At 44.5% G+C, this 115,343-nt stretch carries 110 protein-coding genes and 2 tRNA genes (2 of these 112 only partly in view); 41 read left to right on the forward strand and 71 right to left on the reverse strand.

Going from position 1 to position 115,343, the window contains the following annotated elements; translation table 11 throughout:
- The 6 genes from ACYVD4_RS30135 to ACYVD4_RS30160 all read left to right on the forward strand — a co-directional run.
- On the forward strand, window positions 1-300 hold the 3' portion of the coding sequence (locus tag ACYVD4_RS30135) for an ArsR/SmtB family transcription factor (protein ID WP_460951958.1). It extends 24 nt beyond the left edge of the window; the window shows 300 of its 324 coding nt (coding positions 25-324); its start codon lies off the left edge, out of view; the stop codon is at window positions 298-300.
- A gap of 7 nt (window positions 301-307) precedes the next feature.
- Complete coding sequence (locus ACYVD4_RS30140; RefSeq protein WP_460951959.1) at window positions 308-784, forward strand: SRPBCC domain-containing protein; 477 nt, start codon at window positions 308-310, stop codon at window positions 782-784.
- Complete coding sequence (locus tag ACYVD4_RS30145; RefSeq protein WP_460951961.1) at window positions 781-1,374, forward strand: YdeI/OmpD-associated family protein; 594 nt, start codon at window positions 781-783, stop codon at window positions 1,372-1,374. The genes ACYVD4_RS30140 and ACYVD4_RS30145 overlap by 4 nt, the downstream gene beginning before the upstream one ends.
- 63 nt (window positions 1,375-1,437) lie before the next feature.
- On the forward strand, window positions 1,438-2,004 hold the full coding sequence (locus ACYVD4_RS30150) for a DUF4256 domain-containing protein (RefSeq protein ID WP_460951963.1): 567 nt from the start codon (window positions 1,438-1,440) through the stop codon (window positions 2,002-2,004).
- Window positions 2,005-2,012: 8 nt separating this feature from the next.
- Window positions 2,013-2,609 (forward strand): NAD(P)H-dependent oxidoreductase, encoded by a 597-nt coding sequence (locus ACYVD4_RS30155; protein ID WP_460951965.1) that lies wholly within the window; start codon window positions 2,013-2,015, stop codon window positions 2,607-2,609.
- 69 nt (window positions 2,610-2,678) lie between these two features.
- Window positions 2,679-3,686: a glycoside hydrolase family 43 protein gene (locus tag ACYVD4_RS30160; protein WP_460951967.1), complete on the forward strand. Its 1,008-nt coding sequence runs from the start codon at window positions 2,679-2,681 to the stop codon at window positions 3,684-3,686.
- Between the two features lie 36 nt (window positions 3,687-3,722).
- Here ACYVD4_RS30160 and ACYVD4_RS30165 read toward each other — a convergent pair whose 3' ends face one another.
- Window positions 3,723-4,061, reverse strand: coding sequence for a winged helix-turn-helix transcriptional regulator (locus ACYVD4_RS30165; RefSeq protein ID WP_460951969.1), 339 nt, complete (start codon window positions 4,059-4,061; stop codon window positions 3,723-3,725).
- 131 nt (window positions 4,062-4,192) lie between these two features.
- On the opposite strand from ACYVD4_RS30165, the gene ACYVD4_RS30170 reads away from it, so the two are divergent.
- Window positions 4,193-4,627 (forward strand): DoxX family protein, encoded by a 435-nt coding sequence (locus tag ACYVD4_RS30170; RefSeq protein WP_460951970.1) that lies wholly within the window; start codon window positions 4,193-4,195, stop codon window positions 4,625-4,627.
- 4 nt (window positions 4,628-4,631) lie between these two features.
- On the forward strand, window positions 4,632-4,757 hold the full coding sequence (locus tag ACYVD4_RS30175) for a hypothetical protein (protein ID WP_460951972.1): 126 nt from the start codon (window positions 4,632-4,634) through the stop codon (window positions 4,755-4,757).
- 12 nt (window positions 4,758-4,769) lie between these two features.
- Here the strand turns inward: ACYVD4_RS30175 and ACYVD4_RS30180 are convergent, their stop codons facing one another.
- On the reverse strand, window positions 4,770-6,002 hold the full coding sequence (locus ACYVD4_RS30180; protein ID WP_460951973.1) for a leucine-rich repeat domain-containing protein: 1,233 nt from the start codon (window positions 6,000-6,002) through the stop codon (window positions 4,770-4,772).
- Window positions 6,003-6,030: 28 nt separating this feature from the next.
- Between ACYVD4_RS30180 and ACYVD4_RS30185 the strand changes: the two genes are divergently transcribed.
- A complete protein-coding gene (locus ACYVD4_RS30185) occupies window positions 6,031-6,198 on the forward strand; it encodes a hypothetical protein (protein ID WP_460951975.1) in 168 nt (55 codons plus the stop codon).
- Window positions 6,199-6,362: 164 nt separating this feature from the next.
- Entirely contained in the window at window positions 6,363-7,136 is a 774-nt protein-coding gene (locus tag ACYVD4_RS30190; RefSeq protein WP_460951977.1) for a hypothetical protein, read from the forward strand.
- Window positions 7,137-7,239: 103 nt separating this feature from the next.
- Here the strand turns inward: ACYVD4_RS30190 and ACYVD4_RS30195 are convergent, their stop codons facing one another.
- Window positions 7,240-8,157, reverse strand: a complete 918-nt coding sequence (locus ACYVD4_RS30195; RefSeq protein ID WP_460951979.1) for a PfkB family carbohydrate kinase — start codon at window positions 8,155-8,157, stop codon at window positions 7,240-7,242.
- Window positions 8,158-8,230: 73 nt separating this feature from the next.
- Window positions 8,231-9,427 carry a hypothetical protein gene (locus ACYVD4_RS30200; RefSeq protein WP_460951980.1) on the reverse strand — a complete coding sequence of 399 codons (1,197 nt, stop codon included), beginning with the start codon at window positions 9,425-9,427 and terminating at the stop codon, window positions 8,231-8,233.
- Window positions 9,428-9,683: 256 nt separating this feature from the next.
- On the opposite strand from ACYVD4_RS30200, the gene cysS reads away from it, so the two are divergent.
- The 3 genes from cysS to ACYVD4_RS30215 are packed head-to-tail and all read left to right on the forward strand — an operon-like array spanning window position 9,684 to window position 12,642.
- Window positions 9,684-11,168 (forward strand): cysteine--tRNA ligase, encoded by a 1,485-nt coding sequence (gene cysS, locus ACYVD4_RS30205; protein WP_460951982.1) that lies wholly within the window; start codon window positions 9,684-9,686, stop codon window positions 11,166-11,168.
- A gap of 20 nt (window positions 11,169-11,188) precedes the next feature.
- The gene (locus ACYVD4_RS30210) at window positions 11,189-12,211 is read left to right on the forward strand and encodes a M28 family peptidase (protein WP_460951985.1); all 1,023 of its coding nucleotides are present in this window, start codon (window positions 11,189-11,191) and stop codon (window positions 12,209-12,211) included.
- Window positions 12,211-12,642 (forward strand): hypothetical protein, encoded by a 432-nt coding sequence (locus tag ACYVD4_RS30215; protein WP_460951987.1) that lies wholly within the window; start codon window positions 12,211-12,213, stop codon window positions 12,640-12,642. The genes ACYVD4_RS30210 and ACYVD4_RS30215 overlap by 1 nt, the downstream gene beginning before the upstream one ends.
- A 32-nt stretch (window positions 12,643-12,674) precedes the next feature.
- Here ACYVD4_RS30215 and nadD read toward each other — a convergent pair whose 3' ends face one another.
- The 7 genes from nadD to ACYVD4_RS30250 form a co-directional block, all read right to left on the reverse strand.
- Window positions 12,675-13,247, reverse strand: coding sequence for a nicotinate (nicotinamide) nucleotide adenylyltransferase (nadD, locus tag ACYVD4_RS30220; RefSeq protein ID WP_460951989.1), 573 nt, complete (start codon window positions 13,245-13,247; stop codon window positions 12,675-12,677).
- 106 nt (window positions 13,248-13,353) lie between these two features.
- A complete protein-coding gene (gene gmk, locus ACYVD4_RS30225) occupies window positions 13,354-13,953 on the reverse strand; it encodes a guanylate kinase (protein ID WP_460951991.1) in 600 nt (199 codons plus the stop codon).
- Window positions 13,954-14,084: 131 nt separating this feature from the next.
- Complete coding sequence (locus ACYVD4_RS30230; RefSeq protein ID WP_460951992.1) at window positions 14,085-14,288, reverse strand: hypothetical protein; 204 nt, start codon at window positions 14,286-14,288, stop codon at window positions 14,085-14,087.
- A 168-nt stretch (window positions 14,289-14,456) separates the two neighbouring features.
- A complete protein-coding gene (locus ACYVD4_RS30235; protein WP_460951993.1) occupies window positions 14,457-15,137 on the reverse strand; it encodes a sigma-70 family RNA polymerase sigma factor in 681 nt (226 codons plus the stop codon).
- A 231-nt stretch (window positions 15,138-15,368) separates the two neighbouring features.
- Window positions 15,369-15,866, reverse strand: a complete 498-nt coding sequence (locus ACYVD4_RS30240) for a hypothetical protein (protein WP_460951995.1) — start codon at window positions 15,864-15,866, stop codon at window positions 15,369-15,371.
- A 69-nt stretch (window positions 15,867-15,935) separates the two neighbouring features.
- Window positions 15,936-16,739, reverse strand: a complete 804-nt coding sequence (locus ACYVD4_RS30245) for a (Fe-S)-binding protein (RefSeq protein ID WP_460951997.1) — start codon at window positions 16,737-16,739, stop codon at window positions 15,936-15,938.
- A 78-nt stretch (window positions 16,740-16,817) separates the two neighbouring features.
- The gene (locus ACYVD4_RS30250; protein WP_460951998.1) at window positions 16,818-18,197 is read right to left on the reverse strand and encodes a 4Fe-4S dicluster domain-containing protein; all 1,380 of its coding nucleotides are present in this window, start codon (window positions 18,195-18,197) and stop codon (window positions 16,818-16,820) included.
- A gap of 142 nt (window positions 18,198-18,339) precedes the next feature.
- On the opposite strand from ACYVD4_RS30250, the gene ACYVD4_RS30255 reads away from it, so the two are divergent.
- Window positions 18,340-18,415: transfer RNA gene (locus ACYVD4_RS30255), tRNA-Phe, on the forward strand.
- Window positions 18,416-18,765: 350 nt separating this feature from the next.
- On the opposite strand, the gene ACYVD4_RS30260 is transcribed toward ACYVD4_RS30255, so the two are convergent.
- Both ACYVD4_RS30260 and ACYVD4_RS30265 read right to left on the reverse strand, forming a co-directional pair.
- The gene (locus ACYVD4_RS30260) at window positions 18,766-19,908 is read right to left on the reverse strand and encodes a hypothetical protein (protein WP_460951999.1); all 1,143 of its coding nucleotides are present in this window, start codon (window positions 19,906-19,908) and stop codon (window positions 18,766-18,768) included.
- Window positions 19,909-20,034: 126 nt separating this feature from the next.
- Window positions 20,035-20,328, reverse strand: coding sequence for a hypothetical protein (locus ACYVD4_RS30265; RefSeq protein WP_460952000.1), 294 nt, complete (start codon window positions 20,326-20,328; stop codon window positions 20,035-20,037).
- A gap of 236 nt (window positions 20,329-20,564) precedes the next feature.
- Between ACYVD4_RS30265 and ACYVD4_RS30270 the strand changes: the two genes are divergently transcribed.
- The 5 genes from ACYVD4_RS30270 (at window position 20,565) to ACYVD4_RS30290 (ending at window position 26,431) form a co-directional block, all read left to right on the forward strand.
- Window positions 20,565-20,744, forward strand: coding sequence for a hypothetical protein (locus tag ACYVD4_RS30270; RefSeq protein ID WP_460952002.1), 180 nt, complete (start codon window positions 20,565-20,567; stop codon window positions 20,742-20,744).
- A gap of 104 nt (window positions 20,745-20,848) precedes the next feature.
- A complete protein-coding gene (locus tag ACYVD4_RS30275; protein WP_460952004.1) occupies window positions 20,849-22,366 on the forward strand; it encodes a type IV secretory system conjugative DNA transfer family protein in 1,518 nt (505 codons plus the stop codon).
- 18 nt (window positions 22,367-22,384) lie between these two features.
- Entirely contained in the window at window positions 22,385-23,152 is a 768-nt protein-coding gene (locus ACYVD4_RS30280; RefSeq protein ID WP_460952006.1) for a hypothetical protein, read from the forward strand.
- 158 nt (window positions 23,153-23,310) lie between these two features.
- Window positions 23,311-26,061 (forward strand): MobF family relaxase, encoded by a 2,751-nt coding sequence (gene mobF, locus ACYVD4_RS30285; RefSeq protein ID WP_460952007.1) that lies wholly within the window; start codon window positions 23,311-23,313, stop codon window positions 26,059-26,061.
- A complete protein-coding gene (locus ACYVD4_RS30290; protein WP_460952009.1) occupies window positions 26,045-26,431 on the forward strand; it encodes a hypothetical protein in 387 nt (128 codons plus the stop codon). The genes mobF and ACYVD4_RS30290 overlap by 17 nt, the downstream gene beginning before the upstream one ends.
- 10 nt (window positions 26,432-26,441) lie before the next feature.
- Here the strand turns inward: ACYVD4_RS30290 and ACYVD4_RS30295 are convergent, their stop codons facing one another.
- The gene (locus tag ACYVD4_RS30295) at window positions 26,442-26,900 is read right to left on the reverse strand and encodes a hypothetical protein (protein ID WP_460952010.1); all 459 of its coding nucleotides are present in this window, start codon (window positions 26,898-26,900) and stop codon (window positions 26,442-26,444) included.
- Between the two features lie 225 nt (window positions 26,901-27,125).
- On the opposite strand from ACYVD4_RS30295, the gene ACYVD4_RS30300 reads away from it, so the two are divergent.
- Entirely contained in the window at window positions 27,126-28,229 is a 1,104-nt protein-coding gene (locus ACYVD4_RS30300; RefSeq protein ID WP_460952012.1) for a Fic family protein, read from the forward strand.
- Between the two features lie 65 nt (window positions 28,230-28,294).
- On the opposite strand, the gene ACYVD4_RS30305 is transcribed toward ACYVD4_RS30300, so the two are convergent.
- The 4 genes from ACYVD4_RS30305 to ACYVD4_RS30320 all read right to left on the reverse strand — a co-directional run bounded on the left by ACYVD4_RS30305 (window position 28,295) and on the right by ACYVD4_RS30320 (window position 31,110).
- Window positions 28,295-28,504, reverse strand: coding sequence for a hypothetical protein (locus ACYVD4_RS30305; RefSeq protein ID WP_460952014.1), 210 nt, complete (start codon window positions 28,502-28,504; stop codon window positions 28,295-28,297).
- A gap of 272 nt (window positions 28,505-28,776) precedes the next feature.
- Window positions 28,777-29,703: an ArdC family protein gene (locus ACYVD4_RS30310; RefSeq protein ID WP_460952015.1), complete on the reverse strand. Its 927-nt coding sequence runs from the start codon at window positions 29,701-29,703 to the stop codon at window positions 28,777-28,779.
- A 213-nt stretch (window positions 29,704-29,916) separates the two neighbouring features.
- Window positions 29,917-30,828: a toprim domain-containing protein gene (locus tag ACYVD4_RS30315; protein ID WP_460952016.1), complete on the reverse strand. Its 912-nt coding sequence runs from the start codon at window positions 30,826-30,828 to the stop codon at window positions 29,917-29,919.
- A 48-nt stretch (window positions 30,829-30,876) separates the two neighbouring features.
- Window positions 30,877-31,110 carry a helix-turn-helix domain-containing protein gene (locus ACYVD4_RS30320; RefSeq protein WP_460952018.1) on the reverse strand — a complete coding sequence of 78 codons (234 nt, stop codon included), beginning with the start codon at window positions 31,108-31,110 and terminating at the stop codon, window positions 30,877-30,879.
- A 531-nt stretch (window positions 31,111-31,641) separates the two neighbouring features.
- On the opposite strand from ACYVD4_RS30320, the gene ACYVD4_RS30325 reads away from it, so the two are divergent.
- Complete coding sequence (locus tag ACYVD4_RS30325) at window positions 31,642-33,672, forward strand: sensor histidine kinase (RefSeq protein WP_460952019.1); 2,031 nt, start codon at window positions 31,642-31,644, stop codon at window positions 33,670-33,672.
- A gap of 260 nt (window positions 33,673-33,932) precedes the next feature.
- On the opposite strand, the gene ACYVD4_RS30330 is transcribed toward ACYVD4_RS30325, so the two are convergent.
- The gene (locus ACYVD4_RS30330) at window positions 33,933-34,493 is read right to left on the reverse strand and encodes a hypothetical protein (RefSeq protein ID WP_460952020.1); all 561 of its coding nucleotides are present in this window, start codon (window positions 34,491-34,493) and stop codon (window positions 33,933-33,935) included.
- Window positions 34,494-34,729: 236 nt separating this feature from the next.
- On the opposite strand from ACYVD4_RS30330, the gene ACYVD4_RS30335 reads away from it, so the two are divergent.
- Together ACYVD4_RS30335 and ACYVD4_RS30340 are read left to right on the forward strand one after the other, a co-directional pair.
- Window positions 34,730-35,482, forward strand: a complete 753-nt coding sequence (locus tag ACYVD4_RS30335) for a ferritin-like domain-containing protein (protein WP_460952021.1) — start codon at window positions 34,730-34,732, stop codon at window positions 35,480-35,482.
- Between the two features lie 19 nt (window positions 35,483-35,501).
- Window positions 35,502-36,302 (forward strand): ferritin-like domain-containing protein, encoded by an 801-nt coding sequence (locus ACYVD4_RS30340; RefSeq protein ID WP_460952023.1) that lies wholly within the window; start codon window positions 35,502-35,504, stop codon window positions 36,300-36,302.
- A gap of 116 nt (window positions 36,303-36,418) precedes the next feature.
- Here ACYVD4_RS30340 and ACYVD4_RS30345 read toward each other — a convergent pair whose 3' ends face one another.
- The 9 genes from ACYVD4_RS30345 to ACYVD4_RS30385 form a co-directional block, all read right to left on the reverse strand.
- Window positions 36,419-36,973 (reverse strand): RNA polymerase sigma factor, encoded by a 555-nt coding sequence (locus ACYVD4_RS30345; RefSeq protein ID WP_460952025.1) that lies wholly within the window; start codon window positions 36,971-36,973, stop codon window positions 36,419-36,421.
- Between the two features lie 345 nt (window positions 36,974-37,318).
- Window positions 37,319-38,530, reverse strand: a complete 1,212-nt coding sequence (locus tag ACYVD4_RS30350; protein ID WP_460952027.1) for a tyrosine-type recombinase/integrase — start codon at window positions 38,528-38,530, stop codon at window positions 37,319-37,321.
- A gap of 507 nt (window positions 38,531-39,037) precedes the next feature.
- On the reverse strand, window positions 39,038-40,249 hold the full coding sequence (locus ACYVD4_RS30355; protein ID WP_460952028.1) for a GIY-YIG nuclease family protein: 1,212 nt from the start codon (window positions 40,247-40,249) through the stop codon (window positions 39,038-39,040).
- Window positions 40,242-42,293: a DEAD/DEAH box helicase gene (locus tag ACYVD4_RS30360; RefSeq protein ID WP_460952030.1), complete on the reverse strand. Its 2,052-nt coding sequence runs from the start codon at window positions 42,291-42,293 to the stop codon at window positions 40,242-40,244. Before ACYVD4_RS30360 ends, ACYVD4_RS30355 begins: the two co-directional genes overlap by 8 nt.
- Window positions 42,290-45,028, reverse strand: a complete 2,739-nt coding sequence (locus tag ACYVD4_RS30365) for a class I SAM-dependent DNA methyltransferase (protein WP_460952031.1) — start codon at window positions 45,026-45,028, stop codon at window positions 42,290-42,292. The genes ACYVD4_RS30360 and ACYVD4_RS30365 overlap by 4 nt, the downstream gene beginning before the upstream one ends.
- 261 nt (window positions 45,029-45,289) lie before the next feature.
- A complete protein-coding gene (locus ACYVD4_RS30370; RefSeq protein ID WP_460952033.1) occupies window positions 45,290-46,477 on the reverse strand; it encodes a patatin-like phospholipase family protein in 1,188 nt (395 codons plus the stop codon).
- Complete coding sequence (locus ACYVD4_RS30375; protein ID WP_460952034.1) at window positions 46,470-48,722, reverse strand: ThiF family adenylyltransferase; 2,253 nt, start codon at window positions 48,720-48,722, stop codon at window positions 46,470-46,472. Before ACYVD4_RS30375 ends, ACYVD4_RS30370 begins: the two co-directional genes overlap by 8 nt.
- A complete protein-coding gene (locus ACYVD4_RS30380; protein WP_460952036.1) occupies window positions 48,719-49,897 on the reverse strand; it encodes a ComEC/Rec2 family competence protein in 1,179 nt (392 codons plus the stop codon). The genes ACYVD4_RS30375 and ACYVD4_RS30380 overlap by 4 nt, the downstream gene beginning before the upstream one ends.
- 202 nt (window positions 49,898-50,099) lie before the next feature.
- Window positions 50,100-50,735, reverse strand: a complete 636-nt coding sequence (locus ACYVD4_RS30385; RefSeq protein ID WP_460952037.1) for a hypothetical protein — start codon at window positions 50,733-50,735, stop codon at window positions 50,100-50,102.
- A gap of 85 nt (window positions 50,736-50,820) precedes the next feature.
- Here ACYVD4_RS30385 and ACYVD4_RS30390 point away from each other — a divergent pair, with 85 nt between their 5' ends.
- Window positions 50,821-51,435: a hypothetical protein gene (locus tag ACYVD4_RS30390; protein ID WP_460952039.1), complete on the forward strand. Its 615-nt coding sequence runs from the start codon at window positions 50,821-50,823 to the stop codon at window positions 51,433-51,435.
- Between the two features lie 11 nt (window positions 51,436-51,446).
- Here the strand turns inward: ACYVD4_RS30390 and ACYVD4_RS30395 are convergent, their stop codons facing one another.
- The 3 genes from ACYVD4_RS30395 to ACYVD4_RS30405 all read right to left on the reverse strand — a co-directional run bounded on the left by ACYVD4_RS30395 (window position 51,447) and on the right by ACYVD4_RS30405 (window position 53,296).
- Complete coding sequence (locus ACYVD4_RS30395) at window positions 51,447-51,719, reverse strand: hypothetical protein (RefSeq protein ID WP_460952041.1); 273 nt, start codon at window positions 51,717-51,719, stop codon at window positions 51,447-51,449.
- 2 nt (window positions 51,720-51,721) lie between these two features.
- Window positions 51,722-51,991: a helix-turn-helix domain-containing protein gene (locus ACYVD4_RS30400; protein ID WP_460952043.1), complete on the reverse strand. Its 270-nt coding sequence runs from the start codon at window positions 51,989-51,991 to the stop codon at window positions 51,722-51,724.
- 84 nt (window positions 51,992-52,075) lie between these two features.
- On the reverse strand, window positions 52,076-53,296 hold the full coding sequence (locus tag ACYVD4_RS30405) for a tyrosine-type recombinase/integrase (protein ID WP_460952045.1): 1,221 nt from the start codon (window positions 53,294-53,296) through the stop codon (window positions 52,076-52,078).
- Between the two features lie 863 nt (window positions 53,297-54,159).
- Between ACYVD4_RS30405 and ACYVD4_RS30410 the strand changes: the two genes are divergently transcribed.
- The 3 genes from ACYVD4_RS30410 to ACYVD4_RS30420 all read left to right on the forward strand — a co-directional run bounded on the left by ACYVD4_RS30410 (window position 54,160) and on the right by ACYVD4_RS30420 (window position 57,416).
- Window positions 54,160-55,128 (forward strand): nucleotide-diphospho-sugar transferase, encoded by a 969-nt coding sequence (locus tag ACYVD4_RS30410; RefSeq protein ID WP_460952047.1) that lies wholly within the window; start codon window positions 54,160-54,162, stop codon window positions 55,126-55,128.
- A 98-nt stretch (window positions 55,129-55,226) separates the two neighbouring features.
- Window positions 55,227-56,105, forward strand: coding sequence for a glycosyltransferase (locus tag ACYVD4_RS30415; RefSeq protein ID WP_460952049.1), 879 nt, complete (start codon window positions 55,227-55,229; stop codon window positions 56,103-56,105).
- 9 nt (window positions 56,106-56,114) lie between these two features.
- Complete coding sequence (locus ACYVD4_RS30420) at window positions 56,115-57,416, forward strand: oligosaccharide repeat unit polymerase (RefSeq protein WP_460952050.1); 1,302 nt, start codon at window positions 56,115-56,117, stop codon at window positions 57,414-57,416.
- 191 nt (window positions 57,417-57,607) lie between these two features.
- On the opposite strand, the gene ACYVD4_RS30425 is transcribed toward ACYVD4_RS30420, so the two are convergent.
- Together ACYVD4_RS30425 and ACYVD4_RS30430 are read right to left on the reverse strand one after the other, a co-directional pair.
- On the reverse strand, window positions 57,608-60,379 hold the full coding sequence (locus tag ACYVD4_RS30425) for an ATP-binding protein (protein ID WP_460952051.1): 2,772 nt from the start codon (window positions 60,377-60,379) through the stop codon (window positions 57,608-57,610).
- Between the two features lie 944 nt (window positions 60,380-61,323).
- A complete protein-coding gene (locus tag ACYVD4_RS30430; protein ID WP_460952052.1) occupies window positions 61,324-62,787 on the reverse strand; it encodes an ATP-binding protein in 1,464 nt (487 codons plus the stop codon).
- 305 nt (window positions 62,788-63,092) lie between these two features.
- Here ACYVD4_RS30430 and ACYVD4_RS30435 point away from each other — a divergent pair, with 305 nt between their 5' ends.
- On the forward strand, window positions 63,093-63,719 hold the full coding sequence (locus tag ACYVD4_RS30435) for a hypothetical protein (protein ID WP_460952054.1): 627 nt from the start codon (window positions 63,093-63,095) through the stop codon (window positions 63,717-63,719).
- A 15-nt stretch (window positions 63,720-63,734) separates the two neighbouring features.
- Here ACYVD4_RS30435 and ACYVD4_RS30440 read toward each other — a convergent pair whose 3' ends face one another.
- Window positions 63,735-64,013: a hypothetical protein gene (locus ACYVD4_RS30440; protein WP_460952055.1), complete on the reverse strand. Its 279-nt coding sequence runs from the start codon at window positions 64,011-64,013 to the stop codon at window positions 63,735-63,737.
- Window positions 64,014-64,333: 320 nt separating this feature from the next.
- Between ACYVD4_RS30440 and ACYVD4_RS30445 the strand changes: the two genes are divergently transcribed.
- Window positions 64,334-64,804: a hypothetical protein gene (locus ACYVD4_RS30445; RefSeq protein WP_460952057.1), complete on the forward strand. Its 471-nt coding sequence runs from the start codon at window positions 64,334-64,336 to the stop codon at window positions 64,802-64,804.
- Window positions 64,805-65,000: 196 nt separating this feature from the next.
- The gene (locus ACYVD4_RS30450; protein WP_460952059.1) at window positions 65,001-65,549 is read left to right on the forward strand and encodes a hypothetical protein; all 549 of its coding nucleotides are present in this window, start codon (window positions 65,001-65,003) and stop codon (window positions 65,547-65,549) included.
- Between the two features lie 192 nt (window positions 65,550-65,741).
- Here ACYVD4_RS30450 and ACYVD4_RS30455 read toward each other — a convergent pair whose 3' ends face one another.
- Both ACYVD4_RS30455 and ACYVD4_RS30460 read right to left on the reverse strand, forming a co-directional pair.
- A complete protein-coding gene (locus tag ACYVD4_RS30455) occupies window positions 65,742-66,416 on the reverse strand; it encodes a hypothetical protein (protein ID WP_460952061.1) in 675 nt (224 codons plus the stop codon).
- A gap of 130 nt (window positions 66,417-66,546) precedes the next feature.
- The gene (locus ACYVD4_RS30460) at window positions 66,547-66,756 is read right to left on the reverse strand and encodes a helix-turn-helix domain-containing protein (RefSeq protein WP_460952063.1); all 210 of its coding nucleotides are present in this window, start codon (window positions 66,754-66,756) and stop codon (window positions 66,547-66,549) included.
- Between the two features lie 107 nt (window positions 66,757-66,863).
- Here ACYVD4_RS30460 and ACYVD4_RS30465 point away from each other — a divergent pair, with 107 nt between their 5' ends.
- The 4 genes from ACYVD4_RS30465 to ACYVD4_RS30480 all read left to right on the forward strand — a co-directional run bounded on the left by ACYVD4_RS30465 (window position 66,864) and on the right by ACYVD4_RS30480 (window position 69,001).
- Entirely contained in the window at window positions 66,864-67,169 is a 306-nt protein-coding gene (locus ACYVD4_RS30465) for a hypothetical protein (RefSeq protein WP_460952064.1), read from the forward strand.
- A 23-nt stretch (window positions 67,170-67,192) separates the two neighbouring features.
- A complete protein-coding gene (locus ACYVD4_RS30470) occupies window positions 67,193-67,498 on the forward strand; it encodes a hypothetical protein (RefSeq protein WP_460952065.1) in 306 nt (101 codons plus the stop codon).
- Window positions 67,499-67,796: 298 nt separating this feature from the next.
- Window positions 67,797-68,108, forward strand: coding sequence for a transposase (locus ACYVD4_RS30475; protein WP_460952067.1), 312 nt, complete (start codon window positions 67,797-67,799; stop codon window positions 68,106-68,108).
- A gap of 5 nt (window positions 68,109-68,113) precedes the next feature.
- Entirely contained in the window at window positions 68,114-69,001 is an 888-nt protein-coding gene (locus tag ACYVD4_RS30480) for an IS3 family transposase (RefSeq protein ID WP_460952068.1), read from the forward strand.
- Here ACYVD4_RS30480 and ACYVD4_RS30485 read toward each other — a convergent pair.
- The 6 genes from ACYVD4_RS30485 to lipB all read right to left on the reverse strand — a co-directional run bounded on the left by ACYVD4_RS30485 (window position 68,998) and on the right by lipB (window position 74,609).
- On the reverse strand, window positions 68,998-69,681 hold the full coding sequence (locus ACYVD4_RS30485; RefSeq protein ID WP_460952069.1) for a phage integrase SAM-like domain-containing protein: 684 nt from the start codon (window positions 69,679-69,681) through the stop codon (window positions 68,998-69,000). The genes ACYVD4_RS30480 and ACYVD4_RS30485 overlap by 4 nt on opposite strands.
- Window positions 69,682-69,865: 184 nt before the next feature.
- A tRNA-Arg gene (locus ACYVD4_RS30490) sits at window positions 69,866-69,937 on the reverse strand.
- Between the two features lie 81 nt (window positions 69,938-70,018).
- On the reverse strand, window positions 70,019-72,481 hold the full coding sequence (gene rnr, locus ACYVD4_RS30495) for a ribonuclease R (protein ID WP_460952071.1): 2,463 nt from the start codon (window positions 72,479-72,481) through the stop codon (window positions 70,019-70,021).
- Between the two features lie 87 nt (window positions 72,482-72,568).
- A complete protein-coding gene (locus ACYVD4_RS30500) occupies window positions 72,569-73,306 on the reverse strand; it encodes a 3'-5' exonuclease family protein (protein ID WP_460952073.1) in 738 nt (245 codons plus the stop codon).
- Window positions 73,307-73,389: 83 nt separating this feature from the next.
- Window positions 73,390-73,794 (reverse strand): hypothetical protein, encoded by a 405-nt coding sequence (locus ACYVD4_RS30505; RefSeq protein WP_460952074.1) that lies wholly within the window; start codon window positions 73,792-73,794, stop codon window positions 73,390-73,392.
- Window positions 73,795-73,820: 26 nt separating this feature from the next.
- On the reverse strand, window positions 73,821-74,609 hold the full coding sequence (lipB, locus tag ACYVD4_RS30510; protein ID WP_460952076.1) for a lipoyl(octanoyl) transferase LipB: 789 nt from the start codon (window positions 74,607-74,609) through the stop codon (window positions 73,821-73,823).
- A gap of 102 nt (window positions 74,610-74,711) precedes the next feature.
- Here lipB and ACYVD4_RS30515 point away from each other — a divergent pair, with 102 nt between their 5' ends.
- From ACYVD4_RS30515 to ACYVD4_RS30525, 3 genes are all read left to right on the forward strand, one after another.
- Window positions 74,712-75,065: a YraN family protein gene (locus ACYVD4_RS30515; protein WP_460952077.1), complete on the forward strand. Its 354-nt coding sequence runs from the start codon at window positions 74,712-74,714 to the stop codon at window positions 75,063-75,065.
- An 82-nt stretch (window positions 75,066-75,147) separates the two neighbouring features.
- Entirely contained in the window at window positions 75,148-76,560 is a 1,413-nt protein-coding gene (locus tag ACYVD4_RS30520; protein ID WP_460952078.1) for a S41 family peptidase, read from the forward strand.
- A gap of 108 nt (window positions 76,561-76,668) precedes the next feature.
- Entirely contained in the window at window positions 76,669-78,144 is a 1,476-nt protein-coding gene (locus tag ACYVD4_RS30525; protein ID WP_460952080.1) for a TonB-dependent receptor, read from the forward strand.
- Here the strand turns inward: ACYVD4_RS30525 and ACYVD4_RS30530 are convergent.
- The gene (locus ACYVD4_RS30530; RefSeq protein ID WP_460952081.1) at window positions 78,141-78,686 is read right to left on the reverse strand and encodes an RNA polymerase sigma factor; all 546 of its coding nucleotides are present in this window, start codon (window positions 78,684-78,686) and stop codon (window positions 78,141-78,143) included. The two genes, ACYVD4_RS30525 and ACYVD4_RS30530, sit on opposite strands and share 4 nt — an antisense overlap.
- 388 nt (window positions 78,687-79,074) lie before the next feature.
- On the opposite strand from ACYVD4_RS30530, the gene ACYVD4_RS30535 reads away from it, so the two are divergent.
- Window positions 79,075-80,106 (forward strand): serine/threonine-protein kinase, encoded by a 1,032-nt coding sequence (locus tag ACYVD4_RS30535; protein WP_460952082.1) that lies wholly within the window; start codon window positions 79,075-79,077, stop codon window positions 80,104-80,106.
- 115 nt (window positions 80,107-80,221) lie between these two features.
- On the opposite strand, the gene ACYVD4_RS30540 is transcribed toward ACYVD4_RS30535, so the two are convergent.
- From ACYVD4_RS30540 to ACYVD4_RS30600, 13 genes are all read right to left on the reverse strand, one after another.
- Window positions 80,222-84,031: an Ig-like domain-containing protein gene (locus tag ACYVD4_RS30540; RefSeq protein ID WP_460952083.1), complete on the reverse strand. Its 3,810-nt coding sequence runs from the start codon at window positions 84,029-84,031 to the stop codon at window positions 80,222-80,224.
- Between the two features lie 29 nt (window positions 84,032-84,060).
- Window positions 84,061-85,803, reverse strand: coding sequence for a hypothetical protein (locus ACYVD4_RS30545; RefSeq protein WP_460952084.1), 1,743 nt, complete (start codon window positions 85,801-85,803; stop codon window positions 84,061-84,063).
- 6 nt (window positions 85,804-85,809) lie between these two features.
- Window positions 85,810-86,733 (reverse strand): hypothetical protein, encoded by a 924-nt coding sequence (locus ACYVD4_RS30550; RefSeq protein WP_460952086.1) that lies wholly within the window; start codon window positions 86,731-86,733, stop codon window positions 85,810-85,812.
- Window positions 86,730-88,031 carry an OmpA family protein gene (locus ACYVD4_RS30555; protein ID WP_460952088.1) on the reverse strand — a complete coding sequence of 434 codons (1,302 nt, stop codon included), beginning with the start codon at window positions 88,029-88,031 and terminating at the stop codon, window positions 86,730-86,732. Before ACYVD4_RS30555 ends, ACYVD4_RS30550 begins: the two co-directional genes overlap by 4 nt.
- Before the next feature lie 6 nt (window positions 88,032-88,037).
- Window positions 88,038-89,201, reverse strand: coding sequence for a hypothetical protein (locus tag ACYVD4_RS30560; RefSeq protein WP_460952089.1), 1,164 nt, complete (start codon window positions 89,199-89,201; stop codon window positions 88,038-88,040).
- Between the two features lie 13 nt (window positions 89,202-89,214).
- Entirely contained in the window at window positions 89,215-89,967 is a 753-nt protein-coding gene (locus tag ACYVD4_RS30565) for a hypothetical protein (RefSeq protein ID WP_460952091.1), read from the reverse strand.
- Window positions 89,968-90,026: 59 nt separating this feature from the next.
- Window positions 90,027-90,635, reverse strand: a complete 609-nt coding sequence (locus ACYVD4_RS30570) for a hypothetical protein (protein ID WP_460952093.1) — start codon at window positions 90,633-90,635, stop codon at window positions 90,027-90,029.
- A 310-nt stretch (window positions 90,636-90,945) separates the two neighbouring features.
- Complete coding sequence (locus ACYVD4_RS30575; RefSeq protein WP_460952095.1) at window positions 90,946-92,865, reverse strand: protein kinase domain-containing protein; 1,920 nt, start codon at window positions 92,863-92,865, stop codon at window positions 90,946-90,948.
- Between the two features lie 31 nt (window positions 92,866-92,896).
- Window positions 92,897-93,739, reverse strand: a complete 843-nt coding sequence (locus ACYVD4_RS30580; RefSeq protein WP_460952096.1) for a caspase family protein — start codon at window positions 93,737-93,739, stop codon at window positions 92,897-92,899.
- Window positions 93,736-95,502, reverse strand: a complete 1,767-nt coding sequence (locus tag ACYVD4_RS30585) for a PP2C family protein-serine/threonine phosphatase (protein WP_460952097.1) — start codon at window positions 95,500-95,502, stop codon at window positions 93,736-93,738. The genes ACYVD4_RS30580 and ACYVD4_RS30585 overlap by 4 nt, the downstream gene beginning before the upstream one ends.
- A gap of 50 nt (window positions 95,503-95,552) precedes the next feature.
- A complete protein-coding gene (locus ACYVD4_RS30590; protein WP_460952099.1) occupies window positions 95,553-96,167 on the reverse strand; it encodes an FHA domain-containing protein in 615 nt (204 codons plus the stop codon).
- Between the two features lie 81 nt (window positions 96,168-96,248).
- Window positions 96,249-97,067, reverse strand: a complete 819-nt coding sequence (locus tag ACYVD4_RS30595; protein WP_460952100.1) for a hypothetical protein — start codon at window positions 97,065-97,067, stop codon at window positions 96,249-96,251.
- A gap of 55 nt (window positions 97,068-97,122) precedes the next feature.
- Entirely contained in the window at window positions 97,123-97,866 is a 744-nt protein-coding gene (locus tag ACYVD4_RS30600; RefSeq protein ID WP_460952101.1) for an FHA domain-containing protein, read from the reverse strand.
- Between the two features lie 334 nt (window positions 97,867-98,200).
- Between ACYVD4_RS30600 and ACYVD4_RS30605 the strand changes: the two genes are divergently transcribed.
- Together ACYVD4_RS30605 and ACYVD4_RS30610 are read left to right on the forward strand one after the other, a co-directional pair.
- A complete protein-coding gene (locus ACYVD4_RS30605; protein ID WP_460952103.1) occupies window positions 98,201-99,460 on the forward strand; it encodes a hypothetical protein in 1,260 nt (419 codons plus the stop codon).
- 49 nt (window positions 99,461-99,509) lie between these two features.
- Entirely contained in the window at window positions 99,510-100,346 is an 837-nt protein-coding gene (locus tag ACYVD4_RS30610) for a hypothetical protein (RefSeq protein ID WP_460952105.1), read from the forward strand.
- A 41-nt stretch (window positions 100,347-100,387) separates the two neighbouring features.
- Here ACYVD4_RS30610 and ACYVD4_RS30615 read toward each other — a convergent pair whose 3' ends face one another.
- From ACYVD4_RS30615 to ACYVD4_RS30660, 10 genes are all read right to left on the reverse strand, one after another.
- A complete protein-coding gene (locus ACYVD4_RS30615; protein ID WP_460952106.1) occupies window positions 100,388-102,064 on the reverse strand; it encodes a hypothetical protein in 1,677 nt (558 codons plus the stop codon).
- Window positions 102,065-102,266: 202 nt separating this feature from the next.
- On the reverse strand, window positions 102,267-103,286 hold the full coding sequence (locus ACYVD4_RS30620; protein WP_460952108.1) for a type VI secretion system baseplate subunit TssG: 1,020 nt from the start codon (window positions 103,284-103,286) through the stop codon (window positions 102,267-102,269).
- On the reverse strand, window positions 103,283-105,199 hold the full coding sequence (locus ACYVD4_RS30625) for a type VI secretion system baseplate subunit TssF (RefSeq protein WP_460952110.1): 1,917 nt from the start codon (window positions 105,197-105,199) through the stop codon (window positions 103,283-103,285). The genes ACYVD4_RS30620 and ACYVD4_RS30625 overlap by 4 nt, the downstream gene beginning before the upstream one ends.
- A gap of 5 nt (window positions 105,200-105,204) precedes the next feature.
- On the reverse strand, window positions 105,205-105,666 hold the full coding sequence (locus tag ACYVD4_RS30630) for a GPW/gp25 family protein (RefSeq protein WP_460952111.1): 462 nt from the start codon (window positions 105,664-105,666) through the stop codon (window positions 105,205-105,207).
- A gap of 94 nt (window positions 105,667-105,760) precedes the next feature.
- The gene (locus tag ACYVD4_RS30635) at window positions 105,761-106,060 is read right to left on the reverse strand and encodes a hypothetical protein (RefSeq protein ID WP_460952112.1); all 300 of its coding nucleotides are present in this window, start codon (window positions 106,058-106,060) and stop codon (window positions 105,761-105,763) included.
- 70 nt (window positions 106,061-106,130) lie between these two features.
- Window positions 106,131-106,616, reverse strand: coding sequence for a DUF4123 domain-containing protein (locus ACYVD4_RS30640; protein WP_460952113.1), 486 nt, complete (start codon window positions 106,614-106,616; stop codon window positions 106,131-106,133).
- Window positions 106,617-106,621: 5 nt separating this feature from the next.
- Entirely contained in the window at window positions 106,622-107,062 is a 441-nt protein-coding gene (locus ACYVD4_RS30645) for an immunity protein YezG family protein (protein WP_460952114.1), read from the reverse strand.
- The gene (locus tag ACYVD4_RS30650) at window positions 107,055-107,711 is read right to left on the reverse strand and encodes a DNA/RNA non-specific endonuclease (RefSeq protein WP_460952115.1); all 657 of its coding nucleotides are present in this window, start codon (window positions 107,709-107,711) and stop codon (window positions 107,055-107,057) included. The genes ACYVD4_RS30645 and ACYVD4_RS30650 overlap by 8 nt, the downstream gene beginning before the upstream one ends.
- On the reverse strand, window positions 107,711-109,912 hold the full coding sequence (locus tag ACYVD4_RS30655) for an RHS repeat domain-containing protein (protein ID WP_460952116.1): 2,202 nt from the start codon (window positions 109,910-109,912) through the stop codon (window positions 107,711-107,713). The genes ACYVD4_RS30650 and ACYVD4_RS30655 overlap by 1 nt, the downstream gene beginning before the upstream one ends.
- An 18-nt stretch (window positions 109,913-109,930) precedes the next feature.
- Window positions 109,931-110,701 carry a PAAR domain-containing protein gene (locus ACYVD4_RS30660; RefSeq protein ID WP_460952117.1) on the reverse strand — a complete coding sequence of 257 codons (771 nt, stop codon included), beginning with the start codon at window positions 110,699-110,701 and terminating at the stop codon, window positions 109,931-109,933.
- A gap of 88 nt (window positions 110,702-110,789) precedes the next feature.
- Here ACYVD4_RS30660 and ACYVD4_RS30665 point away from each other — a divergent pair, with 88 nt between their 5' ends.
- Entirely contained in the window at window positions 110,790-111,689 is a 900-nt protein-coding gene (locus tag ACYVD4_RS30665; RefSeq protein WP_460952118.1) for a TssN family type VI secretion system protein, read from the forward strand.
- Between the two features lie 69 nt (window positions 111,690-111,758).
- Here the strand turns inward: ACYVD4_RS30665 and tssD (ACYVD4_RS30670) are convergent, their stop codons facing one another.
- The 5 genes in view from tssD (ACYVD4_RS30670) to ACYVD4_RS30690 are tightly spaced (at most 59 nt apart) and all read right to left on the reverse strand, a layout consistent with a single transcriptional unit that may run on beyond the window.
- Window positions 111,759-112,184, reverse strand: a complete 426-nt coding sequence (gene tssD / locus ACYVD4_RS30670; protein ID WP_460952119.1) for a type VI secretion system tube protein TssD — start codon at window positions 112,182-112,184, stop codon at window positions 111,759-111,761.
- A gap of 59 nt (window positions 112,185-112,243) precedes the next feature.
- Window positions 112,244-114,055, reverse strand: coding sequence for a type VI secretion system Vgr family protein (locus ACYVD4_RS30675; protein ID WP_460952120.1), 1,812 nt, complete (start codon window positions 114,053-114,055; stop codon window positions 112,244-112,246).
- Window positions 114,056-114,079: 24 nt separating this feature from the next.
- The gene (gene tssD, locus ACYVD4_RS30680) at window positions 114,080-114,502 is read right to left on the reverse strand and encodes a type VI secretion system tube protein TssD (RefSeq protein ID WP_460952122.1); all 423 of its coding nucleotides are present in this window, start codon (window positions 114,500-114,502) and stop codon (window positions 114,080-114,082) included.
- Window positions 114,503-114,542: 40 nt separating this feature from the next.
- Window positions 114,543-114,947, reverse strand: coding sequence for a type VI secretion system tube protein TssD (gene tssD / locus ACYVD4_RS30685; protein WP_460952124.1), 405 nt, complete (start codon window positions 114,945-114,947; stop codon window positions 114,543-114,545).
- Window positions 114,948-114,959: 12 nt separating this feature from the next.
- A protein-coding gene (locus ACYVD4_RS30690; RefSeq protein WP_460952126.1) for a type VI secretion system contractile sheath protein TssC crosses the window boundary here: on the reverse strand, window positions 114,960-115,343 show its end. It continues 1,023 nt past the right edge of the window; 384 of the gene's 1,407 nt are visible here — the last part of the coding sequence; its start codon lies beyond the right edge, outside the window; the stop codon is at window positions 114,960-114,962.

Consider the following 115,343-nt stretch of genomic DNA (forward strand, 5'->3'; position numbering starts at 1 on the left):
CAGGCCATTGCCGACCCCACCCGAAGGGCAATTCTGCTTCTGGTGGCATCGCAAGCCATGACGGCCGGAGCCATCGCTTCGAACTTCGACACTGCCCGGCCCACCGTGTCGAAACACCTGCAAATTCTTACCGAGTGCGAATTGCTCGCGCAGGAGCAAAATGGTCGGGAAATCTACTATCATATCAACGCCAAAAAGATGAAGGAGGTCGCCGAATTTATCGAACCTTTCCGTCAGTTGTGGGACGACCGCTTTAATAAACTGGAAGCCATCATGAAAAACTACGGTGCAAAACAATAGATATGTTATGGGGCTAAAAACAAAAATCAAGGCAGAAGATGGCAAACAGGAAATCGTGATTACACGCGAGTTTGAATTGCCGCTGGAGCTACTTTTTAAGGCATACGAAGAACCGGAACTTGTTGCACAATGGATGGGAACAAAAGTGCTGAAGCTCGACAATAAAAAATACGGCGGTTACCAGTTTGAGACCTCCGATGCGCAGGGAAACGTAGTGATGCGAGCCAGTGGTGTTATTCACGAATTTGTTCCGAACCGGAAAATCACTCGAACATTCGAGATGGAGCAGTTATTAGTTGACGTTCAACTTGAATTTCTGGAGTTTGAAAAACTGACCGACACCACCAGTAAACTCACGATGCACGTTGTCTATAAATCGGTTACGGTCAGAGACCAACTGTTGCAGCTTCCGTTTGCGAAGGGCATCAATATGGCTCATAACCGATTGCAGGACGTAGTAAGTAAACTGCACGTAACGGCATGACAGAGCACGTAACGAATCCGAAGGTCGATTTCTTTTTCAACAAGACTGGTAAGTGGCAAGCCGAATTTGCGCAACTCCGCCAACTCATTCTCGATTGTGGCCTGATCGAAGAGTTGAAGTGGGGCGTTCCGTGTTATACGTATCAAAACCATAACGTAGTGCTTATCCACGGTTTCAAAGAGTATTGTGCCATTTTGTTTGTTAAAGGGGCTTTATTGCATGATGCCGATGGTATTCTGATTCAGCAAACGGAGAATGTACAGGCGGCACGGCAGGTTCGGTTTACCAATGTTCGGCAAATTACTGAACGGACTGCTACGTTGAAAGCCTATATTTTTGAAGCCATCGAAGTTGAAAAAGCCGGTCTGAACGTAGCGTTAAAAAAGACGTCGGACTTTGTTGTTGCCGACGAATTTCAAATCAAACTGGACGAACTCCCGGCCTTGAAAACGGCTTTTGAGGCATTGACACCCGGTCGGCAACGAGCCTATCTGTTTCATTTCTCGCAGGCCAAACAAGCCAAAACCCGGACCACCAGAGTTGAAAAGTGCATCCCTCAAATTCTTGTCGGAAAAGGATTAGAGGATTAATGTAGCCAGCTCGTCCGTGATTACTGGCGAACCAACATTTATACATCTTAAAACCGAAACAACGTGAGCAGTGCAACGAAACAATCATCAGTGGAACAATATGAAGGGTTGCTGGACGTATTGAAAACTCGTTTTGAGAAAAATACAAACCGCCATGAAGGACTTGCCTGGGATGCCATACAGGCAAAACTGGAAGCGAATCCGGTAAAATTACGGTCGCTCGATGAAATGGAGCTAACAGGCGGTGAACCCGATGTGGTTGGCTATGACCAGCAAACGGGTGAATACATTTTTTACGATTGTTCGGCCGAAAGCCCAAAAGGTCGTCGGAGCGCTTGTTTTGACCGGGCCGCGTGGGAATCTCGGAAAGAAAATAAACCCGAAAATACGGTGATGGAAATGGTCGCCGATATGGGAATTGAATTGTTAAGCGAAGAGCAATATCGGGAGCTTCAGAAGCTTGGCAAATTCGATTTGAAGACGTCGAGTTGGGTACAAACGCCTGCTGAAATTAGAAAACTTGGTGGCGCACTCTTTTGTGATCGTCGATACGATACGGTCTTTGTCTACCACAACGGGGCAGAATCGTACTATGCCGCCAGAGGGTTCCGTGGCTCGCTACGTGTTTGAAACAGGCGATGACTATTTTAATTGTATACAGCCATCCGAGTAAGAACTCGTACACGTATCAGGTGCTGCAACGAATAAAAGCCGTTTTAGAGCGGCAAAATTGGGAAGTTATGCTTTCGGATTTGTATGCAATGGATTTCCGGAGCGACATGACCGAGCAGGAGTACGAACGCGAAGGATTTGCCCGAACTGAACTTCCTATTGCGGATGATGTTCGGCTGGAACACCAGAAAATAGAAAAAGCCGATTGTATTCTTTTCGTCTATCCGGTCTGGTGGAGCGACTGTCCTGCCAAGCTGAAAGGCTGGTTCGACCGGGTTTATTCGGTTGGCTACGCGTATGGATATGGCGAAAGCACACAACGAATGAAAACGATAAGCCTCGGCATGGTAATTTGCACGGCTGGTCACCCGAACCACTTTTTAACCGAAATCGGTATTGCCCAAAGTATGGAGACAGTCATGTTGGCCGACCGGCTAGGTAAACGATTCGCGCACAAGGAAATGTTGATTCTGGGGGGAACACTGGACTTAGAAAACGTAAGGCAACAACATTTGCAACTCATCGACGAATTGCCAACGACGATTAAGCACTATTGTCGCTAACGTAGCTATAAATCCAAAGCCCTCATGAGGATTTAAAGTAGAAACAAACCCGCTCAACCTTAACGGTTTATGGGAAAAGCCTGGTTGATCTTAGTAAGCTGTTTTGTAATTTCGTTTGCCCTAAAGGCGCAGGATGGGCGAGTTCGTGAGGTGAGAACCAACGTACCGCTCGACTCGATCCGATTGAGTGACCCGTTTATTCTCGCTGATCGCCCGACCAATACGTATTACATGACTGGCACGGGTGGTATGCTTTGGAAAAGTAAAGACCTGGCGTTTTGGGATGGACCTTACAAAATAACCCAAACCGACCCAAATTCCTGGATGGGACCCAATCCGATGATCTGGGCCGCCGAAATCCATCGCTACCAAAACAAGTACTACTATTTTGCTACGTTCACCAATCGGGCGGTTAAAATTGATACCGTTAAAGGACGAGAAATAGAACGGCGGGCCTGTCACGTACTGGTCAGCGATAAACCTGATGGTCCGTATATACCGATGCAGGATGCTACGTATCTGCCCGCCAATATGCCTACGCTAGACGGAACATTATGGGTCGATAAAGACAAGAAGCCGTATATGGTTTATTGCTATGAATGGTTGCAAAGCCTGAACGGAACCATCGAAAAAATTGAATTAAAACCCGATTTAAGTGGCTCAATTGGCACTGGTAAAGTACTATTTCGGGCTAGTGATTCGCCCTGGAGCCGGGAGAAAGACGACAAAGGAAGCGATAAACCCAACAAAGTAACCGACGGCCCTTACCTGTTTTATACAAAAACCGGACGCCTGGCCATGATCTGGACAAGTTGGATTTACGACGTCTATACGCAAGGCGTTGCCTATTCAAAAAGCGGTACGTTAGATGGCCCTTGGGTGCAGGAAAAAGAACCGATCAATGCCCCCAATTTCGGCCATGGCATGTTGTTCCAAACGTTCGATGGCAAGTTGCTCATGTCGATTCACAGTCACAAAAGTGTAAACGGACGTACCGTCCGCGTTCCGCATTTAGTTGAAGCCGATTTATCTGGCGATAAGCTCGTTATTGGCAAACCATACAGGCCCACGAATTAATCCAATAGCAAATGCTGGTTACTACGTAGCAATCAGTCATTTGCCAATAATCTCTTTCCTGTGCGATAATCCCCAATAATGAAGCTCCTCGATTACCTTTTCGAGCGACATACCATGCGCTGTAATGGAGTATTCTACGGTTGGCGGAAACGTATCAAACACCTCGCGCTTAACCAATTTATTACTCTCAAGGTTTTTCAACTCTTTCGATAACGTTTTGTCGGTGATACCGCCGACTTCGTTAGCTAATTGCCTGAAACGTTTTGGGCCAGGCGACAATGCGAACAGAATCAATAGCTTCCATTTTCCTTCCACAGCCTCCAGCGCATCTTTTATTGAGAGCATCGTTTTGGGGCAACCTTCTCCAGTGAGCATTACGTATCGTTTTTGGTGATTCAGTTTCTACGTTACTATCCTGTTGGCTAGTACTTTCCAACAAGGATAGCGCTTTCTATTGGAAAGCAATGGGGGCTACTTTTGTTCCATTCACATAAAATCAATGCAGTATGGAAAACCAGCAGACTTCGTCAAAAGCAGTTCATATCGCCCTTTGGGTAGCACAAGTAGTTTTAGCCGTCAGTCTTATCTGGGCCGCTTGGATGAAACTAGTTCAACCCGTTGATCAACTAGCCAATATGTGGCCTTGGGCAGGCCAGGTTCCTGTAGCGTTGGTAAAATTTGCGGGTATCGTTGATTTACTAGGTGCTCTTGGATTGGTGTTACCTGCTCCGCTACGTATTCAACCGAAACTCACGCCCATCACAGCAATTTGCGTTATCATACTTATGGTATGCGCCAGTGTTTTCCACATCCTGCGCGGAGAAGCATTAGTGATAGGTGTAAATATTGTTTTTGCCCTAATGGCCGCGTTTATTGCCTGGGGTCGGTTCCGAAAAGCAAGTATTGACAAAGCGTGGAGTTCCTGCGCAGGTTATCGCTAATTTTTTGGAATTATGTGTTAGCCTGCACAGCGGTGCTTTGCTCGAAGAGTACGAATCGAGCAAACAAGCAATGGGTGGTGCCAATCTGCATAGCCTCACTAAAGAGTTTGTCGCTGTTTATCAGAGTTAATACTTTCTGTTTTTATTGACCAATCCTTAAATTACTGCCAGTTCCATAATTAAGTCGTCCACCAGCTCTGTAGCTAATTTTTCGACTCTGCCCAGCTTGCGACGCCGGGATTGCTACGTTGTGCTGAAGAATTACATTATTTATCAGCGTGGGAACTTGTCCAGTTGACCAAACCGTCGGATCATGCCAATTTCCATCTTTAACAGAGCTTATAATGTTAATGCCATCTGCACAAAATTCCCCCCAGGATTGTAAGCCAGGGTTTTCACTTATATTAACCTCTTTACCACAAAGGGCACTATAAGATGAAGGGATATTACCAGAGAGTTGATTCCAATAAAGTTGTAAACGTCTCAAATTTGGAAGACTTCCCAAGCTTGGCGGAAGGTCGCCAGTAAGCTGATTGCTGGATAGACTAATATCCCTTAGTTTAGCTAAATTACCCAACTCGTTTGGAATACTGCCCGTTAATTGATTAGAATCTAAATAGAGGACTTCTAAATTAGAGAGTTGCCCTACGCTGGCTGGTATAGGGCCCGTCAGCAGATTTCCTACTAACGCCAGATGTTGTAAGTTAGTAAGTGCCCCAAGATTAGTTGGAAGTTTTCCGGTAAATCCGCTTGATTGATTTCCAAAGAAGTAGATGTATTTAAGATTCGGTAACGCGCCTATATTCTCAGGTATTGTGTCGATAATTTTGGTAAAAGATAGATATATAGCTTCTAATTGAGTCAATCCAATTATTTTGTCGAAAACGGTTCCACTTATACCACTATAGATTATTCCTAAAGACTTTAAATCATGTAAATCCCTTATACTCTCTGGGATTGGGCCTGTCAAATTGCTTTCGAAACCTATATTTATACTTTGTAATTTATCCAGTTTGCCAATGCTTGCGGGAAGAGTGCCGTTCAAATTATTGCCAAGTACCTGGGATGGCTGAAACCAAATATCGGTCACTCTCCCTTCTGTGCAAGTCAATCCAAACCAGTTATTGCACGGATCACAATTAGTTAACCAACCAGTATTATTATTCCAGTTTGGGCCGCCGGTTGAGTTGTAGAAATCAACTAAAGGCAGGTAATCAGGATGCAAACTGCTGCCTACTGTAATGGTATTACTTGCCGAACAGGTTCTGGCGGCATTAGTCGCAGTTACGCTAAATGTTCCATTGACAGTGACACTGGCGATACCGGTTGTATTGACGAGACTAAAGCTATTTGGCCCACTGAACGAATACGTCATATTCCCTGAGCAAGATGCCGTCGCACTGATGACCGCACTTAATTGTGAGCAGGATAGCGCATTACTGACACTCAGCGATACAGAAGGGTTTTGGGCGTTGCAGAACGTAGCAGGAGCCAGAATCAAACCAATTAACGTAACGTACCGACGATTAACAATAGAGCAGAAAGAATTGATAATGGTGAAGAAGAAATGAACCATATTGTATAAATAAAGAATTAAAAATTCTCGGAAAGATATCATCTACACGGATCATTCGTATGATAAAAATTTTGAAACTGTTACCTCGTTGATTAATATAATATAAAAATTGAATATACTTGTAAGAATATAATATAGTTATACTATAAAAGCACATCTATGATTCGGCCAAACAAACAGAAAACGATCCGTCTTTTCGCACTTCACGAGTTTATTCGCACTCAATTTACAAAGTCAGACTGGCTCAAAGTTGGTCACCTGACCGACAGCCTTGAACTGATTGAAGACCATCCCAGATTACTACGTAGTCTGGATTTTAAAGATGATGATTATGAGGGTAATAGCTTACAGGTTTTATCGAAGCTAATCAACGAGAGTGCGAGCAATCTGTACGAATTGGAACGGTTTGTTGAAGTCAAAAAGCTAACGCTCAATCAACGTTCTTTTGGCAATCCAGAGTTTATTTCTACGGTACAGACTCACCCGCCCGAACGTGTTATTACGTTTGCACCCAACGTATTTCGGATTCCAGACAAATCTGTCGATACCAATTTGCTGTCGGTAATGATGCCTTTCGATGGGAAATTTTCGGGGACTTATACGGCGATACGTAACGTTTGCCAAAAACTACATATCGACTGCCGACGGGCCGACGATATCTGGGATAATAGTATCCTGATTCAGGACGTTTTTGAGCTGATCTATACGTCCAGAGCGGTTATTACTGACTTCACGGATCGGAATCCGAATGTATTTTACGAAACCGGCGTAGCACACGCGTTAGGCAAACAGGTTATACCCATCACGCAGGCCGTTGCCGATATTCCGTTCGATCTGCGCCATCATCGGGCGTTAACCTATCTGCCAAATGCTGAAGGACTACAGAAATTTGAAAAAGATTTGGAGCGAAAACTGGCCAGCGTTTTTAGTTAACGTAGCGTAAGAGACAACGTAGCATTTCATTGCCACACCCTAAAACGCAACTTCCCGAAATCCAGAACCTTCGGGAAGCTACAAATATCACTACGTAACCAAACTATTCCAGACCGAACGCCGACAACGTAACGAATTCATTTACACGCGCCTGAATTTCTTCCTGCGTGAGGTTCATGATACGTTCGGCACCAAATTTTTCAACACAGAACGAAGCCATTGCCGAACCGTAAATGATAGCCCGTTTCATGTTGTCGAACGAAATGTCGTCGGTTTTGGCCAGATGACCGATGAAACCACCGGCAAACGTATCGCCAGCGCCGGTCGGGTCAAATACTTCTTCAAGCGGCAGGGCGGGAGCAAAGAAGGTACGTCCTTCGCTGAACAATAATGCGCCGTGTTCGCCTTTTTTGATAATTACCGTTTTCGGCCCCATCGACTGGATTTTAGCAGCCGCTTTTACCAGTGAATAATCTTTGGTAAGCATCCGTGCTTCTTCATCGTTCAGCACCAGTACGTCGACCCGTTTCAGCAAATTCAGCAGATCAGCGTTGGCAATCTCAATCCATAGATTCATCGTGTCGAGCACAATCAGTTTCGGGCGATTTTGCAACCGGTCGATAACCATGCTCTGGATGGCGGGTGCCGTATTGCCCAACATTAGATACTGGCAATCCTGATACGAATCGGGAATAATTGGGTTGAAATGCTCCATTACGTTCAGGTGCACTTCCACCGTGTCGCGGGTGTTCATATCGTTATGATATTTTCCCGACCAGAAAAATGTCTTTTCACCTTTCCGAATTTCCAGACCTTCTGTATTTACGCCGTGCTCTTCAAGAATATCGATCATCGACTGCGGGAAGTCATCACCCACAACGCCTACAATATTATTTTTCGGCGTGAAATAAGAAGCCGAAAGGGTAATATACGTAGCGGCACCGCCGATAATTTTGTCTGTTTTGCCAAATGGGGTTTCCAGTGCGTCGAAGGCCACGGAACCAACAGTAAGTAAGCTCATTTTCTAGTGTTTCAGTTTAACATGTTGCGTTTCAGACGCCAAAATCATAGTCAACCTTGGGTCTGAAAACAGATTATCGTTTCCGCCCAATTACCGGACAGCGTTTAAACGGCTTCGTCTCGTCGAACAATTTTCGGTACGTAACGTGGGTTTTCACAATTTTTGATCCAAGCTGACTAACAAATCGAACCATAATCGGGTTGAAATCACCCACCCAGTTCATTTCCAGTTCAGAGTATTGAAAATCAGGATTATGATCGGCTTCGTGCGGCATACGTAGCGCAATGGCCGCTTCTACACCTTTGCCCTGATGTTCAGGCGATACACCAAACACTACGCCAAAGGCTTTGTGATTGGTTTTCATCAGCATATGATAAAGAAATTTCAGTTTGCCGATCAGATTGAGCTTGCCATTTACGTGCTTAAATACCTGATTCAGTTCGGGTAAACACACAAAAAAGGCAACCGGCTCGTCGTGATAATAGGCGAAATATATTATTTTCTCGTCAAGAACCGGTTTCAGCTTCTGCATCAACAGCTGCGCCTGCTCAGCCGACATTTCTTTTACACCGCTATGTCCGCCCCAGGCCGCATTGTAAATATGCCGGAACTGCTCAGCAGCGGCAGGTAACTGCTTTTTATCAATTGTCCGGAAACTATATTCTGGATTTTCGTAGATACGTTGCGCCCGATCTTTTACCGCCTGCGACATTTCGGTCAGTTTCGACCAGGTTGTTGGAATGCCAAACGTAAACTGCTTGAAATAGTCTTTGAAGCCGTAATCCTCGAAAAACGTAACGTAGTACGGCTTGGTGTATGGCATGCAATAGTTTGGTTCCCGGTCGAAACCATCGACCAGTAATCCCCACCAGCGATCCCGGTCGCCGAAGTTGATCGGTCCGTCCATCGCTTCCATACCTCGTTGCTGAAGCCAGGCTTTGGCCGCGTCGAAAAGCTGGAAAGCGGCTTTCTGATCGTTGATACATTCAAAAAAACCGACGCCCCCCGTTGGCTGATCGTTGTCGAGATTGGCAATTTCGTAATCGACAAAAGCGGCAATCCGGCCAATCGTTTCGTTTTTGTCGTTACGTAGCAGATACCGAATACATTCGCCGTTCTTGAATCGCTTGTTACGTGCCGGATCAAAAACTTCCTCTACGTCAGTATCGAGTGGACGAATCCAGTACGTATCGCCCCGATAGAGACGTACCGGGAATTGAATAAATTCTTTCTGATAGGTGGTATTTGTGCCTACCTCAACGAGTTGCATTCCAGATTGGCTAATGGTAAATTACCGAAACAAAACGCGAATATAGGCAAAAGCGTCCGGCTGAAGAGGTAAGCATCTGTTTTCCGGTGAACAATCCTTAACTTCGCCCATCTGATTCGACTAATTTCTGCTATGCCGATAAAGGAAACCTTCATTCTGCGAATAAGCTGCTGTTGCTGAGCAATTATTTCGGCGTTTTGGGCGCGCCCGACGAATTAATTCCTTCATTTTATCTCAGAAACTGCTATATATTCAAATGCAACCGCTTCACATATACAATACGCTTTCCCGAAAAAAAGAACTGTTTGAACCGATTAACGCGCCTTACGTGGGCATGTATGTCTGCGGACCAACGGTCTATAACTACGTTCACCTGGGCAATGTCCGTACGTTTCTTACGTTCGATACGCTCTACCGCTACCTGACTTTTATTGGCTACAAAGTTCGCTACGTTCGCAACCTGACTGACGTTGGTCATTTGGTTGGCGATGGCGATGAGGGTGAGGATAAAATCGGGCGGATGGCCAAGCTTGAGAAAGTGGAGCCGATGGAAATCGTTCAGCGGTTCACCAACGACTTTCACAACGTAATGGCGCAGTTCAATACGCATTCGCCCAGTATTGAGCCTACTGCAACCGGCCACATGGTTGAGCAGATCGAAGCCGTGCAATCGTTGTTGGCAAAAGGGCTGGCCTACGAATCGAACGGTTCGGTTTATTTCGATATTGAAACCTATAACAAGCAGGGCGGTAATTACGGTAAGTTGTCGGGCCGGATTCTGGACGATCTCCTGAACGAAACCCGCGAGCTTGACGGTCAATCGGAGAAACGTAATCCGCTTGATTTTGCGATATGGAAACGGGCTTCTCCTGAGCACATCATGCGTTGGAATTCGCCCTGGGGTGAAGGTTTTCCGGGATGGCATCTGGAATGCACATGCATGAGTACCAAATATCTGGGCAAGCAGTTTGACATTCACGGCGGTGGCATGGATTTGAAATTTCCGCACCACGAATGCGAAATTGCGCAGGGTGACGGACTGACAGGTCATGATCCGGTACGTTACTGGATGCACTCGAACATGCTGACAGTTAATGGACAGAAAATGTCGAAGTCATTGGGCAATTCGTTTTTACCGGCTGAGCTTTTTGCAGGAAGTCACGCGCTGCTCGATCAGGCTTATAGCCCTATGACGGTACGTTTCTTTATGCTACAGTCGCATTACCGCAGTACGCTCGATTTCTCGAACGATGCACTGAAAGCCGCTCAGAAAGGATACCGTCGGCTGGCAAATGGACTACGTATCATTAAGGCGATGACGTATCAGCCGGGCGAGGGCGCAGTTGACGAAACCAAGCAAGCCGATATTCGTCAGGCTGTTCAGCAGTTCTACGAGGCCATGAACGACGACTTGAATACGGCTGTTGGTATTGCTCAATTGTTTACGTTGCTGAAATACGTGAATATGCTTTACCTCAACCAGCTTCAGGCAACAGCGTTAGGCGAAGAGGTATTTATGCTGCTCAAAGAATCGTTTGTTACGTTCATGCAGGACGTACTGGGGTTACTTGAAGAAGGCACCAGCAATCAGCCTGTTCTGGAAGGATTACTGACCCTTTATCGGGAATACAAAGAGCAACGACAATACGACAAAGTAGACCAAATTCGTTCGTACTTTAAAGCACAGGGGCTGGCTATCAAAGACATGAAGCACCAGATTGACTGGGCCTATGAAGAGTAATGTCGCCAACCAGACACATCATGACAAAATTTCCTTTTTTCCTCGTTGCCCTCGCACTGACCATCGGCTCCTGTAAAGAAAAGCCAAAACAAGGCGATGCTACGCAAACGACCGAGCAGAAAGCTACTGCTACGGCTCCCGCTTTCAACGCTGATTCAGCCTACGCCTATATCGATCGGCAGGTGAAATTCGGACCACGCGTCCCCAATACGCCCGCTCATGTTCAAACGGGCAATTACCTCGCGGCCAAGCTCAAACAGTTTGGTTGTGACGTGACCGAACAATCGTTTGTAGCCAATACGTGGGATGGCAAACGCCTGAACGCCCGTAACATTATTGGCAGTATAAACCCCAGTGCTACCAAACGTATCGTGCTGGCTTCGCACTGGGATTCGCGCCCATTCGCTGACCACGATCCCGATAAAGCTGACCAAAAAAAAGCGGTGACTGCCGCCAATGATGGGGCCAGTGGGGTAGGAGTATTACTAGAGTTGGCTCGTACGATTCAGCAAAGCAACCAGAAACCAACGGTGGGTATCGATATTATTTTCTTCGATGCTGAAGATTGGGGTAACGGCGACAAAGCTACTGGTGATTTCGAACAGGGAGACGTAAATAAGCAATTCGACTATATTGGTTTCTGCCTGGGTTCTCGCCATTGGGCTAAGAATCCGCATAGACCCGGTTATTCGGCTTATTACGGTATTCTGCTGGATATGGTTGGGGCGAAAGGTGCTACGTTCGCCAAAGAAGGTATTTCGATGCAGTTTGCGCCAAACGTGGTAAATAACGTCTGGCAAACCGCTAGCCAGTTAGGCTATAGTCAGTTCTTTGTTGATACGCCGGGTAGCCAGATTACGGACGACCACGTAGCACCAAACACAATTGCCAAAATTCCGATGATCGACATTATTCATACCAATGTTGGGACAGGCGGGTTCTTCTCTGCCTGGCATACGGCAGAAGATGACATGAGTAATATCGATCGGGGAACCCTGAAAGCTGTCGGACAAACGCTGTTGCAAGTACTTTATAACGAATAATGAGCGAAAGAGTAAAAGAGCGAAAGAGCGAAAGGCGCCCTACTTCGTTGATACGTTTGTTTGCTATTTCTTTTTTGGTGGTAAGTTTTTCTGGATGTAGTTCAGTTCCTGATACGTTTGGAAAACTGGATCTGAAAAAATGGCGTTCCGACCGGGGTGGCTGTAATGGCGTGCGCGCTACGTTGCTGCCCGATTTTAAAGCAGAAAGTCAGAACCTGAAAGGCAAAACGGCCAACACCATCGGCGATTTACTTGGCCGACCCGATGTGAATCAGATCGAAGATAGAAATCAGAAATTCTACGTCTATTTTTTGGAGAAAGGTACTCATTGCGATTCTCCCGGCGCTAAATCGACCAGCCCATCGGTCGCGATTCGAATGAGTGCCATCGGCTTAGCAACAGAAATAACATATCAGAATGGTATTCCTTAGTTAACAAAGCCGCGCTACGTAGCGCGGCTTTGTTATATATAGAATTTCTTCCGTTCTATCATTTCTTCTACTACGTCGGGCACCATGTATCGGATGGAGCGATTGGCCCGGATGCTGTCGCGGATGAACGTAGCAGAAATATCGAGCAATGGCGCTTCCACTAACCGAACATTGGCGTGCGTCTTGAATGGACTTTCCTTGCTTTTGGGACGTGGGTAGACATACAACCCGTAATACTCCAGAATCTTATCGTGGTTTTTCCAGTTCGCAAACTGCTCCAGATTATCTTCTCCCATGATAAGTCGGAACGTATGCTGCGGATACTTTTCGCTTAATCGCACCAACGTATCGATGGTGTAACTTGGCTTTGGCATCGAAAACTCAATGTTCGTCGCTTTCAGGCGACTGTTATCGGCAATGGCCCGCTCCACCATATCGAACCGGTCGAATTCATGCAGCAGGCTTTTGGTCTTCTTAAATGGATTCTGGGGCGATACTACAAACCACACCTGCTCCAGATCGGTAGTTGTAGCCATGGTGTTGGCAATGATTAGATGCCCGACATGGATAGGATTGAAGGAACCAAAAAATAAGCCGATTCTCATAATGTAGGAGCGAGGAGTGAGTACTGAGGAGTGAGAATGATTGATTACGACGCGCATATTCGTCCTAACAACCATTCTCACTCCTCAGTACTCGCTCCTAATACTATTAAATAACCGTTCCTTTTTCAGGTACCGTATTTTCTTTCACAAAATTATCGACAAGTTTTTGTGCTTTTTCCAGCGACGTATCAAGATCGTCATTCATCAAAATAACGTCGAAGCGATCCTGAAAACTCATTTCAAAATGCACTTTAAATAAACGTCTCGACAAACTTTCTTCGGTTTCTGAGCCTCTTCCAATCAAACGCTGACGTAGTGTTGCCTCATCCGGCACTTTCACAAATACGGCCAGCGCCTTATCGCCGTAGAACTCTTTTAATTTCAGCCCGCCCTGTACGTCAACATCGAATAATACGTGTTTGCCACTGTCCCAGACGCGCTGAATCTCTGATTTAAGCGTGCCATAAAACGCACCAGTATACACCTCTTCCCATTCAACAAACTCGTTATTATCGATTTTTTCCTTGAAATCTTCGGGTGTCAGGAAGTAATAGTCTTTCCCATTTTCTTCGGCACGCCCCCGACGGTCGCGGGTACAAGCTGAAATGGAAAAGCCGAGGTTTTTATTCTCGGCCAGCAAATGCTTTACGATAGTGGTTTTACCAGAACCAGATGGGGCTGAAAAAATAACAAGTTTACCTTCCAAGTTACAATTGATTTTTGGCTATAGTGAATGAATAAGTATAGCCATTATACAACCTATTTTAAATAAATCGGGGTAATTAAGACTGCTTTGGAAAGCACGGCCTTAATTACCCCAACCAGCGTTGATGCCTATTAACTAAAACTACGAATTCGGGATTTGATCGTTGCTACTAACTGATCTGGGCAACATCTCTTCTCGATTCGCTTAGTTAGCAATTCTTTCACCTCTTTTTCGAGATGATACATCTGAATGCAGGGTTTACAGGATTCCAGATTGGCTTTCACCCGGGCAAGCTGTTCTTCGGTAGCTTCCCCATCCACAATCAGTTGAATCATCTTCAGGCAGTCTGCCCTGTGACTGCAATGTTCTTTCATCTCAGGCTTTGCACTGGACGAAGATGACGTTGGCAACGACGTTTGCATTGGAAAAATTTAATTTATTCCAAGAATAGTAATATCATTAAGTTATTTGCAGAACCAAAAAAAACTTAGAAAAAGTTCGGTTTAATCGTCATTTTCTTCTTTATACCCCATAGAAGATGCGTAATCGCGTAATTTTTCTTTTAACAGATTACGAGCACGGTGCAAACGAGAACGTACCGTACCGATAGGAATATCAAGAATCTTTGCCATTTCCTCATACGTAAACCCTTCGATGTCGCAAAGGATAATTACTGTCCGGAAATCAACCGGTAATGAGTTCAGTGCATTTGCCACTTCATCCCCAATTAAATCCGAAACGGATTCGGCCCGAAGGTCAACCGTATGCTCAGATTCAGCGTCTTCCGAATTATAAGTCGTCTCTACGTCTTGATAATCGACTTTGGCTGGCTCCTTACTTTTCTTACGGTAATCGTTGATGAAACTGTTCTTCAGAATGCGAAACAGCCACGCTTTAGCGTTAGTTCCTTGCTCAAACGATGAAATGAACCGAAACGCTTTTAAATACGTATCCTGAACGAGGTCGTTAGCATCATCCTCGTCCATGGTCAGCCGAAAGGCAAAATTGTACATTGAGTCTATGTGCGGCATAAACTCCTTGTTGAACACCTGATATTTCTGCTCTTCAGTATATCGGCGCACAGGGGTGTCTTCCGATGGCTGGTCAAGTGAATCGCCTTCGGGTAAGAATTGGTCGTCGTCGCGAGTTGGCGTGTCTGACATAACTTCGGGAATAGTCGCCATAAAAGTAAGAGTTAATTGCCGTTTCCTGTTGGCAATCCTCAACGAATTCGATAATTACCCGAACCAAACCGCTGAGTTGTCTTAAACTTCGCTACAAAAATTAATCCTTTCTTTCAAAAATCGGCTGTTTATGACGATTTGGCAGTGAGGACTTTACCTAATAACACAAAAGCCGACTGGCTACTCTATTCCTATAGAGCAACTAATCGGCAAAAATTATCTAATGGGCTATTAAACGGTTGCTCGTTTAAAATATCGACCAAGCCATGACTCAGCCGCCCGAATCCGCCAATTTGTCAAATAATCTGCTTTTGTTGGCACTAGCGTATTAAAAACAGACGTATCAGGAGTTAATACACCACTTTCAACAGCATTTTTCAGATCGGATAGCGCAATCGCTTTTACCAAACCATCAGCCAATTCGACAATTGCCGAACGATCAAAGAAATCAACGCCAATTTGGCTACCTATTGAACGTATCGTTCTGGCTGAATCATCAATAGAGCAACCACTTGGCAGGCTATAACTCTCATCGACACCAATTACGATAAACCGATTTTCGCTAATTTCTGCTGATGCCAGCAACGGTTGCCCATGAGCAGCCCATTGATTGAGAGCTGGTTTTAGCAAGCCATCAATCATTTTTATGTCATCGTCGGTGAGCAGACGGTTGGCCTGATAGACCCACACGCGAGCTTTATCCGACAATTTGTCAAAGTCAACGTACATAGCTAAAAATGTACAATAAATAATGTAAGATGAACAATGCAGGCTTATGTGTTAACGCCACATTATTTGTTATTTCGACAACCCTTGTGCCTGTGCAATGAGTTCCGATACGTCGAAAACGCGGACAGAATCCTCCCGATTTTTATTCTTGACACCATCCGACATCATTGTCATGCAAAACGGACAGGCAACGGCAATAGTATCGGCTCCGGTGCTGAGCGCTTCCTCGACCCGCTCTACGTTTACGTCTTTCTTGCCCGGCTCCGGCTCCTTGAAATACTGCCCACCTCCCGCACCGCAACAAAGTCCGTTCGCTTTATTACGTTTCATTTCGACCAAATCGGCATCTAGCGTAGCAAGCACTTCCCGTGGCGCTTCATAAACTTTGTTAGCTCTTCCGAGATAGCATGAATCATGGAACGTAATACGTCGCCCTTTAAACGACTGTCCATCTTTTACTTTGATACGTCCCTGATTGATGAGTTCCTGCAAGAATTGGGAATGATGCACTACGTCGTAATTACCCCCTAACTCTGGATATTCGTTTTTTAACGTATTGAAACAGTGCGGACAGGCTGTCACAATTTTCTTAACATTATAGCCCTCCAGTACCTGAATATTGGCCACGGCCTGCATTTGAAACAAAAACTCATTTCCCGCTCTACGTGCTGGGTCGCCCGTGCAGGTTTCTTCGGGCCCTAATACGGCAAATTTTATTCCGACGTGATTTAAGATACGGACAAAAGCAATCGTTACGCGTTTATATCGGTCATCGAAAGAGCCTGCACAACCAACCCAAAAAAGCACTTCGGGCTCTTTGCCCGCAGCCATCATGTCGGCCATTGTCGGCACAGTGTATGTTGTTGTTTCCATGTCAATAAGTTGTAGAGTTATAAAATTGTAGGAAGGTTATAGAGTTGTTACACCAAAAACTTTACAACACCTACAACTTTATTTGCTAGGTTCGTTTACTTGATCTGCCCAGTTGAAGCGATCACTTGGTGAAAATTTCCAGGGGGCCATATTGTTTTCGATATTACTAAACATAGCATTCCAAGATGCCGGTGCCTGTGATTCTTCCATAACCCGATATCGCCGTAATTGCAGAATAATATCGAGCGGATTTATGTTGATTGGACAGGCATTAACGCAAGCCTGACACGTAGTACAGGCGTTGAGTTCTTCGGCAGTTATATAATCGTTCAGTAACGATTTTCCGTCTTTGTAGTCAGGTCCATTGGTTTTCCAACCCTGCTGAATGTCTTCAAGGCGGTCGCGTGTATCCATCATAATTTTACGGGGCGACAATTTTTTGCCCGTAATATTGGCTGGACAAGCTGCTGTACAGCGACCACACTCGGTGCAACTGTAAGCATTCATCAAATTAATCCACTTCAGATCTTCTACGTCTTTGGCACCAAAACGGCCGATTTCAGCAGGTTGTTGTCCGTTGTTGTTTTCCTGTGAGTCATCTGGTGCCGTAGTTACTGGTAAGCCCAACGCCAATTGAACCTCTTTGGTGATTTCGGGCATGTTTTGCATTTCACCTTTAGGTTGTAAATCGGAGAAATATACATTTGGAAATCCCAGGGCAATGTGGAGGTGTTTGGAATACGTAACGTATACCGCAAAGGCCATAATACCAAGAATATGCAGCCACCAGGCAATACGTTCATAAGCACCAAGCACTGTATCATTAAAACCCGTAAATAAAGGCTTTAGATAATGACTAATTAGAAAGTCAGGCACTACTCCTTGTAGCTCAGCATAATGGCCAACTCCTCGATCACGTAACACGCTGTCGGAAGCATTCCAGGTTAGAAAAGCAATCATTAGGAAAATTTCGGCAAGAAGAATAATACCCGCATCGGTTCGTGGCCAGCGTGTCATTTCGCGATGACGTTCTGACTGAAACCGGCTTACCTTAGCCACAAATCGACGGCATAGAAAGACGATACAAACAGTTAAGACACCAAATGCAAACAGTTCGAACGTATTGACTAGAATCGGGTAAATAGACGTAACATAAGGAGCAAATAGACGGTGGGTGCCCAGGATACCATCTAAAACTATCTCAAGCACTTCAATATTAACAATTAGAAAGCCAGCATAAATAATGAAATGCATGACTCCAACAAGCCAATTGGTAAACATCTTTTTCTGACCAAATGCTACGAGCAACATAGTTTTCAGTCGCTCGTTTGCATGGTCGAAACGATTTTCGGCCCGTCCCAACTTTATAGCCTTACTAATTAGCTGAACTCGTTTCGTTATGTACCAGCCAGTAACGGCTAGTGCAGCAATGAATAAAATTTGTTGTACTATTTCCATGCGTTTTTACAGTTTCTTAGATCTGAAAATCAATACTGTAGATTGAAATTTTAACTTTTTGTAAAAAAAAACTGCGGAATGTCTTGCACAGAAGTGTAAAAGCCGTACTTTTGCACCCACGTTTTAAACGGTTCGCCGTTGCGGTGATGTAGCTCAGTTGGTAGAGCAAAGGACTGAAAATCCTTGTGTCGGCGGTTCGATTCCGTCCATCACCACCAGAATATGAGGCAGTTACAGCTAAAAGTTGTGACTGCCTTTTTTCTTGGTACAACATAGGTACAACATCTGTCTTTTTTGTCACAAATTGGAACAATCCGGCACGATCAAGGCTCATCGATAAGATGGTGATAAATAAACCTTGAAGCTTCATAATGGATAACGGCAAAATAGCCTTCTTCGTTTAGGCTCTAAAAAAATAGTATGCTTGCATACTATTCTACGCAAAGATACGCTAGTGCTCATACTAAACAAATAGCCCTTTTGACATTTATGATTTCAGAAAAACAAAGGAATGTATCAGTTTGAATACTATTCTAATGCGAGCCTAACTAAGGCAGTTAACTTCTTATCATTTACTTTTTTCGGATTCATAACGAGCATCTAGCCAGTCCTGTAAACCTTGAAGACTATGACCTGCGCGCAATGGAGTGCGCCTGAAATTTTTATCCTTATCGTTTAGATATTGTAGAATCGATTCATTAACCCCATCGTGTGCTTTTGTATATCTTACATCAGAAGTTAGTTTGGGAATCCAATGGACTTTAGGCTTGCGCTGAGATAAGGGAACTGATGCAGCAGACCCAAGAACTAACGTACCGCTAATAATATTGCCATCATTCTCATAATTAAGATATTGCCCTAGAAATAATGTGCCTTCCCCGATCCCAACATGTATCTTCATATTAAGTTGTCTTGTAAAATGAGGATCGGTTGTAAAATTGAACACTAGCAGTTCATATTGAGAACTTCTGAAATCAGTAGAACCTCTGTAATCGTAGTGCTCGGGATTATCGGTATTTTCTATTGTGACAACTATTTCGTCTTCCTCTACCTCACCAAACCTGAACAATAATTTGATTAGAGGCCATGAATCTCTATTCTTTTTTAGGTCAAGCTTATCATATCCGTAAAAATATAGCCACCAATCAGTGTTACATAGCAAGGGCGCATATGTTTTTCGTAGAAGATCAGCCTTGCTATTTATAAGATCTTCAATGTCTTCCCTGACCGGGGGGCGTGTACGTCGCATTTGACTCAGCACATTACCCCAAAGTTTTTTGAATTGTACCTCTATTTCAAATTCTTTAATTTTTTCGCTATCCTTTTCATTATCTAACTTCATTACAGCTAGATAGCGAAATTGCTCAACGATGTTCGAGCCCGGATAACCTAAGAAGTTCATGAAAGCAACTAAAGTAGTGTCTCTAAACACATATCCATAGTAGTCTACCTTCTTTCCTTCTACAGATTCTTCTGATAATAAATGCTTAGGTAAAGTATAAAATTTTTTATATAAAGTACTGCATTTTATTCCGTTTCCAATCAATACATTGAACAATTGCTCTTCTGACTCTGGATCTATTACCGACCAGAATTTATCCTCGTCATCTGGTAGCGGAATATCTCTTGATCTTATTTCATCTTCAAATTTTGTGCGCACAACTCTCAATAAGCGTTCCGCTAAAGGGCTTAGTAAAGGTAGATTAATCATGTAATGTGGAGATAAATTTTCTTTGGCCAGATCTAAGCTGTGCCCAATATTATCAAGTAATATTAATGAAAAGCGTTACTAAATACTACGTTATACATTTGCTACAGATAAAATAATAAATAATAACTATGACTTATGAAGATTCCACGGCAATGAATAGTGTGCACGATCCTGAGGGCTTACGTGAGTGAGAAACTGCCCTGACTCCATGTACTTATGACCGAAGTTGATAAAGTCTTGTCGTTCCATAAGGTATTTTGACATAATGGCTTTCAGGTCATCACCACTTTCAGTATTCTCCAAAAATTTTTTCATGGTGGTGACCATGTCTTTCGTCGCTTCAAGATAGCCTATCGGATCAGGACATTCGAGATTTTCTGAAACGTAACTGTCCCAGTTTTCTTTAGTGACGTCTGACATGATTCCTCCCTGCTAATGCCTGATCAAAGAATGCAGGTTCTATGTAAAAATGTCAATAGGTTTTAAATGTAAGTGGTACCGCGTTTTATCATCCATTCGCTGTTCCAGGCGGGTAAATGACTTTCGACAAAAATTCAAGCTTTATGCTTTTAAGATATTCTGTTTCGCGCGCTCAGATTAGGCCAAGCCGGGAAGCCTCTGGTAATCTTCCGGTTCATTATTAAACATCTAATGTCATGACAGAGGAGAAAGATGCCCGCGAAAACGGGTGCACTCGTAACAATGATGGCACGTTGAATGGCCCGGATGGTGACAAGAAGTATGTCACGCTCACGGGTGATACGGGTCAACTGTATGTCAAGGAGCTGGGTCGGGATGATATTTATCAGCCCTATGATCCTAACAAGCACAATTGATATGCTCACGGATAAACGGCGTATTGCGGGTCAAAGCCAACAACTTTGACCCGCTCTTAAAATCATTTGCAGCAACTGTTTGGACAATAAACAACATGTAGACTATGAGAAAATTCGATCTGGACACCCCTCTCATGGATTTGGTGTCCAGCACACAACGGTCTGCCTTTCGTATCCGTCACAGTGTAGAAGGCATGCTGATCACCGGAGGTATCGGATCGGGCAAAACTTCCGGCTCGGGTCGTATGATCGCATTAAAATATTTACATGCTGGCTACGGTGGTCTTGTCCTCTGTGCAAAGCCCGATGAAAAAGAGGTCTGGCAAGAGTACTGTCGATTGACAGGACGGGAAAACGATCTGTTTGTTATAGAACCAGGTGGTAAACACCGCTTCAATTTTCTGGAATACGAGTCCGCTACGCCATCGGGTATTTCCAGCACGGATAATCTCGTACAGGTCCTTAAGACTGTCATTCGCGCAGGCCAGGAGCAAAGCAATGGCAAAAGTGACGACGCCTTTTGGGAAACAGCACTGGACATGCTGATCGCCAATTCCATTGATCTGTGTAGGTTGGCGTATGGCAAGGTGTCGGTACAGACTCTCTTTGATATCGTCCAGTCCATTCCCAAAAACCGGGAGGCATTGCAAACCAGCCAGGATGACGATGAGGTCAAACCGTTCTACAAAGCATTTATGGCTGCACGCCGATTTGTAGTGGCACAGATCGACCAGTGGCGTGAATCTCAGCCAGATGATATGCACGAACGCTGGGCGGACGATGCGCTATACGAAGCGGATATTCTAGAGGCACTGCCAGATGCACGTCTGTTGAGAATACTCGATAGTTTTTTCAATGAGACATTCATTGATCTCAGCGACAAAACACGCTCGGTTGTAGACTTCTCCTTCAGCGGGTTTTTGTTTCGATTGCTACGCGAACCGTTGTATTCCTTGTTCTGCTACGGTGCTTCGACGTTAACCCCTAAAGACTGTCTGGATGGGCGTATTATTCTCATCAATCTACCCGTCAAGGTTTATGAGAAATCCGGGAGAGATGGTCAAATCTTATTCAAATATTGTTGGCAGCGAGCCATGGAAAAGCGGGATGTCCGCAGCAATTCTCGACCTGTGTTCCTATTTGCCGATGAGTGCCAATTTTTTTTGCACGAACATGATCAGGCAACCCAAACGACGGCTAGAAGCAGCCGGATCGCAACTGTGTATCTGACACAAAATCTGCACAATCTATATGCCGCGATGGGCGGTGAAAAGTCTGAGCACAAGGTCAAATCGTTTTTGGGTACTCTGGCATCCAAAATCTTTCATGCGAATAGTGATGAAACGACGAATGACTATTCTTCCAAGCTCATCGGCGATGCCTACTTTGTTGATGAGTCCGAAAGTATGACGGTGTCTCAGAACATTTCGCAAACACGTGGTCGTTCGCTCAAACTGGAACGGGTTGTCAGACCCGAAGAATTTCAACGCCTACGCTGTGGCGGTCCCTTGAATGACTGTCGTGTTGATGCCTATTTGTACCGGCAAGGCGATTTGATCAATGGCCGCAATTATATGAAGTTGACATTCAATCAGAATTACCAACCCGATTACAATGTCTAATCTAAACTTTCTAAGACCATGCAAAAGAAAACGTATTATCAGACCATGTACCGACGTCGCAACGTCATCAAAGAAGCGTTGCTGGCTTTCTTTCTGGGATTGAGTTCATATCCACGCATGTTAATTGAAACACTGATCCGGCGGGATATGGGCGAGCGTTATTTTAGTTTTTCGGGAGCGATGACCTTGGCTGCCCTACTCGGAATGCTGCCTCTATTTATGATGAAAGGGCTAGGACGCTTGTACGGCGAGATGACGACTGTGCGGTTTTTAGTAACGTATACAAGCTGGTACCTGTATCTGGCCGTATTTGTTTACATGGCCATTCAACGGCGGGATGAGATCAAACGCCTGCCGGGCATCTTTAATTTTGCTCGCTTTACCCTGTCTACTGGCATAATTCATCAGTGGTTTTGGGATGTGGAATGGAATGGTAAGCGGCTCGATAGACGCACAATCGAAACCCTTTTAGAGCCTGGTGTTTTTTTCTGTTCAGGCATGATTCTATGGTTCTCGGGTCAGCCGATTGGATTTGTTCTTGTCATCAGCAGCATCTTCTACTCGTTCAGTTATAGAGCGGCTTATCACGAAGGAGATAATTATATCATGGATAAAATAGACGAGCGTATCTGTAACGAGGAGCTCGTCAACACGTTCATGGACAAGAATGATAACGCCACGGCAAGAGGATTTCACTTCTATGGCCGCCGACCAGCGGACCCCGAGGACCGCCGTCGTGTCGCCGAAATGTTCATGGAGGATGAAGAAACCGTTGAAGTTATGTAATTCAGAGCTGTGCTCCGAGAAGACGTCTGATGGAAAAATCAATACACGGCCAGACACCTTCCGGTGCACAGCCCTGTCTAGATTATCCGTGATGCACTGTGTCTAAGCAACGCGCAATTTCCCCGTCGATGTGAGCCAACCCATGTACACTGACGCTCATGATCCGCATGGTCCAATCCCAATCGAGTGGACACGCCAAGGCTTATTTTTCCGAAAGCCTGGTTAGGTCCGATTACTACCTCTCTGGTCAAGGCCAGGAGATCAGCGGGCGTTTGCAAGGGAAACTAGCCGAGCGTATGGGCCTCACCGGTCCGGTTACTAAGGAGGTGTTTTTCGACTTATGCGAAAACATCAATCCCGCGACCGGCGAGGCTTTAACGCCCATTACCAAGCATGACCGAACGGTAGGCTACGACATCAACTTTCACTGTCCGAAAAGTGTCAGCATCATCCAGGCTCTTTCGCCGGACAATCATATTCAAGACGCCTTTCAGGACGCCGTTCGGCAAACCATGCTGGACATCGAACACGATGCAAAGACTCGTGTGCGCAAACACGGCATCGTCGATGAGCGTCAAACGAGCGAACTGCTCTGGGCCGACTTTACTCATCTGACCGCGAGGCCTGTGGAAGGCCATACACCAGATCCGCATCTGCATATACATTGCTTTGTCATGAATGCAACCTGGGATTCCGAAGAGCAACAGATCAAGGCTGTGCAGTTTCGAGACATCAAGCGCGATATGCCATTTTACCAAAGCCGCTTCCACAAGCGCTTATCAGACAACCTAATTGATCTAGGCTATCAAGTTCAGCGAACCGATAAATCATTTGAGATAGCAGGCGTCCCACAAAACGTGATTGATTTGTTTTCGAAGCGCACAGATGAGATTGGGCGCGTTGCTCAGGATAAAGGAATAACCAACCCTGATGAGTTGGGCGCATTGGGCGCACGAACCCGCGCCAAAAAGCAAAAAGGGTTGAGCATGGCTGAACTGAAAGCCGACTGGAAACGGCAGATCAGTGAGCTTGGTAAGATGTCCGATCAGGACGGAAAACAAATCCTACGCTATGCACCCGTACTGGACAAGGAGTCTCCCTCACCGCAACGCTGTATTGATCATGCCGTTGAGCATGGCTTTGAACGGGCATCGGTAGCCCAGGATCGACGATTACTGGCTGAAGGCTACCGATACAGCATTGGACACCGAAATGTATCGCTGGATGCGATTACTAACACGTTTGAGGGGGATGAGCGATTGATCCATGTCACGGACGCTGGCCGCCGGATGACGACGACCAAAGCGGTCCTGCGCGAAGAACAGAACATGGTGAATCTAGCACGGCACGGTATGGGCAAGCTCAAGCCATTATATGCCCAAGCGCCGAAGTTGGATTTAGAGGGACAACAGGCGGATGCGATCACGCATGTCCTAACAACGACCAATCGGGTATCTATTATACGGGGGGCGGCAGGCTCGGGCAAAACGACCTTAATGAAGGAGGCCATTGGACGGATAGAAAATGCGGGAAAAACCGTGACGGTCGTGGCCCCTACCGCTCAAGCGTCGCGGGGCGTATTACGGGACGAAGGGTTCGACAAGGCTGAGACCGTCTCGTTACTGCTGAGCGATCCCAAACGGCAGGATGCCCTACAAGGTCAAGTTCTCTGGGTCGATGAAGCTGGGCTGTTGGGAAATGCGGATATGACAGCACTTCTCGATCTGGCTAACAAACAAAACGCCCGCCTGATCTTAGGTGGCGATACGCGTCAACATAGCGCCGTTGTCCGGGGTGACGCACTGCGTATATTAAATACCGTAGCCGGTATTAAAACAGCCGAGGTCAATAAGATTTATCGCCAACGGGATGCTGATTACCGCGCGGCTGTCGAAGATTTAGCTATGGGCAATATAGCATCCGGATTTGGCCGATTGAATGATATTGGTTTCATCGAAAACGTTGATCCCCTAAAGCCGCATCAAGGCCTTGTTCAAGCCTATGCAGATATAACAAAAAGCGGTAAAACGGCTTTGGTGGTTTCACCAACCCATGAGCAAAGCGACGCCATTACAAACAGCATTCGAACAAAACTGAAAGAAAAGGGATTGGTGGGGCAAAGAGAAATTCAGGCCCAACGTTATATAAACGTCAATCTGACAACGGCTGAGCGGGCCGACTGGCGCAATTTTAAGCCCGGTCACAAGATCCAATTCAATCAGAATGTACCCGGATTCAAGCGTGGAAGTCTTTGGCAGGTGAAAAGCAGTACAAAAGATGGCGTTGAAGTGATCGACGAACACGAGCAGACCATGCGCCTGCCCCTCGATAAAGCCAATCATTTTGATGTGCTACGGCAAAGTGAGATCGCGCTTGCCAAAGGGGATAAAATACGGATCACCCGGAACGGCTTCGATGTGAATGGAAACCGGCTAAATAACGGCCAGATGCTGGATGTGGTCAAAGTAAGCAAAAACGGCCCAATCGTGCTGCGTAATGAAATCAGCAAAGTGCAATACGCACTCAAACAGGATTTTGGGCACATCGCGCATAGCTATTGCGTAACCTCGCATGCCTCCCAGGGTAAAACCGTCGATGAGGTCTTGCTGTGGCAACCAGCCGCCACCTTCCCCGGCACCGATGCGAAACAGTTTTATGTGTCTGTCTCACGAGGGCGCGACCGAGCCAGGATCTATACTGACGATAAAGAAGAACTGCTGAATTACGCGAAGCGATTGGGCGACAGACAATCTGCGCTTGAGTTGGTCGCTAAACGAGATCAGACACGTGAACATATTCAGCACCACATTCGCGATGATTTAAACCGGACGCCTGTAAAAGCAGATAAAGACAAAGTGATGTCTAAAGCACCGCGTGTAAAAGACCGTGACTATGAACCAAGGCTTTAAACTGCGCTTTGACCAGATGCGGGAAAATAACCCCGCCACCGACAACACGTTGTCTGTTGAGTTAAACGGCGATTATCATGCGCCAGGCTATGCCCGCAATCTGTGTCTTGTCTGGCCCGATGGCCGTAAAGTGTTTCTTAACTATGCGTATTTGATCGAAGCGGAGTTTGATCCAGGGAGTGAAAAGAATATCATCCGTCTGAACTTCTCGTCACACGATGTTCTGTTGCAGGGATATGGTCTGGATACAATGTTCATGGAGCTGCTGGATCATCTGCCGCGTATTATCAAAGCGTCAGATGAGCGGTATGCGATTGAAACAGAGCATTCGACGATCATTACAGATATAGCCGTCTCGGAACAGCGCTAACATCGAAAGCTTAAGCTAGCTTGGGCTCCGTTTTTGCTACCGCCTTTTTCTCCTGCTTAATCTCATTACAAGCGTTCCTAAAACCGCGATTTGCCAAAATATTGGTTACTTCACAGACCTCTTTAATCGCCCATCGCATACAATGTCTCTCAGGATCATAGCGCATCAAATTTAAAGCGATTTCAAAACTATCTTTAAAAGCCAGGCCAGTCGTATCTTCCATTCCTGTATCGTCTCGAACTCTAAGTGGCTGGACCCGCTCCGGTTCATTAACCTGGATGTTCAATACAAGATCCTTTCGGCTCTTTACAGGGCGATGCATGTCTTCAATAGCATCATTATTTTTTGGGTCGATCCAATGAAGTGTGAATAAAGGCGGGGCTTTTGGCGCATAGTTAATTAGCGTTTCTCGTGAATCGTGAACAAGGCTTAATCCCAACGATGTTTGTATGGTAAATTGATAAGCCATGATAATCGTCCTTTCATTCAGGCATAGATATACGGACCATTATTCCTTATGTCAATCTAAATCGCTCGCTTTCAAGCTATGTTACTAGCCATTTAATACCTTTTCGCGAATAAATCGGGTCAATGCGGAGAATGAGGCCCTTAATCACCGCATGATATGCGGTGATTGTACTTGACAGTGCGGCGAATAGCTGCTATATTCGACGCATATATTGCGGAGAATAAAATGTACATTTATCAATATAGTAAGTGGCCGCGTTTTGACTGGGATTACGATCGATTAATTACCCCGCTAGCTCATCTGCGCCATAAACAAGGTCGCTTAATTGGACAAATGGCGGGTCTCGGCTTCTCACTGCGTGCAGAAGCCATGCTGCAAACACTGACACTAGAGGTTATCAAAACCAGTGAAATTGAAGGCGAAATTCTGGATCAGGACCATGTTCGCTCGTCCATAGCTAAGCGTTTAGGCATCGAGACATTTGGGCTCGTACCTGTTGACCGGGATGTCGATGGCGTTGTGGAAATGTTGTTGGATGCGACACAACAGTACGACAAGAAACTGACGAAGGATCGCTTGTTTGGCTGGCATGCCGCCCTCTTCCCAACCGGGCGTAGCGGCATGTTCAAGATTACGGTCGGCGATTGGCGCAACGGGAATGCTGGGCCGATGCAAGTCGTCTCTGGCCCTTTAGGCAAAGAACGGGTGCATTTTCAAGCACCGGATGCCAATAGGTTGGATCATGAAATGCAAGCGTTTCTTCACTGGTTCAACAGTGATGTAGCACTTGATCCGGTGATCAAAGCGGGGATCGCGCATTTGTGGTTCGTTACCATCCATCCTTTCGATGATGGCAATGGCCGTATCGCCCGGACGATTGCTGATATGCAGTTAGCCCGCGCTGATGGGAGCACGCAGCGTTTTTACAGCATGTCAGCGCAAATCCGCAAAGAGCGAAATGCGTATTATGATGCTTTGGAAAAGACGCAACGCGGTGACCTCGACATCACAAACTGGTTGGAATGGTTTCTTGGCTGTCTGGATCGGGCTTTATCAGCTACGGATGAAATACTAGCCGGTGTGCTAAAGAAAGCCCATTATTGGGAATGGTTGGGTACGAAAACGATTAGTGAACGTCAACGCTTGATGCTCAATAAACTTCTCGATGGATTTGACGGTAAGCTGACATCGTCTAAGTGGGCAAAGATCGCTAAATGTTCACAGGATACAGCGTTAAGAGACATTCAGAATTTGATGGAACAAGGGGTTCTGGTTAAAGATGAGTCAGGTGGACGAAGCACAAGTTATTTGCTCGCTCACATCGGATGAGAATTATCTGGGCTGATCTAATCTTATAAACATGCCGGGCAGCGTGTATCTGCCCGGCTGAAAATTTAATTAGTTTTCGGTTTGTTTTTTCGAACCGTGACCATAATATCCTGACCAAGAATATTCAGGATCAGATTAAAGCCGCTGCTATCACCATGCTCCCAAGCCGCTCCGACTTTGTACCAGTCAGACTTTTCATGGCTGTTATTAGGTTTGACCACATAAGCGGTATGAGTGGGCGCTTTGGTATTGGTTTCAGTTGAGGTAGTCATCATTAAATCTCCTTTGTTTGCTGGTTGATGATGGAAGCGACCACAGGGCAATCTGCCGGTGAGCCGCTCCCCGAAGGTCAAAAATCGATGCGCAGCCTTTATTGTTGACCGAAGTCGTCAGAGCCTTTTTATGAAGTAAAAAGGAGGGATAAGCGTCCTCACCGCCAGTTGCCCTACACTGACATCAGCATTCAACCAGCCAATAAAGTCATATCTTGATGAGGTTCCCCAACTTTCCAGCCGAAAGCTGATCCTGTTTTTTGAGGTGGGCTCCTCTATGGGCATTGCAAGGCCTGGACGTATTCGACGGCTTTTTGAGCGTGAGAAGCTGCCGAAAAGATGAAGCGTTTGTCGTCTTTCAGGACTTGTAGCCAGGATTGAATGTAAGCCGCATGTTGTGCTTCAGGCATCGGCTCGAAGCCTAATTCAGCGGCCAGGAAACAGGCTCCCAGTTCAGCCACCAGTTCTTCTTTCGCGTAGCCTTCATCACCGTAAACCTTGCGGCCCAGATCCCGACCTAAGCGAATTGGATGCTTGGTCCAGTGAGTCAACTCATGAGCCAGAATAGCGTAATAGCTGGCCGCCGTCTCGAAGCTTTCAAAGGGCGGCATCTGAATGCGATCGGTCGCCTGGGTGTAGCTGGCTTTATAGCCGGTATGGATATCAGCCTTGGTCTGGGCAAAGAAACGTTCTAAAGCCTCATCGCGCTGATGAAGATTGGCAACCATCGGTTGAGGTGCTTGGTAAAATTTATCGGCCAGTCCATCAATCTGATTCGCATTGAAAACGGTGTAGCTTTTGAGAAAAGGAATTTGACTGGTCTTCGTGTCGCCTTCGGGCGTTTCCTCTTCTTTCGTGAATTTGTCAGCGTAGACGATCTGGGTACCCTTTTCACCTTTGCAGACGTTTGCCTTTAGCTCGGAAGCTTGATTATAGGTCATCCAATAGGATGAAGTGTATCCTTTCTCGGCGGCTGCACTCCACAGCAGGAGTGTGTTGATGCCGGTGTATGGAATAGCGTTCCAGCGGAGCGGACGCATCACCTGTCCGGCTAGATGGTCAGAATTCCAGGGTTTGCGCCAGGTTAGATCGCCACGTTCGAGGTCGGCCAGAATCTGGTTCGTTACCCGCGTGTAAATATCAACTTGCGGTTCGGTTGCCTCATTGATCGGCTTGGTTTTTCGTTTGATTGGCTTGGTCATAGTCCATACTCCGTCGGTTAGGGTTATGGGGATGGCAAAACCCGGCAGGCCAGCGGCTGAACCAGCGAATGTCGCGCGGCCAGAATTTTGGTGGGGCGGGGAATGCGTGAAACGCAGGCGAAAATTGTGGTTGGTGAAGACGCGCTGTCGGGTACATCTTCCATTCAATCCCTGGCCGATGGGGTTAGAACTAACCGGCTTGAATGAATTGCGTCACAAAGTCAGATTAAGCGTGTGCATGTGCCAAGCATTGACATCCTTATGCGGGAAATAAATACGGTTCATGCATTTGTGCGTCAGGTCAGCCTGTGTTCTGAGAAAATCAAACAGCGCCTGAGTGCCATCTTTACCGGCTGTATCATTATCAAGCCAGGTATAGGCCGTGCGGTAACCATAGCCTTGAATGTAAGGCTGGATTTGTTTGAGACAGCTTAGCGAATTTAGAATAATCGTATCCCCTTTGAAGCCTTTGCCTGCCAGTTGCGTAATGGCAGAGAGGTAATCCATGAAACCTTCAAATATATGGATGCTGTCCGGTTTAAGTTCACGACCGCGAATGAACGAAATCGCTTTGGTTCCTAGTGTGCCTTTGAAAAAAGGATTGCGCAGTTCATAGCCACCTTCTTCATTACTGAGTCCAAGCGCGAAAAAACTCTTATGCGTGCGTTTGTTTCGAACATGGATTTCCTTGAGATGGTGATTGGCGAGCGCTAGCGGAATGCCGCGCTTGTGGAGATAATTGATCAGTGCCTTATGCTGGATGATTTTAGCACTTTTGAGGGCTAGGCTGCTATCGTTAGCCTCAATGTATGGTTCAACTGGAAATGGTGCAAATTTGTAATGCCCTCCGATTATATGGCTCAGCCACCGCAACGCATCGGTGACGGTATAGTCTTCTTTGTGGTATTTCAGATAAGCGCAAACAAGATCGACGGGATCACCACCCTGCCCAATGCCATAGTCATACCAACGGTTTGTCCGCAGGTAGCTCCAAAAGCTAGGTGTCTTTTCCTTCCGAATTGGAGACAGATAAAGCTGCTTGTCACCATTACTTTTACGCGGATGGATATTGAGTTGAGCCAGAATTTCGGCAATAGGTATTTGTTTCGCCTGATCAATATTCACGGGCGCCTCCTATGCTATGGGCTGATTGTGAAGCGATAGAGTCCGTTTTTAACGGTGCGTCTTTAATGGCGGAGTTGTGCTTGCCTTGTGACGTGTTGACCAGAGTTGCTGTTCAATAAACTGGTCAAGGTCGGATTTACGGTAGCGAACCGCACGCCCAATTTTGATCGGATTCAGATTGTGTCTTTTTGTGCAATCCCAAACGGCTAGAGTTCCGGGAGAGAGACCTAAATATCTGGCTGCGGTTTTTCGGTCTAGTAAGTGATCGTTATTCTTCAGCATACGAAACTCCTCCTTGAGCAAGAATGAGCTCTTGTCATTAGGCGATTCCTTTTTAGGAATATAATCATAGTATCGTATGGATATAGGAAAATCAATAGGAAGTTGGTCCTATTAATAAATAATAATATCGAAACGTACTTTTTGAAACCGTGAGTTGAACAGTTATCGATTCATAGCTTTTGATATTCCGACTGATAGAGAAAAAACCTATTACTCATGAACGGCAACCGTCTTCAAAATTTAATGCTAATCAAAAAAAGATCCGTTGATTAATGAGGTAGCAATTTGAGAATAGTGGATAATTACAATAGTGACGTTCAATGTATCTGAATGCTATAACAGGAACTGGGCGTTTTGTGGAAACATTTCGCTCCAAGAAAAACTGTAGATGACAATAAGCCCGAGACAAATCGAGCCTTATATAGCGATTAATTGACTGGGCTGAGGTGAAAAGACTGGCGCAAAAGAAATGATAAAGACAACCCTAAACTTAGTTCGGTATTGGGTTGTTTAACGCGTAAAAGCCCTTTTATGCCTGATCATCAGCAGCCGCTACCTTCCACAAACGACCTTAACCAGCAGCTTGACGTTGACTTTGCCCTGGAAGCTGCCGGCTTGGGCGTCTGGGAACTCGACCCTCACACCCACCTGGTCAACTGGGACGAGCGCTGCCAGCGCCTGTTTGGCTTGGCCAAAGGCAGTCAGCTTCCCTACCAGGACGCCATCGCCTTTATCCATCCCGAGGATGTAAGCCGGGTGGACAGCGCCGTTCAATGGGCCTTGAATCCTCAATCAGGCGGGCAGTATGATGTCACCTACCGTACAGTCGGGGCCGATGACCACCAGTTACGTTGGGTCCGCTTTATCGGCAAAAGCTATTTCCACCCGGACGGTCAGGTTTACCGCTTCGCTGGCGTAGCCCAGGAAGTTACTGGGCAAATGGAAGCCCAGCAGGCGCTTCAGGAAAGCGAGCAACGGTTCCGCCTGTTGGCCGATGCCTTGCCCCAGGCCATCTGGGTGACCGATTCGGCGGGTAATGTCGAATTTATGAACAAATGGTGGGTTAACTACAGTGGAATTGCCTTCGAACCTACCACAGTCGGGCAAGTGACTAACGACAGTCTGCATCCCGACGATGCTCCCCGGCTGATGGCTACTTTTCAGCAGGCTGTCCAGCAAAGTAAGGGCTTTGCCATCGAACAGCGGAACCGGTCAGCCTCGGGGGACTATCGTTGGTTTCTCAATATTGGTGAGCCCTATCGGGATCCCAAAACCGGTCAGATCACCAAATGGGTTGGGATGAGCGTTGACATTGACGATCGCAAGCAAGCCGAAAGATCCCTACGCCAAAGTGAAGGGCGGCTACGGGCGGTTTTGGAAAGCTTAACCGATGGTATTTACATCGGTGGGCTGGAAGGCATAACGCTGGCTAACCAGGCCGCCCTGGATCAGCTTGGCTACAACACACTCGAAGACCTCAACCGAAATATTGGTGCGTTAGCCGAAGAAATACAAACGCGCGACTGGCTAACGGGGGCTTTTATTCCAGTAGAGCAGCAGGCATTTGCACGAGCATTAGCCGGACAGCACGTGGTGCAGGACGTGTTGGTGCGGCACCGATTGAGCGGCCAGGACCGGGTCGTACGCTGCGCAGCCTCGCCGGTCCTGGTCAATGGTCAGGTGGTGGCGGCCGTGGCCATCAACACCGATGTTACTGAATTTCGCCAGTCGGCAGAAGCGCTTCGCCAAAGCGAAGCCCGCTATCGGCAGCTCACCCAGGAGCTGGAAGAACGGGTACTCACGCGTACGCATGAATTAGAACTACTCAACCAGGATCTGCACCGATCCAACGACAACCTTCAGCAGTTTGCCTACGTGGCCAGCCATGATTTGCAGGAGCCCCTGCGCAAAATTCAGTCGTTCAGCACGTTGCTTAGCCAGTACCTGGGCGAGGGGCTCGATGCTACGGCGACCGATTACCTGGAGCGCATCAATAAGTCCGGAGCTCTGATGTCCACCCTGATTCGGGACCTGTTGAGTTACTCCCGCATCGCTACCCGTCAGCAACGCTTTGGCCCAATTTCACTCGACGCGGTGGTGACCGGTGTGCTGGAGACGCTCTCGCTGGAAATCGATGAGCGCCAGGCCCGGATTGAGGTCGATGAGCTACCCATTGTAAATGGAGATGATTCGCAGTTGAGTCAGTTGTTTCAGAATCTGCTGAGCAATGCGCTCAAGTTTACACCTGACAAGCAATACCCCCAAGTACGGGTGACTTACTCCCATCGGCAGTTAGGGGAATTGCCCCCTGAAGTACGTCCCAACCGATCGGCTCCTTTCTACCACCAGATTAGCGTGAGCGATCAAGGTATCGGCTTTGACACTAAGTATCTGGATCGAATTTTCCAGGTATTTCAGCGTCTGCATAGCAAGGACGAGTTTCCGGGAACAGGGGTTGGCCTGGCCATCTGCCAACGGGTGATGGAGAATCACGGCGGTGGTATCACGGCCAGCAGTAAGTTAGGCCAAGGTGCCACTTTCTGCGTGTATCTGCCCGCCTAAGTGTACGTACTCAATCTGAAAGACCATCGCAGTCCGTTACTAGACTTGCTACCTTTTGCTTTATAGAAAGCTAAGTAGCATTTATCTGGTCAAGTAATAGGTCTAACATTAGTAAACCCTCCTTCGTGAGACGAAAAGCATTCATGTCTCTGCTGCATAATTGGGGTGTCTACTGACACCGTACTTTACACTCGTACGTGCAATTCACCAGGTTATACCGTCTTCTCTCAGGATCTAGCTGTATGTAGCTGCTCCATTCACTACAGAGTCGATTTTAAGGAGTTTAAACTACGGTGCACCCTAGGCACTCGCCTACTTAAGCTACTGCGTAAACTTTGAGATCTAGCTACAATTCGTGCTCCCGTCCAAGTCGAGGCCACAATCATCCCGGCTGCCACCAAAATAATATCTTTAATAATGTACTGAGCAGCTAGCGTGGGGGCATGGTGCGGTCCAGAAAAAAGCTCTCCTGGAAAGATGAGAAGTGGAGACATAGCCCCAATCATTTGAGCCGCCATTAGCCATACACCCACCCGAAGGAAGCGACCAGAAACAAAGCAAATTCCTATAATACACTCTAGGCCAGCCACGAAATCCATCGCGCCGTGTCCTCTTAGCATACCAAGGGTAAGGATGGTGGTAGTCCGGGTTGCCAAATCCTCAATCGGGCTGATGCCTGGAAAAAACTTTAATATCCCGAATCCCAGAAAAACCAGCCCTAAAGAGATTCGCAGTAAGGAGATACTATGAGCGACTAACCAGCCATTGATGGCGGTATCCAGCCGATCGAAACGGTCGAAAAGATGAATTACTGTTTTCATTGTCGAGTGTAAATTTTAATTGACTCTAGTAAACCTACGCTTATCATTCATGGATGGATTTCTCGCTAAACACCTTACTACCAAGTTAGATATGTATCCAAATGTCCAAATTGTTATAAATACACTTTTTTTTATATACTATTTTTTTTAATAAATCCAATTCAAGTTCCCCTGCGTATGTGTGGAACTCTGCTTCGATTTCCGGAGATGGATTCACTAATTTCAAATACTCACTAATGGAAAGTCAACCCAATGACCAGACCAAGGCGCTAATGGGCCTGTCCGGTAAGGAGTCAGCGGCCTTAGGACGTCGACTGTTTTTGCGATACATCGGGGCTACTGCTGCGGCTGGTGTTGCACTAAGTGCCTGTCAAAATCAAATATTAGATCCCTCTACTCCCGGCTCAGCTCGTGCTGGCTTTAATACGGTCGATCTTGGTGACGTGGGTGTTAACGATATTGGGGTACTAAACTATGCCTATGCGCTGGAGCAATTGGAAGCGGCCTATTATACCCAGGTTATTGCTACGCCCTATTCAGGTATGACCGATGCCGAACGAATGATCCTGACCGAAATTCGTGACCATGAAATCGTCCACCGCGAGTTTTTCAAAGCAGCGCTAGGCAAAGCCGCTATTCCTGGTTTAACGCCTGACTTTAGCAGCATCAATTTCAGCAGCCGGGCGAACGTGTTGGCGGTGGCTCGGTTGTATGAAAACGTGGGTGTATCGGCTTATAATGGAGCCGGACAATATATTATGAACGCTGACTATCTGTTACTAGCGGGAAAAATCGTCTCTGTCGAAGCGCGTCACGCATCGCTGATCGCCACGTTAATCGAACCACAAGGTACTACGTTCGCCGGTGATGATGTGATCTTCCCCCAATCAGGTCTGGAAGAAATTCGTGTACCGGGCGAGGTGCTGCAATTAGTAGCGCCTTACATCAAAGAAACCGTCAACGGCATGATGGCTGCTCGTAAAGTATAACTTCTAAACGCTAACAATCATGAATTTACAAAATATTTTGAATGAAATTGAGCAAGTGGATGCTGATGTGTATGAGCGTTTGGAGCACGTTTCCCGCCGCCATGTATTCGGTAATTTTCTCAAAAAAGCTGCGGCTGGTGTAGCACCAATGGCGTTTGCTGCGGTGGTTAATAAAACCTATGCTCAGAGCAACGTTGTCGTTGAGGTCCTCAACTTTGCCTTAACGCTGGAATACCTGGAAGCCGAATTCTACAATCGGAGTATCAGTTCAGGTATCATTCCGACGGCTGCACTGCCCTACTATCAGCAAATTGCCAAACATGAGAATGCACACGTTGCCTTACTGAAATCCGCTTTAGGTAGTGCGGCTGTTGCCAAACCAACCTTTGACTTTACTGCCAAAGGAGCGTTCCCAACGGTCTTCTCGGACGTAGCGACGAATTACGCGGTTGCTCAAGCTTTTGAAGATACCGGTGTTCGGGCTTACAAAGGTCAGGCAGGCCGTCTAATTCCATTTCCTGCCGTGCTAACAACGGCTTTGCAGATTCATTCGGTCGAAGCGCGCCATGCCGCTCGCATCCGTTATCTGCGGGCTCAGATCAATGGAGTTGGCCAGAAAGCGTATATCACCGCTGCAGGCGCAGGTGGATTACCTGCGGCTATTTACGCTGGTGAAGAAAACGTCATGCAGGGTGGCGTCAATGTATCTACTTTAGTGTCAGGTATGGGTATCAGCATGGATCGGGTAACCGAAGCCTTCGATGAACCCCTGACCAAAGAACAAGTGCTGGCTATTGCAGGTCCATTTATAGTTGGGTAACAGTAGCATATACATGACCAGTAGAGTAACAAACTGGCCATAGACTCAAAATTGGAATTCTAGAAAAACCGGCCCATTTGAGCCGGTTTTTTCTTTGGCATACGTGAAGTTATGCTTTACGAACAGTAGAACTGATATATATCGTTACTATAGTGCTTTTTCAATTGTTGCATCACTAATCGATACCTGGTTTTAACGGTGCCGAGTGGTAAACCGAGTTGGTCCGCTACCTCCTGATGTGTATACGATTTAAAATAGATCAGCTCAATGATTTCTCGATATTTAGCGTGGAAATGTGTCAAGGGAAATGTTTCAGCCTTTCCTTCTAAAATACCTTGGACTGCATTTGCTGTCGCTTGGTCATATATGTATTGATGCGCCAATGAATGGATTTGCTTATTCTTTAACTCGTCAAGTGTCAACCGTTTGGCGATAGTCACAATCCAAGTGAAAAGACTGCCGAGCTGGGGGTTATATGAATCACTTTTAGTCCAGACTTTTAAAAAGGTATCTTGTAACAAATCTTGCGCTACTGTCTCGTCTTTAACCCAGCGAACCAGCAAGCGGTAAACAGGTTGAGCATAGGTATTATAGACTTGGGAGAATGTTTCTGTTTTTTGATGTTGAAAACTGTAGCTAAGTTGATCGTCTTTTTGGTAGTGAGTACCCATGTGCTAGAAAAAAATGGTATGTTTTTTTTAATAAGTTGCTACGCAATAGATAGTTATATATTTTATTCATAACGTTGAGTCCTTATTGCATTGCGTAGGGGTAATAACTTACGTTTTAAAAAATGGTTATGCGTCTAAGGTTAATAGCAGCGGATATATATTAAAAGGTATCAATTGTATTTTGATCTAAATAGTGTCTCTGTGGTATGTAAGAAATAACAGAACACATTGAACTCTCCTTTGAAACTTTTGAAAATCAGGCACTATTTAAACTATATCTCCTACTAAAAGCTCCTTTATGTGAGATTGGAAAAAATTGAATTATAACATTGAACGATTGTAGTGTTATAACGAAGGATTTCTTTTGGCCAGTTCTTGAATATAAACCATGTCGAGATAATCCGCATACCTCTGCATCATCACATTGCGTTGAGGTAAAAATCTAGCACGGTCGTAAGCCCGATCTGTACTATTCTTCGGAACATGGGCTAATTGCCGATCTGCGACATCATGACTGAATTCCAGTTTCTCTTTCAAAATGCCAAGGGCCAACGCTCTAAAACCATGCCCGGTCATGCGATTGCTATAGCCCATCCGTTTTAAGGCTACAAGAATAGTCCCTTTACTCATAGGTTTTCGCGGTCTAGGCAGACTTGGAAAGATATGTTCGCGGTGACCATTCAAATCTTTCAACTCAAGAAGTATGGCTAACGCTTGTTTTGAAAGGGGAACAAGATGAGGACTGCGCATTTTCATCCGCTCTGCGGGAACGGTCCACAACCCTTTATCAAAATCAACTTCTGACCATTGCGCTTCGATCAATTCTCCTGTTCGTACGAAGGTGAGAAACATCAATCGAATGGCGAGATAGGTTTGTCGATACAACCGAGCCTTATGATCGTGTAAAGCAATCAGAAACTTTGGGAGTTCATCTATATCAATAGATGCAAAATGGCCCTTCTTGTACTTCTTGAGCGCTGTTTCCAGGCCAATAGTTGGATCTATTTCTGATCGGCCCGTCACGATCGCATAGCGACAGACATGGCTAATCAGCTGCTTGACACGCCGGGCCATCTCAGGAGCTGTTTTTTCGATCTTTTGTAAACAGGAGAGAATGATGAGTGGCTTGAGGGCATTCATTGGAAAGCGCCCTATTTCGCAGAAAGTATATTTTTCGAGCCGGTGAAGAACGGTTTGGGCGTAACGGGGGTTCCAACTTTCCAGTCCCTTGCCGTACCACTCACGAGCGATCAGTTCGAAAGTCTGGGCGCTTTCAAAAGCAGCTGTTTGTTTTTTCTCGATCTTAACCAAGAGTGGATCTAAGCCATTTCGAAGTTCGCGTTTAATTCGCTCCTTTTCCTGCCTCGCTATTAGAAGAGACACTTGAGGATAAATGCCAATCGAAATGCGTTTCTCTTTACCATGCAATCGATATTTTAACTTCCAGTAACGTCGGCCAGATGGGTGTACCTCAAGGTACAGCCCTTCGCTATCTGACAACTTATAGACCTTGTCAGTAGGCTTTGCCGTTCGGCACTGCATGTCTGATAAAGGCATGTCTTCATCCTCTCTGTAATTTAAGATTTACGGTAATAAGTTGGGGGACTAAAAATATGGAAATGAAGAAAAAGTCCCCCAATAGTCCCCCAAAGCAGATAAATGCGGAGTAATAACGATATGAGCTGGTAAATGTGAGAATACGACAAAGCCCTTGAAAAACCTGTTTTTTTCAAGGTTATTAAGAACAAATAATAGTGGTAAAAGAGAGTTTTGGCTCCTCGAGCAGAACTCATTTTTTTCTCGCAATCCCATGAAATTGCATGACTTCTCAATAACGAATTGTAATCTTAGGCCCCCGCTTAGTCCCCCATTACGAGAACTTAATACTCTAACCTATAAGAATCCTATCTAATGTTAACTGAAGTTTCAATAAAAAAATGGAGTTCTACTTTCATTTTGGGCGATTATCTAACAGAGCTTAATCAGTAAAAAAACTTGCTCGAGGCTCTATGCCGCTTTGATATATCCTTACATGCTAGCCTGCAATAACTGAAAAATAACAGCCTAATATTTTTGTATTTTGGCCAACTCAATATCATAGTAATAATCGCCGATGCTACCTTCTTTAATCAAATCTACCATCTCATCAATGATAAATAAAGGAACTAAAAACCACTCCCGTGCTTTAACCGTTTTTCCAAAACGATCTTTTATTTGAATTTCCAGCTTTGCCGAGCTTAGGAACCTATGAATAAGGTTTTCTAGCATTGTCCGGTTGATATTGGCGAGTTTATAAGTCGCAACAACCTCTACATCAGCCATAAGAAACGTTGGATCATTCTTAGCATTGGTTATACGTTTTTTGACATTCCCACCCGTCACCCCGATTTTAAGGACAACATCCCTGTTTTCTTTAACGGTTGGATGGTCGGAAAGGCTACGTAGGATGTATATCGTTCCGCTTTCAAGATCATTTTCGCTATTCTCGCCTGAGAATAAGGGCCCCAAGGTGGGATCACTTATGAATCTACTTGTCTCATCTTTATACATAGCGCGTATTAGCGACCTCAGCAGAATGTTACTTTCTGTCCTGTTGGCATAAATGACTCTTAAACGGGCATCGTCTTCACCATTGGGCGCTTTAATGGTTTCTCCGACTTCGGCTATGTATGAAATCTGCCCGCCTATGATAAGGAATTGTCCTTTTTTAAGAGTTGTTTTAGTAAATCCAGCATCTTTTCTGAAACGTATCGATTTTCTAAATCCAGTATCTAAATCTTTCTTCACTGCTTCAAATAGACCTTTGAAGTCTTCAAAATCTTCACAGGGCGTCCGGTTGGCAATTTCCTCTGCTGCCTTCTTTTCAGCACGCGTTTTTACATGTTTTAGATTCGTAATAGAATTCTCTTCATGTTCCTCTACTCCGAGTTGTGCCAGCAATTCAGCATCATCTATATCATCCAGTACGTCCGTTGCCGGTTTATAACTTCCATCCAGAAGGTTTTGATGATCAAAGTCTTGAAGAAGCTTTTTGCAGTCTTCTTGTTTTCGAATTTGATCCAGCCTAACGGCATATAGCCTCTCAAAAATGTCTCTTCCCTCGCCATGTTCGGGTAAACGACCTTGATCCTCGACAAATTTTTGGATTTCTTCAAAACCCGCAATAATTCGCTCTTCACGAGCCGTAAACACACTAGCTTTCTTGACCTCAACCTCAATACCGAGTTCGGCCAAAAGCTCTTCATCTTCGTCTGTCAGTTTCGAATTCTTAGCCATTTTGTTCTGCTGCTTTCATACGAGCCAGAAATGCAACACCTTGTGCCATGCGTTGTTCCCACGGGTCAGTAGACTTAATATCTGGTAACCTGCCCCGCTCTTTCTTGAATTTCAAAGCCCGTTTGGCAAGTTCCCGCGCTTCCTCTAAAGACATATTCGGTTTTTTTCCGGAAATAACTTCCGCCATTGCCTTCAGGCTTTGCTCCGTCATGGCCTTTGATAGAATAGCATAAGCTTCGCTAAATGGATTAATACTATCAATCCAGTCAACATCCAGTTCGCGTACATCCATTGCGAATTTTCGGACGCCGTCAATCAAGGCGGTGTTGCCGCGACCGCTTAATTCTGGATCATTATTAATAATTTCCTTGGCCTTTTGCGTTAAGTTTAATGCCGCAATAGCATGCTGCCGCACGGCTTCCACATCCTCTTCATCCAGTTCCGGATACCTATCCTTTATGATCTTTCCCATCCGGGCCTGGGTCAGCTCTTGCGGCACCAGCTCTTCGTCGAACAGACCGCGTTCCAGGGTTGGCTTATCTTGAACAAAAGCCGCAATCACTTCATTGAGATCTTCTCTGCAAATACGCTTGGCGTCCTGGCTTTTCGGCGTGGAAAGTCCCTTGATTTCAATTTGATACTGGCCGTTTTCTTCGTTAAATCCAACATTTTCTTTATCCGGATTGTAGCCTCCTTCACCGTAATCAAACCCCTCAACCGGTCCACTTTGTGGATTCTTCGGTGTAAAATTAAATCTTGGTGTTAAGACTTGCTCCATCAACAAGCTGGCAGAGATGGCTTTAAGCGTATCATTGACAGCATCTGTCACGGCTTCTTCCGAAGCATCCGGTTCAGCAATCAGGTTTGTAAAGCGTGTCTGGGTTTTGTTAGGGGCGTCCCGTGTAGCCCGGCCAATAATCTGTACAATTTCAGTCAAGCTGGAGCGATAGCCAATGGTTAAGGCATGCTCGCACCATATCCAATCGAAGCCTTCCTTAGCCATGCCCAGTGCGATAATGATATCGACATAGTGGCGGTTCATTTTAGCCTCTGGCCGTTTCAGTGAAGCAGACACTTTATTGCGTTTCGCTGCATCATCATCTACCAGATCAGCAATTCGCAAAATTTTGCCTTCCGTTGTCTTAACCAAATGAAAGCCTGTTTCTGGATCAACACCCTGCCAGTCGCCCAACGCTTCGATGATATGTTCAACTTCCTTGATTTTATCACCCATACTCTCGCGGGAATTAACGTTCGGTATGTGGATGATCGTTTTTTCACTAGGATTAAGCACGCTCAATATCTCATCTGCATAGGCTCCGCTATAAAAGTAATAGCCAATATTGAGTGTCTTGAGGTACTCATAGCCATTAAGTTGCTCGTAGTACGTATAAGTAACCGTATCGAACTTAGCCTCATCTTCTGGCACCAAGACGGGGTTTGCATCCCCCCGAAAATAAGAGCCGGTCATAGCCACAATATGTATTTTATCGCGTGCAACCAGTTGCTTGAGTTGTGAACCAAGAACACTCTCCTCATCTGCACTGACATGGTGGAATTCATCAATTGCGATCAGCCGGTTGTCAAAAACGTCAATTCCTAAACGTTCCACGGCAAAACGGAAGGTTGAGTGAGTGCAAACTAGCACCTGATCTTCACTTTCAAGGAACGATTTGACCGAATTAACCTTGCTACCATCTTCACCAGGTGCATTACACAGATTCCATTTGGGTTTTACATACCAGTTATAGTAATATCCAAACTTGGTCAGAGGCTCATCGGCAAAACTTGAACCGATAGATTTTTCTGGCACGGTGATGATCGCTTGTTTGATCCCCTGATTATTTAGCTTATCAAGGGCGATAAACATCAATGCCCGGCTCTTTCCGGACGCAGGAGGCGATTTGATCAAAAGATACTGCTCCCCGCGCTTTTCATAGGCACGCTCCTGCATGGCGCGCATGCCTAGTTCATTTGATGTGGTCGAGCTACCAGTACGTTTATAGTTTACGGTAACGGATGGTATGGCTTTACTGTCGGTCATACAGTTTTTCCTTTAGTGGTCATTTTCGTATAGAGATCGAAGAGTTTTTCCAAGCGTTCGGTATCGTTTTTAAAGCGCCTACCTATATAAATGCGCTCCAGTACTTCATCGTTGCGATCATGGGCACGACGAAGATCTTCTGGCATTTTCTCTGGATCATAAAGATCGGCAATAGTAGCGGGGAAATGTCTTTCCCGTGCGATCAAAATCTCTTCGGCGCATGTATTCAGATCTTCCTTATTTTTTGCTGTCAAAGTGGGCACAGGAAACGTGTTCCAACCAAGGGTGTTGGAATAGCGGAAATCAGTTTTTAACTTCCCGCAGACCGTGGCAATCCATACGAGATGGAGGCGACTTGCTAATAGCGCAATAAGCCAAGTATCTGATTTATAAATTACTGCCGCACTATCAGAAATGACCGTTGTATCGTCTAATAATCCTGTTGGAAGATAAGGTCTTCTCTCAGAAGAAACCCTTGGCACAATTATGGCGCGACCCTTTTGATGTGGCGCAAATACAAAACGATGAGGCGTTTTAGCATTTGCGTTAGCTTGAGTTCCTCTGCTTTCTACACGAAGTCTTCTCACGCTTTCAAGGCGCACTCGAATTTCATCAATTGCCCTTGCTTTAGATAAATCTGCATTCTCGATCCAAAAGCAGAAGCGTTCTTTTCCATTGATGAATTCAGCAGAACCTATGTATGATTTTATAAATAATTGAGATGATGGATATTTAGATATGAATTGAGCCTTTTCTTGCGGAGTCATGATTAAATAACCTCCGTCTGTTGGCTTGTTACCGTAATCCATTCTAGGTAAACCTGATATTTGAACGCTTGATTTTTTTACAATTGTGTTTGAGTTTGGTGTTAAATATGGCCCGATACTTGTGACAGAGCGAGAAACTTCTTCGTCATAGAGCATTGCGTTTCCACTCAAGTCAGCGCGAAGACCAATGACAATACAAGTAACGCCCGCGTTATGCGCTGCGTTATTCCTCCATAAAAAAGAAGTATGTGCAAATGAAATCTTTTGGCCTTTGCTGAAGAGAATTGGCCAGAGCATAGCGACTTGTTCACCTTGGCATATCGAATTAGTTGTAACGAATGCTGAGGCGGCTTTAGTAGAGTTAGAGTATTCTGCTGCCCGTACTAGCCAGTTCGTTACGTAATCCAAATCTTTATATGTACTTAGATAGCCAGAGAAGATACGTGCCATATCCTCTTTCTGCTCTTTTGTTTGATTCACGCTTCCTTGATATGGTGGATTACCACATATATATGTTTCTCCTCCTTCGTTCTCGAAATCAATTTCTGCCTGGTCAACTGGAGTGCTGAACAGGTCATTTCCAAAATATTTAACACCCTTACTCGTTGAAGGACAAACTGATAACCACTCAATACGAAGTGCATTGCCACAAGTAATCCAGTTCTCAGCATTCAGCGGTAGAAATTCAGCTACAGCTTGTTTTTGTCCTCGATAAAGAACGTCGCATTGAAATTCGGCTATGATGAGTGCCAACCTCGCTATCTCAGCCGAAAAATCTCGTAGCTCTATACCTCTGAAATTGGTTAGCGGTATGTCAGTGGGTCGGTCGACTTCACCGCGTCGTTTATTTATCTCATACTCGATTTCCCGCAATTGCTTGTAGGCAATCACCAAGAAGTTCCCAGATCCACAAGCCGGATCAAACACGCGAATACGTGATAGCCGTTTGCGCAGGTTCAAAAGCTTTCGACTATTATCTTCCGCTTCCTCCAATTGAGCTCGAATGTCATCAAGAAATAGGGGATTCAACACCTTCAGGATGTTGGGAACAGACGTATAGTGCATTCCCAGTTCGCTGCGTTCGTCTTCATCGGCAACAGATTGAATCATAGAGCCGAAGATATCCGGGTTTATCCGCTTCCAGTCCAAGTTGCCCACATGCAGCAAATATGAGCGAGCTATCTTTGTAAATCTGGGGGTTTCGGTTGATCCCGAAAATAATTCTCCGTTGACGTACGGAAATTTATTTGCCCAATTCTTTATTCTTTTTTCAGCGCGTTCCTCCGGCTTGGTATCCATTGCACGAAAGATCTCGCTGATGATCTCATGCACATCGGAGGCATCACCCCCACTCATTTTCTGTACAGTTGACGTGAATAGACAATCTGACAGGAATATATCTGTATCCTCAGCAAAGAAGCAGAAGATCAAACGCGCCAGAAAATGATTCATATCATGACGGCGTTGAGGTTTCGCCCAGTCTGGATTATGGCGTAAAAGCTCTATATAAAGTTTGTTTAGACGACCCGTTGCCTTAATATCAAAGGCACTCTCTCGAATTTGCTTGACGGTACTGATGCCCGCAAGGGGCAGGAAAAATCCAAAATGGTCATGGAAGTCTGAATAGTTGCAGACAATTGTCTCTCCGCTGTTTATGTCTTCAGCCTGAAAATCTACACCGTCAGTGGCTAGTATGAACTTGGCCTTAGCCCTTGCCGTTGCAGGGCTTTGTCGCAGCTTTGTTAATGTATTTGTAACTGTGCCTTTGCCACAAACTGCTATATGAATATTATTATGCTGGAGGACACCCCCAGTAATATCTGATTTATTATTATTCCCCGTTTGCAGACGTTTGATCGTTGTGGACTTGTTTCCAAAAGCTTCTAGAAATGAATATGGAAATTCAGCAGGAGCGAAAGGCTGCTCTGCTAATAATGAAACGGCTTCTTCAATCTCAACTGCATTCATTCTGTTACTCTATAGAAATTATGTATATATATTAATTACATCAAAATGTCACTCCAACTCAATTTTTTAGCAAGATAATTAATCATATAAAAGCCCTGCTTCAAGTAGGAACAAGGCAAATTATAACAATTACTTTTCAAGAATACGGTTTCGAGTGTGCTATCAAAATTACTTCATCTTGTTTAAAGCCGGGCCTTAGCAGCCCATAGTTTAGTATATATAATACGAAGTTGCCCTTAAACCCAACAGCGCAACTTATTACTATTGGGTCAAATGCTGGAGATAGTGGTCGATGATTATATGAGTAAGTTGCTCGCCTCTCTTTGTGAGCAACTCAATGTTGTCAACTGTCATGGGAGAAAAATCCGTTGGATAGTTTTTGACTTTCTCGCGTCTCACTAAATCTGGAACGATGTAAGGCAAACGTTGGTCCTGCTGTCCTAGATACACAAGACCAAATCCAGCAAGCTCACCTGTTTCAAGATATTTATGCAACCTTTGATACATTGCGTCTTGAGCTTTACGATGCACTGCTGTGAAGGACCGCGACACTCTCCCCTTCCACCAATAATAGTAGTCTTCACCATCAAGTTGGCCTGCACCAGCATTAAGACTGATTATATGTGTTACGAGGTGATTATATATAGACTCTGAACCTTTACCTGGTTCTATTGCAGCTACACCAAGGTTATCATATACACCTCCATCTGTGAGCGAGACTGTAGCGCGGTATTTTTGCCCTTTTTTCTCGAACTCAAAATCTTCAACAAGTGGCGGAAGCAGAATTGGAAAAGCTGCCGATGAAGCTACTGCTTTAGCAACTGTTGGAGAATTTCCAACTATCGAGCCGTACCGCCAACCACCTGACTTTTCGGAGCCAAAACGAAAAGCAGTACCTGTCCTTAAATCACATGCATTAATAATAACAGATAAATTGGGCTTCTGAACATTTTCAAGCTTCCTGCCTTTAAATAAACGTTTATCTAAAGCTGCTTCAAAAGCTGTAGTAAAATTCCCCCATATGGGCAGCATTCTGGCAAGCGATGTTAGAAAAATTTCAACCTTGAAAGTTGGGATACCAAACCAGTTTCGTGCTGTTGAAATAAGTGTTGTTACAATTTGTAGTATAACAGTCAACGAGCCTGTAATAAAAAGCGTAGCTAAAATTTTCAGCGTTTCTGAACTAAAAAATACTTTGTAGAGGATATCCCGCTGAATTCCCCGCTTCAGGACCGACACCATTTCCCGATCAAAGTCTTCAAATTCCTGTGTGTTATATGCCCAGTAAGCACCTATCACACTTCCTCCTGAGACTGTTGAAATGACTTTGACCTTATCAAGAATTCTCCGATCCTGGAGAGCTCTTAAACAACCAAGGTGGAATGCCATCGCTCGGGCACCGCCCCCAGAGAGTGCCAAAGCGATATAGTGAGAGTTGCTATTACTCATAAGAATTCCGCTCAAAAACACTGGCCGAAACAATTGGGAAAGAGGAAGTCCCACCAACAATGAGCATCAAAAAATATTGTCCTAAATAGTCCTTGGTATCTCCTAATAACGATCTCATTGCGGATAAATCGGTGTAACTTGGAATCGGCATACCGTGGGGGTGTGTATGCCACATTCCCATAAATACTATCGTTCCTGTTGTTCTTTTTAGTTTCTCTTCATGCAATTCAAGTACTCCTGCCGTTCCACAAACAAAACAGCTTGGAGAAGAAACGCTATCAGGTGGTGGGCCGCTAATTTCATCTATCCAAATTACTTTCAGGAACTCATCAAGTTGTCCAAATAAAACACCACCTGTCTCAACTCTCTCACCATTCACACGTTCAGAACGTCTTATCCAAGACAGTATAGATTTGAGTGCAGATGGATTAATACGAATTTCAAATCCATTTAACTGATCGTTTAACGATTGATAATTCTGCCATTCGAACTGTACATTCCTGGCTGGCAATACACTAGATCCTTTATTTGACAAATTGATTGCGAAGGTGCGTTGTACTGGTATAGCAGCGTCCTTCGATAACCACTCTGCTGCTATATTTATCATTTGTGACGTTAATGCTAATACATCTGCGAATGAGCCTCTGAAAGTAGGACTCGAACATCCTGGTTCCGGCTGGAAAAATTGTCGCCTACTTGTTGAAGTTGGCCAAAACTCTTCCAGGAAAAGTTTCCCGCTCACTGAATTGGCAAAACCAATTTTGCTACGTCGATCAACATCCAAAGACATACCCAAAACACGCTCTGTTGATAATGTCATCAAACCGAAATCAGCGTTATGGCCGATACTCATCGTTACAATAGGTGGATGATTTTTGAGATTGTTCCGAAAGAAATGCTCCAACGCATTCGCAAATGTCGCTGATGCAGTTGCGTCTATAACTACATCGGCTTGCATCACATATGCCAGACGTTCTGTATCATCAAACAGATTTACTAAATCTATAATGTGATGATTAACCTCAATGTCTGGGTTTATTTGGATGACATTCAGATTTAAGGCTGAGGCCTTTGAATAACCAATATGATCTCGACGAAAATCTTGGCGAACCAGAATGCCAGGTGTGACAACACTTTTGTCAAAAAGTTGCAGTTTATTAACACCAGCTCTTGCTAATATATTTGCAATAGAACTGCCAATAGCGCCGCAGCCTAATATGGTTACATTTTTCCCTTGCCAAAAACTTGCTACCGACTTGGAGTCGCGCCGTTCAATGATTTCTGGCCTCTCCTCCATAATACCACACCATTCAACCTTGGCAGTAGCAGCCCATTCATAGAATAGTTTTATATCAGCCTTATCTTCCTCAGTTGCTGCTATTATAGCCTCTCTGAATTTATCGGTTTGTTCAGCATTTATCAACCAGCCTGTCAAATGCTGTAAACGTTGTCCGCCCGATATACCGCGCATAGCGGCACCCAATATAAATATTGCTCGGTCCCCTTTTTTTGTCCGAAGAATGCCTAATTCGATTATCAGTCTGACAATCTCAATGGGTAAATCCCTTTCATTCAATGTCATTAGTAAGTCAAACATTGTTTGGGGATATTCATAGGGCATGTCGCCTGATAACAAGATAACAGATGCTAGACGAACCTCCGGTAAGTCATCTCCATGTTTTATCCAATTACCTAACTCAGCGACAACCTTATTCTCTCGGGTGACCTCTACATAACCACCCCAATATGATGATGTGGGCTGTGGGGCGTTCTGTTTAGGTATCAGTTTAAAATTGCTTGTGGCATAAGCTACTGGTGGGTGTAGAGGTAAGCCTATAGGATCAAGCAGTCCTTCAGCACCTGCCTTAAGCCATTGGTCTAATCGCTCAATGAAACCGAACATTCCTTGTGAGGGCTGCCATTCTGTCTCTGGTGACTGAAACAAGCAAATTTGATCTCCCCACTGAACATGGGGAAATGCTCCATACTTCTTGTGTGAGAAGTTTGCAGAAGGTACATGTAAAGGAAACCTCCACGGGATATCTATCCTTATTTTTTCCCTGACTTTAAATGGGATGCCGGTCTCTTTTTTTGAATATGCTTTGCAGTTAATTGAAACTGTTACGCTTACTGGTTTTCTTTGTTCAACCGTCTCAACTATGTCGAAAAGCTCGAACAGGCCATTAGATGCTTTTGCAATATCATTAAGCTGTTTAATGGCCCAAGCCTGACCTGAGGATATCATTCGTTGCCAAAGCCAACTTTAGTCACTGGAGGAGTATTAGACCCACGGGCTGCTGCAATCGCATTAGAAAGCGTTTTTTGCGCACTTTCGGACATCTGATAGTCGCTATCTACCATGACAATTCCGTCCTGAGTTGACGAGAAAATTATTGGTTTAACATTCTCTGGTGTACTTACTTCCCCAGTGCAAACAAAATCATTATTAACGATTTCTTCGTATCTGTTTCTTGCCTTAATATGAGGTGGATTATCTCCCGGGCTGTTTGATGCTGGAAATTCATTGGAACTTGCAACAATATATCCCACATTTAACTGACAAGCAGCAAACTCATCAAGAACATCTTGTTTTAAGGCGTCGTTTCCCTCGGCGTCTCTTTCATACATAACTTTCTTGGAACAATGATGTGGTGCTAAGAGCACATTCCATGTAAGACGACTGTCATTTCCATGGGCATGTGTTTCTTGAAATACCTGCATTATCGACGGGTATGAAAGATCGCCTAGAAACAAACCGTAAATGGGATGTTGAGGACCTATAATGATTTGCATCGCCAAGCTTGTCTCATTACGTGCGTCGGCAAGACTCATTTTAAATGGTGCATGAATAAATGCATTAAATCTGTCGCCAACATATACCCCATCTAACATATCTATAGCGTTGCCAGGGCGTGTATAAAATTTGTCTTGTGGAAAGCCATAGTAAGCCTCGCCAGGTTCGAATAATTCACTAGCATAACCAATGATGCGGACACGATTGCCCGCTCCAGGATCACCATTTTCTTTAATCGCTAATTTTGCACGCCTATGAGCCTCTTTGCGAAATACTTTTGCGTCATCACATAAATCACATTCATCTTCATACTCACGAAAGATACGTGGTGTATGCCAAATTTCCCCAATCACAACTCGATCAAGTAAATCTGTAAAGCCTCTACAGTGATCAAGATCAGGATGGGTCAGGATGAAGCATGATAAGTAAGGTTTACCATTGCGTTGCGGCAATTTCGATACTAGTTCATCAACAATCGGAATGTGCTCGTTTCCTTGCTCATCTGCCATTAATTTGTCATTGATATCCAGCTGTATTATTTCAGTTTCGCTGACAACAATTGTTGTGGTATCGCCTGTACCAACAGGCCAAAAAATAAACGATGGATTAGTTACCTCTCCAAACATGGTATTCCTTTAGTTTTTAGAACTTTAAAATAAGTTCTTAATTTAATACAAGTTCGGGGGTTTTACAAGAAACTTCAGATCTTAATTGATACTGTTCGTTTTCCTACTTGTTGATCTGAATAATGCGGCGATTTATTTTTGCAAAACGCCTTCTAGCCAAATGTTTGCATGATATTCCATAAGAAAACCTAGTTGTGATACCTTATTGAGACAGAACAAGCTGAGACCCGTCAGCGGCCTGTTTCCCGTCACCTAGTAAGACCTCACGGTACTTGATTAGGGTTATCGCCCGCAAATCATCCGGCGTCCTATCCTCTGGCATTTTATAGGTTTGATCCGCCAAGATGTCCCGCATCCAGAGTTCAGCAATCACGGAATGCTCAAGCTCCGGTTCGTAACCCAAAAAGCGATTAAGCCTCTCCTTAACTGCATAACCGTAAGGTGTAAACGTCGCGTGATAATTGCGATAGATAGCCTCGTCGTATTCCAGACAATTATTATGTTTCATATCAGCGTTGCGGATAAGCTTAACATGATCTTCTACCTGATCGTAAAAGTCCTCCTCCAAAATTTGCCCATTCCAGTAGCCTTGAATCAGAGCCCGTAAATACGGTTCAAAGGGCAATATCACGTCGGCAGTCGGTAAATAGCCGAGATTGATTTCAACCAGGGTTTGCCCAATATCTTTCAGATGCGGTAGCGTCGTAGCATCAACGATCAAATCATTCCAGTGGATGGCATTTAAACTGCCCTCAGTAACGGCTTCAGCGAACGCTGCTTCAAAAAGCGCAACATCCCCGCCATAGCGTTCGTTAATTACCTTTTGTTTCCACGTCATTTTTGACTCCCTGGTGCTGAGAGTGTTCAACTATTGCTTATATTAGCATAAATGGACTGATTTTCAACACAAAACTGCTAAAGCGATGGGCAATACTGATGACAAAAACCCGCAACTCCCGGAAGGATTTGAGCATGTTGAAAAGCGACTAAACGAGACGCTACATCAAGTTAAACAAATAGATGATCAGCTAAAAAACATTCCTAAAGAGCGAGGCCCTAAACCCGAATATAAACCTCCTTATTATGTTGGACGTGTGATTCCAGGAAGCCGTGATAAAACGCGAATTGCCTTGGAAGAAAAGCAACATGAATTGAAGGTAGACGCCCTATCCAAGACTGAGAATGATAGCCGTAGCGCGCAAGGTCAGGAAGGACGCGTTGTCCGCGACACCGTGCGAGAAAAGTTATTTCCGAATCCTTACCGGCAGATGAGCGCAGCCGATAGACATCAAGAGCGGCAAACCATCAAGGAAATTGAGCAATCTCAGGATTACATGGATGCTATACTGGTTGAACGAGCTACCCAACGCGACACACCCAAACAACCGGATCAATCAATTAAAGGAGGTCAAAATAAAGCGGAGATGTCGATGTCGGCGCGTTTTTCTATGTCACTGAACTTTACTAAGGCAACCGAAAAAACGGATGCCCAGTCGCGTAAGTCACGTGAGCGCGATGTGGAGCCTGATAGGGATTGAACATTAATAACTTAATCCTTGTCAGGTTCGATCCCTCGATCTTTTGATTTGGTTGGCTTACCCTGTTCTTTCGAGCTTCGATTTCCGGAAAGCCAGGATGGTAGGCGATCCCTTTCCTGCTCCTTTTGGTACTGATTTCGACCGTCTTTGAAACCAACAAGACGTATAAAATCACTATCTATACTGGCGAGTTTCTCGGCTAAGTCTGGTTGATGCTGGGCTATCGTATAGCCTTCGTTGAATCCTTTTAGATATTCTGGTTCAACCTTGTTCTCGTCTTCCATAGCTAGAATGTGTTACGGGCGTTTCGCTCAAGGTAGGTATTAATAGAGTCACGGTCATAAAGGATGACTTTTTTCTGCGGCTGTGAAAAACGTATTTTGCCCTCGTCACGCAGCTTCTGTAACGTGGTTTTTGAGGTGATATTAAGAAGCTGCATGGCTTGCTCACCGGACACCCATTTTTCCTTTTCTTGGCCGTGCTTATCGTTTAAACGCTCAACAACCTCTTCAATGAGCGCATAAAAAGCTTTGTCTTCAAGGCAGATGACTTGCATGACTATATTGGCAGAGTTGATCTTACAATGCGTTACAAAATTACATACCGTTAATTACTTAGTTGGCTGTATCTACTTTGATCACTACGCTTTATTAGGCTTGTTTCCTAAAACTTTATCTAAAGCGTCGTCCGCTTCCTGTGTTGTAAAATTCGATTGATAACCCATCGTGGTCACGATGCTACTGTGCCGATACAAGCGTTGCAGGGTTTTCAGCGGGATCTTATCTCCGGCTTCCTGTGCGAAGGTATGACGTGCCAAGTGCATAGTCAATTTCTTATCGATTTTAGCAGCTGGAGCCACATACTTTTTTAAGCATTTGTCGATGGCACTGGTCTTGAAGGAAATTGTACGCTCTGTGATAAACTTGTCGTCAAGATCGACATCTTTCAACTCAGGGAAAACCAGATCGTTTGAGTTACGCTTGAACACCTTATACTGCTCTAGAATAGCTTCGGCTTTGTCTGGTACTTTTAGAGAGCCGCCCTTATTATTCTTGCCCATTTCATAGTGTAACCGGTCATTTTGAAAATCGGACCATTTCAGACGTAGCACGTCGCTGACACGCATACCGGCAAAGTAGTAAGAAAACAGCCAAAGATTACGGGCATGATGCGGTTGGCCTTCCAAAGGCGCATCTTCTAAATTCTTCAGCTCTTCAGCACTCAGTCCAATCTTTGCGCTATCAGGAAACTTGATTTTCATTTTGCCCTTGCCGAACGGATAATATTTTTCGTCAACAACGCCTTCCTTGATGGCGAAACTAAATACAGAGCGCATCATTACGACGTGATTGACAGCGGAGCGCTCAGACAGGTTAAGTTTAGAACGGACGTGGCCTTTAAAGCGCTCTAAAATGGCAACAGTGATTTCTTGAAATGGTAAATCGTGTTTGATGAATTCTTTGAAGTGCTTGACGCGTGGTTTATCAGCTGTGTACTGATTGTACTTTCCTGCTTCCTTCATGCGTTGGAGATACAAATCTGCCTGAGCAAAAAAGGTGCTGCCTGCGGATGGCTTAATCCTTTGCTTGACAGCCCTGGACGACACGTGCGATTTCTGGGTTTCAAGCTCTAATGAATGATCGTTAGCCTCGGCTAGTTTCTTGAGAATGAGGTTATTCAGTCGGGCGCTATTGGGGTGTGATTTCTTGACGCGCTTCTGAATGTCATCCCAGTCCGACGGGTCAAGATGATGCCCCAGGTGAACAAAGGAGGATTTTCGATCTTTGGTAATACGGAGCGCCAAAGGCAATTTGCCTTCCTTATTAGGTTTCTGGCGCAGAACGATCTTAACGTCAGCCATGTAACACTCACTGTTGGTACAACATAGGTACAACAATGCGTGATTTTACTCGGTTTCAGATGAAGTGATGTATTTTATAAATAACTAGTAATCAGGGTTATCGAACCATATGATTACATATCAAACCATTTTTATAAGGACTGAAAATCCTTGTGTCGGCGGTTCGATTCCGTCCATCACCACTCCAAAAGTGAGGCAGTTACAGCTAAATGTTGTAACTGCCTTTTTGTTTTTTATATTGATTTGATAGTTCAAGTTTTTCATAGCTTACAACCGGTGTAGATTTATTTTCTCCTTTTTACACATCTAAATCTATATAAGCGTTGCTGGCTGGATATGTTGCGAATATAGTAATTTCGCCTATATCAGTATGCACGCATACTATTTTTGGAGCTATTTATAATCAATATGATTAGATCCCATTTTTACAGATTTTCTATTGCTGTAAGCTTGATAGAGCCTTAGTGGTCACAAAACCAGCCAATTATTGCAAAAATCGTGGCTGATCAGTAACTACTGCATGGTTTCTATGTTAACGGGAGCTACATTACTATAAAGGGTGGCAAATAGATGATAGCAGCCTGCATTCAGCCCTAGATTCATTATTAATACATTACAGTTGATAGGAACATGTTGAATCTTAACTGTTGCCAATGTATTCTAATGTATTTTTGCGAATCGCTTATAAACTGACAGTAAGTGTAGAGGCAAGATATAGAACTGTAAATACAGCTTATATACTATAAAATCTAACTGACTATCAGGTGATTATTAGGTAATTTTCTCGATTTTGATCATTCTAATTTGCTTCAGTTGCTAGCGATTTATCTTGATCTAATATGTGAAATGATGCTTCTCTGCAAATGCATTTAGAAGAAATGAATGATTTGAAAACTCAACAGAGTGATATTCCTTTTGACGTACCGATCCTATTTATACTATTTAATAGACCGCAACATGCTCGCCGTGTCTTGGATAGAATTCGAGAAGTGCGCCCGGCTCAATTATTCATAGCTATTGACGGACCACGTGAAGGAAATGTCAAAGATATTGAAGGCGTAAAATTGTGTGTCGAGCTTTTAAATGAAATCGATTGGCCTTGCTCAGTTATTAAACTTATAAGAGAGCAAAACTTAGGTTGTAAGGTGGCTGTCAGTTCGGCTATTACCTGGTTTTTTTCGCAGGTTGAGTTTGGAATTATCCTTGAAGATGACTGCCTGCCCGATAAAAGCTTTTTTTATTTTAGCCGCGAATTGCTTTTGAAATATGAGCAGGATGAACGTGTTATGCACATTGGGGGAACAAAACTCCTATCGAATCATCCTCCAATTTATGACTCGTATACTTTTTCTACTGTTTGTCATATTTGGGGATGGGCAACTTGGAGAAGAGCATGGAAGCATTATGATATGCTGATAAGTGATTACCCTAAACATAAAGAATCATTGATAAAGGAAAAAGTAAAAGACAAATCTTCTCAATTGTATTGGCGAAATATATTTGATCAAACATATAGAGGAGAGTTGGATACTTGGGATTTTCAATGGGTTTATTGTACTTGGATTAATAATGGACTGTCAATTATTCCTGATAGGAATTTAATTACGAATATAGGGTTTGGGGAACTGGCAACCCATACTACTGTCGATAGCCCATTTGCGAATTTGCAAGCCCAGTCTATTGATATACTCCAGCATCCTTCAATAGTAGAAGAAAACATATCCATATCGACTTTTTTTCATCAGACATTATTTCGTTCTCCCTCAACAAAATCGATATGGATTAATCGGATAAGGAAAGGTGTAGGTTTTCTGAAGAAAAAGTGGAAATAAGGCAATAAAGAAAACATCCTCTTTCCTTTCTAAACTATTTTACCTCATTTTCTATCATTAGATGATGTGAAATAGTGTTTTGCCTTAACAGATGAAATATGCAGCCATATAATGAACAAAAAAAAAATGCTATTAATCAGATAGCAGGGGCGGTTATATTATACAACAGTGACTTAAATGTATGTGATAATATCAGGACATATATTAATCAAATTGATATATTATACGTTATTGATAACTCAGAATTTGCTAACGATGAACTGATTAGGAAATTACGGGAATTTAAGACGGTTAAGTATATATCTAATGGTGGTAATAAGGGTATAGCACATGCGCTTAATTTAGCGGCAACAGTTGCAATAAATGACCGATATAGTTATTTATTAACAATGGATGATGATGCTCAACTTCCACTAGATGCCGTCGAAAAAATGGCTAACCATTTGAGTAACTCCACGTATCCTGAACGTATTGGGATTATCTCGGGTGTACACTCCGAAGACTTGGTGGCTAATATACCTTTCCGTAAAGTTCTTTTTACCATGACATCCGGAAATTTGTTGACGTTAGCCGCGTATCAAAAAGTTGGTCCATTTCGAGATGACTTCTTTATCGACCATGTCGATCATGAGTACGGTTTACGATTAAATAGTGCAGATTTTGACGTAATCGAGCTTCCTACTTTATATTTAAATCATAGATTAGGTAAACGTATGGATACGGGATTTTTTCATAAAACGTTTACTTCACATACACCACAACGTTCTTATTACATTGTACGAAATGGTTGGATGTTAGTTACCTTATATAAGAATTCCTTCCCAATAATTAAAGGGTTGGTAATCAATTGGATAGTCCGAGAATGGATGAGGGCCATTTTTTTTGAAGATCAGAAGTTTAGACGAATTCGGTTATTATGGCGTGGAATTAAAGACGCTTTACAGAATCAGCTAGGTCAATTGGTTGAAAAAAGATAATTTTATAATATGCAAGTCAGTTATGAAATTCTAGGAGAAATTTTACTTTACTCGGTAGGGTTTGGTATTTTTTACTATTTACTATATCGCTCATATATTTATTCTATTGTTGACCCATTATTTATTTTTGTATTCAGTACCGCATTTGCAAGTGTATTAGTCATTGAAGTTGTTGAAGATGTAAATAATATTATTCATTATTTTGTTTGTCAGCTATCTGTTTGGGCCGGATTCGTTCTTGTACAAAAGCGTATGACAATGCGAAATCTAGAAATAAGTAAAGTGGTAAATGGCCAGTTCTCAGATGTAGTCCTTTTACGATACGTAGTATATACACTCTATTTTATTTACTTCTTTTCTATTCTTTTATTTCTCCAATCTAAGGGCTTTGCTTTATTTGCTGACAACCCAAGTGAGGCTAAAATAACTAATTTTCAGGAAGGGTTTGGTATATTCCGGAAAATTAACTGGGCAGTAGGAGGAGTTGCTGGAACTGGTCTTATGTATCTTTATCTAGTAGAGTCTAAGCGAAATTATCTTATATTATTACTAATTCTTATTGCTTTGTCTGCATTAGAGGGATCGAAAGGGGCACTTGTTCGTTATGCCGTTACTTTAGGATTTCTTATTTACCATCCTAAATTCCGTGTCAAAAAAAAATTAATTAAGCTGATTCAAAAGATCCAATTCCCTGCCATAGCCAGTATTTTCCTTATTTCATTCATTGTTTTATTTAAAGAAAATGCTAGTGCAGAAACGGCCATATTTGCCTTTTTACGAAGGTTATTATATGGCGCAGATGCCCTACTATACTTTTACCATCCAATTAATGTAGATTACTTTTCACGTTTCTCTATTTGGGATTATCCAGAATATATTATTAATCCCATATTAGGCTTTTTAAGATTAGCGCCTTATCAGGAAGCATTTGGGAATATTATGGTCGACAATGCACTCCCTGAGGGTGTTACGCTTGATGTACTTATTGGTCCCAATACATCTTTCTATACTGAGGGGCGAGTATTTTTTGGTTACTATGGCGCTTTTTTTTATAGTTTTTTATTAGGAGCTTTTTCTTCTTATATTCGAGCTTTATACTTTACATTGAACAAAAGTTCGGCCTTCTTTTTTGTTTTCCTTGGTACCATTTTTCAGTTTTCTAATGCAATATTAGTCGATTTGAAATTTTTTATTACTCAGTCATTTGATGTAATCCTTCTGGTAATTCCTGTTTATATTGTTGTTTCTTTACTGGTGCGACGTAAGTTTGTTTTACGTGCAATAGAATTTATAAGACCATCACAAAATTGAATTCAGTTGCCATAAACGTCTTTTTGATGGAATCTAAAATAATTACCTCTACTACCTACCGTCACCGTAGTCATTTTATATAATTTTAATAGCCTAGAATAGCATCTATAATCAGCATTTTATATCTACTTCTCTTGTCCAAACGGAAAATTAAACGGACTCCAATGCTTTACGGCAGTTAGTTAGGCTGGTTAGCCTTTTCTTGTGGAAGGGGGGTAGCCATAGTAGTCTTTATAGGCTCTCCCAAACGATGATACACTCCCAAAGCCAACGGCATAGGCGACCTGAGTGGGCTGAAGACCCTGCTCCAGCATTTCGTTACCTCGTTGTAGACGGTAGTTACGGATGACTTCACGAGCCGTCAGGTCGACTAATCCCTTAAGTTTTCGAGTGAGAGTGCGACTACTCAAGGCCAACTCATCGGCCAACTGATCTACATCAAAATCAGTCCGGTCAATGTGTTGCTCCAAAACGGCATACATTTGGTTTAAGAAAGGAGGGGTATCTGGTGCAGGAGCTTGTGGTGTTTCATTAAATAGTGCCGAACCAGTAAAGGTTCGTTGCCAGTAAGCCTGCATAGTAGCCTGTCTTCGACGTAGCGTCTGTAATCGTAGCAATAATTCGGCAGGAAGAAAAGGCTTGGTTAGATAATCATCGGCTCCTGTTTCATAACCGATAAGCCGCTCTTCAACAGTTGATTTTGCTGTCAGAATGATTAGCGGAATATGATCAGTTCGAAGGTCGGAACGTAGAGCACGACACATATCAAGCCCATCGAGCCGGGGCATCATCAGGTCGGTTATGATAAGCTCAGGTAACGTATCAAGTGCCATATATAAACCTTCTTCACCATCCGCGGCTTCAATAAGTGTATAATACGGTTTCAGAATCATACGTATGTATGTACGCAGATCACTGTTATCTTCAACTAGTAATAACAATGGTTTCTCTGATGGATCGGCCAAGTTCTCACCATTATGATTGTCTGTTACAAAGGGTAGCTCGTTAACATTAACCATCCCTGCTGATTGCTCGATCATTGCCGATTGAGTAATATGTTGCCTCTTGCTGGTTGGTAAAACTAAGTCTTCAATTTCTTGGATAGGTATTGACAGATGAAACGTTGTGCCTATACCAGGCTGGCTACTTACTGTAATTGACCCATTTAATAATTGTACTAACTCGTATGTGAGGGCAAGACCCACGCCTGTGCCTACTTCCGACCGAATACTGGAGCCCTCTCCCTGATAAAAACGATCAAATAGATGGGGGATTTCTTCTGCAGTGATGCCTTCGCCCGTATCACGTATTTCTACAAGGATTCCCGTTTGGTTATAAATGGCTTTTACATTGACCGACCCTCCGGCTTGCGTGTGTTTTATAGCGTTGCTGAGAAGGTTAGTCAGAATTTTTTCTACTTTGTCGGCATCGTATAGAGCGAGCCATTCGTCTTGATTTTGATCAAGTGTAAGTGTTAAAGAGCGACTTTGTGCAAGAGAGTCGAATAGAGCAACCCAAACGCGCATATCCTGAGCCAAATTTCCTGATGTCGGCAAATTTCTCATTTGATGAGCATCAAGTTTAGCTAACTCTAATAGCTGATTAATCAGCGTTTGTAGGCGCTCGGCATTGCGATGCATGAGTGTATACAGTTCGTTGCCAGGAAACCGCTCATGTAGGGTCTGCAAGGGCCCTAGCAATAACGTAACAGGAGTACGAAGTTCGTGCGAAACATTGGTAAAAAAGTCTGTTTTTAGCTTATCGAGGGCTTGTATATTTTCACGCCGAGTCTGCTCAAGGCTCAGACTATCAGCTGTACGGATACGTTCGCGAGTAGCCTGCCATAACATCATTACAAAGAAAAACGGTTCAGCAATCGTACTCAGTACCATAAGGAACTTAAGAGATTCTTCACCGAGAGAACCTGTAAAAAAACCAGCGTTACGTCCGTAGAAATAAGTGTAGATTGGTAGTAACAATAACAACGACATTACATTCCATATAACTGGCCGGATACCACTTATATACAGGGCAACCAGTAGCGAGACGGTAAATCCATACATAATGGCCTGTATGGCTATCATCATCCAGGTAATGGTTGGGTGGCGGACAAAAAAACTTAATCCTACATACAATAGACCTATTATGGCAAAACCTGTATATAACCAGACTAAACGAGGCAAGTATTGGGATAATCGACAAGCCTGTACCACGTAATATGCCAATGCCGGAAATAGCAAGCCCACCGCTACGTAATTGCTTGTGTGAGCCCAGTATGGCGAAGTTGGAAATAAAATGCTCGAATAGCCGCTCGAAAACAAGGTGCTCATGCAAACTATCAGGCCCCATAGCGCGTAGGCACGTAACACCGTAACCCGATACATAAATAGGAGCAACGCCAGCATGAACAATGTCAGCATAAACACAAGCGTAAACACAACGTAGCGGTCCATGTCGGGCAGTCTGTCTGAAACGAACATGTCCTTATCCCAGACTTTCCACTGATATCCATGATGTTGTGTCGCCAGAACGCGTGCGTAAAAAGTCTGAGGATCCTTGCCTGATAATGTTACATAAAGTGTTGGGTAACGTGTCTTAGGGTTTCGCTTTGTATAAGGTATAAAGTCACCCGCATACTGAATATTCCAGCCAATAAGTGGGTCAGGTTGATAAAGTGTTACGCTATCAACATAAAAATTAGTTAATTCCAATGCATAACTGTGTAGACCTCCTGTAGCTTTTTGTACCGTAAACCGACACCAGATCGGATGAGTTGTGAACCCTAGCATTAGCGTCGAATCGCTGACCGATTGCCAGCCAGATTGGCGACTTTTTATTTTCTGGGGAGATGCCAGATCCGTTGAATCAACCAAATACTCAAAAGCCAGATTGATAGCCTTAGATGGATGATCGGAAGGTAGTTGATTAATAAGGGCTTGCGCTTCTGCTTTTAGACCTAACAAAAGCCAAAGACAGAATACAGATAACCCCTTAAATAATCTAAACATCCTCATACTCATCCTCCTGGCAACTCAGCCAACCGCATATTAAGCCCGCTTATTGCTATTTATTTACCCTCGTGGACGTCAATTATTATGCTTATTGAACTCGCTTATTATTGAATCGTTAGATTTTAGTAGGTATCTAACTTGCATGAACCACTAAATTAATCTTACTTATTAATCAGTTGATACACACATTTTTAGTGCCAAATGTTACTTGCTTATACCCTTTTTACATATACTGATTTGTTGGTATATAGTATCAAGTTAACTTTATAAATACATGTGTTTGATAAACAATGATTAACAAAAATAAAAAACACAATTCAAATAGTTACTGTTTGGGTATAAGCCTGTAGAATTTTATTCAACAGGCTTACACCCCTCGGCATTTTCACGGAAAAGTACCAGTCAGAAATACTCTTAGGAATTGTCTAAATTTAGCAGCGGTTATGATACTCTAAAAAAGTAAGTGTATAGGCTATTTGTTATAGCGCAGCTTAGAGCTGAAGGGGTATTGAAATGAAAAACCCGCTTAAACAGGCTGTTTAGGCGGGTTTTTTTACGTTTAGTGCTCCCGAAGGGACTTGAATATATTGTGTAAATATTTGATAATCAGTATGTGAATTAGTTAGCAAATTTAAGGGGGACGGAATAGGGGACGGATTGGGAAATAAGCTAATATTTCTTTCAAGCTATGTAATTTTACCCTGAAACAAGCGGCTTGTATAGGCTACTTGGTTTGGTCTGAGCCAAGCGGGTGGTTCCCTTGGTTCATTGGGTCGGGTGGGTGGTTCCCCCGACCTTTTTATATCTTTACTTCAATATTCCGGATTCTAGTCAAGTAACAACATTCTCATTTCCAGTGTATTATACTTAAATTCCGGATTCTAGTCAAGTAAGGATTAGCCCCAATAAGGTATGTATACGGCGAATTTGACAGCGGAACTGTTAGGGTCTTTTAGTTTGATTCTGCCCGCTTCTATCGCATCCCGAATAATTCTTGATATTTGTGAGCGCTGTTTTTCATTCATTTTAAATCGCTCACGTAGGCTTGTGTTGGTCATACCATCGCTAGAAAAATATCTAATTATGCTGTGTTGGTAGCAAGCCTCAATACGTTCTGTTTGTGTCATATTGGCAAAACTACGTGGACTATACATCGTCACTCTAAACGAGTTTGCATTTTCTTCAAACTTTAATGGAGGTAAACCATACAGTTCAATAGCTGTAACTGCCTTTTCCATACCTGAACCCCTCTCTTCGCATATATAATATCGTCTAAAGGCTGAAGCTAGTACTTCATTACGTGATTCAGGAGTCGTTCTTATTAGTCTATCTATTTTTTTAGAGGGTAATAGTTTGCCTGGATTAGATATTTCGATTCTATCATCAAATACTTCAATCATAGGTCCTGCCCCTTTAACCGTTAGATCTTGGTGAATTAACGCGTTTGCTATTAGTTCACGTAATGCTATTAGGGGGTAAATGCTAGTTTCATGGCGGAAAGCATTTTTAATTATTTCGCTTCCAGGGAGCATATCTTTTAAAAATGTTATTAGCCCTTCAAAGCCAATGGCATAGCCCATTTTTCCTGGATATTCTCGAATAGTGTTGATCTTATTTACACCATTATAACGTATCAGCCTAATTGTTTTTCGGGCTAGGCCATCAAACGAATTTAGATCGTAAGCTGCTGACAACGCACCTATGTTGGTAATATAATAACCAGCTCCGTCAACAGCTTCAACCATCTTTTCGTCAACCATCCAGCTTATAATTTCCTCTTTTGAAGAGGGTATAGGTTTTCTTAATAAACCAAAAATGGATCTATAGTCAAGTAGAGTAAGGACTTCATCTAAGGTTTTTGCTTTTGTGGCATGTAGCTCTTCGAAATGTGGAGTCTTACTATTTAATAACAGGCCTCCTACATCATGTCGGGAGGCTTGGCGTGTTGTTCCTCCACTACGAATCCATGTATCTTCTAATCGGCCTCCTCTCCTAATAACAGGTTTTACTGAACTCTCCTTAATATAAATTAATAGGACATATTTTCCTTCATATGTTTCGATTGTATGGTCGATACTTACAGGAGGCTCTAAGGTATTGCGACCGATATCTGCCAAGCGTTCAATAATATTCGCGGCTACTTCTCTACTAAGGCCTACTACTGCAGCATCTGTATCTCTGATTCCAAAGGCTAGGAACCCTCCCCCTGGTTGATTGGCAAAAGCAGATAAATGTTGGCATAAGCGGTCCTTGTTAGGAGACAAATGTTCTTTCCAGTCTAACTCATTCAGCTCTTGAGGGATTGTTTGCAGACTATTAATCAGTAGTGCTAAAGCCCTGTTAATCCATTCTTTGTACATTTCTCAATCAAGTAAAATACTACTGATTATCAGATGGTTATGTTGGAATTCCGGATTCCAGTCAAGTAAAGCTGATAATAAATCAACAAGACAAAATAAACAGGAAATGAGAATGTTAGAGCGAATCGCGTACAATTGTTTTGTATGAAGCGATAAGAATATAACTATATTAGTCTTATGCAATTTACGTTAAAATGTACTGTTATAGCATTCCCTGAACACTCGCGGAGTACTATAAATTTTATATAGAACATGGTGATTTGCTCAAAACCAACCAGTTCAGCTTTAAATTGTAGATTATACATATGGACAAAAAGACAGACAGGCTTATACGGCTGGTAAAACAAGCGCAGGAGCAATATTCTGATGAGTATTTAGTAATTGCTGTGCCAGGCTTTATTTCAAAAAAATTTATAGCATACTGTGCTATGAAACAAGATTTAGAGCTTATTATTCAATATATAAATGAATTGAGGGCTAATCATACAGGTATTATAAAATCGGCACTGTCGTATTCTTTAATTTCTTTGTATGGCAAGTGTTTTACTGATGCCTCGAAAAACAGTTTTCCTAAACTTGAACCCTCTAATTTGTTTAGTGAAGGTGAAGACAATTATGAAACTCATAAGTACCTGATGAACCTAAGACATCAATTTATTGCGCATAGAGGTGATAGAGAAAACGAAATAGGAATATCATATATGCTAATCCCTAAAGAAGGTTCATTAGATAATTCACAGGTACGATTTAGTCAAATAAAGATGGCTGGATTCTCAGTAGAAGAGCTAGATCGAATTGAGGGTCTATTAAGTTATTTAATCGAAAAACTTTGGGAGAAAATTCAAAAGAGTAGCCAAAAAGTTTATGATGGAGTACTAAGCCTTTTTAACCCTGAACAATTATCTCTAATGTTAATGAACGCCGCAAAATAGATTCACACAGTAAGCTTAGCTGTAGGCTTGGTCTTTTACGAGCTGTATATCATTAAGCTCAGGCAGAACCATCGTGCAATCGGCTGGGATAACTCCGTTTGTAATCCAATTATTGACGATCTCAGGTGTTACGTTGTACCGTTCGGCGTAACGCTTTACCGTTAACCAGTCCGTCTTATCAAGAATCGTGTCCGGTATTTTTATGCCAAGAGACTGCAAATGTTGAATCGTTGCGACTAGTTCAGCCTCAGCGCGAATTAAATCGTCGTCGAGATCATTTTCCTTCTGAGCCATAATGATAAATTGCTACCTTATTGTCGTAAGTAAGTCTGCCTACCGCTTAATCACTATAACATAAAAGGGTTGTAAGATAAATCCTTAAATTATTGATTTGATATTGAATCAGTCTAGCACAAGCTGATAATCAGTTTATAAAACTAAAACGGATTGATATTAAGGCAAAAGTAATTCCGCAAATTCGCTTACAGCAATAAGTTTTCTACTGTAAAATTCTGAAATTCAATGTGTTGCCGTTTTGGCTTTTACAGGCAGTATAGCAATACAAAATGCGCAGCGGGTATTTTGTATTGAAAATGCGGTAATCGTCGATTTGAATGCAAATTACCTCAGAAAGAATATTGAAAAATATGAAACCAAATATTCCAAATTTAAGAACTTGGCCGCGTAATCTTAGTACATTACAAGGTGGTGGGTTATCTACAATGCAAGGTGGTGGAATGTCAACTTTGCAGTATGGAGGAGCTTCAACTTTGCAGTATGGAGGATTGTCAACCCTTCAATATGGGGGTATGTCCACTCTTCAATATGGCGGACTATCTACTCTACAATATGGCGGATTGTCAACTCTTCAATATGGTGGGCTATCTACCTTACAATATGGCGGATTGTCAAGCTTAGAAGGTGGAGGCATGTCAACTTTGTCAACCAATATCTATAAAAGTAATATTCCGCCATGGCCGCATTTCGTAAGAGAATTAGAAGCTCGAGGATATAATTGGGCATCCGAAATGATTAGGCATTATTTACCTAAGTTTTTATGGCCTGAAAACTATTTTGGTAAGTGATTATCAACTCACGACATGGGTTTTCCGTCAGGCGGGGTGATATGCGGATTTCCGGCGATAGAGGGCTCGTTCTGTGACGAGACTGTTTTGTCTCGTTAGACGTCTCTAGAATACAGAATAGGCAACTGAGTTGGGAGAGGTAATGAGTTTGAGCTGACAAATTACACCCCTGATAACTTACCTTTTAATAAAAATAATGAAGCCAATATTTACAATACACGCAGGCGAATACCTAGTAGCTGCTGAAATTGAAAAGTCTCTTGACAATATAATTGTCTGGATACCAAGTAAAGATACTGGCATAGATCTTTTACTTACGGACAAAACAAATAAAAAGACTGTATCTATTCAGGTAAAGTTTTCTAAAGACTTTAATGCAACCCATATTAATGAACAGTTTCGGCCCAATATTAAAGGAACGGGTTGGTGGAAATTGAATAAAGGGAAAATAAAAAAATCTATAGCTGATTATTGGGTTTTTGTTTTATATAGTTTCGAGCAAAAATCACATGATTTTGTAATATTAAAGCCTAACAACCTACTTGATATATTTACCAACCTAGGAAGGAAAGAAGATGAAATTCACTGTTACTTAACTGTAACAAAAAAGAAAAAAGTGTTTGAAACACGAGGAATGTCAAAAAAAGAAATGCAGTTGCTTTGTGACAATGACTATATAAATCATCAGCGTGACATGACGGTGTATTTAAACAATTGGTCAACTATAGTAAACGAATTACATTAAACTATCCTTGGTAAGATGCAGCACAATGACATTTACTATTAGCCTTTCAAGCGATAGGAACGGAGTATTGTCCCGTAGAAGATTTGAAGCCCATATAAAACACTTAGGATATTAAAACTTAACCCCAAATAGTAGCGTTGACTTCTATTTGAGGTTAAGTTATAAACTGGGTATGAATAAACACCTTTTCTATTATGCTAGGGCAATTTCAGCATAACGGACTCCAAAATCCGTGAACAGCCATTGATTTACTCGATAAAGACTTTCTCCCTCTTCAAGCTGCCAACGCCAACTATTATTTTCGCTTGGAATAATAATCAGCCAATCAAGTAGCTTTATACTGAAAATTGAGAGCGCGTTTTCGATTGTAGCTATATAGTCAAGCTCTGCCGAATCAAATACGTTGTTTGCTGTAAAATGGCGCGAGGAGGCCAGCAAAACCGACGTAGCTCTGCATTCAGCCGCAAGCGTCATAAGATAGCGGGTATTTAACAACTTAGGCGGTAAGTACTCGCCCTCAAAAATCGAATCTGTTTCGCCTTCTCTGTTGAGGCAAGTGATTCCAACGACCTGCTGATCTCTGAGAAATATTGCATAATGACAATCGAAATTCTCCTCGTCAGGATGTTGTGACAAGTCCCGTAAAATGGCAAGGCCGTCGAGAGGCGAATCGAGGATTATCGGATTTGTCTTAACTCGCTCGTCGATGATTCGCTCAAGATTGTCTAAGTCAAGCCCTTTCAATTCGGCACTAACACGAGGCGACCGATTATCACGCTCAGGAACATTTAGGCTCGAAATGTGAGCCTTTTGTGTATATGAGGTTGCATAACCTCCATGGGGCATGTAAGTTTGTAAAGTGGTCATAGAATTTAACGGTTTTATGTGTCACAATACCCCCTTCGCTGACTCCTCCAAGAACTAGCGTTGGGGTTTTTTATGATACAATACTAATGAAACTTACAATATATAACAAGTTCTAAATCAAAAAAAATTACTACTTATTAAAAGTAATATTGAGCTTATTCTCTAAAGCGTCTGCAATCTTTTGAAGTGTATCAATTGTTAGATTTTGTTTGCCGGTCTCGTATCGATTAAAAGTAGCCTCGCTTACGCCCATTTTTTCACCCATCTCCTTTTGGGTAAGTCCTTGCGAAATCCGAGCCTGTTTAATTGCTTGACCTACTTTTTTTGTTGTTTCTGACATAGCTTATTACTTTTGTTGAAGTATATATTATTCTTGACAAATATATATATAACTATCAATAAGTGTCAAGTTTAAGCCTAAACCTAGAGTAAATAAGTACAATTTCTATGAAAGCTAAAACAGTATTTGAAGGTTCTCCTGAAGAATTAAAATCTATGCTAGAGGAAGTTATTGAGCCGCTCGTTGATCGGATTCGAGAGCTCGAAGTTCAGGCCAATACCCACAAGCACGCCTATAAAATTAGTGAGGTAGCCGAAAAGATCGGATACTCGAAACGACTCGTTTTAGAATTTATCCACGTCGGCCGCAAGGATAAAAAAAACAGAATGATTCGGCTTAAACATCGCAAAATCTCGATGAATGACTTTCGCGTCTTACCGGCCGATCTCGATGACTTTCTAGCATATTTCTAAATTGCAACAAAACCATTTGCCATATGACTGCTACAACACTATATACTGGCTCGCCGGAAGATTTAAAAGCAATGCTCGCTCAGGTCGTCGAACCGCTCGCCGAACGTATTCGCGAACTCGAAGTACAGGCAAATACGCACAAACACGCCTATAAGGTTGCAGAAGCCGCCGAGAAAATCGGCTACTCGCGCCAAATGATTCACGAGTTCATCAAAAACGGCCGTAAGGATGCGAAAGGCCGGGTACATCGGCTCCGACATAAGGAAGTAACAACCGGCGACTATAGAATCCTACCCGCCTACCTCGACGAATTTCTCTCACATTTTTAAAAACCATAAGCTGACTGGCAAGAGAACAAAATAAAACTCTCTTGATCTTTGACTCTAGCCTTTTTATAGGCAAAAATTTTCCAGCTATATCGCTGTTAGTTCCGCCTATACGTATCGGTATGAAGATAAAAGAAAAGGCCCGAACCTGAGGCTAATATTTACCTTTACGCGCTTCATACTCCGATCAATCGAAGCCGCCCGAACCTTAACGTAATGCCGCTCCTTGGTAACTGTCTTAGCCCCCTGAATGACTGGACAAAATTGCAAAAACAGTTTAGTCCTACTACATTCAGAAATCATGAGCAAAATTAGGCGGAGCTTTACGCCCGAAGACCGTTATTCCATCGTCCAGGAAGCCATCCGTGACGGCCATGCCGAGACTTGTCGAAAATACAATTTATCCCCTTCGTTGCTGCGCAAGTGGCGATTGAAGTATTTGAGCAAAGGCAAAGAAGGTCTGAAAGATGCCTATGCACGCGTCGATCCCCAACTACGGGCACTCGAAGAGGAAAATGAACGCCTGAAGCGGATTGTAGCCAAACAAGCGCTGGAACTGGAGATCAAAGGTGAGCTACTAAAAAAAACACCTATTCACTCCAGGAGAAGCTAGCCCTGATGAAACAGTTTGAAAAGCAAGTAAGTCGTACCCTGTTATGCCAGTGGCTGAGCGTGCCTCGGAGCGTGTCCTATTACCAACCTCAATCCGGTAGGCCTGGAGCACGACCCAGCCACGTAACCATGAAACTGGATGGATCGTGGGTAGACAATCAACAGGTAGTGACCAGTATTCGGCAATTGCTGGATGTTGAGTTCAATGCCCTTGGCTACGAATACATCACCCACGAGTTGAAAAAAGAATACTTGATCAACAAGAAAAAAGTGTACCGGCTTATGCAAGAGCATAATTTACTCCTAGGCAAAGTAATCCGACCAACGGGCAAGCGAGAATTTGTTAAATTCAGACGAATTGTAGCGACCAAGCCCTTGGAATACTTATGCTGGGATATCAAATACGTTTGGGTGCAAGGGGAACGGCGGAATTACTATCTGTTGAGTGTCATTGATGTGTACAGCCGCAAAATTCTGGATTGGCTCTTCCAGGGCAGTATTCGTCAGATCGACTTAATCAATCTTTTCCGACGAATAAACCGGAATCATGAACTGAAGGGCGTCATTTTGCGCAATGATAACGGCAGTCAATTCATTGCTCACTCGGTACGCAACTTTTTGAAAAGCTCCGAGATCAAGCAGGAATTCACGCATGTGGCCACCCCTGAAGAGAACTCGTACATTGAAGCTTTTCACAGCATTCTGGAACATGATGTGATTGAGCGCGATGTATTTGAGAGCTATTATGAGGCCAAAGAAATGTTAGGGCGTTATTTTGCCCATTACAACCATCATCGGCTTCACCGTTCGATTGGATTTATAACACCTCAACAGAAATGGGAAGAAACACAGCTAGTTTACGACACAACCTTTTCAGAAAATCTGTCCAGTTAATAGGGGGCTAAGACACCATCGGCATAAGCCTGTTTGAGCATCACTTTTAAATCTTTCATGAGGGAGCCAACATAATTGAGCGTTAAGCCGCGACTAGTTAACCACAATTTGAAAGCGTGGTAAAACTCGAGGCTGAATGCTTCGTAATTAACAGAGTTCCCTGTTTCGGCCTGAAATTGTTCTAATAGCCGCTTGAGCTTGATATACCCTTTCAAGGTAAATTCAGAATACCGGGCACTACGGGCATTGAGCCGCAAGCCAGCCTGAGCTAAACCAACAAAGCGTTCTATATATGCTGTAAACGTTTCCTCCTCGATTTTTACCGGCTCAACTTTTGGTTTCTTTATTCGCCCTAACTCCGAATCGAGTTGTTGTTTGATGATATCATTAGAGAAGGCAACTTTAGCCAGTTGCAGCCGACTTAGAACTGTTTTAAGGGCAGAGCGGTACCGTTCGAGATTAGCGTTCAGCGTCTCAAAAGGCTCTCGGGCGATTCTGGATTTCTGATTCGTAAAAGCACGTTGTCGCTCTGAATCCCAAAGGTAGGGCTCTATCGTTAAGCCTGTAGAAGTCTTAAAACGGCCGTTATTGTAGCGAAATACGAGGTTTATAAGCGTCGGCCGTTCGGCACGTACATCTTTGAGCAGGAATTTAATATCCTGGTCGGAAACGGTTTTCATTAAGGCTTACTCGGTTTGGTCAGGACCAAGTTACAAATAAATCTTAACAAAGGGGACGGAACAGGGGACGGATTTAGTTAATCGTACTTTACTATTTTCTGTAAAGTATCATAAAGAAAAAAGGCTAATTCGCTGATTATGAGTAATTGTTTACTCTAGCGAATTAGCCTTAATTAACTTTCTGTGCTCCCGAAGGGATTCGAACCCCTATCGATGGTACCGGAAACCATAATTCTATCCATTGAACTACGGGAGCAGTCGGCCCCATTTTGGGAGTGCAAATATAGCTGTTTACCCTTTTTTATGCAAGCTTATTCAAAAATCAAGATGTTCTTTTTCAACGACGTCCACGACCACCACGTCGGTTTTCACCTTTGGGAGCCACTCCTTTTTTTCGACCTGATCGGCTGTCATTACGTGAAGAAGATGAATGGGAGTTGCGACCTTCACTACGTCGTGCAGCGCGTCCACTTCCTGAGTCCATACCACTAGAGTGTCGTTCGGCTTTGTCACTGACAAGGACGAAGTCCATACTACGTCGGGCCAGATTCGTTTCTTTTACGCGGATAACCACTGGGTCACCAAATGTGTAGATCTTCTTATGGCGCTGACCAACGATCCGGTAATTGTCCTTGTCGAATTCGTAATAATCGTCGGTTAAGTCCTGCATACGTACCAGACCTTCGCAGTTGTTTTCCGTGATTTCGACAAAGAAACCAAACTCCGTAACGCCCGAAATAACCCCTTCAAATACCTGATCATGGGCCATACGGCTCATAAATTCGACCTGTTTATATTTGATACTGGCTCGTTCGGCTTCAGCGGCCATACGCTCACGTTCTGACGAATGCTTACATTTCTCTTCGTATTCGTCGCGATCAACGGGTTTGCCTTTATCCAGATAATGCTGCAAAAGCCGATGGGCCATCATATCAGGATAGCGACGAATGGGTGACGTAAAATGCGAATATCGACGGAAAGCTAATCCGAAGTGACCAATATCTTCAGTGCTATAACGCGCCTTCGACATGGTACGTACCGCCAGTTGCTGTAGCATATTGGCTTCGGGTTTGCCTTCAATACTTTCCATAAATCGGTTCATCGAACTGGAAAGATTCGCTTCGTCGACACTTAGTTTGTAACCTAAACGTCGGGCAAAATCTGAAAAACTACGTAGTTTATCTTCAGATGGACCTTCGTGAATCCGATAAACCATTACGTTCTCTTCACGATTTTTATTCCGTTTCGAGAGGAGGTGCACAAACTCCGCTACACGCTTGTTGGCAAGCAACATAAATTCTTCAATGAGTTTATTCGTGTCCTGCCGAATCTTGGGATAAACCGCTATGGGTACGCCATCTTCATCGAGTCGGAAACGTACTTCCGGTGTCTCGAAGTTTATGGCGCCGTTTCGGAAACGCTCGTCACGTAACTTATAAGCCAGTTCATTAAGCAGCCGTAACTCTTCCAGATAATCGCCACTGTTGTTGTTTAAAATCTCCTGCGCTTCTTCGTAGGCAAACCGTCTGTTTGAGTGAATAGCAGTTCGACCAAACCATTCGTTGACGATATTCGCGTTCGGTGTTAACTCGAAAACGGCTGAGAATGTCAGTTTATCTTCATTCGGACGTAGTGAACACAGGCCGTTCGAGAGTTTTTCGGGAAGCATCGGCACCACCCGGTCGACCAGATAAACCGACGTAGCACGTTTGTACGCTTCAGCCTCTAACTTCGAACCGGGTCGAACGTAGTGCGTTACATCGGCAATGTGAACACCGATTTCGTAGTTGCCATTCGGCAATAACTCTACTGACAACGCATCGTCAAAATCTTTCGCATCGACGGGGTCAATCGTGAACGTAGTAACTTCGCGCATATCACGTCGATTGGCCAGTTCCTGTTCACCAATTTCTGTGGCAATTCGTTCGGCTTCCTGCTCTACGTCTTCCGGAAAATGAATCGGTAAGCCAAACTCGGCCAGAATAGCGTGCATTTCAGTATTATTCTGCCCCGCTTGACCTAGCACCGTAAGAACTTCTCCTTCGAACTGGTTTTTGCGGCTGTTTGGCTCTGGGTATTTCGTTAGGCGAACAATTACTTTTTCGCCGTCTTTAGCACCGCCCAGTTTATCCTCCGGAATAAAGATGTCTTCGTAAATCTTCTTGTTATCGGGAATGACAAAGCCATAAGTTGGCCAAACTTCAATTCGGCCTACTAATTCGGTGCGCCCACGCTCTACTACGTTGGCTACTTTGCCTTCGATACGTCGGCCACGATTGCGCGAGTCTGTAAACCGCACTACACGCACACGGTCGCCATCTACAGCTCCGGCCAGATCGTCGGTCGATACCCAAATATCGTTATCTCGATCCCCACGGATGCCCGTAGCTGTGTTAGGAATAACAAAGGCAAACCGGGAATTTACGTGGTCAACAACACCTTCTATCAGATTAGCGTCGGCATCGGCTTTGTAACTGCCGTCGGGCTGACGTACTAATGAACCTTCTTCTGTCAGTTCACCAATCAGTCCGTGCATAATGAGCTTCATCTGACGGTCGTTTGTGTCAAAATGGTCGAGAACCTGTTCACGGGTAAACGACCGGTCGTCGTTAATCTGAAAAAACGCCATCAGGTCGTTTTTCAATTCATCCAGAAACGTATTGGCTTGTTTAACTGGTTGTGTCCGGGCTGATTTTTCCAGCCCTTTTTCCCGCTGATGCGATGAGTTTGAACGCCCGGAAGTGGGCCGCCCTGATGCGGGTTTATTATATTTATTTTGTTTTGGTTTTCCGTTTCTCATGGTGTTTCCCCCGCTTCACAGCGAGGTTGAATTAAATGAATAAATACTGTGTGATCGGAGGAAGCTGAGAAAACACAATAATGCTCCTCAATCACTCAGTACGATGTGTTCTTCGGCTACGATGGGCGCGCCTATCATTTTTAGATAAACTTGCACCAGCATAACCATTGAGTCGCGGGCATATTGTTCAATACGTGGCCAGTCGTGCTCGCGGTAATAGACTTCGCTGGTTCGGTCGCCTGTCCACTCAAGCGGGCGTGACGATACGTTCAGAACGGCGGCCAGCAAATCGAGCGGTACAAAATGTCGCTTGTCGCCAAATTGCCAGTGTTCGAGCGTGTCTTTATGGGTAATTTCCCAGGGCTTTTTTCCCGAAATCTGTAAGGCCGGTGGTAGTGGCAGGCCATTAGCCATCAATCGGCGACACAGATACGGGAAATCAAACTCTTTACCGTTATGGGCACAAAGTGTTAACTCGCCGGGCGGATATCTGTTAATGATTACTAGAAATTCTTCCAGAATGGCTAACTCGATATCGTTGCTCAGCAGCTTGACTTTCAGATGAGGTTTGTCGTCTTCATCGAAAAATAACCCGCCCACGCTGATGCAGATGATTTTGCCAAACTCTGCGTAGAAAGACGCCCGGCGGTCGTACCAACCGGCTGGCGAAAGCTCATCTTCATTTTTGAAGAAGCGGCTTTTTTCTTCCCATTGCCGTTGCAGACGCGGGTCAACGGTCATGAGCGAAGGTTCACCGGCCACTGTTTTGAGGTCGATGAATAGAAAGTTTTTGAGTCGACGTTTCCAGGAGACGGGCTGCGGCATAGTTCTCTAACGCGGACGTGCGATCCGCTACGTTATTGGCAAATGCGGACAGATTGCCAGAACGCCAACCCGGCCGCGTTACGTTAGTCGTGCAAAATTCCTTCCAATCCTAAAAAGGGAATCCGAACGAGATTTTCATCGACAATACTGTCAGGCACGAAGATAAACTTCTTATCGAAAATCTGGTCACCCATAAAGTAGCTAACCCAGTATTCGTTGTTCAGATGAAACACATCGGGCATAATGGTTTCGACAACTTCATACGATGCTGGTGCTACTTCGGCAAAAAAATGACGTAGCGTTGAGGTTTGTTGTTCCTCATCTCCTTTCTGGCCGTATCCCTTCGACGTAACAAATACGTTTGTTATTGTTACGTCATTCTGGTTTATCAGAAAAACCTGCCAGTCATATCCTTCGGTCAGATTTTCTTTACGAGCTATTACTACCTGTACACCTTCAACAGGCAAAAATTGAATGTCTTTTTTCATTATTAAAAACGCGGAGACTGTATCCGCTAAACTCCATTTTCTGCTACCAGAACGCTCGACTTCCGAACTTCTGGCGTTACTAATTCCATTTCGAATAAAGCGGCCATATGCCGTTGCACATGCTCCGCTACGTCATTCAACGGTACTTCTTGACCTAGTTCGGCTGCCAGCGACGTAACGGCCTTGTCGGAAATACCACAGGGGATAATATGGTCAAAATAACGCAAATCTGTGTTTACGTTCAGCGCAAACCCGTGCATGGTTACCCAACGGCTGGCTTTTACGCCCATCGCGCAGATTTTGCGTGGATTACGCCCTCCCGGCGATTCTGCTACGTTGGTTTCATAATCGAGCCACACCCCCGTTAGCCCGTCGATACGGCCAGCCTGTAAACCGTAATCGGCGAGGGTCAGAATAATGCTTTCTTCCAGTAAACGCATGTAGCGGTGGATGTCGGTAAAAAAGTTATCCAAATCCAGAATTGGATAACCCACCAACTGGCCGGGGCCATGATACGTTACGTCGCCACCACGACGTATACGGAAGAACGTAGCACCCAGTTCGGTTGTAAGACGGTCCTGATCGATGAGCAGATTTTCGGCGTGGCCGCTGGTGCCCATTGTGTAAACAGGTGGGTGCTCGCAAAACAACAGGTAATTCGGCGTAAACTGTTGCTCCTGATCGGGAAGGGTTCGGTTCAGAAGTTTCCGGTTCACAATATCCGTAAACAGACGCTCCTGCTCGTCCCAGGCTTGCTTATACTCGATTACCCCTAATTTCTGAACCTCAACTTGTTTATTGGCGCGACTATTCATTTTTTTACGGACGAACAAATCTGTTAGCCGATGCTCTCCGTAATAACTTAACACCGGAGCGACTTGATTTTGTTCGTTCTTCCTATAACCCAACCATCAGGAATGGCCCAGCACAACGAAACTGGCAAAGAGGGTGAAGCCGAAGCTATGCGTTATCTGCGCGAAAAAGGCTACGAAATTATCTCCCATAACTACCGCTATAAACACGCGGAAATCGACCTTATTGCCCGCAAGGGTGAACTGCTGGTGTTTGCTGAGGTTAAAACCCGAACTAATCTGAATTACGGCAATCCGGAAGAATTTGTGTCGTATACGAAAGCGAAACTGGTGATGCGCGCTGCCGAAGAATACATTTTTGCGAATGATTGGATGTATGACGTTCGGTTCGATATTATCGCCATTACATTATCCGACAATCAAATGCGTGTAAAGCACATTGAAGATGCATTCTGCTGAACGCCCTGTTGCTGTTTAGCAATCATTTAGGCGAAAAATTCGTTTACTAAATAGCTGCTGGTCAGTGCATCAACAAACTCGCATGAATAAACAAATTATCCGACGCTCGGCGCTGATTCTATCTGCAATTAGCACTTTTTTGATAGCCTCGTGCCGAAAACCAGCTGATGTATCACCGGCTGGTGATGAGCAGGTAAATAACTGGATTCTGGAAAATATGCAGACGTATTATTTCTGGAATGACAAGTTGCCTGCCAATCCTGATAAATCGCTGGCTCCTGATAAATTTTTTGCTTCGCTGATTTACGACCGCGCCAACACCGCCAATCCTGACCGTGATCGGTTTTCATGGATTCAGGCAAGTGCCGATGAGTTGAAAGCATCATTAAGCGGACAGAGCAAAACGACGGGTGCTGAATACATCATATTTTTTCGCGACCAAACTCAGACTTCAGCTGGTGCTGCCGTGCTTTACGTATTGCCAGGTTCTCCGGCAGCCAAGGCGGGTATAAAACGGGGCGACATTATTACGAAAGTGAATGGACAGGCGCTGGCCAGAACAAACTACGCACAACTATTGTCGAGCAGTAACGAATCCTTTACGTTCGGGTTTGCTGAGGTAAAAAATGGTACGTTGGTTGATACGGATCAAACCAAACAGGTAACGGCCGTTGTATTTCAGGAAGACCCAGTTTTGCTCGATACGACATACACAATCGGCTCAAAAACAATTGGATACGTAGTGTACAACCAGTTTACGCCGGGTGTATATAAGGCTGATGGCAGTACTGATAATACGTATGATCGGAAGCTGGATAATGTGTTTGGTAAACTGAAGCAGAAAGGCGTAAACGAGATGATTCTTGATCTGCGCTACAATCGGGGAGGGGCAGTTAGTTCGACCATTAATCTGGCAAGTTTGATCGGTAAAAATGTGGATGCTTCGAAAGTGTTCTGCTCACAGAAATGGAACGGCATCGTAACTGCCGACCGTGACAAGCAGTATGGAGTTGGTTGGGGAAATCAGACGTTTGTATCAAAATCGACCAATATTGGCTCTAATCTGACCCGGCTCTATGTATTGACAACCAACAGTACCGCATCGGCCAGTGAATTGATTATTAACGGACTACGTCCTTATATGAACGTAATAACGATTGGCACAACTACGGTTGGTAAAAACGTTGGTTCCATTACCATTGCCGAAAAGACAGGTGCTATAAAGTGGGGTATGCAGCCCATTACGTTCAAAATTGTGAACGCACAGGGGCTAGCTGATTATGGAGATGGTTTTAAGCCATCGGTTGAGGTAAGAGAGTCAGTACTTGGTTTGAAACCACTGGGCGATCTTACTGAATCAATGCTCAGCGAAGCCGTTTACCAGATTACGGGTACGCGAAAAGCACGTCGGGCGGTAGATACTGATATACAGCCAACTATTTCTACGTCGCTTGATGATAAGGCCGGAGGAGGTAATATGTTCGTCAATTATTAACACCGGAGGGCTACTGTTAAAATTGTATTATTTTACATCAAAAGCAGTCCTAAAGGCTGCTTTTGGCGTTTAATACTGTAACTTTAGGATAATCATTCCGCCAACACTATGTACGAGAAGAATATAGGTACGAAGCAAAAAGCACTACGTATTAACCTCGATCGACGTATTTACGGGTCGTTTGCTGAAATCGGTGCCGGTCAGGAAACGGCCGCTATGTTTTTTAAGGCCGGCGGTTCGTCGGGTACCATTGCTAAAACCATGTCGGCTTATGACATGACTTTCAGCGACTCGATTTATGGTGTTGAAGAGAGCGGACGCTACGTAGTGGAATCAAGGCTGGTTAAAATGTTGAGTAAAGAATACAGCCTGCTGGAGAAGCGATTAGCTGAGAAACGTGGCCCTGATACCACGTTTTTTGCATTTGCAAACACGGTTGTAGCACTAAATTACCAGAAAACGAACGAAGCGCACGGCTGGATTGGTTGCCGGTTTCAGTTGAATCCGCAGGCAGGTTATAACGACGTAATTATTCACGTTAGAATGACCGATAATGAAAATATTCTTCAGCAACAGGCGCTGGGCGTAATTGGAGTGAATCTGATTTATGGCTGTTATTATTATGCCAAATCGCCCGAAACGCTGGTTCTGTCGTTGATGGATGATCTTGCTCCGGAACGTATCCAGATCGATATGATTCGGTTCAATGGCCCCGATTTTACAGATGTCGATAATCGGTTGATGAGTTTGCATCTGGTAAAAAACGGCTTTACCGATGCTGCTTTGTTCGGCCCCGATGGGCAGGTTTTACAGCCATCGGAAGCGCTTTACAAAAAGCATATTCTGGTGATGCGGGGGCGGTTAAGGCCGCTGACGAATGTGCAGTTAGATATGATGGAAAATGGCCTGAAGCAGTTTAAAGACGAACCCGATGTTGATGCAAATCGGGTGGTTTCACTGGCCGAGTTGACGTTACATAATCTGAAAGCAAATGAGCAGGGAATCGATGAGAAAGACTTTCTGGACCGGGTCGATATTCTGTGCTCAATGGGGCAAACGGTAATGATTTCCAATTATCTGGAATATTACAAACTGGTTGCTTATCTGGCCCGACTAACCCGCCTTAAAATTGGTTTGATTATCGGTATTCCGAATCTCGAATACATATTCGAGGAAGGGCACTATGAATTTCTGCCGGGTGGCATTCTGGAATCCTTCGCTACGTTGTTTAGCCGCAAAGTGAAGCTATTTGTTTATCCGACACTGAAAGAAGGGGCGCTATATACCTGTAATGAATTCAAGCTTCCACCCACGCTGGAGCCACTATTTCAATATCTGGTACGTAACGACAAAATTGAAGACATTACTGACTTCAACGAGCAAAACCTGCACATCTCTACCGACAACGTGCTGGAGATGATTCAGCGTGGCGAAGATGGCTGGGAAACAATGGTGCCCGAACGCGTTGTCGAGCAAATAAAATCGAACTGCTTGTTCGGTTATCCCTGCGAAGTTGAATACGTACCCATCGGGCAGCAGGTGCGCCAGCAGCAGGTAGAAGAACAAACAGTATCCAGTAATTAATAGTGTTGCGCGTAAACCCGTTGCACTTTCTCTCGGGAGCGTTTGAGTCGCATTTTCACCGCGCTATTTTTGATATTATAGGTCTGGGCTAGTTCATCGATGCTCAGACCATCTTCATATTTCAGGCGGAGTAATTGCTGCTCACTGGTCGATAGTGTCTGCATCGCCTTTTTCACTAACTGAATGGATTCTTCGTGGAGGTGCGCGTCTCTTGATTCGGCCATGTCGTAATACGGATTTTCATCCATCGATGTCATTTGAAGCCGTTTGGATCTGCGTAACTGATCGGAGCAATAATTGAAGGCAATCGAATAAAGCCAGGTCGAGAAGGTAGAGCGTTCCTGAAAAGCGTCTAGTTTGTCAAATACTTTCAGGAAAATGTCGTGGGTGAAGTCCTGCGCTTTTTCAGAGTCTTTGGTCATTGACAGGCAGCGCTGATAGACCTTTTTTACGTAGCGGTTATAAAGTGTTTCGAAGCAATCGGATGGTTGACTTGACAGATATTGACGAATCATTTGTTCGTCCGTTAGTGAAGTGTGCATGTAATTGGTGTATGGGTCGGGTAGTTTAGTTAAGTTTAATTGTCTTTTTGACGTGTATTTTTAAATTTGGTAACAAAAAATCCACTAAAAAGACATTAATTATTTTTAATTCTTCGAATAATATAAAAAGCAGCTATAAAGTTTATAAATGTTGGTAATTTATAATGCTGATTGATTAATGAATTAAATATTTGTTACATACCAATTAATAAATCCTTGAATACGTTTCTATTAGTTTTAATATTTTGGAAAACGGTTTAGAAATTCGTCGTGGACGTAGTAATCAATCTGGGTAGAAATTGATTCAGGTTTTTATACGTGGCAATAACGCCAAATTGCTTTTCCAGAAGAATGCTAAATCTACTAACCAGGAACATATCGCGGATCTATGAATCAATATGGACGTGTTATCCATAATCAGTATAAAATAGAACACAAGCTTGCGCAAGGGAGTACAGGCCCTGTATATCGAGCCATCGATATGCATCTTAACCGCGCTGTGGCGATTAGAATAGTCTACTCACATTTGCTCGATAACGAATTAACGCTGGCACGCTTCTGGCGCGAAGCCATTGATGCCAGAGAAATTCAGCACCCTTCCATCACAGCTCTTTACGACGTATTAAGAGACGGCGATGATTATTGCATGGTTATGGAGCTTGTTGAGGGACAAAGCTTCGAAAGTCTCATTCGTCGTTATAGCTCGTTACCTGTAAATCAGGCCGTTCAGCTTATACTTCAGGTATTGGAGGGATTAAACTATGCCCACCAGCAAAAAATACTACATCGTAACCTGAAACCTACGAATCTGATGCTGACCGATGATGGTAGGGTGAAGATTATGGACTTTGGCTTTTCGCATCTGGTTAACCTCAACCCTGAAACAGCTTCGCTACGAACTGAACTGGTGAATACAGCTCAATATATGGCTCCCGAATTGCTGGAGGGAAATCCCATAACTCCGTTGTCGGACTTATACGCTGCCAGTCTGGTGCTGTATAAGTTACTCTCGGGAAAAACACCTTTTCATGTCAAGCCGATTTCGCAGATTATTAATCAGGTGATGCGCGTACAACCGCCCTTTTTAGCCAATATGCCTCCCCTGCTAAATAGTACACTGGAGCAAATGCTATCGAAGAAACCGCATAAGCGATTTGGGGAAGCTCAGCAGTTGATTGAGGTACTCCGGCAAATTGTTCCCGGTCAGGAGAGAGTACAACTGTCAAATTTCAGGTCTGCCCTTCGTCGTGTACCTAAAGAGACAACAATTAAACCGTTAGCTACTTCGCCTACGCTGGTTGTATCATCAGAAACCTGTACCTATATCGTGATCAACAAACCGGAAGAAGTAGCCCGGAAAGCCTGGCTTATTCCGGTCGTTGCAAGTCTGTTGCTGGTCTGTGGAATATGGTTTGTGTAATTGGCACCTAGTACGTCAATAATTTATGCTACGTAGTATTCTGTTAAACGTATCATCGCCTGTCGAGTATGCTATTACATGGCTCAACAGGCGATGATACGCTTGTTCCGTAAATCTATTGCTTGATCACTTTACGTACTACTACGTCGTCGGAATCACTTTTGAGTTGTAGAAAATATAGGCCAGCCGACCAATGATTTACGGGCAATGATTCTGTTTGGGTACTACCTGTGCCAATCCGGTCGAGCTGCCACACTACGTGTCCCGTAGCCGATAATGCACGTAGCGTTACGGCCTTTTTAGACGTAGCAGACCATTCGATACGTAGCGTGTTTGTTACCGGATTGGGCGAGGCTACGAACGAGAGAGTAGGTTTATTGGGCTCAACGCCTGTAATTACCCGATTTACGGTAATAGTATAAGCTGCCGGAACGACTCCTGCTCCACAAGCTCCCGAAATCGCTTTTAGCGTATACGTAACCGTTGGCGTTGTTACGTTCTTAAGATTGACCCACTTCACAATGGGGTTTTCGGTAATATTATTCCGTTCGGTGTCGTCCCAGAATTTGACGTACCAGGGGCCATCTCCGGCGAAACGAATCCGAATGGCGGTGCTATCGAAGAAATTCACGGCCCCATCGCCATACACCTGCGCTGACACTTGTTGACTAACCGATACGTTTTGCTGCGAATAGGTGCTTTCGCAGCCATTTACATCGCTTTGCGTAACAAACCAAGTGGTTGCCGAGGGTTTGTCGGTTGCTATGGTTACGCGAGTCTGCGCATTTTTCTTGTCTTTGGCATCGGCTTCGCTGGCATACCATTTAGGCGTATTACTTCCGGTAACCGTAGCCGATAACGTAACCGAAGGCTGGCCCAGACAACTCCGCACTACAGCGGCTACAGTCGGTTTATCGGGTAATGGTAAAATGGTATACGTAATGGTGCTGGCTGGGCTGATGCAACTGCCTAATTTCTGAGTTACGGTATAATTGTATGTTCGGGTAGTGGCGGTCGATGGGGTAGGAGCTTTGGTTGTGTCGGTTATCTCGGTCCCCTTCCAGATCAGGGCGGTGCCCGTGGCTCCTCCTGCCGTAAGGGCTACCGGTGTTGTATTTAAGCAGACCAGTTGCGACGCTCTTACCGTAGGGGCACCGGGTGCCGCCGAAACGGTTACCTGTATAACCTGACGTTGTAAACTTTCGCAACTTTTACTGTCGACCTGACTGACGTAGTACTTTTCCTGTTTTACGTTGTCGGCTTTGATAATAGGAGCGGTGGCTGATGCTGTTCCGCCGGGGGAATCCTGGGTGTACCAACGTAACGTATTTCCCGAAAGAGCCGTGGCCGATAGCGCCTTGTCTGCATCGCGTAGGCACAGCGTAAAATCAGTTGCGGTTGGCTTGGCAGGAGCGGGGTTGATTACTTGTGTAATAAGCGTAGGCAAACTTGGGCAACCGTTTACCGTCTGCGTAACGGCCACCGTAAAGTTGCCCGGTTTTGCCGTAGGGCTGGTTGTTGGCGGTTGGTTAGCGCCAGTTGGTAAATCGACAGACGTCCAGCGCAGGTTAGCACCGGTAGCGGTAAATGGACCAACGGGTTGCTGAGCTTGTTCACAAACTGCCAGAGGGGCCGTACCAACAGTGGGAGCGGCTGGAATATCGTATATGGTCACTTTCAATGCTGCTCGCGGACCTTCGCAGTTACCTGCGTTGGTTTGGGCAACGTAATACGTTTTAGTACCGACGGTATTCACATCGGGCACGGGCACGGTTGTTGAACCCGTTCCTCCCGTCTGCGCATCATACCATTTCAGGGTTGCATTTTCGGCCGTAACCCGTTTATCTAACGTAACAGAGGGAGCTGTTCTCAAACATAAACCCAAATCTTGAACGCTGGGGGCAGTTGGAGAATTTAAAATGGAGATTTTTACGTCGACGGGCAGACTAGGGCAGTTATTTCCACTCACGGCCTGTGTTACCTTATACGTAATTACTTTGGCTTCTGTTGTTGGTGGTACCGTAGAGGCTGGCACTTCGACACCATCTAAGTACCATTTGGGATTTTGTGCCTGCGCTCGGGCGCTGAGCGGTTCGGCTGTATAGCCAACACAATAGCTGGCGGGTGTTACAGTTGGTGCAGCAGCGGCAGCGTTAAACGTTTGAGTGATAGATGCTTTCGGACTGGTGCAGCCACTAACTGTTTGGGTAACCTGATACGTTAAAGGAGTAATTCCAGTAGTTGGAGGAGACGGTGCGCCACTAATAGGATTGTTACTGGCATCGTACCATTGCAGATTCTGCCCGCTGGCCGATAAAGCCTTTGAGTTTCCTCCCTGACAAAGTGGATCAGGATTTGTAAAAGTAGGGGCCGTGGGAATACTTTTTATAGTTACAGTAATAGTTGCCTGGTCACTACGACAGTTAGAACCTTCGAGTTGTGATACTTTATAAACCAGTGTCCCAACCGAATTCATAGGGGGGGTAGGGGTTCCGCTAATCGAATTTCCATTGCCATCATACCATTGGAGACTCTGTCCTCCAGCGCTTAATGGTTTGGGAGCTTCACCCTGACAGTATTCGACGTTAGAAACACTAGGCGGATTTGATTTGCCAGTTACGTCGACTCTGAACGTCACAACACCACTAAAGCAACCATCCACTTGCTGAGCTACTTCGTAGATATAATAGCCAGGATTTGTCGGCGATGGTGGTGTATCTCGTTTATCCCAGGCAGTACGGTTATCGGTTGTGCTATTGTAATAAATACCGTACCAAAATAAATTCTGTCCTTCAACCTGAAATGGTTTGGTTTCGCTTTGGCAATAGGCGATATCTTTTACGGTAGGCTTGGCAGGGCGGGATAGCTGGACGGCTACTGACGAGCCATCATCCTGAACAGCAGCACTATTAGAGATAACTTTTACTCGATAACCGCCCGCATCGTATGAAGAAAGGGGGCGATCAATTGTGCAGGTAATCGGACTTGATGAACCTGTGCCAATTATATTCCCATCTTTTTCTCTGCTGGAATTGGGCGCTTTGAAATTGCCACCTTGATCAGAAATGAGTACCGTATATGTAGTGCCAGAAGGAGCCGAACCAACGACTGAGAAATTCACCACAATCGGATCTCGGTTAGGACAAAAACCACCAGTTTTAGGGTTTACGCTGGTTGTTGTCAATTTTAACGCATTTACTTTTATGCTTGCGCTTCCTGATATACTGCCGTTACCGCAGCTATTTTTAAAGTCTGTAATATCATCGGCATCATAGGTATAATCACCAGTTGCGGATAACGTAATAATATAAGGATTTGTTGACGTAGTAACCGCAGCAAACCCTGCTGACGAACTAGTCCCGTTTCGATAGTTAAATGACCAGGGACCTGTTCCCGTGAAAGCTATTCGTACCTGAACCGGGGAACCATAATTTACAGTTGCCCCACCTGATATAGTAGCTGTAGGGGCTGCATTTACTGTAAACGTTGGACTGTTGCTGGCATTACCTTTCCGTTGAGCGTCACTGTCGCCAATAAAGATTCGGATGTAATACGTCCCGGCTGGCAAGTCATTAGGTACTACGGCTGGCCCTGTAATTCTATTACTAGCCGTATGAGTGCCAGCCGTTCTTACAGTAGGCGTACCTACGTATAGATCGTTGTAGTTCTGAAAAGCTTTTACAACAGCGTTAGTTGAAGCATTGTAATAGCTAATCCAATAATAACCAGCCGGATCACCGGCATGAGCAACTGCCTGCCTGCCATCATCTGTTACGTTGGCCGATATCGTAATGGTTCCACCAGGACACACCGAGCCGGGACTAACCGCTGTTGGAACCGTAGTTGGAACACTTTGGGCTAGTGCTCTACCTGCTATCGAAAGCAGTAGTAAGACAATGGATAGTTGATAACGAACAGGTTTCATAGTGTTAATGCAGATAGTTTTGAGGTTGGTTATCGGGCAGGCTTAGGTTTTATTTTTCCTGCTTTCCCTAATGATCGTATGCCATTGATGAGTGCTCCCACGCTGACAACACCACCTGCGTAGGCTCCGTAAATTCCAGGCTTCCCGTAGCTGGTTAGCGACATCGTTTCCATGGCTGGACCGGCTGGCTGGCGAGCAACGTCGAGCCAGCTATTGTATTCCACATTGAGTTTGTCTACGTTCGCCCTGTAGACATCGTAATCTTTTTTGATAGCCGAATAGCCCATGTAACTCCCTGCCAAACCTGCCACTCCCGCTACAATCTGCAGCCAGCCCATAGTACGTAAGCGCGCTTTCTCTTTTTGTGCGGCTGCGCTTAGAGATTGAGCTAGTGCCGGGCTAACGGTACGTGATTTAGGCGGAGTAAGAACGGAGGATTGGGGCTTTGGTTTGGCAACCTCGGGGGCTTTGAGGGCAATACTTGACGTATCTGTTTTTGGACTAATAACAGATACGTCAGGAACACTTGCAGGAGTAGATAGCTCCTGTTTCAGTTCTTCTCTCGGTTTAATGGTCGTTACAGCGATACGGCCCGCCGTATCGGGTAATGTAGTTTTTACATTAGGTTGTTTTTCTGATTTTTTCTGGTTTTTGGTTTGAGTAACCGCTGGCTTATTGGCTGCAATCTTAGCACTGTCGGTACGTATTTGCGCTTGAGCTACAGTGGGCGTTGGTGTTGTGTTTGTCTTAGGTTCTTCTTTCGGCTTCTGAGCCACAACGGGGGGCTTCACAACTGGCTTTGGCATGGCTGCCACACGAGCCAGTGAATCTTTTCGAGCTTTGGCGGCTAATTCCTTTTCGGAAAGTTGACGTTCATAGGCTTTGAAGTTCTGCCCTTTGTGGAAGACGAATCGGGTATTGTTCTTTTCAAATTCAATGCTGTTTAATCGGTCGTAGACGTAGGCTTTATCTTGGCGTTTATAAAAACCCGTTGGCAATTCAGACGTTTCGGATTTTGTGACTTCCAGCCAGACCTTATTAAATTTTAACGTAACATTTTGACGATCATCAGGCTGTTGGAAAACTACTTCTGGGCCACTGATGGTAAGGTTTGTCGGAATTGTTGGCTTTCCATCACCTTCGGCAAGAGGAATCAGCCCTTCGCCCGGACGAGCAAAGGCTAATCGGGTGATGAAGACCGTCCACTTGTTATTGACCTTGGTAACCTTCATCTCGGCTACCCGTTCGGCAGGCTGATAGGGTTTATCAATTTTTGTGTGCTGGCCTTTAAAATCAGAGCGAAAGAAGATCTTCAGATACATCATATTGCCCGATTGCTGAACGTCAGAATCCTGCAGATTGGAAAAAATAATAGTCGGCTGATCTTTCGAATTAGCCCGTTTTGGGTAAAAAAGGTAGAGATCGTTGAGGTACTTGGCAACGGGCGAATCGGACGTTTTTTCGTGTGAGATATGATTAGGGTCAATGTCATCTTCAATGATCACTGAACTGTTATCGAAAATCTGATTGGGGCCAGGTTCGTAACTAGTTTTGATGAGTTCATCAACATCCAGTCGATCCATGTTAGGGTCGGTTAGAGCGTTGAGTAGTTCAGTGTTCAGCGCCTTTAGTTTAGTACGGGCGGCAAATTTAATATTGCCCCGGTCTTTGTCTGTTATGGCTTTTTGATCCTGCCCCCAACTGGGTTGCCAAATCGACAACGTGCTAATTGTCAGCCATATCCTGAAGAGAAATTGTGCTTTCTTAGTCATGACTGGTTAGTTGTTAGGACAGTTGGCGTAAAAAAAACGGGCTCTGGCGCCATCACTACGGGCAAAGCCAAGTGAATAACCTACCTGGTTGTATTGATGCTGGTAAACGAGCGTTTGCGAAGAGATTTCTGTGGTTCCCCGAAAAACCTTCGTCGTAACTGTTTTGAAATTGTTTTTCTGAAAAGGATAACCAATGTCGTTGAGGCCGGGACCGGGCTGGCCCGTGTCTGTCATACGCGGAAACCCTCGGACATACAACCCGGAATTGGCGTAAAAGAATTTGTCGTCGTAAGTATACGTAACAAGTCTGCGTAAGCCAGAAGTATACACATATTCGGCCTGCGTAATCTGGCCAGAAGTATAGGTTAAATTCGTTACGTTGCCCTGAGTGTCTGTGATTTTTGAGATTTTCTCGTCCTTAATTTCGTACGTAGCACTGGCCGGATTCACTGCCAAACCGGTTAACTTACCGCCAGTAAACGTGTAGGTCTTAGTGGTATTTCCTTCTTTGCTGGCAAACGTTTTTAGTTGTAATCCCGAGCCTTCGTAGGTGTATTCGTAGCTGAAGGAGCCGCCGGTAATTTTGCTGATACGTTTAGGCGAAACGGCTTCATCGTATTGGTACGTTAAGGCTGTGCCGTTCACATCCTGGCTCAGCACGTACTGCCGCTCGGTGTCTAATTTGTAGGTGCGGGTTTCTTTGGTTAGCTCGTCGACGCTGCCAGTACGGTTACCAAATGAATCGTACGTATAAGTTGCTGAATACCGGCTGGTTGTATCAACAAAGTCTAATCGACCAACGTAGCAACTTGGTGGTATAAGCGTATTGGGCAGGCTGGGTTCTTCATGACAGGCCCAGAAGCCAGCCGCCAAAATCAGGATTGGTATGATGTGGATATGGTATAGTATACCAGTACGTATTCGTTTCATTTACTTAAGAATTTAATAACGACGCGCCTGTTTTTCGCTTTATTCTCCTCGGTATCACTTGGCGCAATGGGGTAACTGCTTCCCAGACCTTCAATAGTTATTCGATTATCTGCTACGCCCCGACGTTCCAGAAAACTGGCCACCACTTTTGCCCGCAACTCCGATAGATTTTTGTTTAGTGTTTCGTTGCCTTCCTTATCCGTATGCCCCATCACACGAACATTTATGTCATTATTTTGAATTAAGTAGGTGGCCATCTGGCTCAATAGCGTTTGTGAGTCGGGGAGTAAATCATAGCTACCCTGTGTGAACCGAAGAGCTGAATCGGGGCGGCTCATGGGCGTATCGGATGGCGTTGCTGAGGCATTGACTGTTGCAGAAGATGAGGCAAAATTGAGCCCTGGTTGAATCTGAATGCTACGTTGTTCCCGTAAAGCATTCTGCTGATCTGTGATTACTAGTGTATAGGCTTGCGGTAATAAATCATACGCTACCAATGTTCTCGACAAGCCCGGAATAGGCCGTAAATTGATGGGTTTACTTTTGGGGTCTTCAGGACGTAACTCACAGGAGCCAGTTGTTGCGTCGATTTGTAGAGAAAATAACGTTAATGCACGGGTAAGCCGAACGTCATGCTTAAACTGACGACTATCGCCCTGTTCGACAACCTGTATTCCCTTATACGTAGCATAGCCGGGCGCATCAATCTCAATAGCAACAATGTCTTTTTCGGTAAAGTCGATCTTGAACTGGCCTGCTTTATTGGTATCGAAACAGTTTTTGGCGTCGGTCTTAGTATAGAAAAGGCATATTTTGGCCTCCAGAAACTGGTTGGTTAGCGCATCCCGAATCGTGAACGTATTGTGTTGAGGCCGGATGCTGGCTTCATTATTATTTTTCTGAACAAAATGTGTCTGTTCGGTCTGGGAATACGGTTTGTTGAAACCCGGCTGGTCGTTGGCTACCAGTGGAATGACGACACCAATCGGTTTATCCGTCGACGTTGATCCTACGTTTAGCAGGAGCTTTTGAGAGCGATACCCATCTTTCTCAACAATAATGGCTTTTACAGGGCAGGTTATCTCAATGCTAAAACGCCCAGTTTCGTCGGCACTCATTCCCAGATTAAAACGACCTCGCTGTGTTTCGACAAAAAGCTGAGCTTTCAGCGGACGATGGCTAACATAATCGTGTACAATACCCATCAGGCGAATGCAAGGTGCCGCTGCTCGAGTCTGGTTCAGACTACAGATTAGACCAATTGCCAGCCAGAAGAACATTGTGACGCGCGTGCTCATAAAGCTCTATCGTTGAGAACTTACACTAACATTGCCTAACATGGTTTGCCATCTGAGATTAGATGTGCCGTCGATAATTTTCTGATAAGAGTCGAGCTTTACCCGAACGTCTTTCTGTGTTACGTCGCTATACTTCGTTTGACCGTTGGCGTTATAGCCCGTAAAACGCTGCTGCCCGCTGATTGTGCCCTCATACGTACCATCAGGCATTTGGGTTAAATCCTGCACAAATTGAGTATCAGCCCATTCTACCTTGGTATACAGATAAGGAAGGCGTTTCAGGCGATTTAAATATTCATCGACACGGTACGTACGTGAACCTGTCCGTGCCGACGACGTAACTTCAATTGTCGAGCCTTTGATAAACAGACGTAGCGCCTGTTCAATAGCGCGATCTTTTTCGTCGTTACTGCTGTTTTTGTCGGTAATGACATTGATGTAGTTAACGAACTCATCGACACGAGCCAGCGATTTCTGACGATACGTTTCCTTTTCTTCCTCGGTCAGCGTCATTTTATTGCCACTCCCCGAGTTGTTTTTGTCAGATTCGGTTAGGGTTGCCGGAGCTGGAGAAGTTGCGGTGGTGTCGGCAGCTACAGGTTTTGATGCAGTAACCGGTTTGCCACCGTTTTCAATATCAGGGCGGAGTTCGGCCAGTAACGGAGCGGCTTCATTGACTGGTTTGAGCAGTACATGTCGGCCGTCTCGGTACAATACAGCAATCAGTTCGTTCTTATTAATCGTTGCCGAATTGCCTTGGGGAGTTTTATAATTGATGACGTCGCCATCATACGAAATCTTTCCCAGCACGACCGATAACGGCGACGCTTTAATCAGGTAGTCGTTTCCATCTTTACGGGCAGGTGCATCTAGAAAAGTCTGTAGCTGTTGTTTGGCCTGTGTCAGATCGGGCGAAAGCTCGGCAATTACCAGAAAGTTGCCTTTCTGATTAAAAGCCAGCACAACTCGAGACCGGCTAAAGGGTTTATCTCTACCGCCATCGGCCCTCACAACGACTTTATCGGACGTGAGGTCAACGATACGTGTATCAACTGCCGGATCACCTTCAGAAAAATAGATTACATTGGGATTATCCTGCCCAAACAATGGGCTGATTGCCAGCAAACAGGCAATGATATGGATAGTAAAGATCAGAGAAAGTTTTTTCATTGGTTCGTGTAGGTTAACGCATGGCATCAACTAGCTGTTTGGTTGCATGAGTTATAAATTGCTCAAGCACATCGGGTTCAACGGCTTCGTAAGGGCCAATTTTAGTGCGTTTCACAATTGGGTAGAGACGCCCGCCTTTATACTCATATTCGCAGCCAGATACACAAGGGGTGTATTGAAATTTGTAGCTGCCTACTACCTCGTTGGTTTTAACATAAACCAGTCGGTATTCGACTGACGCACCTAACCGGGAAAATTCGTTGGGCAGAAGAATAAGCTTTTCTTTTCCATTTTTCCCTACCTGAAAACACTGGTTGGTTCTGTAGACAACTTCGTGATTCATATTTATTAATTCCAGAATCAGATCTGTATTCGTCAGGCCATTTAACTTTGAATAATCGACACTACTCGCTTTATCGATCACTTCATTGAATAATGCCCGATCTCGTACGCTGAAATTCTGGTTGAAAAGCTCTTTCTCGATGGCATTATAAAGTAGGTTGTTATCGTAGAAGCTCTCCTGCTTTTGAGTAGTAGACTTGCGAGGATCACGGGCTCGCTTTTTGTCGGCAGCCTGATCGGTGGTAATACCTTTGTGCGTTTCCGGAACCCGAAGCACAATTTTAGGTGCTTTGTTCACCAGCATAACTTGGGCTAGTGATTCCGATGATTTAATCTCAGCATCTGGTTGCTTAAATCGGACCAGTACTCGTTTGCTGCAATTGGTTAGCGTTAGCAACAGGAATAGGTAGAGAAATGGGCGCATACGGTGGTAAGGTTAAACGATGGTCTAGTGTATTTGAGAGCAGAGCACTACGTATAATTCTATTGCTTAGGGCGTAAGGCATCGGCCGATTTAGCCGTTTTTAGATCCTGACTTCCCTTGTGCGTGCTACCGGGTAAGCTACTGGTAACTGTTTTGGGTGGTGGGCGATTAGGCTTGGGCGTAGTGCGGGCTGTGGCTGTTGGCTTAACTACGGTTGGTGTAACAGGCGGGCGATTTTCTACAACAATCTCTACTTGTCGGGTAGCGTCAATCCGATTTAGCAATTGCTGGTAATCGGCTTTCGTGGCATCTTCCTGTTGTTGGAGCTTTTCTAAATCATCCTTAAAACGTCGCCGATTAGAGGGGCCGTTCAGTTTTGCAATTTTTCGCTCGACCTGATTCGATAATCCTTCAAGAACCAATTGTTCCTGCTGAATAAGCTCGTTTAAATAGTCAATTGATTGGTCGATTGATTTGCTGGCGTCGGGAGTTGCGTAAGGCTTTGCTTTCCGATAAGCTGCTATGGCCTGCTTGTAATCTTTCTGGCTTTCGTAGCGTTTTGCCTGCTTGGTATATGCCTGAAATGTCCGGTCATCCTGTGCCAGTACAAGTGGGCTAACAAGAAACAACCCACCCAATAGCAATACAGTGTGTATTGACAATTTCATAGTTGTAAACAAAAGTGTGGATGTAATTTCGGTAAAATAGCCAACAACTTCTATAAGCTATTTATCCAGAAAACATTCATTTTTAGTTATCGGCAAAACTAAGTAGCTGCCAAGCCTGGAAACGAATATTTATGCAAGATACTGAATAGTAAATAATTAATAATGGAGTCCTGCCATTTTTTCAAACTTTGGCACCCCTGTTTACGTTAACGGCTCTCAACGCTTATGTTGAGAGCCGTCTTGATTTGTGGTACACTTAATTTGTTAATAAAAAGTATATGAATATTGATTATTGGTTGTAAAAATTGTTTTACCAAGATTGCCCCAGTTGCTTTAATTCATTCTGCGCATTTTGGTTTCCTTGCCGGGCGGCCAGCTTATACCATTGAATGGCTTTGGCAGTATTCTGTTTAATTCCCGAAGCACCATATTGATAGGTTACACCTGTATAATATTGACCGAGTGCTAATCCCTGATTGGCGGCCATAATATATAATTTGAGTGCTTCGGCACTGTTCTGAGCCACACCCTCCCCTTGTTCATACATAACTCCCAGATTAACCTGCGCATCGGCGTTGCCCTGATCGGCAGAGGCCTTAAACCAACGTAACGCCTGTGCCAAATCTTTAGAAACACCCCAGCCATTGTAATACATAACTCCCAAGTTGTTCTGGCCTTGTGGGTTTCCCTGATCAGCGGATTTGGTAAACCAGTTCATTGCTGCTTTGTAATCCTGATCGACCCCCAGACCATTCTGATACATAGATCCTAAAGCACTTTGCCCGGCAGCATTGCCCAAATCTGCCGATTTCTTATACCAGTAAAGTGCTTGTGTGAAGTCTTTAGCCTTGCCATTGTCGCCAACAAAATACTGACGACCAACCTCGTTACAGGAATCGGCGGTTGATGTTGCAGCACTGGAATCTGTGATAGCTTCTCCGGTTGTAGAGGAAGCACCTGCTGTGGTTTTGCCCGAATCGCGTTGCGACCACCATAAAAAAGCACCTAATATAATAGCCACACCAATTGCTACGTAGGCAATCAGATTCTTAACTTTTGATGGGCGTTTAGTTTCGTCGTCAGGAGTTGCCGGATCAGTTACCGGACGTAGTGAGCCATCGGGAGTTAACGGAACCTTACCGTCGACAACTGGAATTTGGGCTGCCGGCTGTTCCCAGATTGGATCGAACGACTGCACACGTGTGGCCGATTCATTTTGCAGGTCTGAACTGGCTGGTTCTGGGTTAAATGTTTCGGCGGCTTCTGCCTGTAACGGAGAAAAATGACTCGGTTCTGCTGGCTTGGAAACTGGCTCTGCCGGAGCACCTGTAGCGGGTCTTTGCGCTGGGTTAAGCGTAGTAAGCAGATCGGCACGCATATCGTTACAACGCTCATACCGTTCCGATGGATCTTTTCGGGTGGCTTTGGCAATTACTAGGTCAATTCGCTCCAGAAATGCTTTTTTCTCAGGCTCTACATCGGTAAGCAAATTCGCTAATGAAGGTAATGGCTCGTTACGTATGCTATTTTGCACCTGAATCACTACGTCGAAATTCGTTACGTGTGGGTATGGGTTCCGGCCCGAAAACAATTCCCAAAGCGTTACACCCAGCGCATAAATATCACTACGCCAGTCAACACCTGCCGGATTCACAATTTGCTCGGGGCTCATGTAGGCCACTGAACCCATCTGCAATTTGGGGTCGGTCAGCGTACTCTCGAAGGTTGATATTCGGGAGATGCCAAAATCAAGAATTTTCGGGCTTCCATCGGGCTCAATAATAATATTGCTGGGCTTAATATCCCGATGAACCACACCCTGTTCGCGTCGAGAGCCAATTTCAATCACTACATGGTGTGCATAATCGAAGGCGTCGAGCAGTTTGGCGAACATCTCGACGGCGAGCTGTGGTTGCTGGTATAGTTCTGATTTGACTCGTATGTGCTCAGATAAAGTCTTACCTTCAATAAACTCCATCACAAACGCATCACGCTCAGGATCAAGCCCTAATATTCGGACGATACGTGGGTGATTGAGCATCTCCAGAATTTCGGCTTCGCGGATAAATCGCCGGCGAATGTTTTCGTCATCGCGGAGTTGTTCGAGGAGGAATTTGACGGCCACCCGTTCACGTTTGCCCCAAACGCGTCGTGCTTCGTAGACCACACCCATGCCGCCCGCTTTTACCTTGCGAGTGATTTCGTAGTCGAAAAGTTTGTTGCCAATCATAGAAGGTTATATGTCTGGTGGATAATGTTGTTTATGGATTCAGGCGGGTAAATGCCAGATTTTCATCGAATCGGCCAGTCACCTTCGGAATTTGGTCGATTCTTCCGTCAGGTTGTCTTGTAATGCGTTGTACGTTCAATGATACGTAGTAATGAAGTTCTTTTATAGTTACAATTCCATCCCGATTTTTGTCGGCAGATCCCTGAGCACCTCTGATTAAGAAATACGTAAACGCGCTTTGTCGAAGCTTACTTATTTCCTGTGATTTTGCGTCTGAATAGGAGGACATTAGAATCACTACGTTGGTGTTATTTTGTTCATGATGCTGGAGCGTTGTCGTGTCCAGTGCTATGACAGCCGATTCGTTGTCGTGCAATGAATGAGTATATACACGTTGATCCGTAATGCTACCCGACATACAGGCATCGGCCAGCAATATTTTAGTACCAGCCACCGAATTCCGAAAGGCATCTTTTATCTCTTTATGCTGCAAAACAAACCCCGGCCCTGTTGTATAGGCATCGTATGGTAAAAATTTGCCTTTATCGCCATGACCTGAGAAAAAGAAAATAATCCGATCGTTGGGGGTAGCTCGCTTGAAAATAGTTAGTGCCTGTCTGATGTTGGCAAGAGAGGCATTTCGGTCGTTAAGAAATCGAATGTTTTCGGCCGGTACGCTTCCGCATATCGAGCTCTCCAATAGTTCGCAAATACCTTCGGCATCGTTGCCTGAGTAAGTTAAATCTCCTTTTCCGGGCTCCCCTAATTTGTAATCGGAAATACCGATGATAACGGCAAACGTTTGCTGGGGTTCGGCGTTCTGAGTAAAATTTGGTAGTAACCAGTAGGCAAGCAGAAGTAAAGAAAAAATCATTGAGTGGATTGAGTGGGTTTATCTGCCTGAGCAGGAGCCGTTTCATTTTGACGCTGCCCACGAATATCGATTCTGAACGGTTTTCCGTTCTGATCTTTTACTTCGGCCGTACAGGTTTTTTCGTCGAATGCCTTGGCTTCTGTATACTGACCGGCCTTTACAATTTCATTCCCATTCAGGTTCAGATAGGCCCACGTGTTGTCTCGACGTGCAGAAATACGGCCACATTTCTGGCTGGGGCTTCCTATCTTATCATAAATACGACCCTGCTGGCTGATGTACTTCTTATTGCCCTTGCTATCGACGGGAATTAGGCCCCATTTAAAGTCGTTGATATATATTTTCTGAAACTGAGGTTCAAAAATTTCTTTGCCACCTATCCAGCGAAGCCCACGCTGTCCTTCTTCATCGCTGGTAACTTCCAGTTTGAGGTTTTCTTTTTTTAGAATCACCTTTAATTCTCCCTTAGTCGGTTTGTTTTTCTTGTTATCAGGCTCCTTTTTGCTTTCGTCAGACTTATTATCTGAAGACGTTTCTGAGGGAGATGTATTCGCATCGGACGTACTTGTTTCACTTGCCTGACTTTCTGTTTCGGCGATGGGCGACGTAGCAGCGGGCTGGCTGCTTTCAACTGTTTTAGCAGGAGCTTGTACGGCTACTGGCTTATCAGCGGGTTTCTCCAGCACATCCCGATAACGATACCAAAGCACAAGACTACCTGCTCCGAGTAATAATGTCACCAGCACCCAGGGAAGCCAGCGAGTTGGTGACGTTGATTTCGCAACGGGTTGGGGAGTGTAAGCTGGTTTTGGCTCAACAACCGGGCGATTTTCGACAACCTGTGGAGTTGGCTCCCGACGAGGAGGTATTTCATTGGATTGATTCGTTGTAACGTAGCTGGGAACCGATTCGGGTCGGGGTACCCCAATCAACGTTACGGCATCGTCTTCGTCATCGGATTCCGGGCGTTCGTAAACGGGTAGGGCAACCTTGGCCGATGAAGCTACTTTACCCGTAACGGTAGCAACCTGAATCAGATACGCCGTGAAATTATCGCGGGTCTGACCATAGCTACAGACGTGTAAAGTGCTCATTTTCTCACTGTTGCTGTCATCGCTGCCGAGCGTTTTTTCCAATAACTCATCGCTGATACGTTCCAGCACCCCATCCGTACACATGAAAAGATAATCGCCCGGCCTTAAGTCATTGAGTAATTGAACATCGGCCTGTGCCCGTTTGTCGCTACTTTGAATGGCTCTGGTAATGACGTTACGTTGCGGATGCTTACGAGCTTCTTCGGAGCTTAAGACACCTGCTTTTACCAGTTCGTTTACATACGAGTGGTCGTCGGTACGCCAGATGATTTCGCCGTTACGTATCAGGTATACGCGACTATCGCCGAGGTGGGCTACCGTAATTCCGTTATCATGCACATAAACCAGGGTCAACGTAGTGCCCATGCTTTCGGCCTGTGGATTAGCCGCTACGTAGTCATCGAACCGATCCTGAACGTAATGGAGCGCCTTCTGAATATAAGCTTCGGTAATGGTAACAGCCGGATTCTGCCGAAAAAAATGGTCGAACTCCGTTGCCGCCAGATTACTAGCCACTTCACCACGTTCAGAACCGCCCACACCGTCACAAACCATAAACCACCGCTGTTGGGTAGTGGCTACGGTCGGGTCAGGAAATAAGGTGTCTTCGTTATTGGAGCGGCTTCCGAGTTCCGAAAAGCCTAAGGGTTGGTTGATGGTTACTTCCATTCGGGTAGTGCAGATAGCTAATGAGCAAATAAGTTGGGTAGCGCCTTATTTTATGGCCTTTTAAAGCCAATAACAGTTCGTCCGTAATCCATATCTTCAACCTGCCGATGCGCCCGCTGAAGCGATTGAGAAAGTTGAATTGTTTTTAAAACCAGCTTTGTAATGCCAATCTGAATAACGTCGCCATCGTTCAGATAGAGGCTGTCGAATTCTGAGAGTCGTGGCTCTTCGCCATTCAAATACGTGCCATTTGTACTATACTTCCAGCTTCCATCCTGCCGGGTGGCTCCATCCTGCAGCAAATACGCTACATTGCCATCAGGACCGATTTTTACCGTGATAGTGCAATGTGGCCGACTCATGAATTCGTCGTTGGTGACAATCATGTGTGTTGACGGCGACAGGTTCGACTGCCGGCCAATTGTATTAGTACCCATTTGCAAGACGAACGTTTGAGTTTCTGTTTGTTCATCTTTCACAATGAGCCAACCCATTTCGGTAGGCATTCGGGTCTGTACCTGCGTAGGAGCTTCTTCTTCTGGTATCGGATTCAGATAGCCACAGGCCGGACATTTGGCTTCTCTTAGTTTTTGTGGGTTTTGTATCAGAAGCGGAGCACGGCATTTAGGATTGCCGCAAACGATCCGCAACGATGGAGGATTCATAGGCTCGGTGGTACGTAATCAGAAAATAAGCAGACAAAAAATGAGCAGACCCATATTGCATCAGGGTCTGCTCGTTGACTACTACGTGAAATCACTCACATCGGCATGATTATCGAAATCGTGCCCTGGGTCATGAAGATCGTGTGTGTTGTCGTTATGATCATGCGCATGATCGTCGAGCGATGCTACGTTATGATCGTGATGCAAGTCATTGTCGAGCGAAACGCTTCCTGCGTCGTCGTGCATAACCGATACCGATGCATCATGGCTGGCAAGCCGCACGTGTGGATCGCCATCGATTGATACGCTTGCATCATTAGATGCTAATGCCGTACCTGACTCATGGTGTCCATGACTGCCCGACCCCCCGAGATTGTTAGAGGCCAGAAACTCGTTACGTTGTTCTGGAGTCAGACTTAACTCTTCCTCTTTGGTAAACGTGTTATAGGTCTGTCCTTCATATTGGAATGTATGTCCTGCTCCGAAAGCTGCTCGGGCTTCGGCAAATGCCTTATCGAAGCCCGTCAAACCTGCCGTTGGATCAACCGGAAGTGCAGGGGGAGTGGCAGGAGTTGGTGTAGGAGCCGGAATGGTATTCTGATTGGCCAGACTACTTTTTAGATTATTATCATTATCATCGCTGCCGTCACCTTCGCCATCAGCCAGTTCGCTATTCTCGCTATCTTCAAGCATACTGAGCCCATAAGCCGCAGCACCCAAAGCTGCAGTACCAACGCCAGCGGCTACAATGGCTTTTTTCTGATCACTATTCAACGATTTTCCCGACGTATCGTCTGATTCTTCGGCCTGTTGAGAAGGCTGTTGGGGTTGATTTTGCTGTTGATTGGATTGATACTGTGTAGCCCCATCGTAGGGGTCATAAGCGTCATAAGTTGCCATAATTGATAAAATGGTTTAAGGAGAGAAGACTGATTTATAAACGAATAGGATTATACTAATCGGCCCATTTAGCTTTGCACTCCCGGCATTGCCGACGACGTACTAAATCGGAATAAGGAATATTGCCTAGAAACGTACCGCACGATGGGCATACGTAGTCCCGTTTAAACTCTTTGTCGAGTTGCAACAGCTTTTTCGTTGGATTAAACAGCTCAACTGCCACAATTTGGCCGACGACTCCACCAATTACCCCAAAAATGATTCCTTCTTTACCGAAGAAGAAACCCGAAAGAGGAACTAACGCTAAAACGGCCCGTACCCAACCCTGGCGTTTAGGTCCGTTGATTTGAATATTTTCGCGGGTTTCGGTGTACGTTTCGTGAAGATTGGCTAATCGTTTGAACTTTTCCCGGCAATCAAGTGGGTCGGCTGGAGGAGATAATGGGGCCACCGACTGCTCCATAACTGGTGGTGTAGCGGAATGACGGGGTGGCGGCTGGTTGCCAGCGCGCCGAGTGCCGACAGGAACAGCCAAGGCACTATACTTAAGATTGAATATCTGTTGCGGGTCAATAGGTTCACTATGACCAAAAATGATCCGGCTTTGTGGGTTTATAATAGTACGAGAAATCCGTCGACCATCTACAAATGTGCCGTTGGTCGATTTAATGTCTTCCAGCATCACCTCGCTGTCAGTAATAAACGTAACACGGGCATGCTGTCGACTAACTCCCGGTTGGTCAACAATCAGGTGATTGTCTGCTGAACGACCAATAGTAAAAGTTAGATTATCACTCATTTCGGTATGGATGGAACATTCGCTCAATCAGACAGATACGCTCTTATTCTGATTTACTAAGGGCTATGCAAAATGCGTTTTTTTTGCAAAAAAGTAAAACGATGTAGTTGAATAATTTTCGAAGAGTACCTATACTCTTCGTTTGGCCATGTCTTTTTCGTGAACGGTATATTATGGCTTGGAGACGCGAAAAATGGTTACGGTCTGTTGAATGAGCTATCGAATTGGTAACCATAAAAATTTATAGCTTTGTATAGCAATGGGTGTTGAAAAAATTACGTTTTTCGCAGAATATCACTCGTCTACGAGCTACTCCACGCTAATTCGATAAATCATGTTACCTAAACTCGAATATTATCCCGTAAACTGGGTTGATGGGATGAAAATCTCCCGCAAGCATTTTACGGATTTCGAACATTTCGTTAGCGACCACCTGCGCGATAGCATGGCGTCAGGGCTAACAACATATAATTACGGTTTATTACCTTCCGAGCAGCCAGATTTTAATCTTCAGGTTATTATCGATCAAAGCCAGAATGTGCGGCTTCAACTCACTAATTGTCGGGCAGTTACCGGCGCTGGTTGTCGCATAGAATTGGTCAATAGTCAGGTTGAGCTGGCAACCAGCTTGCAGGATATTCTGACAAAATACAACATACCGATGGCCGACGAACTTCATTTTCTGGTTGTTCTGTCGGTCGATCTTTTTGCGCGTAAGGCGCATGGTATGCCATCTGCTAACGAACTACCTCCGCGTCCGCCTTATACTATACCGACGTATCGATTCAGCATTGTACCCCGGCATCAGTACAACGCGCACATGGACCCTAGATCGAACTATAAATCGGAACAGTTTGAGTCGTTTCACCTGATTGTGGGCCAGTTGATCTGTAAGTATGGAATATTGGTGAATGATGATAATTATATTCCGGCTTGCGCAGCCATAACCAGCCATTCTGCTCTGCGAAACTGGGCCGATAATACGTATAAATTACTAGCAGAGGTACAACGCGATGCGTTTTTAGTCGTGAATAAGGTCTGCGAAAAAAGAGGTACTGAACAGGCCAGAAAAGCAGGGCCCTTGGCAGAACTGATTCGGGATTTGGCTGAACAACTGGCGGCTGGGCTTGACGATTCACTAAATCTATACCGCTTTACGGGGCTTGAACAACCGCCTATTCACTGGTTACAGGCTATTACGTTGGCGACCAGACGATTCAAAACGGCCCTTAATTGCCTCAATGATCCGGCACTTAGCGGAAGCGTGCGCATGGGGCGGGACATAACCCTGAAATATTTTCAGGATTGGACGGGTATTACGTCCGATCAGTTAATGGCGCGTGATATTGAGCAGGTTATTAATTTTTCATACGACCATACCGACATTAGCCCTTATCTAGATGTAATTACTGCCTGTTGGGAAGATATTTATAAAATTTTCCGTCAGCTATCCCAATTGGAATACATTGGGCAGCAACCGCAGGAAAAACACATCCGCTACGACTCGGTGGTTACCGACAAGAAAGATATGCCAACCAATCCGTTGGATGTGCCGGTTGGAGGAGGCTACCGCCCCCGTATGACAGGACGATAATCTCAAAAACTATTCACTATACAATCTTTACCAATTCATTTACCATACCATGGAACCGTTAAACAAATCCGAACGTAACACCTCGTTATTCAATTTTATTGCCGTTTATGTTATAGTACTGGCGTTGCCTCTGTTTCTGGCTTATTGGATGGGCACCAAACGATCGTCGAAGGGGGGAGGCCAGAAAGCGGTTGTTGAGCAGGAAGCATTGGCAAAAGATATGGATGCCCTTCAGCAGTACGTGCTGGAAACCGAAAAAGAAAATTCAAGTATGCCTCAGGAAACCGATTCGTTTGAGCAAAAAAATAGCTGGATCGCGAAGGCTGAGCAACGTAACACCGACTTTCGCCGGAAAATCAATGACTTCATGAATAAGAAAGGGTATACAGGTGCTCGCGATCGAATTCGCAAAAATGCCTGTAATTACCTGATTCAGATGACTACAGAACGTAGCAATTATCTTCAGAAACGCAAAGAAGTACTCGGTTCAACAAACCAGAGTGCTTACGTGAAACAGCTTCAGGGCGAAAATGCGCAGCTTAAAATGCAGGCACAGGGCCTGCAGAATAACATAAATACGCTAAATACGGTGATGGCTCAGGCGAAGCAGCAGGCAGCAGGAGGAGGTGGTGGTGGTGGCCAGCAACCAAATCCCGAAGTTGAAAATCTGAAATGGATGCTGAAAATAAGTGACGCCAATTGTAAAAAGTCGCAGGCCGATATTCTGGAAGCGTATAACGACAATTCGAAACGCAGACAGTTATACACAGCCGCCCGGCTAAACTTCCAGCAAATTTCGCAAAGTGCCCGAAATAGTTACACGATCCAGCAACTGGCTTCCGATAAAATTCAGGAAATTGATCGGCAGATAAGCCGATTACAGTAAAACGGGCTAGTTTCATCAACCAGCCCGTTTTTGTTCATAGATCAATTCGTGCAGTGCCGAATTAAATGCCGAAAGCCGTCTGCTACGTAACGCGCCTTTTCAACATCATCAAATTGAATTCGTATGTTGTTTGTATAGTCGCCCGGTTTCCCATCTCTTACCATTTTTATCATTCGTTGTCTACCGGTCGTATACATAATAACGAATACGCTAGAACCGTTGACACTCGTCTCTACCCCGCCTACGTTTAGTGCCTTTAATGGAATTTCGTACTGTGTTTCTGATGTTTTTCGGCCTGATGTTTTTTCGGAGAATCGTAACAGGCATGCATTATTGGATTCGACAGGTTCAAGCGTTGTTTTTATCTCAGAATTACCTTGTTGCAAAGAGGGCATCTGATTCGATAGCCAGGATAACGTAGCTATTGTCGAATTTACGGGCATTGGATTTTTTCGCGCTTGCCGGCACAATTGAATTGCTTTAGAAAAAGCCTGGGGTAAAAAACGAATTGTTTCCAGATCGTACGCGTAAATATTGACATTTGATACGTAACTCTGAGGTACTTGATTTTTAGTGACCTTGATCAAGCTTCTACTTCCCGTGCTTAGTGATAAAATGTGCAGGCCGTTTAAGGTTGATAGTTTTGATTGATGCTCAGCCAGATCGTCTAAGCTAAACCGATACACATCTTCAGTTTGTGAGCTTCTGTTTGCCCAGGATTGAGAGAGAACACATTCACAATTAAATTCAATACGTTGGTTCGAGTTGTCGCGAGCTTCAATTGTAGAACGAACTCCGGCAGTTACAACTTTTTGAATCTCTGCCATTGTTTGCATGGCCGGACGTTGAGTCTCCAATTGTTTTACCGCCAGAGGGATGAGCTTTCGAAACGCGGCTTCAATAGACCGAAGCCGATCGGGGTCTGTACTGATAATGTCAAAACCAGTTACCAGGTCTGCCGGTTTGCCTGTTCGCAGATAACGGACTAGCCTATCTCGATTACGGGTTACTACTGTCAGTTGAAGATACTTACCCGATGCTTCTAAACGAAGATCATTTACGTTTAGATCAGCCGTATTAACGATAAACTTATCATCACTATTACCTTCTTTATTCTGGTTGAAAGTAATTAATAACGGATTCTGCTCATTAATTTCCAATGATTGTTCAAACCCTGTATTGCCTATTGTTTCGCTGCCTATATTACCTTTTATGAATTGAATAAGTCCCTTATAATCTTCAGGTAATTTAGTTGGCTGGTAATTTTTGCCAGCGGCTGCTAACTGACGTATGCCTTCGATTAACTCCTTTGCTTCGCCGGGATTTTCGGCATACAAAATCAGTTTATTCGTAAAATTACCCGGCTGCCCATTTTCAGTGAAGCGTATGAAATTACGACTCAATCTTGTGCCTATCGTTATAGTTATAACATCTCTAACAGGCTTTGATGTAATTGAAGCAGCCTCTAAATCTGCTACGTTGAGGTGATAAATTTCATCGTGAGCTTTGCCTTTTTCATCGGCATAGGTCACGGTAAAAGTCATCCGATAAGGCATTTTTGAAGCGGCAAGTTGCTGAGTATACTGCCCCTTTCCGGTCTTAACCGGACCAAGGTGATTCGCCACAACTTGAGCGGCCTTTTCTAGATCTACTTGAGCTTGTACAGAGATGATAATAGAGAGGAAAAGCGAGAGGAATAGTAAAGTTCGAATGAACATAGCTCATAGAGTCCCCCCACTCCACTAACGAGTGTAAAAAGCGAATGAAATGGGTGGATAATTAGTAATTAATGATACAGTTACGTAGTGCAAGTACGTAAATTACAGAAAGACTTAACTGAGGAATCTTGCAAGTTTCGTAAGCGGTAGTTTTTACAAACCTATTTATCGTTGAAAAATGGGACATTGAGAATCAAAGATGTTAAATGTAAGAAGCCCAGCCTAATACGCTCGTTGGCTGATCATCTGATAAGACCAAAAATTGATTATCATCGGTAGCAATTAAATATTCAATTATGTCTGATTCTGTCGGTAAAAAATAGCCTGTTAGTAAGTCCAGAATTTTTCGGCTACGCCCTCCGGCCAGAAAATCGGTAAGTTGTTCGGAAGTTAACGGCCCAATTCGTAATTCAATGGCAGGCATCGTGTCCTGATAAACACCGCCCAGCGAAAAATTGCCTAATTCGGCCCGACTCAATTCATTTGGAGCAGGTTTGTCACCATCGGCAAGTGTAATCTCGAACGTAAGCGGGGGTAAGGTGCGCATTTCTATCGGTACGCCCAGAATTAATTCCAAACTGCTAATGACCAGCTCACTATCGTTGGTGATAAGGTGAGCTATAGGGAGCATATGAAGTAAATTGACGAGCTGCCTTACATCGAGTAAATCGTCGGGAATGGCCCAGAATTCACGCAAAATTTCGCCACCACCATATCGACGTAAATTATCTTCAGTTAGCTGGTATTTTCTGGATTCCAGCTCCATCAGCAAACGCTGTAGGTAGAATTCCTGCTCAATTGGCTGAAAAAAACGGCGGGCCGCCCGAACCCGCCGGGCTTGCTCGTCGAAATCGGCAAAAACTTCCTGCTGGTCGCGGCCTAACGTAGTAGGCTGGTGAAAAAGACCTTCGGGCAGGTAATCATATAGGCCATCGCGGTGTACTTCAATATTTAGAAAATCACGTTCATCGTCGGGACGTAACGTAATGTTTTTGGGTTCAATTTCCTCGTCATTTGATTTTTCAAGGCAATCGGGTGGGCCAATTTTTACCTGTCCAACATCACGTCGGTAAGAACGGGAAAACAGACTGGCCGGATGAATCAATACGTCATGCCGAGGGTCAAGGCCACTACTATATAACTCTGCCAGAATGACTTCTAACCGAACGTCGACCTGTTTAGTCAGGCCATCTATTTCGCTTTCATATTCTTTGAGCGTCATATGAGTTGCGGATTTACACGAACCCGATAAGGTAAATTCATGGCCGAGCGGTTCGCCAGATGTTGCCGACAACGTTCGCATTCGGCATCCCACTCCGCTGTACTGAGGGTTGTTCGTGATAACGGACTGATAATCACATCGAGGCATCGGACGTAACCTGCCCCTTCAATAAGCCCTTCGGCAAAATTCTTTTCAACCGTTACGTCGACCGGAATTTCGCCCAGCCGCCCAAAGAAATACGCTTTACATTCGGCTCTGATGTCTTCCAGCGTTACTAATCGCTGGCGGGTGAGCAATGCCTGCCGAAGCTGTTGCTCTTTATCCAGAATGCTGGGCTTATCACGTCCACCCGCTGTAGTGGTTACCAGAAAGAGTTCGTCTTTCTCATCGCGCATGAAAAAACGTTTGTCATAAACGGCCAGCCTTGTACCCGCAATGATGTTGTTGCCCTGCTTTCCGTTCGTGCTCCAGAATTCGACATGAATATTAGTATCCTGTCGGCGGGGGCGCACAAAAATATAAGGGTGCCCTACTTTAAATCCCTGTTGCTGATTGTTTTGTAGCCGATGATCCAGTTCATTTACGTTTTTGTTCAGGTTCTCAATCGTTTGCGCAAACAGGCCAGACCCTAAAGCCGAGAAAGCCCGACTTTCTTCCAGAAGCATCTGCTGAACGTAGAGGAGAATTTCGCGCGCATTACGGCTATCAAAACGCCCTACTCCGTGAGGTCGCCACATAAACGTATTTTCGGCCAATTCTTCAGCATTACGTAGCGGTGACGAACGGAAAAGATCGTTGGTTTCGGCATCGTATACCCGACGAATAAACAAAAACTCTTCGGCCGACAGTAATGGATATACGTTTAGTGATTGTTGAAGTCGCTGAATCGTTTCGTTAAGGTGGCGATTCATAATCGGGAAGCAGTTTAGCCGAATTTCCATTCGCCCTAATGCTGCCGGTGGAAAATCGCGGCCCAAACGAAGCTCAAGCCAGACCAGTTTTTCCTGAAAATACTTTTGCTGCCACTGTTGAGGAAAGTCGAAAGCTGCCGGATACGAATGAGCACTATAATCGATTTCACCACGATCGGGAACTTCGCCGAACGTAACGAATCGGTGGCTGTAGTTCACCAGTACTTCATCCTCTAACTGATTCAATACGTCGAGTTGCTCAGCCAATCTCTGATTAATGACCGGATAATCAGGTTCAGTAGGCTTAAAAGGACGCAACCCAGCTACGAATGGTATAGGCTGACCATTTAGAAACCACTGCGACTGTGCGGGGTCATGTAACTTTCGGTAATACGTTGCCTTAACACGTTCGGGTTCGTTTTCCCAGTCGAAGTAAACCGACAGATTTGCCAGCGATGGTACACGGTTATCTAAATCGATACCTAACCAGACTGACTGATAATCGGTGTATTGAGTTGTTTGGGCGCGTTTTTCTAACGTAAGGCGATCTCGTCCGCGAAACTGCACGAGCCCTTGCTCAGAGAGCATATAACGAATGTCGCCGTTGACCAACTGCGTATTGATAACAGGAGAGAAAAATACGTCAACGAGCTTATCGTCAATAGTCTGACCCGGATGGCGATAGAAAAATTGGGCTGTTTGGGGTAGGTGGAGTAGCGGGTCTTCCGAACGCCCATGAAAAATTGCGTGAGCCGGACGGGGCAAATCGATGACCTCTGGGCACATCACGCTGGCCAGCCGGTCAATAATTTGCTGGCGGGTAGCTTCTATGGCTTTCGACGTATTCTCGAATTCATACGCACAGGCGTCCATCAGATAACCAACCAGCGGATCGGCCGATTCGACGTCTTTAACACGCATTTGCCAGGTAGCCGCTGCCGTTTGCGTCATCCGACGCCGAACTTCTTCGCGTGAAAAAGCAGATGGATTAAGTGGGTCCATACGTATTAAGGCCGTTTATTAACAAAAGGTGCAATCATTAACTCGTGTCTGAACTCAAACGGCTGGTGATTCGATTTTCGAATTTCGGCGGTTACAACCACTAACAGTCGCTTATGCGCATCGGTACCGCTTGCCCGGTCTAAATCGACTTCCACATTGATACGTTCGAGTCGTTTTTCATAACGTCTGACGGCTTCTCGCACGGAGGTTTTTACCCGGTCGGTCCAGAAGCCGTTGTTGGCAGAATCGTTGCCCATCTGAAAATCATCGTCCCAAATCGTGCAGCCAAACAACGGATCAAACCTCGCTTCTTTAAATTTGGTTGTAATGATCAGATAAACGTGATTATGAATCGATTCCTGAAGATCGCAGGTCACTTCACGGGCAAGCAAAGGCTGCTGGCTTAGGTCAGACCCGCGCACAAGCAGGTCGAGACGTAGCGGAAGGCAGTAGTAATCGTCGGGCATAGGATGGATAGTATAAAAATAAAATAAAGACCAACGTAACAGGCTGGCTAATTTATTAGCTAATCCGTTACGTTGGTCCTGTTACGTAGTAATCTTAAATACTTTGCAGCGTATTTTTTAATTCATTTTGCGCTGCTACGTTCAGCATCGTACATGATATTGTTCCGGAGACTAAACCCGCCAGTGCTCCAGCAACCGTTCCCGGAATAGAGCCAACACCAGGTATAATAACCGAACCGATTTGTGTACCTAGAATAGCCATTGGGGTAGCAGCCGTTACGCCCGTTGTGGCGGCACAGCGTTTAGCAATTTGCCAGAGTGTCTGGTGCTCTCGATAGGAGAGAATACCGATACCCATTAACTCACGAATAAATTGTGGTGACGGAGATTCCATAGTTTGAGGTGTGTTTATTATGTATGATTTATCGATTTGCGGAGGATAGTTGAAAATACTAAATGCTACGCTAAGTCTCAATCGGAACGAACTCCTGAACTCCGGTGAGCAAGCGTCCGTCTTTCTGCTCAAAAAGTAGCATTCGCTGATGCTCCGGGTCTTCAACAATAAATTGCTGGACAGGTCCGAAGAATTCAATTAGTTGTATTGCGTCACAACTGGGTAGAAAAACACGTAGCACGCGCGGGTCATAGAACCGGAAATAAAGCTCCTTTCCGGTTTCATCTTTTACTAATAGAAATTTACGAAAGTGCTTATGCAACGCAGCCATTGGTACGTTGCTGATTATGCCAATACCCCATGAATCTCCATAATTTTCTTTTAAGGCTATATCAAATTCACTTCCTATTTCATACTGAAAAAGATAGGGTGCAATGCCCGCCAAAAGCTCCTGACTATCACCCCGATACAGCGAATCGAATGCAAGATTAAGTTCTTGCACCTGTTGCATTTTAAAGCCTATACGGGCTGCATCAAGGATCTGGTAGTGAGGCATATGGGTTAACTTTGATATTTATTTATTATTTTCTGAAGCCAAGTTGGAGTAGATTCTTTATCTCTAGGGAATTTTTGCCAATCCCAGAAATAGCGTTTTTCTTCTATTTCTATTCCGAAGTCTGGTTTATTATCATAGTCAAAATCTATATTGAATTTTCCATCGGACTTAATCTCCAAAATGAGCATGTACCAAGCTCCTTTATTTGGATTCTGACGGTACATAGCTTCTCGGAGCTGTTTTACATAAGTCATGGGAGCTGATGAAGGATCTCCATCATCTTCATCAGTTATAGAAAAGGATTTTTCGACCCCATTTTTGAAATATTGTCCTTCTTCCGTGTAAAACGTTGTTACGTAAACAGCTTTATAGGACAATTTATCCCAACTTATGTCCTCTATATCGTTGAGTAAACAACTAGCTACCTTCTGGATTAACTCATTCATCTTTGTTACTTATTTTGTATTTTTTCTCTTTAACAGAGCCATCTGGAGTTGTTATTCTTTCTGTTATTTTAAAACGGTCGGGTCGACTTGTTGTATTATTTGGTAAATAAACGGGTTCTATCTTGACATGTACTTTATTTCCATCATTTAATGAGTCAGCCCATCGTTTTTCTAATGCTCCAAAGTCACCACTCGGATATGCATTTACTTGAGCATGATTCATTGCAACTAAATTCTCACTCGTACCTACTCCACCAAACTGTGATCCAATCAAATGACCTCCCGCGTCTTCCTCAACACGACCATCTTCTTTACCAACATTTCTTTGCTGATGCTTATTACGAGCTGCTTTATTAAGAATTAACTGGCCTTCAACAGACTTAATTCTTCCATAGTCGTCAGTTTTGTAAACATAATTTGTTTTTTCACCATCAGGGGATATACTTTCTCTTTTATATGTATTATTTGGTTTTTGACGCCATTTTAAGGTCTTTACTAAGCTTTTTACTAATGCACTATTCGTTTTTATATCTATTCCAACTGCTTCCAGCGCACAAGGGATGCATATTTTATCACCTTGTCGCCTTATCTCACGAAAAATTTTCTTTTGAGTTTCCTTAGAAACATCAGAAATATCACGAATAACCATTAGTTTGCCAAAGCGTCTAAAAAGCTATCAATAGTTTCGTTTCTTCTATTTCCTGACGAATCGCCCGGCAATGTGTCTGAATCTTCTAACAGAGATTGAATACTTAAGCCAACTGCCGATAACGTACCGCGAATCATCGCGCCAAGCGGATAGTACCAATCACCTTCTGGCGAGCTTGCCTGTTGCCCATTAATGGTTGAATTAATAAGCGACTGAATACCTTTGGGATTTATCAGCCGGGCAACCGTGCCGAATGGATCAATGCGATTATAAGGGTCGTTTCGGGCATAAGCGTAGTAATACGTTTCGGAATTATACCACGCTGTGGCAAGGCTTATATACGTAGTGAGCCAAGGGCAGTAATAACGGGCTGGGCTATAATACAAGCCCGTTTCATCGTCCTCATACATACCCGTCAATCGCCAGGGTTGTCTGACTTGTGCTGTATGAATAGTTATTTCCCCAAAAGCCGAATAGCTTCCGTGCCAGACCAGTTGCCCTTGTGGGCCAACTATGTGCGTAATAGCTCCACGTACATCGGCTTGCATCCAATAGAGTTGCCCTCCTTCGCGGAAAGCTATGGGTACTTGGCTGTCGAGCAGATAAATGTACTCGCGTTGAGTAGGCGATGTGCCGGGGCGGATTAGATATTCTTCTCCTACTAATTGGGAGCCGACCCAACTAAATCGCCACCATTGTGTGCCGTTTGTTTTGCTAATTCGTCGGCCAATGCCATCGTACACGTACTGCCACGTTTCAGACCCTACCTCAACGTTGGTTAACGTACTGTTTCGGGCAAAGGTGAAATGAAGTTTTCCTCTCCTGCTATTCACCCGACTAACGTTGCCGAGTGCATCATAATGAACATTGGCCCGGCCAATCTGACGAATCTCGTCCATGTACCCTACTGTGAGTGGGTAACCATTAAAAACGCTTAAATTCCCTTTGGCGTCATACGAAAAACGTTCTTTAGGCTGGCGTGTCTGTGTATCGATCAGGGCTGTGAGCCTCGACTCATCATCATACACCAGTTGATAATTCTGCTGGCTTGCTACGTCCTGATATAAGCTGAGTCGGGCCCAGTTGTCGTAAGCATATTGTTGTTCAGAAATTAGCCGCCCATGTGCATTCTGTACCCGAACGCTACGTAGTCCTTCTGTATGGTTTCGCTGCTGATATTCTGATACGTTATTTGCATAGTGAATTTCAGCCAGCAAATCATCCGTATAAACAAATCGGGTGGTTTGGTCGCCTATTGTTAAAGCTGTAACCCGACTATCTGTGTCATATTGATACGTAACAAGTAAGCCAGATGGCAGAGTCAGTAAGATTGGTCGGGAAGCACTATCATACTGTAGTGTAGCTGTGCCAAATGGTCCACTTTCGGCTGATAAACGATTTTGGTCGTCATACTGGAACGTAACAAGCGTATCCTCCAATTGAACACGTGTAGGATGCCCCTGCGTATCGTACTCAAAATCAATTACGGGACCATCTTTCCAGGACAATTGCTTTATCGTTTCATTTTCGTAGCGTTGACTAAAGCTTTTCCCATCCCGAAGTCGTACAAAGAGAATGTCTTCATCTTCATCGTACAGATAAGACTGGTGAGTTTGGTCGGGGAAAACCAGATGGCTTAATAAACCATTTTCGTCGTAATCAAACCGTACCGAGCGATTGAGTGGGTCCTTAACCGCTTCTAGTTGTCCGTCGGGTTTTCGAATAAACTCAAGGGCTTGCCCCGTTCGGTCAATAATAGCCCTAATATGCCCTGATTCTGTATAAAAAAACTGTTGAGTTTTCTTGCCAGGATAGATAACACCGACGAGAATTCCTTTCTGATAATCAAATAGATATGATTTTTCGGGTGAAACCGAAACCGTTTTTATTTGTCCATTGTCGAAGTTAAACTGGATTTGTTCTCCAGTAGGAAATTCCCATTCAGAAAGCCTGCCTTCCTTATCGTAGCCCATGCCATACTTTACTCCCGAAGGTTTTGTAATGGCTGTGGGTAGTATTTCATTTGAGTACGTTAACGTAGTGTTATTGCCATCGGCGTCGGTTTGAACAATGGTTTTTTTGTCAGGCGATACGTATAGATTTCCATCTTCAGCCGCCAAATCAGCAATAAGCTTATTACGTTCCGATTCGCGCATGGGCACTCGGAAAGCTTCTAACTGATTTTGTTTTACAGTAAACATGGCGTTGGATTTGAGAATTTATGGGCGTTTTTCTTCGTTGGCTTTTGCGGCTTCTATAGCTCTTTTTACTCCTTCCACTAGATTTCCGCTTGGTGGTTTCTCTTCGTTGGCTTTTGCTGCTTCTATAGCTCTTTTTACTCCTTCCACCAGACTTCCGCTTGGTGGTTTTTCTTCGTTGGCTTTTGCGGCTTCTATAGCTCTTTTTACTCCTTCCACTAGATTTCCACTTGGCGGTTTTTCTTCGTTGGCTTTTGCGGCTTCCATAGCTCTTTTTACTCCCTCCACTAGATTTCCACTTGGACACTTTTCCATATAAGGGCTTCCCGATTGTGCCGCCCCTACGGCTGCCTGTATTTGAGCCACTATACTTCCAATAACACCGGGGTTTAATTTTACACGGCTTGTTTCGGGAGAGGCTGCTGTCATGTCGCGCGCTTGAGCAGTAATCACCATTTCTGGCGTAGCAAGTGCGGAACCACTTGGTGCGCCAACCTCACCAATCATTACGGTAGGACAACCTACTGTAATAATACCTCCGTGAGCTGTGTTATCACCCATGCGAGCGGCTGGACGATAGCCAATATAGACACCCATGGAGCCTCTTACAATTACGTCGGGCGGGCCAACGCACACGCACATATTTCCCATTGTAGCGGCAGGCAATCCGCCAATCCATACAGTTGGTACACCGGGTGGTAAAACCGGGCCACCAACGTGCGGTACTGGTGGTAAACCGGGCGTTACCATTGGGCAAGTATGCCAATCTCCTACACGGGCTGCTGGAGGCATAACAGTTCAGTTTATTTTTAACAACTAATTGACTTGTAGGGGAAGACGCTTATTTTTGATGTACGATCACCCCTAACTATTCACATTCATGTTTAGACCAAATCTTGAGTCCGAAGCCCGTTCGATGACGAACCGGGCCATGAGCGATGTACGCAGCGGCCTGATGCGTAGCAAAAGCATACGTAACACCATTCTCTTTGTCATAATCACGTTTTTCATCTTTGCCGGTGTTGGTTATGTAGGCCACCTAATTGCCAACAAAGTGTTACCGATCGATAGCGATGTCAGTTTCTGGACGTATGCCATTATCCTGTCAATCGTGTTTATTCTGGGAATGGTTAATGTGAGCGCGCTACGTTCTTATATGCCCTGGATTCAACCCGATGATTATTTGCAAGGCGGACTCATGACGCTCCTGATGGGAATCATTGGTGGTGTCGCCATTTTTCTGATTTCCTTTTCACCCCGTTTATTTCAAATACTGGCCGATCAGGAATTCAGAGCCAATGTGCGGCCGCTGGTCAGTACGGTGCTTATCTTTCCGCTACCTTTTCTGATTCAGTGGGCTTACGAAAACTACGATGCCATTCCGCCGAAAGTGTTTAAAAAATGGAAGTACAATCCGTTTCTTCAAATGCCTGCACTCACCGAGTCTGAGTTTAAACGGACAACCAGCGTAATCTTTGTGCTCGACATTAAGTATGGCGAACGTAATTCATATGATATCCGCTCGTTTATTCCAGACGTAATGAACGTGGGCGATGGCTTTCAATTCTCAATTGATGAGCATAACGAAGATGAGCCTAGCCGTCGGATAGAAGTTCGGTCGTCGCCGAAAGATTTCTTCGAATGGCATTTCTATGTACAGCGCCCCTGGTATCGTAAAAATCTATACATCGACCCAGATCGCACCTGTCGTGAAAACCATTTGCTCAATGGCGTTCGAATTCTTGCTCACCGATTGGCTCCGCGACCTTCCAAAAAATAAGCGTCAGTTAGAAAACAAAAGAGCGAAAGAGTGGTAGCAATTTGCCACTCTTTCGCTCTTTTGTTTGGGTTATTTCTTGTCGTCCCAGTTGTTGTCGTGATCTGCTCCGCTGAAATGTATTTTCTCGGCAGAAATTGTCAACGTAAGTGTCATGGAAGGCCGTTCAGGATAAGCAGGGTCGGGTGTTTTGTCAAAACGTTCGGCAAAACTCACACATCGTGCCTTTTGGAATCTTACCTCCTTCAGTGTGCCCTGCTTTTCATCAAGAAACTTGATTTCACCATCGGCTTCCTTATATGAGTTGGCCATCCAATCGGCGATGTCACCATCCATGTCACTCGAAACGATTTCAACCGTGATAATACCGCCTTGTGTGATCGAAGATGGACGGCCTTTTTGGTCAACGGAACGGCGAAGTTCGTAGAAACATTTCTGAACCTCTGTGTCGGCAATACCTGCGACTTTAAAATAGGCGGCAATAGCTGATGCTGGCATGATTACTTGTTTGTTTGGGGGTGGAACTGATTATTTAAGAAAAAAGAAATTGCAATGGATTAAGAGTTTATTCGGACCATTGGGGCTTTAATGGCAACAGTTGCGTTACCACCAACATCAACACTGGTTCCTTTTACTTCGGTTGTGACACTTGACGACAACGAAGCTTTAGTGGTGGCACTGGCTTCAATCGTCATGGCATTCATTTCAATTTTATTGATGGCCGAAACTTTCGTTTTATTTGAGGTCATCTTCGTATCCTGCTTCACATTGACTTTCAGATTTTTGGCGTTCATCTCAATGTCCTCTTTAGCCGTCATCTTAATGGTTTTGGCCTCAAGCTGAATCAACCCTTCGGTATGTAACGTAATGGTACCATCGCCTTTGAACGAAATGTGCAGGTTGGTTCCTTTTTTGTTGGCGTTGGTGATGAAGATTTCCTGCTCACCTTTTTTGTCTTTGAAGACAATTTTATTCCCGCCTTTAGTACGAATAATCTTCTGTAAATTATTATCAAACCAGTAGCTTGTAGCTGGCGTTTTATGATAAATGCTACCGATTACAATCGGGAAATCGACGTGGTTAGCTTCGTAGCTGATAACTACCTGATCATCTTTTTCGGGAATGAATAACATACCCCGGTCACTACCTGTGTATGGGAATGCTACCCGAATCCAGGCCGATTTGCCCTGAAGCTGGTTTGGCCAGTGAAACTGTACTTTTACCCGACCTAACTGAAGCGGGTCTTCGTTGGTAATGACCGTAGCAATTTCGGGCAGAGCTACCGGCATCCGAACATAAGGATTACGTGGTGGGAAATCAGATTCACTCGGAATTGCTTCGAAGAAGTTTTCGTAATTGCCAATGTTATCGACCGTATGCGTAATCTGTGTGATGCGGTATTTACCAACGGGCACCTGCTCAAACTGTTTCATGGCGTTGAGCTTCTGACCTGTTACGTTTACCTGCACACCCACGCTCAGGTTTGGGTTCTCTCCTGATCCCTGAAAGCGAACTAAATCGGCAGCATTGGCGGCATTCAGCTGCTGAACGGCTGTGTCGAGTTGGCCCTGTGCCTGCATATCTTTTAGGGGCCACAACTGTGACGTTCTGCCGAATAGACTTTGCGACTGTCCGTAAGCAAATGAGCCAAATGAACCTAAGCCAACCGGTTTGCCAGCAGCACTATAGTATTCATGCTTTACGTAGTTGTAATGCAGCATACCAAACCGGTTCGGTTTCAGGCTGATAGCCATATCGAAATGCTGCACGCCATCGACCACAAATGGTTGCGTAACGCTGTCGGGCTGACCAATTACTAGTTTGGTTCCGTTGTAGTAAAACCACTCGCCGTATTCGGCTGCTAACCGACTCATAAAGTCGAAATTGCTTTCGTCGTACTGTGCTTTATACTCCAGCAAATCCTGATGCTTGGGGCTAACGCTACGTTGGAGCAGGTTTTGCGGGTAATCGAACAGAACTCCGTTAAAAATCTGACCTAGTGATTGCTTCTGATAATTCCGGCGTTGTGTGCCATCTTCGAGCAAATACGTAGGACTATGCCCTTTGATGATGTAGGAGTTCACCATCTCGCTGTCGTTATGCAGCACCAGCTCGGTAACAATACCTTTGAATTCAAAATCGTGTGGTACGTTCTTGAAAAAAGGTAGAAAGCTGATCGATATAAGTTTCCCGACAAATCGTTGATGAGCCGACTGGAAAAAGAACACCCCTTTTCCTTCCACATCTTCAATGGGCACTACAATTTCGAACGTGTGATGCGTAAACATCGACTGATCGATACGTAGGTGCGTGAAATGTTTGAGCGATTCACCGCCGACCGAGACATTTACCGTAACCTGTTGGGCCATTATTGTAAGAGTTTTGCGGTAGGATCACTGAGCATCTCGTCGCCAGTCTAACCACTGGTTATCGTGAAGCATCCCGTTCAGTTCCATTTTAGCGGCAGTCAGCCCAAGATCGAACGTGTAGGCCGAATCAATTCCTTCGTGCGGAGTAAAGATTTCCCGATACGATACGCAGTAGCACTGGCTGAATGTCAGCGTTTTCAGCGTCTTGTTATTGAGATCTTTAAAGACAATTTTACCATTATAGGCCAGATCAGGACGGATAGCCCAGTCGGTCAACGTAGCATAATCATTTCCTACCAGCGAAACACGGATAAGGCCGCTACGTACACCCGCCGATGGTCGACCTTTCGGGTCGGTTGGCTGGGTGAGTTGGTATTCGCAGGTCAACACCCGGTAAGGAGGTGTTTTTCCGGCAACGTGAAATTCAGCGGCAAACGAAGCTGCCATGATGTGGATAAGTTAAAATGAAATGCGTGTGCTTTACCTGTTAACTGGCCGATTCGGGCCAGCGGTTATCGAGTTTGATCCCGCCAACCTTTATAACTTCAGGTGAGATTGTAATGATGGTTACCATGTGTGCGCTATTCGCCGTACCGTCAAAGCGTTCGAGAAGGTCCACACAGTAAGCATTCGAAAATTCCAGTTTCTTCAGTGAGACTTTCTGATTCATCTCGTAGAAGACAATCTCGCCACTAAGTTTTTTATCCGGGTTTGCCATCCATTCGGCAACCTCATTATCGTCGGTCGAGTTAAACTCAACCGTAATTTTTCCACCCCGGGTCAGTGAAGCTGGTCGACCAAGTGAATCAACGGCCTGATTTATATCGAAATAGACATAGTTGACCGGGGTGGAAAAACCACCAACGTTAAACTGGGCACTAAATGAAGGCATGACCTTTAAAGTTTATCGTTGCGCAACATCACCTTTAAAGTCATCGCGACGTCCCGTATTTTCGTTACGTCCCCGCTCGCCGTGCAGACCGATTATAAAGGTTTTGGCTGGGAAGAAAGGCGTAATATTGATGTCGACAAAAATCCGGTCTTTTTGAATTGGATCTTGCCGGAACTGAGGTGCTTCGAAACGTTCGATGATCTTACCCGGTCCTTTGATCTGATCGAGGAACTGGATAATTTCTTCGGTAATTTCCCGCTCAACTTTCCCACTCCAGTTTTCCATGGCCCGCTTGTTGAGGAAGCACATGAGCACTTTCATGATCCAGTCGAACACCCGTACTACCGAGTATGTTTTCAACCCGATATTCGAGCCATTGTAGAGCGTTTTGCCTGA

The organism is Spirosoma daeguense (assembly GCF_054776875.1).

Bases quoted from the DNA above. Each gene is read 5' to 3' on its own strand.
- ACYVD4_RS30625 (WP_460952110.1), bottom strand. From the start codon at position 105,199: ATGGACCCACTTAATCCATCTGCTTTTTCACGCGAAGAAGTTCGGCGT.
- ACYVD4_RS30310 (WP_460952015.1), bottom strand. From the start codon at position 29,703: ATGACCAAGCCAATCAAACGAAAAACCAAGCCGATCAATGAGGCAACC.
- ACYVD4_RS30550 (WP_460952086.1), bottom strand. From the start codon at position 86,733: ATGAAACGAATACGTACTGGTATACTATACCATATCCACATCATACCA.
- ACYVD4_RS30305 (WP_460952014.1), bottom strand. From the start codon at position 28,504: ATGATGACTACCTCAACTGAAACCAATACCAAAGCGCCCACTCATACC.
- ACYVD4_RS30610 (WP_460952105.1), top strand. From the start codon at position 99,510: ATGGAACCGTTAAACAAATCCGAACGTAACACCTCGTTATTCAATTTT.
- ACYVD4_RS30360 (WP_460952030.1), bottom strand. From the start codon at position 42,293: ATGACCGACAGTAAAGCCATACCATCCGTTACCGTAAACTATAAACGT.
- ACYVD4_RS30570 (WP_460952093.1), bottom strand. From the start codon at position 90,635: ATGAAATTGTCAATACACACTGTATTGCTATTGGGTGGGTTGTTTCTT.
- ACYVD4_RS30665 (WP_460952118.1), top strand. From the start codon at position 110,790: ATGTTTAGACCAAATCTTGAGTCCGAAGCCCGTTCGATGACGAACCGG.
- ACYVD4_RS30650 (WP_460952115.1), bottom strand. From the start codon at position 107,711: ATGGTTATTCGTGATATTTCTGATGTTTCTAAGGAAACTCAAAAGAAA.
- ACYVD4_RS30605 (WP_460952103.1), top strand. From the start codon at position 98,201: ATGTTACCTAAACTCGAATATTATCCCGTAAACTGGGTTGATGGGATG.
- ACYVD4_RS30155 (WP_460951965.1), top strand. From the start codon at position 2,013: ATGACTATTTTAATTGTATACAGCCATCCGAGTAAGAACTCGTACACG.
- ACYVD4_RS30675 (WP_460952120.1), bottom strand. From the start codon at position 114,055: ATGGCCCAACAGGTTACGGTAAATGTCTCGGTCGGCGGTGAATCGCTC.
- ACYVD4_RS30145 (WP_460951961.1), top strand. From the start codon at position 781: ATGACAGAGCACGTAACGAATCCGAAGGTCGATTTCTTTTTCAACAAG.
- ACYVD4_RS30335 (WP_460952021.1), top strand. From the start codon at position 34,730: ATGGAAAGTCAACCCAATGACCAGACCAAGGCGCTAATGGGCCTGTCC.
- rnr (WP_460952071.1), bottom strand. From the start codon at position 72,481: ATGAGAAACGGAAAACCAAAACAAAATAAATATAATAAACCCGCATCA.
- ACYVD4_RS30455 (WP_460952061.1), bottom strand. From the start codon at position 66,416: ATGACCACTTTACAAACTTACATGCCCCATGGAGGTTATGCAACCTCA.
- nadD (WP_460951989.1), bottom strand. From the start codon at position 13,247: ATGAGAATCGGCTTATTTTTTGGTTCCTTCAATCCTATCCATGTCGGG.
- ACYVD4_RS30430 (WP_460952052.1), bottom strand. From the start codon at position 62,787: ATGTACAAAGAATGGATTAACAGGGCTTTAGCACTACTGATTAATAGT.
- ACYVD4_RS30395 (WP_460952041.1), bottom strand. From the start codon at position 51,719: ATGGAAGACGAGAACAAGGTTGAACCAGAATATCTAAAAGGATTCAAC.
- ACYVD4_RS30350 (WP_460952027.1), bottom strand. From the start codon at position 38,530: ATGCCTTTATCAGACATGCAGTGCCGAACGGCAAAGCCTACTGACAAG.
- ACYVD4_RS30645 (WP_460952114.1), bottom strand. From the start codon at position 107,062: ATGAATGAGTTAATCCAGAAGGTAGCTAGTTGTTTACTCAACGATATA.
- ACYVD4_RS30210 (WP_460951985.1), top strand. From the start codon at position 11,189: ATGACAAAATTTCCTTTTTTCCTCGTTGCCCTCGCACTGACCATCGGC.
- ACYVD4_RS30300 (WP_460952012.1), top strand. From the start codon at position 27,126: ATGTACATTTATCAATATAGTAAGTGGCCGCGTTTTGACTGGGATTAC.
- ACYVD4_RS30290 (WP_460952009.1), top strand. From the start codon at position 26,045: ATGAACCAAGGCTTTAAACTGCGCTTTGACCAGATGCGGGAAAATAAC.
- ACYVD4_RS30470 (WP_460952065.1), top strand. From the start codon at position 67,193: ATGACTGCTACAACACTATATACTGGCTCGCCGGAAGATTTAAAAGCA.
- ACYVD4_RS30505 (WP_460952074.1), bottom strand. From the start codon at position 73,794: ATGAAAAAAGACATTCAATTTTTGCCTGTTGAAGGTGTACAGGTAGTA.
- lipB (WP_460952076.1), bottom strand. From the start codon at position 74,609: ATGAATAGTCGCGCCAATAAACAAGTTGAGGTTCAGAAATTAGGGGTA.
- ACYVD4_RS30345 (WP_460952025.1), bottom strand. From the start codon at position 36,973: ATGGGTACTCACTACCAAAAAGACGATCAACTTAGCTACAGTTTTCAA.
- ACYVD4_RS30655 (WP_460952116.1), bottom strand. From the start codon at position 109,912: ATGTTTACTGTAAAACAAAATCAGTTAGAAGCTTTCCGAGTGCCCATG.
- ACYVD4_RS30270 (WP_460952002.1), top strand. From the start codon at position 20,565: ATGACAGAGGAGAAAGATGCCCGCGAAAACGGGTGCACTCGTAACAAT.
- ACYVD4_RS30265 (WP_460952000.1), bottom strand. From the start codon at position 20,328: ATGTCAGACGTCACTAAAGAAAACTGGGACAGTTACGTTTCAGAAAAT.
- ACYVD4_RS30330 (WP_460952020.1), bottom strand. From the start codon at position 34,493: ATGAAAACAGTAATTCATCTTTTCGACCGTTTCGATCGGCTGGATACC.
- ACYVD4_RS30415 (WP_460952049.1), top strand. From the start codon at position 55,227: ATGCAGCCATATAATGAACAAAAAAAAAATGCTATTAATCAGATAGCA.
- ACYVD4_RS30375 (WP_460952034.1), bottom strand. From the start codon at position 48,722: ATGATATCCTCAGGTCAGGCTTGGGCCATTAAACAGCTTAATGATATT.
- ACYVD4_RS30585 (WP_460952097.1), bottom strand. From the start codon at position 95,502: ATGGAAGTAACCATCAACCAACCCTTAGGCTTTTCGGAACTCGGAAGC.
- ACYVD4_RS30640 (WP_460952113.1), bottom strand. From the start codon at position 106,616: ATGCCTCACTACCAGATCCTTGATGCAGCCCGTATAGGCTTTAAAATG.
- ACYVD4_RS30595 (WP_460952100.1), bottom strand. From the start codon at position 97,067: ATGGCAACTTATGACGCTTATGACCCCTACGATGGGGCTACACAGTAT.
- ACYVD4_RS30530 (WP_460952081.1), bottom strand. From the start codon at position 78,686: ATGCACACTTCACTAACGGACGAACAAATGATTCGTCAATATCTGTCA.
- mobF (WP_460952007.1), top strand. From the start codon at position 23,311: ATGATCCGCATGGTCCAATCCCAATCGAGTGGACACGCCAAGGCTTAT.
- ACYVD4_RS30590 (WP_460952099.1), bottom strand. From the start codon at position 96,167: ATGAATCCTCCATCGTTGCGGATCGTTTGCGGCAATCCTAAATGCCGT.
- ACYVD4_RS30275 (WP_460952004.1), top strand. From the start codon at position 20,849: ATGAGAAAATTCGATCTGGACACCCCTCTCATGGATTTGGTGTCCAGC.
- ACYVD4_RS30260 (WP_460951999.1), bottom strand. From the start codon at position 19,908: ATGATTAATCTACCTTTACTAAGCCCTTTAGCGGAACGCTTATTGAGA.
- ACYVD4_RS30515 (WP_460952077.1), top strand. From the start codon at position 74,712: ATGGCCCAGCACAACGAAACTGGCAAAGAGGGTGAAGCCGAAGCTATG.
- ACYVD4_RS30295 (WP_460952010.1), bottom strand. From the start codon at position 26,900: ATGGCTTATCAATTTACCATACAAACATCGTTGGGATTAAGCCTTGTT.
- ACYVD4_RS30535 (WP_460952082.1), top strand. From the start codon at position 79,075: ATGAATCAATATGGACGTGTTATCCATAATCAGTATAAAATAGAACAC.
- ACYVD4_RS30390 (WP_460952039.1), top strand. From the start codon at position 50,821: ATGGGCAATACTGATGACAAAAACCCGCAACTCCCGGAAGGATTTGAG.
- ACYVD4_RS30195 (WP_460951979.1), bottom strand. From the start codon at position 8,157: ATGAGCTTACTTACTGTTGGTTCCGTGGCCTTCGACGCACTGGAAACC.
- ACYVD4_RS30185 (WP_460951975.1), top strand. From the start codon at position 6,031: ATGACCGCACTTAATTGTGAGCAGGATAGCGCATTACTGACACTCAGC.
- ACYVD4_RS30560 (WP_460952089.1), bottom strand. From the start codon at position 89,201: ATGAAAAAACTTTCTCTGATCTTTACTATCCATATCATTGCCTGTTTG.
- ACYVD4_RS30180 (WP_460951973.1), bottom strand. From the start codon at position 6,002: ATGACGTATTCGTTCAGTGGGCCAAATAGCTTTAGTCTCGTCAATACA.
- ACYVD4_RS30240 (WP_460951995.1), bottom strand. From the start codon at position 15,866: ATGTACGTTGACTTTGACAAATTGTCGGATAAAGCTCGCGTGTGGGTC.
- ACYVD4_RS30565 (WP_460952091.1), bottom strand. From the start codon at position 89,967: ATGCGCCCATTTCTCTACCTATTCCTGTTGCTAACGCTAACCAATTGC.
- tssD (WP_460952119.1), bottom strand. From the start codon at position 112,184: ATGCCAGCATCAGCTATTGCCGCCTATTTTAAAGTCGCAGGTATTGCC.
- ACYVD4_RS30320 (WP_460952018.1), bottom strand. From the start codon at position 31,110: ATGCTGAAGAATAACGATCACTTACTAGACCGAAAAACCGCAGCCAGA.
- ACYVD4_RS30325 (WP_460952019.1), top strand. From the start codon at position 31,642: ATGCCTGATCATCAGCAGCCGCTACCTTCCACAAACGACCTTAACCAG.
- ACYVD4_RS30410 (WP_460952047.1), top strand. From the start codon at position 54,160: ATGCATTTAGAAGAAATGAATGATTTGAAAACTCAACAGAGTGATATT.
- ACYVD4_RS30215 (WP_460951987.1), top strand. From the start codon at position 12,211: ATGAGCGAAAGAGTAAAAGAGCGAAAGAGCGAAAGGCGCCCTACTTCG.
- ACYVD4_RS30475 (WP_460952067.1), top strand. From the start codon at position 67,797: ATGAGCAAAATTAGGCGGAGCTTTACGCCCGAAGACCGTTATTCCATC.
- ACYVD4_RS30280 (WP_460952006.1), top strand. From the start codon at position 22,385: ATGCAAAAGAAAACGTATTATCAGACCATGTACCGACGTCGCAACGTC.
- ACYVD4_RS30445 (WP_460952057.1), top strand. From the start codon at position 64,334: ATGCAAATTACCTCAGAAAGAATATTGAAAAATATGAAACCAAATATT.
- ACYVD4_RS30160 (WP_460951967.1), top strand. From the start codon at position 2,679: ATGGGAAAAGCCTGGTTGATCTTAGTAAGCTGTTTTGTAATTTCGTTT.
- ACYVD4_RS30540 (WP_460952083.1), bottom strand. From the start codon at position 84,031: ATGAAACCTGTTCGTTATCAACTATCCATTGTCTTACTACTGCTTTCG.
- tssD (WP_460952122.1), bottom strand. From the start codon at position 114,502: ATGGCAGCTTCGTTTGCCGCTGAATTTCACGTTGCCGGAAAAACACCT.
- ACYVD4_RS30440 (WP_460952055.1), bottom strand. From the start codon at position 64,013: ATGGCTCAGAAGGAAAATGATCTCGACGACGATTTAATTCGCGCTGAG.
- ACYVD4_RS30420 (WP_460952050.1), top strand. From the start codon at position 56,115: ATGCAAGTCAGTTATGAAATTCTAGGAGAAATTTTACTTTACTCGGTA.
- ACYVD4_RS30620 (WP_460952108.1), bottom strand. From the start codon at position 103,286: ATGACGCTCAAAGAATATGAAAGCGAAATAGATGGCCTGACTAAACAG.
- ACYVD4_RS30435 (WP_460952054.1), top strand. From the start codon at position 63,093: ATGGACAAAAAGACAGACAGGCTTATACGGCTGGTAAAACAAGCGCAG.
- ACYVD4_RS30385 (WP_460952037.1), bottom strand. From the start codon at position 50,735: ATGACGTGGAAACAAAAGGTAATTAACGAACGCTATGGCGGGGATGTT.
- ACYVD4_RS30480 (WP_460952068.1), top strand. From the start codon at position 68,114: ATGAAACAGTTTGAAAAGCAAGTAAGTCGTACCCTGTTATGCCAGTGG.
- ACYVD4_RS30200 (WP_460951980.1), bottom strand. From the start codon at position 9,427: ATGCAACTCGTTGAGGTAGGCACAAATACCACCTATCAGAAAGAATTT.
- cysS (WP_460951982.1), top strand. From the start codon at position 9,684: ATGCAACCGCTTCACATATACAATACGCTTTCCCGAAAAAAAGAACTG.
- ACYVD4_RS30525 (WP_460952080.1), top strand. From the start codon at position 76,669: ATGTACGAGAAGAATATAGGTACGAAGCAAAAAGCACTACGTATTAAC.
- ACYVD4_RS30520 (WP_460952078.1), top strand. From the start codon at position 75,148: ATGAATAAACAAATTATCCGACGCTCGGCGCTGATTCTATCTGCAATT.
- ACYVD4_RS30660 (WP_460952117.1), bottom strand. From the start codon at position 110,701: ATGCCTCCAGCAGCCCGTGTAGGAGATTGGCATACTTGCCCAATGGTA.
- ACYVD4_RS30245 (WP_460951997.1), bottom strand. From the start codon at position 16,739: ATGGAAACAACAACATACACTGTGCCGACAATGGCCGACATGATGGCT.
- ACYVD4_RS30545 (WP_460952084.1), bottom strand. From the start codon at position 85,803: ATGACTAAGAAAGCACAATTTCTCTTCAGGATATGGCTGACAATTAGC.
- ACYVD4_RS30370 (WP_460952033.1), bottom strand. From the start codon at position 46,477: ATGAGTAATAGCAACTCTCACTATATCGCTTTGGCACTCTCTGGGGGC.
- ACYVD4_RS30555 (WP_460952088.1), bottom strand. From the start codon at position 88,031: ATGAGCACGCGCGTCACAATGTTCTTCTGGCTGGCAATTGGTCTAATC.
- ACYVD4_RS30450 (WP_460952059.1), top strand. From the start codon at position 65,001: ATGAAGCCAATATTTACAATACACGCAGGCGAATACCTAGTAGCTGCT.
- ACYVD4_RS30575 (WP_460952095.1), bottom strand. From the start codon at position 92,865: ATGATTGGCAACAAACTTTTCGACTACGAAATCACTCGCAAGGTAAAA.
- ACYVD4_RS30365 (WP_460952031.1), bottom strand. From the start codon at position 45,028: ATGAATGCAGTTGAGATTGAAGAAGCCGTTTCATTATTAGCAGAGCAG.
- ACYVD4_RS30165 (WP_460951969.1), bottom strand. From the start codon at position 4,061: ATGCTCACTGGAGAAGGTTGCCCCAAAACGATGCTCTCAATAAAAGAT.
- ACYVD4_RS30485 (WP_460952069.1), bottom strand. From the start codon at position 69,681: ATGAAAACCGTTTCCGACCAGGATATTAAATTCCTGCTCAAAGATGTA.
- ACYVD4_RS30460 (WP_460952063.1), bottom strand. From the start codon at position 66,756: ATGTCAGAAACAACAAAAAAAGTAGGTCAAGCAATTAAACAGGCTCGG.
- ACYVD4_RS30630 (WP_460952111.1), bottom strand. From the start codon at position 105,666: ATGCCCGACGATTACTACTGCCTTCCGCTACGTCTCGACCTGCTTGTG.
- ACYVD4_RS30140 (WP_460951959.1), top strand. From the start codon at position 308: ATGGGGCTAAAAACAAAAATCAAGGCAGAAGATGGCAAACAGGAAATC.
- ACYVD4_RS30235 (WP_460951993.1), bottom strand. From the start codon at position 15,137: ATGGCGACTATTCCCGAAGTTATGTCAGACACGCCAACTCGCGACGAC.
- ACYVD4_RS30600 (WP_460952101.1), bottom strand. From the start codon at position 97,866: ATGAGTGATAATCTAACTTTTACTATTGGTCGTTCAGCAGACAATCAC.
- tssD (WP_460952124.1), bottom strand. From the start codon at position 114,947: ATGCCTTCATTTAGTGCCCAGTTTAACGTTGGTGGTTTTTCCACCCCG.
- ACYVD4_RS30170 (WP_460951970.1), top strand. From the start codon at position 4,193: ATGGAAAACCAGCAGACTTCGTCAAAAGCAGTTCATATCGCCCTTTGG.
- ACYVD4_RS30340 (WP_460952023.1), top strand. From the start codon at position 35,502: ATGAATTTACAAAATATTTTGAATGAAATTGAGCAAGTGGATGCTGAT.
- ACYVD4_RS30190 (WP_460951977.1), top strand. From the start codon at position 6,363: ATGATTCGGCCAAACAAACAGAAAACGATCCGTCTTTTCGCACTTCAC.
- ACYVD4_RS30500 (WP_460952073.1), bottom strand. From the start codon at position 73,306: ATGCCGCAGCCCGTCTCCTGGAAACGTCGACTCAAAAACTTTCTATTC.
- ACYVD4_RS30615 (WP_460952106.1), bottom strand. From the start codon at position 102,064: ATGTTCATTCGAACTTTACTATTCCTCTCGCTTTTCCTCTCTATTATC.
- ACYVD4_RS30635 (WP_460952112.1), bottom strand. From the start codon at position 106,060: ATGGAATCTCCGTCACCACAATTTATTCGTGAGTTAATGGGTATCGGT.
- ACYVD4_RS30400 (WP_460952043.1), bottom strand. From the start codon at position 51,991: ATGCAAGTCATCTGCCTTGAAGACAAAGCTTTTTATGCGCTCATTGAA.
- ACYVD4_RS30250 (WP_460951998.1), bottom strand. From the start codon at position 18,197: ATGGAAATAGTACAACAAATTTTATTCATTGCTGCACTAGCCGTTACT.
- ACYVD4_RS30230 (WP_460951992.1), bottom strand. From the start codon at position 14,288: ATGATTCAACTGATTGTGGATGGGGAAGCTACCGAAGAACAGCTTGCC.
- ACYVD4_RS30465 (WP_460952064.1), top strand. From the start codon at position 66,864: ATGAAAGCTAAAACAGTATTTGAAGGTTCTCCTGAAGAATTAAAATCT.
- ACYVD4_RS30580 (WP_460952096.1), bottom strand. From the start codon at position 93,739: ATGATTTTTTCTTTACTTCTGCTTGCCTACTGGTTACTACCAAATTTT.
- ACYVD4_RS30405 (WP_460952045.1), bottom strand. From the start codon at position 53,296: ATGGCTGACGTTAAGATCGTTCTGCGCCAGAAACCTAATAAGGAAGGC.
- ACYVD4_RS30355 (WP_460952028.1), bottom strand. From the start codon at position 40,249: ATGGCTAAGAATTCGAAACTGACAGACGAAGATGAAGAGCTTTTGGCC.
- ACYVD4_RS30380 (WP_460952036.1), bottom strand. From the start codon at position 49,897: ATGTTTGGAGAGGTAACTAATCCATCGTTTATTTTTTGGCCTGTTGGT.